Below are 111729 nucleotides of genomic sequence, written 5' to 3'. Positions count from 1 at the left end.
ACCCCGGAACACTGTCGCCGCTGGTGAAGCGAATTGAAGCTCTCGGCTATGTGCGGCGCAGCCGCAGTGCGGCCGATGAGCGGACCCTGGAGATAGTGCTGACCGAAAAAGGCAGGGACGCCCGGGAGCTTGCCCTGGAGGTGCCCACGGAGATGATGCGGCGACTGGATATGGACGGCGAAGAACTCATTGCCCTCCACGCGACCATGAAGAAGGTCATCGCGGCCGCCTCCAAGGCGCCCCACTAGGACCCTCCGCATTCACCGGAGGATGCCCCGGGGTAATTAGTTGGTGTACCAATCATTGGCTTACAATTGAACCGACGCAGCCCACCGGACGATCCGCCCGCAATCGGGTTGTTGTCCCACAGAAAGAGACTGGAAACCCATGAGTGACAAGAAATTGCCCATTGTCGAGGACACCACGGGATTGAGCCTCACCTACCGCGTTCTGTGGCGCCTGCAGTTCCTGGGGTTCACCGTCCTCGACCCCGCAGACCAATTGCCGCACCGCGATCCGCGCGAGCGCCTGAAGCGCGACCGTGCCCGCAAGGTGCTGCGCGCCCACGAAGCGGCCGGAACCCAAGCGCCCGATGAGGTCATTGCGGCAGCAAACCGTTGATCCAGTGCCGCCCGGCCCTTCCATCGTTGCGATAAGGCCATGTCTCCCCGGGGGGCATTGCCTTTTGGTGAAGAGATGGGATTTAGCCGCGGCAGGCGCGTGATGCATTGAGTGAAACCGCCGTGCGAACAAGCCAGGGAACGGCGTATCCCCTGGCTTGGCGCAAGGACTTGTGGCTGGCGTTGAGGAAACACGCCAACGATCAAGGTTCCCGCAAGAACGGCTAAATCAAGCCTTGAGATGATTGCGGAAAGCTTGGCGGAAGTTTGCCGAAAAGTTAATCTCCATCTTGTGGTTCGACCTGCACAGTAGATGTTGCACCGGTCGCTGGGTCCGGTGCAGGACTTGTGAAGGACCAACACGATGAACAAGATGACGAAGGGTGCTCTTGCGACCGGCCTCGACGTGGCACTGCTGCTGGGAGGCGGCGGAACGCTCGCAGTTTGGAACAAATCAGTGGCCGAGCCGGCAGGAACCATTACCTCGGGCGATCTTGAGCTGACCGCGGGCACCGGAACCTGAACCAATGACGCCGGCACCGCGATCCAACTGGGTTCATACAAGGCAGTCCCGGGCGACGCGCTGCACTTCTCGCAACCAGTCACCGTGGCGCTTGCCGGCAACCTGATGAGCGCGTCGCTCACGCTGACCAATAATCTTGCCTCTTCGGTCTCTTACCTCCAGGTCGGCAGTGCGACCCTGAAGGATGCAAGCGGAACCGTCGTCACCGGGCCCCTTGATCCCAGTTCGTCCGGTAAGTACACCGCCTCGGTCAGTGTGAAATTCCTGGAATCAACCACCGGGACCGAGGGCACCAAGGCCACCAACGACCTGGGAAACATCGGTTTCAAGCTGGAACAGATCGCGCCTGCCGGCACCACCGAGCCGTAACGCGACCGCCGGTAAAACCAGGAACCACGAGGAACACCGCATGGGCACGAAAACGACGCTGAGGATGGTTGCGATCTTGGGGGCCGCAACCATCCTGGCGCTGTTCACGGTGCAGGGAACCCTTGCCGCGTGGAACCAAACGGAAACATCGACACGCCAGATCGTGACCGGCGCCGACTTCTCGTTGGCCGTCAAGGCATCCGGGGCAACGACCCAACAGCTCTCGGTTGCGGGGCAAACCGTGACGATTCCCGGGGTCACCGGGCTACTGCCCGGAGCCACCCGCACCACCGCCGTCACACTCACCAATTCGAGCAACGCCGGCAGCGGGACGTTCCGCATCAGAGTGGATCCGGGACTGCCAAAGGCAACAGGTGCGCTCGCGCCCTATCTCACCACCGTCCTCTACATGGTCCAGGGCGCCGATTGCTCGGTGATCCGCGTGTCAACGGCAGTGGAGCTGGGACAGGGCCAAAGTGGCACGCTCTGCCTGACAGTCGCGCTGGCGGCCAATGCCCCGGCAACCCTTGGGGGAGCGGTTGCCGGCGTTGGCTTCAACCTCAACGCCACCCAACTCCAGTAAACCCACCTCCCAGAAAGGTATGGTCCCCCATGTCCCGGCATACGGCAGCACATTCATCCTTCGCCCGCCACGCACTGGGCCGGGCCGGGACCGCCGTCGGTTTCGTCGCCCTGGTTGCTGCCTCGTTGGCAGCATTGGTGCTCATCGTGGTCCCCGCACTCACGGGGTCGCAGGCCTATTCGGTGCTGACCAGCTCCATGCTGCCGAACTATGGACCGGGAACGCTGCTGGTCGTCAAGCCCGCCCCGTTTGAATCGTTGAACGTCGGCGACGTGGTGACCTACCAGCTTGAATCTGGCCGCCCGGAAGTCATCACCCACCGCATCGAATCACTCGCCGCGGACCAGTCGGGCATGCGCACGCTGGTCACCCGGGGAGACAACAACGATGTTGCCGATGAAACCCCTATCACCGAGGTGCAGATGCGCGGGAAGCTGTTCTACGCGGTGCCGTACGCAGGATTCGCGGCCAATTGGCTAGGCAACCACGACCGCGGACTGGTGGGCAACCTTGCTGCAGCCGGGCTGATTGGCTACGGTGCCATCACCATGATCCGCGGACTTCTCGCACGGCGGCGTGCCGCGGCGACCCCCGGCCAGGACGACGAGGCCTCCCGGCAGGTGTCGGCGGGAGCGCGCGCGGCACCCGCGAGCGGTCCGGTTCATGGCGCATCGCGGCGATTGTCTACGGCGTCATCGTGGTCCTTGGGCTCGGCGCCACCGGAGCACAGGCACTGTGGACGCTGAACGGGTCGGTGGCCTCCACCGTGGTTGCCGGCGCGTGGGCACCGCAGGGCGTGAACCCCGCAACCGTGACCTGTATCCGCAAGGACGGTCCGCTGTTGGGCGATACATACTCCGACCTGACCCTGAACTGGGGTCCGGTCGACGCGACGGCTTACACGGTAAGGGCCGTGCGGAACTCGGTCGCGACGACAATAACCACCTCGTCCGCAACGGCAACCTTGCGCCTGGACGGCGCGGCCCTGCTGGGCACGTACGTGTATGCCGTGACAATCACGCCCACGGCCTCGGGGCTTAGCGGCGCGCCGGCGCGCGTCACGGCGGAGCTGTCCAAGGTCCTGCTCGTGTCCAGCGTGAAGTGCACCCCTGCCTCGTAGCGGGCCGGGACGGCTACGCGCCGACGTAGGCGCCTAGGTGCTTGCCGGTCAGCGTGGATCCATCGGCCACCAGCTCCGCAGGGGTCCCCTCGAAAACGATGGTGCCCCCGTCGTGGCCGGCGCCCGGGCCGAGGTCGATGATCCAGTCGGCGTGGGCCATGACCGCCTGGTGGTGCTCGATCACGATGACCGACTTGCCCGACTCCACCAGCTTGTCCAGCAGGCCCAGCAGCTGCTGGACGTCGGCCAGGTGCAGGCCCGTGGTCGGCTCGTCCAGGATGAGGATGCCGCCGGATTCTCCCATGTGGGTGGCCAGCTTGAGGCGTTGGCGTTCGCCGCCCGAGAGTGTGGTCAGCGGCTGGCCGATGCCCAAGTAGCCCAGGCCCACGTCCGAGAGCCGGGAGAGGATCTTATGTGCTGCCGGCAGCTTCGCCTCGCCGGCGGCGAAGAATTCCTCGGCTTGCGCCACCGACATCGCCAGCACCTCGGAGATGTCCTTGCCGCCCAGGTGGTAGTCGAGCACCATCGCGTCGAAGCGCTTGCCCTCGCACTCCTCGCAGGTGCTGGAGACCCCGGCCATCATGCCCAGGTCGGTGTAGATGACCCCGGCGCCGTTGCAGGTGGGGCAGGCGCCCTCGGAGTTCGCGCTGAACAGCGCCGGCTTCACGCCGTTGGCCTTCGCGAAGGCCTTCCGAATGGGCTCCAGAAGCCCGGTGTACGTGGCCGGGTTGGAGCGCCGCGAGCCCTTGATGGAACCCTGGTCGATGCTGATGACGCCCTCGCGCCCGGCCACCGAACCGGTGACCAGCGAGCTTTTTCCGGACCCGGCGACGCCGGTGAGCACCGTGAGCACGCCGAGGGGGATGTCCACGTCGACGTTCTTCAGGTTGTTGGTGTTGGCGCCGCGCACCTGAAGCGCCGAGGTGGAAGTGCGCACGGTCTCCTTCAGCGTCGCCCGGTCATCCAGGTGGCGCCCGGTAATGGTGTCGCTGGAGCGCAGGCCCTGCACGCTGCCCTCGTACATGATCTGCCCGCCGGCGGTTCCTGCCTTCGGGCCTAGGTCAACGACATGGTCGGCGATGGCGATGGCCTCGGGCTTGTGCTCGACGACCAGCACGGTGTTTCCCTTGTCGCGCAGGGCAAGCAGCAGCTCGTTCATCTTGTCGATGTCGTGCGGGTGCAGCCCGATGGTCGGCTCGTCGAAGACGTAGGTGACGTCGGTGAGCGAGGAACCCAAGTGGCGGATCATCTTGGTGCGCTGCGCCTCGCCGCCCGAAAGCGTGCCCGAGGGGCGGTCAAGTGAGAGGTAGCCCAGCCCGATGTCGACGAAGGAATCCAGCGTGTCTCCCAGGGCGCCGAGCAGCGGGGCGACCGAGGGTTCGCGCAACGAGCGGACCCACGCTGCCAGGTCGCTGATCTGCATGGCGCAGGCGTCGGCGATCGACTTCCCGTCGATCTTCGAGTTTCTGGCGTGCTCGGCCAGGCGCGTACCGCCGCACTCGGGGCAGGCGGTGAACGTAATGGCGCGCTCCACGAAGGCGCGGATGTGCGGCTGCATGGCTTCGACGTCCTTGGCCAGGAAGGACTTCTGCATCTTGGGGATAATGCCTTCGTAGGTGAGGTTGATGCCCTCGACCTTGATCTTGGTGGGCTCCCGGTACAGCAGGTCATGCATTTCGGTCTTGGTGAATTTGGCCAGCTTCTTGTCCATGTCGAAGTAGCCGGATCCGGAGAAAATGCGCCCGTACCAGCCGTCCATGGAGTATCCGGGAACCGTCAGCGCCCCCTCGGAAAGTGACTTGGTCTCGTCGAACAGCGCGGTGAGGTCGAAGTCGTTGACCTTCCCGCGGCCCTCGCACTCCGGGCACATGCCGCCGGTGATGGAGAAGCTGCGCCGCTCCTTGATCTTCTTGCCGCCCTTTTCGAGGGTGACGGCGCCGGCGCCGGAGACCGAGGGGACGTTGAAGGAGTAGGCCTGCGGGGAGCCGATGTGCGGCTGCGCCAGTCGGGAGTAGACGATGCGCAGCATCGCGTTCGCGTCGGTGACGGTCCCGACGGTGGAGCGCGGGTTGGAGCCCAGGCGTTCCTGGTCCACCAGGATCGCGGTGGTTAGGCCCTCGAGCGTGTCGACCTCGGGGCGGGCCAGGGTGGGCATGAAGCCCTGTACGAACGCGGAGTAGGTCTCGTTGATCATGCGCTGGGACTCGGCGGCAATGGTGCCGAAGACCAGCGAGGACTTGCCGGAGCCGGAGACGCCGGTGAACACCGTGAGGCGGCGCTTGGGGATCTCGACGCTGATGTCCTTGAGGTTGTTCACCCGCGCGCCACGCACGCGGATCACCTCGTGGCTGTCCGCGGCGTGCACCGATGCGGGCCTGTTGGTGGTCATCTCGCTGGTCATCGCTTTTCCCCTTCGTGCCGTTTCCGCGTCGGCGGAACTCCCGTGCCTACACTATCGCCCCGGTGCCGGCGTAGGCTTCTTGGAAACTGCCAGGCTTTCTCGCGCGCCTGGAGCGCGGGGACAAAGTGCCCTTGTGGTCCGCCGCGCACGCGACTCGCTTCGGAACATGTCCGGTTCCGCAAATCACCGCGTGGCCATGCCCCAGCCCAGAAGGCGCAGCGGGAATATGCTGCTGCGCCTGCGGCTCGGGGCCACCGAGGAAGAGATCATTGACGCGGCCACCGCGACCTACGTGGGCAGGTTCGTCCGCTCGCTGCCCGAAGGTTATGACACGGTGCTCGCCGAAGAGGCCGAGAACGTCAGCGCGGGCGAGCGGCAGCTGATCACCATCGCCCGCGCGTTCCTGGCCAGACCCAGCGTGCTGATCCTGGACGAGGCCACCAGCTCGGTGGACACCCGCACCGAGGCGCTGGTGCAGGAGGCCGTGGCCGCGCTGCGCGGTGACCGCGCACCGGCTCTCCACGATCCGCGACGCCGACCTGATCCTGGTGATGGACGCCTGGCGGATCGTCGAACAGGGGAGCCATGGGGAATTGCTGTCTGCCGGCGGCGCCTACATCGAGCTGTACAACGTGCAGTTTGCGCTTCCGGTCGATAACGGGCTGCGGCCCCCGGTCCGGTGACAAATAACTTCCCGGGAAAGCCTATCCGTGAACTCTTTACCTGTATCGCCGTATTCAGTCATGACCAAAAACCGATTGGATCATGACACGAATCAGTTGCTTTCCGTGTGGCTAGGCGTGCGGGCGATCGCTACGGAACTCGCGTGGGAGAAACAGATCGAATACGTGGCGTACGCAGAAGAGGTCCGCTGACTGGTTTCCAAGAGGTCGCCCGCAAGTTCCCCGCCTCTCGGTCGCTAATCGAGCTGGAGCGGTTCTGCGGCACTCAGGATGATTTCAACCCAGAGCGGGACTGGAGGAGTGGGCTTGCCAATGGAGGGGTGGCTATCGGAACTTGGGACTCGAACATTAGCTGCGACACACTATTAGGGTCCGGCCGTGATGGCTTCCGAGATCCCGTAATTGTCCAGACGGTGTCTGGACAATTACGGGTATCGGCTTGGTGCCTCCAGCCCGGGACAAGCCGTGACCGGAAGTGAGTCCGTTCATCAGGTCGATCATTTCGAGGTGTTGGCGGCGGTGAAGGACCAGGTGCGTCCGGGGCCGAGCGAAATATGCACCAGGACGTGGCGTCGTTGCCCCGGGCGCGCCTTCCCGTTGGGTGCAAGGCGAGCACGAGCTGTCCGTTTCGCAAGGCGATCCGGAAACCGCCTCCTCAGCTATCCGCTCCGGCCACGCGGTGGACCTTGATGGAGTTGGTGGACCCGGGGATTCCCGGGGGTGAACCGCTGGTGATGACGACCAGGTCCCCGGGTGCGGCCAGGCCGTTGGCCCGCAGCTTCTCATCCACCTGCCCGATCATGGCGTCGGTGTGCTCCGCGGGTGGAACCCGGTGGGCGGTGACGCCCCAGGCCAGAACCATGGTGTTCAACACTGCAGTGGATGGCGTGAACGCGTGAACCGGCCGGGCCGGACGCAGTCGGGAGAGCCTTCGTGCCGAATCCCCGGTCTGCGTGAACGTGGCGATACAGGTGGCGCCGAGCTGGTTGGCGATCTCGACGGCGGCCCGGGTGACGGATCCACCCTGGGTCTTGGGCACGGTGCCCAGCGGGGGCACGCGCTCGAGCCCGTGGTCCTCGGTGGATTCAATGATCCTGGCCATGGTGCGGATCGTTTCGACCGGGTATTTGCCCACGCTGGTTTCCCCCGAAAGCATGACCGCATCGGCACCGTCCAGCACGGCGTTGGCGCAGTCCGAAGCCTCGGCCCGGGTGGGAGTTGGGGACTCGATCATGGACTCGAGCACCTGGGTGGCTACGATCACCGGCTTGGCCCGTCGGCGGGCCAGCTCGATGGCGCGTTTTTGCACCAGGGGAACCTCCTCCAGTGAAAGCTCCACGCCGAGGTCGCCGCGGGCCACCATGATGGCGTCGAAGGCGTCGACAATTTCCTCGAGCGCGTCAACGGCCTGGGGTTTTTCGATCTTGGCGATGACGGGGGTGCGTCGGCCTTCCTCGTCCATGATTTCGTGGACCCGTTGTATGTCGGCCGCATCCCGCACGAAGGACAACGCGACCATGTCGACTCCCGTGCGCAGCGCCCAACGGAGATCCAGCTCGTCCTTGGCGGTGAGCGCGGGGATGCTGACGGCCACGCCGGGAAGATTGATGCCCTTGTTGTTGGAGACCAGGCCGGCCACCACGACTTCGGTCACCACGTCGGTGTCGGTGACCGAGAGGGCGCGCAGGGCGACCTTTCCGTCATCGATCAGCAGGATGTCGCCGGGATTCACATCGCCGGGCAATCCCTTGAAGGTGGTGGAGCAGATCTCGGCGGTTCCCACGACGTCACGGATCGTGATCGTGAAACGTTCCCCGGCGGCCAATGCGTGGGGTCCCTCGGCGAAGCGGCCGAGGCGGATCTTCGGGCCTTGGAGGTCGGCAAAGATCCCCACTGGCCGGTTCGATTCCTGTGCGGCCTTGCGCACATTGAGGTATGTCTGCTCGTGCACGTCGTGCTCTCCGTGGCTCATGTTCAACCGGGCAATGTCGACACCCGCTTCCAGGACAGCGAGTGTGGCAGCGTAGCTGCCGATGGCGGGACCGAACGTGGCAACGATCTTGGCGCGTCTCATGAGTGAATGCTGTCCTTGCGCGGAGTAAGGGTGGCGGATATTTGTTTTCCGAGCTCCGTCAACAAAGCCGCCGAAAGCTCGGCGTCGCTGGAACTATCCAGGGCGGTCATCGAGCTCAGCGAGTGGATGGCGGAGATGCGGTTCTCGGGCAGCGAATCGACGCCCAGGGCGTTGTGGCCGACCACCGCAACGACCGGGACCGGCGCGGCGCGGCGGGCCACCACCACAGGCAGTTTTCCGGCCAGCGTCTGAGTGTCGAGCTTTCCTTCGCCCGTGATGACCAAGTCGCAGTCGGCCAGTGCCGTCTCGAAGCCAAGCAGGTCCAGGAAGAAGTCCGCACCGGACACCATGCGTGCGCCCAGCAGCATTGCGGCGAAGCCGATTCCGCCGGCGCTGCCCGCCCCGGGGGCCAAGGCGCAGGCGCTCCCCGGCAACCCAGCCTCGTCGAGTTTCCGGACCAAGTGGGCCAGTCCTGCCTCGAGCAACTGCACGTCCTGTGCGGTGGCGCCCTTTTGCGGCCCGTACACGGCCGCGGCCCCGTCTGGACCCAGCAGAGGATTCTGCACGTCGTTGGCGGCGACCAGGTCGATTCCTGCCAGGGGGAGCACGCCTGAGGCTTCGAGGTAGGCGATGTTCTTCAGGGTGCCGCCGGAAGGGACGAATGACCGCCCCGATTCGTCGAAAAAGCACATCCCCAGCGACGAGAGCATGCCCGCACCGCCGTCGGTCGTGGCGCTGCCGCCCAGGGCCAGAACCACCTGCTTAGGCCCGTGGCCCAGGGCTGTGGCGATCCCCTGTCCGAAGCCGTCGCTGCTGCTGGACAGCGGGGCCAGTGTCCCGGGGGCGAGCATCTGCAGGCCCGAGGTGGTGGCGACCTCAACGACGGCGGCGGATCCGTTGAAGGCCAGCGTGGTGATGGCCGGTGAACCGTCGGGCCCGCGCACGTGCGCCGGTAGGGGCCTGAAGCCTGCGGCCAGTGCAGCCTCGATGCTTCCGTCCCCGCCGTCGGCCAGCGGGAGGACGCGGCATTCGACGTGGCGTCCGACGGGGCCGGTTCCCAGTCCGGCCGCCAGGGCGTCGGCCGCCTCGGCGGCGCTGAGCGATCCCTTGAACTTGTCCAGGGCCAGCAAGATCTTCATCGTGCTGCCGCCCCCACCAGAGTCTCGCTCGTTGTTGCCGGTCCATTCACCGAGGGAGGTTCCGTGGCATCCGAGGCCTCCGGCCCGCCGGTGTCGGCGTCCCCGGATTCAAGCGGCGGGACGTCCTCGCCGTTGAAGACCCGGCGGACCCGATCGATGTCCAGTGACTTGTCCCACCAGGCGATGAAGAGGGTGGCCACCGCGTTGCCGCAGAAGTTGACCAGGGCGCGGCACTCGGACATGAACTTGTCGATGCCGAAGATCAGCATGATGCCCGCCGCGGGGATGGTGCCCAGGGTGCTCAGGGTTGCGGTCAGGGCGATGAACCCGCCGCCGGCAACGCCGGCCGCGCCCTTGGAGGTCAGCAGCATGACCGCGAGCATGCCCAACTGCTGCCCGACGGTCAGCTCGGTGTTGGTGGCCTGCGCGATGTAGACCGCGGCCAGCGAGAGGTAGATCGCCGCACCGTCGAGGTTGAAGCTGTAGCCGGTGGGAACCACCAGTCCGACGGTCTCCTTCTTGACGCCCGCGTGCTCCAGCTTCCGCATCAGCCCGGGCAGCGCCGGTTCGGCCGTCGAAGTGCCCAGGATCAGTAGGAGCTCCTCCTTGAAGTGCTTGAACATCTTGAAGATGTTCAACCCCAGGAAGGCCATGATCCCGCCGAGGAACACGATAACGAAGATGATTGAGGTGCCGTAGAAAAGCAGGATCAGCCACCCGAGGCTGGAGAGCGTCTCCACGCCGTACTTGCCCACCGCGAAGGCCATGGCGCCAAACGCGCCCAGCGGAGCGGCCTTCATGATGAAGTTCAGGACCTTGAAGACGATGGCGGTCAGCCGCTGGACCATGTCCAGGACCGGGGCGCCGATCTTGCCCACCGCATTGAGGGCGATGCCGAAGATGACGGCCATGAAGATGATCTGCAGGATGTCGCCCTCGACGAAGGGGGCGGCCATGGATCCGGGAATGATGTGGGTGAGGAATTCCCACCATTGCTGGTTCTCGCCCTTTTCGATCAATTCGGCGGCCTTGCCGGTGGTTTCGATCTGGCTTGCGTCGGCGTTCACGCCGTCTCCCAAACGGAAGATATTGATGGCGACCAAGCCCAACAGCATCGCGCAGATGGTGCCGATCTGGAAGTAGCCCAGCGCCTTCAGGCCGGTGGCCCCGACCTTTTTGAGGTCCGCGACGCTGGCGATGCCTCCGACGATTGTCAGGAAGACGATTGGGCCGATCAGCATCCGCATGGCCTCGACGAATGTCGTGCCGATCGGCTGCATGGCCTCGCCGGTGGATGGCGCAAGCCAACCGACGATGACGCCGGCGACGATTGCGATGAGGACCCAGAAGTACAACTGGCGGTACCAGCGCTTGCGCACAGGTCCGGTGGTCTCGCTATGCATGGTGGTGTCCATGATTCCTACCTCGTTGTTGGAACAAGTCGGGCTCCGGACTCTCACGCATGCTCGGAAGCGGGACTTGGAAAGATGGGTGGGCCGGAAACGGAAAGCGTTTCGCGGCGGGGGAGTTCCGGAGGCCGGGCGGCCGATGGCGCCCGGCCTCCGGGAAGGCTCGGGATATTAGACGGCTGCCAGGTTCCTGCTCAGCGCCGCAACGATGGCCTCGGTGACGGCCTCGGTGTCCGAGGAACCCCCGATATCACGGGTGAGGTGACCCGAGCCGGTCGCGGCCTCGATGGCGGCCTCGATGCGGCGGGCTTCCTCGGGCAGTCCGAAGTGGTCGAGCATCAACGCTGCGCTGGCAATGGCCCCGATGGGGTTGCAAATGCCCTGGTCGGCGATGTCCGGTGCGGTGCCGTGGACCGGTTCGAACATGGAGGGGAAGCGACGCTCCGGGTTCAGGTTGGCGCTGGCGGCGAGGCCGAGGCTGCCGGCCAGCGCCGAGCCGAGGTCTGAGAGGATGTCGGCGTTGAGGTTCGAGGCCACGACGACCGAGAGGTCTTCGGGGTTCAGGATGAACTTGGCGCTCATCGCGTCGACCAGCACGCTTTCGGTGCGCACGTCCGGGTAGTCCAGGGCCACGCGGTTGAAGACTTCGTCCCACAACACCATGCCGTACTGCTGGGCGTTGGACTTGGTGACCGAGGAAACCTTTTTCACGGTGCGGGTGCGGGCCAGGTCGAAGGCGAATCGGATGATGCGTTCGCAGCCCTTTTCGGTGAACAGGGCGGTCTGCAGGGCGACCTCGTTGCCCGGGCCGCGGCCGGAAAGGTTGCGCCCGCCCAGTCCGGCGTATTCCCCTTCGCTGTTTTCGCGCACGACGATCCAGTCGAGCTCGGTGTCATCGGCCTTGCGCAGTGGGGAGGTGACGCCGGGCAGGAACTTCACCGGGCGGATGTTGGCCCACTGGTCGAAGTTCTGCGTGATGTTCAGGCGCAGGCCCCAGAGGCTGATGTGGTCCGGAACGTTTTCCCAGCCCACGGCGCCGAAGTAGATCGAGTCAAAGCCCTTCAGGGTCTCCAGGCCGTTGGGGTCCATCATGACCCCGTGCTCTGCGTAGTATTCGCAACCCCACGGGAATTCGGTCCAGTCGAAGGAGAACTTGCCGCCTGATTGTTCGGCGACGGTGTCCAGCACGCGTCGGCCGGCTGCGACAACTTCCTTGCCGACTCCGTCGGCGGGAATTGAGGCAATCTTGAAAATCTGGGTCTGGCTCATAAAATAACTCCTAATTGAAAGTGCTCCGCATCACATGCGGCGTTGGGTTCAATTAGATCGGGTGTCATGAGATACGTCTAAGACTGAAATTGCATACGCCAAATAGGCGGAACCTATCCAATGTGATCGTCATGGGATGCCGCGTAGTCCCGGGCCACGTCAAGGAAGGCTTTGGCTGCGGGCGTCAGGTTGGACTGCCGGCTCAGGATGGCCACATGCAGTTCAGAGACCGGCTCGATGTGCAACACCCGCAGGCCGGATTGCCGTGCCAGAGGTGCCCAGGACAGCGGCATGACCGAATGGCCCACCCCGGCCAGCACCAGCGGCAGCACCGAGGTGCGGTGCGCGACTTCGACGGCGATCTCCACCTTGATTCCGCTGGCCAGGATGTTGTCGACCAATGAGCGCATGAGCGAACCGCGCTGGGAAACCACCATCCGGTGGCCGGCCAGGTCTTGCGGGGAAATCACGTCGCGGCCACCAAAGTCATCTTCCTGCGGGTTGACGATCAGTACCAACGGTTGACGCTCCAGTTCCAGGACATCGACATCCGGGACCCTAATCGGTCGGTCCGATCCCAGAATGCCGACCTCGCTGCTACCGTCGCGCACCGAGGAGACCACATCATCCACGGTGAAGGCCGCATCCGTGCTTACCGTGATCGATGGATGCAACCGGGTGTAGGTGGCGATCATCGTGGTCAGCGGTTCCACGCCCGGGGACGGCATGGCGACCAGCTCGAGCCGGCCACTACGCACGCCCTTTACGTCAGCCATGGCCGACTGTGCCGCCTCCAGATCCCTGACCACCAACCGCGCCGGCCCCACCAAGGCCTTGCCCGCTTCGCTGAGCACCGCCCGGCGGCCCACTCGGTGGAACAGTGGGACCCCCGCTTCCTGCTCCAAGGCCTTGATCGCTTGCGACAAGGATGGCTGGGCGATGAGAAGTTTTTCGGCGGCCCGGTTGAACCCCTGATGGTCGACAACCGCCAGGAAATACCGCAATTGCCTGACATCCATGAGTGCTCCCGCCCGACCAAGACCCGCACGTGGGTCCGGCGGGTCGATTCCAACCATTATGTTCGCTGCGCATGGTCACTCGCCTTTCATGACGCTGCCCAGGCCCAGCGGTACCACGGAAACCTGGTTTTCAGGCAGGCCGCATGGTGGATCCGACTAATCCGTTCCCGACATGACCCGTGGCAAAAGTTCGCCTTGGTAGGAATGCCCGGTGAAATCTCCGTTTCGCACAGCACCCCCGGGTTCCGTTGTGGTCATGATAGATCCCGGGGGTGCCTTTTGCTGTCCGGGGTCAGCCGAGTTCCGGCAACCTGGACAGCAATGCGCGGGCCGCCTCGGTCGGGTCGTCGGCATCGGTGATCGCGCGCACCACCACGATGCGCGAGGCGCCGGCGGCAACGACCCGATCCACGTTGGAGAGGTCAATCCCGCCGATGGCGAACCACGGCTTGGATGTTTGGAGGGTGGCGGCGTGTTCCACCATTTCCAGGCCGACGGCCGCGCGGCCGGGCTTGGTCGGGGTGGCCCACAGTGGGCCGACACAGAAGTAGTCGGTGTCCGGGTCTGCGGCCGCCGCGGTGATCTGTTCGGGATCGTGGCTGGACAGCCCCACGATGGCCGAGGGGCCGAGCAAGGACCGGACACCCGGAAGCGGCAGGTCCTTTTGGCCCACGTGGAACACCGGTGCGCCGGAAAGCATGGCAAGGTCGGCGCGGTCGTTCACCGACCACAGCTTGCCGAATTCGCCGGCCACTGCGCACAGCACATAGAGCAGCTCGAGCTCCTGACCGGCGTCCAGGTTCTTGTCGCGCAGCTGGATGATATCCACGCCGCCGGCATAGGCGGCACGCAGGAACTCGGCGAAATCCCCGCGGTCGGCCCGGGCATCGGTGCACAAGTACAGGCGCGCGGAGGCGAGGTCCTGGGCGCTTAAGACGGGGGCTGCTTCATCTTGGGTGGTGATCTGGCTCATGTCTCATAGACTAGTTCAGTACCGCGGGAGCCAGGAAAGCTGGCTGAGAGGGCGCCGATTGCGCCGACCGACAGACGCCATCCCCACACTGGGGCGGCGTGGAACCTGATCCGGCTCATACCGGCGTAGGGAAGGAGACCTCGATGTCGTGCACCGTGCCCGACCCCCTGTCCACCGGCATTGTCGTCATCGGCGGCGGAATCATCGGCCTGGGCATCGCCCTGGAAGCCCAGCGCGCCGGGCACCGGATCACGCTGATCGACCCGGACCCTGCCGCCGGTGCCACCTTCGCCGCCGCCGGCATGCTGGCCCCGGTCAGCGAGCTGCACTACCAGGAAGAGGACCTGCTTTCCCTTACCCTGGCTTCTTCCGCCCGCTGGCCCGGCTTTGCCCGGACCCTGGCCGCCGAGACCGGCCTGGACATCGGATACCGCACCACCCCCACGCTGGCCCTCGGTGCCGACGCCGCCGACCGTGCCGCGCTGGGCGACCTGCGCGAGGCGCAAACCCGGCAGGGACTTCAGGTGGACCGGGTGACCACCCGGGAAGCCAGGGTGCGCGAGCCGATGCTGTCGCCGAACATTTCCGCCGCCCACTTGATCACACAGGACCACCAGGTCGACCCGCGGGCCCTGGCCAAAGCCATCCTGACGCGCCTGGCCGCCGTGGGCCGCGAACGTGACGGGACCGAACCGTCCAAGACCCTCGTCCGCGTCCGGGCGACGGGCTTGCTGCACCAGGACCCCGCCGATTCCCGCTCCCCGGTCACCGGGGTGCTGCTTGCCGACGGCACCGAGATCCATGCCCGCGAGACGATCCTCGCCAACGGCCTGGGTGCCGCGGGCTTCGAAGGGTTGCCCGAATCCCTGGTGCTTCCGCTGCGCCCGGTGCACGGGGACATCCTTCGGCTGCGCGTGCCCGCACACCTGCGCCCGCTGACCACCGCCACGCTGCGCGGGATAGTGCGCGGGCTGCCGGTCTACGTGGTCCCGCGCGAGGATGACACCGTGGTCATCGGAGCGACCGCCCGCGAGGACGGCAACCCGGGGGTCAGCGCCGGGGGAGTGCACCAGCTGCTGCGCGACGCGCAGGTGCTGCTGCCCGCGGTCGCCGAACTCGAACTCATCGAAACCACCGCCCGCGCCCGCCCCGGCACACCCGACAACGCGCCGCTGCTCGGACGCGTGGCGGCCGGGGACGGTGCGGATGTGCCGGGTCTGCTGATCGCCACCGGATTCTTCCGCCACGGCGTGCTGCTCACGCCCGTCGCCGCCCACATCGTCCTCGAGCTGGTCGCCGGCCGCGGCGACCCCGCCTGGGACCGCTTCCGACCCGACCGGTTCTCACCGGCATTGAAACCCAAGGAGTATGCATGAGCACCATCCAACTCAACGGCGCCCCCCGGCCGCTGGCCGCAGGAACCACCCTGGCCGAACTGGTCACCGACGTCACCGGCCGCGAGCTGCTGCCCACCGGCAAGCCCGCCGACGGCGGACGCCTGGGCGTGGCCGTTGCCCGCAACTCCGGGATCGTGCCGCGCAGCCAGTGGTCGGTGACCGAACTTGAGCAGCACGACGACATCGAGATCGTCACCGCCGTCCAGGGCGGCTAAGCACCTCCCTGCACCTCCGCCCCGCGCCCCTCTTGGAAGAAAGCGAAGGACCATGACACAAACACTCACGCAGGCCGAACCGCTGGTCATCGACGGCATCGCCCTGGGCTCACGGCTCATCATGGGCACCGGCGGCGCCCCGAGCCTGGACGGGCTGGGTGCCGCGCTGGTGGCCTCGGGCACTGAGCTGACCACGGTGGCCATGCGCCGCTACAGCGCGCCTGGGCCGGGGTCCACCGGCGGCACCAACCTCTTTGACCTCCTGCTCGAGAACAACATCCGCGTCCTGCCCAACACCGCCGGCTGCTTCACCGCCCGCGAGGCGGTCATGACCGCCGAGCTCGGACGCGAGGCGCTGGAGACCGACTGGGTCAAGCTCGAGGTGATCGCCGACGAGCACACCCTGCTGCCCGACGCGCTCGAACTCGTCGAAGCCACCGAGGCCCTGGTGGAGCGCGGCTTCAAGGTCTTCGCCTACACCAACGACGATCCGGTGCTTGCCCTGCGCCTCGAACAGCTCGGGGCCGCGGCCGTCATGCCGCTGGGCGCCCCGATCGGGACCGGGCTGGGGATCCTGAACCCGCACAACATCGAATTGATCGTCTCCCGGGCCTCGATCCCCGTCATCCTCGATGCCGGAATCGGCACCGCCTCCGATGCCGCGCTGGCCATGGAGCTGGGCTGCGACGCGGTTCTGCTGGCCTCCGCGGTGACCCGGGCACAGGACCCGGTGGCCATGGCACGGGCCTTTAGACATGCCGTCATTGGTGGCAGACTGGCGGCACAAGCAGGGCGCATCCCCAGGCGCACGCACGCCCTGGCCTCCTCCGCCATGGAGGGACGCCCGGATCTCTAGAACCGGAACCCGAAGGAGAGAACCATGCCCGCAAAAGACGTTCTGACACTCGAACAAGTCCAGGCGAATCTGCTGCAACTGCCGCAGTGGCGCTACGGAATGGGTGCACTGCGCACAGCGTTGAAGTGCGAGTCCTCGGCCTCCGCCCTGGCGCTGTTCTCCACCATTGGCGCCCTGGCGCAGGAAGCCAACCACCACCCGGACGTTGATTGGCGTTACGACACGTTGTTCATCACCCTGACCTCGCACGATGCAGGAAGCAGGGTGAGTGCGCGCGATGCGGCGCTGGCCCGGTCGATCTCCGCCCAGGCGCAGAACTCCGGCGCCGTGGCCAAGCCTGAACTGCTGCGCGTGGTGGAGATCGCCATCGACACCGACGACGAGGACGCCATCTCGGAAACCTGGCGCACGGCGCTGGGCTACAAGCGGCAGAAGGACGGCAGCCTGGCCGACCCCTTCGGCCGGGGACCGGCCCTGTGGTTCCAAAAGACCGCCACGCCCAACGCCAACCGTTTCCACCTGGACATCACGGTGCCGCACAGTGAAAGTTCGCCCATCCTCAGCGAGTTGGAAGCCACCGGCGCTGCCCTGGACCCCGAGGCCGCCCCCAGGTTTGTGGTGGCCACCGATGCGCAGGGCAACAGGCTATGCCTGTGCACCGAGGAAGGCCGCGAAATCGACGGCTCTCCCGTGGATGGCCAGTAGCCCCACTCCTTAAGGGTCATCCCCCAAAAGCGTTTCGCGGGGATGACCAACATTGTTCTGGTTGCAAACGGCAGATCATTTTTTGTTGTCCCTTTTGTCCCCCTAAGGCAGGTTTCATTGAGTCAGACGCTCGTCGAAAACAACATGGCAATGTTGCCGCCCCTCGTGGAACCGGGGCCGCCCCTGATCGCCGAGGAACTCGAACGCTACTCCCGCCATGCCCTCATGCCGGAGATCGGGCTCGAGGGACAGCGCCGGCTGCGCAACGCCAAGGTGCTGGTCATCGGCGCCGGCGGCCTGGGCTCGCCCGCGCTGCTGTATCTGGCCGCCGCCGGGGTGGGAACGCTGGGGATCGTCGATGACGACACCGTTGAACTGAGCAACTTGCAGCGCCAGGTGATCCACGGGGTCCACGACATCGGCCGCACCAAGCTGGAGTCCGCCCGCGAATCGATTGCAGCCATCAACCCCGGGGTGGAGATCGTGCTGCATCCGGTGCGGCTGGATTCGACCAATGTGCTGGAGATCTTCGCCGGCTACGACGTCATCCTGGACGGCGCGGACAACTTTGCCACGCGCTATCTGGTCAACGACGCCGCGGCGCTGCTGGGCAAGCCCTACGTCTGGGGTTCGATCCTGCGCTTCGATGGACAGGTGAGCGTCTTCTGGGCGAAGCACGGCCCGAATTACCGCGATCTCTATCCGGAGCCTCCGGCGGCGGGCACTGTCCCCTCCTGCGCGGAGGGCGGTGTCTTCGGGATGCTGTGTGCCTCGATCGGGGCCATGATGGTGACGGAGGCCGTCAAGCTCATCACCGGCGTGGGCGAGACCCTGCTGGGCCGGCTGCTGGTCTTCGATGCGCTCGGCGCACGCTGGCGCGAACTGCGCATCGCCCGGGACCCGGAGGCCTCCCCGATCACCGAACTCATCGACTACGGGAGCTTCTGCGGCATCTCCGCGCCCGGGAACCGGGAAGAGGCGGACGAGGCCCTGATCGGGGTCGGGGAGCTGGCCGACCGGTTGGCCGCCAGGGATACGGGGGCAGCGGACTTCCTGCTGCTCGATGTGCGCGAGCCGGTGGAATTCGAAATCTCCCGCATCCCCGGGTCCGTGCTGGTGCCCCTCGCGGGAATCAAGGACGGATCCGCGCTGGACGGGATTCCCCGCGGCGTGCCGCTGATCCTGCACTGCAAGTCCGGGGTCCGCTCCGGACAGGCGCTCGATGCCCTGCGCTCCGCCGGCTACGGAGACGTGGTGCACCTCAGTGGCGGGATCGATGCGTGGGCAACCATGGCTTGACCACCGCGCTCACGGGGCCGTTCGCGGTCACACGGTCCGCATCCATTACCGGGAGAAAACCATGAAACATGTACGCGCGGCCTCGCTGTTCGCGGCCGGGCTGGGGATCGCCGTCCTGCTGGGGGCCTGCACCCCGGCGCCACCGACCGGCCCGGGCCCCTCCACGCCCCCGCCTTCTCCGTCCCTCTCCGCATCCGGGACGGCCACCTCGGCACCGCTCCGGGATCCGGCGCCGGCGGGCACCCCGCGGGCGGTGGCCACGGGCCTGCAGGCGCCTTGGTCGGTGGTGTTCCGCAACGGAACCCCGCTTCTCAGCGAACGCGACTCCGCCCGCATCCTTGAACTTGCCGAGGACGGCACGACGCGCGAGATCGGAACCGTCCCCGGCGTCCGGCACGGCGGGGAGGGCGGTTTGCTGGGCCTTGCCGTCGATTCGCGGGACCGCCTGTACGTGTATTCGACCGCGGCCGGGGGCAACCGGATCCAGCGCTTCGAGCTGACCGGTGCGCCCGGGTCGCTGGCCCTGGGCAGCCCCGAGACAATTCTGGAGGGAATCCCCGCGGCAGGCGTCCACAACGGCGGGCGCCTGGCCTTCGGCCCCGACGGGATGCTCTACGCCACGGCGGGCGATGCCTCAGAGGGCGGCAGCGCGCAGGATCTGGACTCCCTGGGCGGCAAGATCCTCAGGATGACCGCCGAGGGAGCGGTGCCACCGGACAATCCGTTCCCCGGCTCGCTGGTCTACAGCTACGGGCACCGCAACCCGCAGGGCCTGGCCTGGGCGAAGGACGGCACCATGTTCGCCGCCGAATTCGGGCAAAACACCTGGGACGAACTGAACATCATCACCCCGGGCGCCAACTACGGCTGGCCGCGGGTCGAGGGCATCGCCGACGAGGAGGGCTTCACCAACCCCGTGCAGCAGTGGGAACCCGGTGCCGCGAGCCCCAGCGGCATGGTGCACGTGGACGGGACGCTGTTCATCGCGAACCTGCGCGGTACGGTGCTGCGCCAGGTGCCCGTCGCCGACCCCTCCACTTCCACCGAACACTACAACGGCGAGTTCGGAAGGATCCGCGACGTGGCAGTGTCCCCGGACGGGGAACTCTGGATTCTCACCAACAACACCGACGGGCGGGGCAACCCCGGCCCCGACGACGACCGCATCCTGGGCGTTCGCCTGGACCGGGGGTAGGGATCCGCCCGCGTGCCGCCGCCGGGGGAGGCCGTGCGGAACCTAGGCCAGCGTTGCCGCGTCGATGACGAAGCGGTAGTGGACATCGGAGGCGAGCACGCGCTCGTAGGCCTTGTTGATGTCCTCGGCCGCGATGACCTCGACCTCGGCGGCGATCCGGTGCCCGGCGCAGAAGTCCAGCATTTCCTGGGTCTCGCGGATGCCGCCGATCATCGAACCGGCAAACGAGCGCCGGCCGGTAATCAGTGAAAACACGTTGACCGGCAGCGGTTCGGCCGGGGCGCCGACGTTGACCAGCGCGCCGTCAAGGGCCAGCAGCTGCAGGAAGGCGCTGATGTCGATACCGGCGCTGACGGTGTTGATGATCAGGTCGAAGGATCCGGCGAGCACCTCGAACGTCTCGGGGTTTTCCGTGGCGAAGTAGTTCTCGGCACCCAGCTTCAGGCCGTCTTCCTGCTTTTTGAGCGTCCGCGACAGCACGGTGACCTCCGCGCCCATGGCATGGGCAATCTTGACCGCCATGTGCCCGAGTCCGCCCAGACCAATCACCGCGACCTTCTTGCCCGGTCCGGCGCCCCAGTGGCGCAGTGGGGAGTAGGTGGTGATGCCGGCGCACAGCAGGGGAGCGGCGACGTCGAGTTCCAGGGCGGCGGGGATGTTCACCACGAAGTCCTCGTTCACCACCACGGCCGTGGCGTAGCCACCCTGGGTGATGGTTCCGTCGACATCCGTGGCGCCGTAGGTCCCGATGTTGCCCAACAGGCAGTACTGCTCCTCGCCGGCGCGGCAGTGGACGCATTCGCGGCAGGAGTTGACCATGCAGCCAACGCCCACGCGGTCGCCCACTGCATGCCGGGTCACCGAGGCTCCGACCTCGGTGACGATTCCGGTGATCTCGTGGCCCGGGACCAGCGGGTACTGCTGTTCGCCCCATTCCCCGCGGACGGTGTGAATGTCCGAGTGGCAGATCCCGGAGTACTTGATACTGATCAGCACATCGTGCGCCCCGACCTCGCGGCGGTCGATGAGGGTGGGAACGAGGTCTTTCGTGGCGGACGGTGCGGCGTAGGCGTTGACTTGAAGCATGGTTCTCCGTTTTGCGATAGGAACGTTTCACTGCGGGTCGGGTCCGAAGGGGCGCAAGACCGCCTGCCGCGAGACGACAGGATTGCGGTCCGCACCACGTGGTGCGTCGATCCGTCCCAGTCAATCAAATCATCATGGGCAATCGCTGAGGGAGGCCCTGCCGAGGCGTGTACTGGCAGGGTGTGCCCGGGTGCCGCCGCGACGGTCCGGTTCCGAGTCAGGCATCCGATGGTTAGCCACGAACGCGGTTCCCTGACTCCAAGTACGTCACAGACAACCGGAAGCCGGCGCGTCTACAATGTCTTAGGCGCCGGAACACTCACTGCACCAAGCCGGTGGCCCGGGGATGGCATCCAAGGATGAATGTCGCCCCCAGCACAACCCCCTTCCAGGAGATCCCCCCTATGCAGCGCACCATGTTCAAGTCCAAGATCCACCGCGCCACGGTCACGCACGCGGACCTGCACTACGTCGGATCCATCACCATCGACGCCGACCTTTTGGACGCGGCTGACATCCTTCCCGGGGAACTGGTCTCGATCGTGGACGTCACCAACGGCGCCCGGCTGGAGACCTACACGATTGCCGGGGAGCGCGGTTCGGGGGTCATCGGCATCAACGGCGCCGCCGCCCACCTGGTCAACGTGGGGGACCTGGTCATCATCATCACCTACGCCTCCATGACCAACGCCGAGGCCCGCGCCTTCAAGCCCTCCGTGGTGCACGTGGACGAACACAACGCCATCCGCGCGCTGGGCACCGACCCCGCCGAGGCGCTCGCCGACGGCCTGGAAACCCCGCCCTTCGCCATCTTCGCCGACGCCTGAGAATCCGCCAGGTCGTTCCCCTGCCGTGAGAAGCGGCATGATGGAACCATGGAGAACACCGCCGCGCACCCCTGGACCAAGAACTACCAGCCGGGCGTCCCGGCCGAGATCGAGCTGCCCACCGAATCCCTGAGCGCGATGTTCGAGCGTTCCGTCGCCGAGGCCGGGGACAGTCCCGCCACCGAGTTCTTCGGGAAGCGCACCAGCTACCGCGAGCTCGGCGAGCAGGTGGAACGCGCCGCCGAGGGCCTGCGCCGGCTCGGCGTTCGCGCCGGGGACCGGGTCGCGCTGATCCTGCCCAACTGCCCGCAACACGTTATTGCCTTCTATGCGGTGCTGCGGCTGGGCGCGGTGGTCGTTGAGCACAACCCGCTCTACACCTCGCGCGAACTGCGCCACCAATTTGAGGACCACCAGGCCCGCGTCGTCATCGCCTGGGACAAGGCGGCCGAATCGGTGCGTCAGTTCCCGAAGGACATGCGCATCGACACCGTGGTCTCGGTGAACCTGCTCGAAGCCTTCCCGGCCGTGAAGCGCATGGCGCTTAACCTGCCAGTGAAGAAGCTCCGCGCCTCCAAGGCCGCGCTGACCGCGCCCGCCCCCGGGACCATGGCCTTCAAGGACCTGCTCAAGGCCGAGCGGATCGATGCCGCCCATCCGCGCCCGGGCGTGGAGGACCTCGCGGTCATCCAATACACCTCCGGGACCACGGGAAGGCCCAAGGGTGCGATGCTCACCCACTTCAACCTGTACTCCAACGCCCTGCAGGGCGAGGCCTGGATGGCCGGGGCGCGGGAACGCCAGGAGATTCTCTACGCGATCCTGCCGATGTTCCACGCGTTCGGCATGACCCTGTACCTGACCTTCGGCGTGAAAAAGCAGGGCCTGCTGGTGCTCTTCCCCAAGTTCGACCCCGACCTGGTGCTTCAGGCCATGAAGAAGTCACCGGCCACCGTGTACTGCGCCGTCCCGCCGATCTACGAGCGCACGGCCATGGCTGCGAAGGCCAAGGGCGTGTCGCTGCGCTCGGCCAAGTACTGCATTTCCGGGGCCATGAACCTGCCCGATTCAGTCGTAGAGCTGTGGGAGTCGGTTTCGGGAGGTCTGTTGGTGGAGGGCTACGGGATGACCGAGTCCTCCCCGGTGGCCCTGGGCAACCCCTTCCACCCGACCCGGCGCACCGGGACCATCGGGGTGCCGTTCCCCTCGACGGGCATGAAGGTCGTGGACTTGGATGACCCGTCGATCGAGGTGGCCCAGGGCGAGCCCGGCGAGTTGCTGCTAAAAGGCCCACAGGTGTTCGCCGGTTATTGGAACAACCCGGAGGAGACTGCCAAGACGCTCACCGCCGACGGCTGGTTGCGCACCGGGGACGTGGTGACGGTTGATGCCGAGGGCTTCACCACGATCGTGGACCGGGCCAAGGAACTGATCATCACCGGCGGCTTCAACGTCTCACCCACCGAGGTCGAGTCCGTGCTGCGCGCCCACCCGGACGTGCGCGACGCAGCCGCGTTCGGCAAGGCGTTGGAACGCGGCAGGGAAATGGTGGTTGCCGCCGTGGAACTCGAGCCCGGGACAGAACTGGACGAGGAAGGCCTGCGCGAGCACTGCCGCGGACAGCTGGCGGGCTACAAGGTGCCCAAGCGGATCGTGGCCATCGAGGCGATGCCGCGCTCGATGCTCGGCAAGATCCTGCGCAAGCAGGTCCGTGAGCAGGTCGCACCCGGCCTGTAGGCGAGTAGATTCCGGGGTGGCTTGCTCTTCAGCCGGAAGGCAACCACGACGAAGCCCCGGCGCGAGTGGAGGTTGCCCTGGGGCTCTTTTGCGTTGTGGCTAGCGCTGGCGACGACGCTTCGCCAGAACACCGCTGCGGAGTGCTGGGCTAGAGCGCCTCGCGGCGCGCCGCGGCTGCTTCGACTTCTTCAACTTCCGCGGCTCTCGGGGCCTGCGGGCCCCGACCCATGCGCCCGACCCAAACTCGACCATGTCTTTGAGGAGCCCGAGCTCGCCCCACCACTCGTTGGCCGGGACGTAGAAATCTTCCCGAACAACATCGGCCACCTTCTCAGCACCCCGCCACGCCTCTCCGGCAAGCTCGACCGAAGCTACGGCAGCATCCGCGGCTCCCTTCGCAACGACCTGCGCCACGGGAGCCGCCTCTGCGGCAGCACGTTCGACTGCCGGAATGCCGACGACGTAGAGGGTCATGAGAGAGAGTGCGGTTACCAGGGTGCCGAGTCGCTCGACGGTCCAGCCTCGGGGTGCGTTGGATGTCGCGAAGCCCCGCCCGATCCAGAGCTCGGTCACGCGAGCTATGAAGTCGGCCTGCCAACCTCCCCCCACCCTGATCTGCTCCCCCAGGGAGTCCAGAGCTTCGAGATCAGACTCGGACTCCCAGGAGAAGTCCTTGATGCCGATGACCTCGCCAACACGCTTCTCATCTGCGGCCAGCTCCTCGGCCTCAACGAAGACGCCCTCATCAACCTCGGCCCCAGCCTCTCGCTCCGCCAGGCGCGTGGCGGTCTCGATCGCCAAAGCGAGGCCGCCTTGCTTCACGTACGCCGCGAGCACTCCGGTGACCAGGCGCTCGTACATTCGAGAGTTGTCCAAGAAGAGCGAGGACTTCACCAGTCGGCTGGAGTCGAGGTTCCCCTGTAGGCGTTCGAGTGCAGCCATAGAGGTTACCCTTGTGGCCCGCTCCAGCGCGGCCTCCATGTTAGCTATGGCTTTTGGGGTCAGGTTCGACTGATCGGCGACTCGCCGGAGAAGCCTGTCGGCGGTGGCCACTATGTCATTGGAGTTGACAGTGGTCATCGTTTCGACTCGTTGCAACAGGTCGCCCATTGCCTCGATGCTCGTCTTCGCCACGGCCTCACTGGCGAGGTTTCCGCTAGACAGTTTCAGTATGCGCTGCATGCGCTCTTCGTGGTCACGCATGGGGCCCCCGCTCGCCAGCCAGACAGCCCGCTCTATCGGCGTTCTCTTCCCTACCATTTCCCCCCCACATTCATTCTCCGCAAGGGACCCCATTGGGCCCCTTCGATCATCTCACTGAAACGACAGAAAGCCCCACGACGCCCTCTTCTCGCAATGCGGCCAGTGCCGGATCCCGCCGGGGCTCCCTTGCTTCGTCTGACTACTTCTTGGCGGTTCCGTCGGCGCCGACGGCGAATTCCACGACGTCGTCGTAGACGCGGCGTTCGGTCTTGACCAGGTTGTAGTCCTCGTCCAAGATCGGGAAGAGGTAGATGGGGCTGAGCTTGATCTTCGCCCCGTCGCCCTGCCGGGTGATGTCGATCTGCAGGTGGCCGTAGTGCAGGCCGCCGTCAAGAAGCTGCGGGGTTCCGTTCTCGTCGGTGGCCCAGGTCTCGGGCTGGTTGGCCGCGGCGGACCACTTCGAGTGGGTGTTGAAGCGCAGCGGCTCGTACTCGCCCTTCTCGTTTTTCACCTGCTGCTCGCCGCGCAGCCCGTCGGAGGCGACGCCCACGTCGTAGGAGTGGAAGCCCTGCCCGTCGCCGTCGCCGTCGACCCAGGAGCGCTCGAACATCTCGTCGTGGCCGGAGAGCACCGTGGCCACCCCGTACTTCTCAAAGAGCGGGGAGTAGGCGCGCATTGCGGTGCCGGACTGGTTGTCAGCGTGTTCGTGGTTCGGCGGCGTTCCGTGCACGCCCGAGGAGTAGGCGGCGTGGTGGAACTGGACGATCACGATCTGTCCCTGTTCGCGGGCCTCGGCCAGCTGCTTCTCGGCCCACTTCCACTGTTCGCCGCCGACCGACATGTTGGGCAGGTCGGAATCCTCCGCGGTGGTGCCAGCGAAGAGTTCGGTGTAGGCCTTGTCGTAGTCGGCGTCGGTGAACTCGCCCTGGGTGTCGGTGGAGAGGTTCTCCGCCGTGAGGTTGGAATCGTCCCCGGAGAAGGGTTCGCCGGAGAGGGTGCCGGTCTTGGTGTTCTCGTCCGGTTCGCCATTGGTCGAGTCCAGGGTCAGCACCGTCACCGGCCCGTGGTCGGTGCGGTAGTAGGAGCCCTTGGCCGCCGGGTTGGCGGCGTCCCCGTCGTTGTCGAAGTAGGAGAGGTACTTGTTCCGGGAAATGACCGCGGGCGACTGGTCGGCGGGCGAGCCGTAGCCGCCGTTGATCCCCGCATAGGTCTCCCAGTTGCCCAGCGCCGTCACCAGCGGGACGTTGGAGGCAAGGTCGCCGTGTTCGCCGGCGAAGTAGCCAAAGAATTCGTCCCAGGCAGGCTGGTAGCCCGCGCCCTGGACCAGGTCGCCTGCGATGAGCATCAAATCCGGGTCGGCCGCCTCGATCGCCGCCATGTTCTCGCGCATCGCGGTGTCCTGGCTGAGCGGGTAGCGAAGCGTGAAGTCGCCGTAGCGGGTGGTGGAGCCGAACTTCTGCGCCCAGACGGAATCGCTTCCGGGACGCTGTTCGGAGTCGGGCGTGTAGCCGTTGACCGGGTTCAGTTCCCACTCGCGGTGCTCGACGCGGCCCGTGGGTTCGGTCTCGGAGTCAGAGAACGCGATCAGCCGCAGGTCTTCCCAGGACTCGGCGTCGGGTGCGGTGGTGAAGGTGCCCTCATGGCGCTTGCCGCCCTGGTCCACCGTGTAGTCGTAGTCCTTGCCGGCCTTCAGTCCCTCGACGGTGAGCGTGTGCTTGTAGTTGGTGTTGGCCTTGAGCCAGGAACCCTTCACCAGGCCGCTGATGCTTTGGTCCAGTTCCTTCTGGGTGTATTCCATCAGCGGCATGTACTTCGGGGTCGAGGTGAGCACCCGTTGGTTGCCCGCGCCCTTGCCCTTGCCGTTGCCGATGCCCGGACCGGTGAAGCTCAGGGTTCCCGGGTCGGCGGTTTCGCTGATCCAGCTGATGGTCATGGCATCCGGCTTCGGGTTCTGCAGGTAGGGCAGAACTCGGAAGCCGGGCTGGGCGTCGCGGGTGCCGACGGTGCTGTTGGCCGATGCTGTGGTGGCGCCGGCCGGCGTGGCCAGCAGGGGCGTGGCCAGAACGGCAAGTGCCAGGGCAGCGGACAGGGACTTCTTCATGTTTTGCCTCACGGTGCGGTGTTGGATTGGCGCGGCCGGGGGAGCGGCGCGCGAACCCATCCTCCCCGACGCTCACCAACCGAAGATGGCGCGCCGGTAAACATGCGGTGACCGCGGGGAGCCCTGTTGAGGTGGGCGTTCCGGCTCGACGTCCGCCTTGCCTCGGGGCTGCGATGTGTGAAAATCTGGGAAGAAGCCTCATGACAGGGGTTCCGGACGATGGGTGCCGTACCCGGTGTGCGACAAGACGGCCCGCGAGGAGTCAGTCATGTCTTGGTTTATTCTCATTGTTTCCGGTGTTCTCGAAGCCGTTTGGGCCACCGCGTTGGGTAAATCCGAAGGGTTAAGCCGGTTGGTTCCTACCGTTGTATTCGCCGTGGGACTGGTGTTGAGCATGGCCGGCCTGGCCTATGCGATGAAGGAACTGCCACTCGGTACCGCCTATGCGGTATGGGTCGGAATCGGTGCGACGCTGACGGTCGTTTACGCGATGGCCACTGGCACCGAGACGATCTCGATCCTGAAAGTGCTCTTTCTGCTGATGATCATTGGCGGCGTTGTTGGCCTCAAGTCCCTTCACGCCTGAGCTCGGTTCATCGCAACCTCGATAGGCCGGAAAGGGTCCGGCGGTTCCCAGATGCTCGCCTGTTGTGCGATGTTTTCACGCATCCCTTGCCTGGTTCGCCAGGTGGAGCATAGGTTTGGGGGACTGTCGGGCGTTTCCTTGGGGGAGAAGCTATGGATCACTATGAATGCTTGGGGGTGGGACGTGCTGCATCGCCCCACCAAATCAATGTCGCTGCCAGGTTTGCCTTATGGCGCAATGGCACCAACGCTCTTGAATGTCGGCGGATCATGGCTGCATGGTTCGTCGTGGGGGACCCGAACCGACGGTTCGACTACGATTTCTGGCTAATGTGCAACCCTGGACCCAGGGACACCTTCGTGCCTGTGGAACGAAAGACCGCCACGGGACAGGTGCCATGAATAGAACAACCCCCAAGCAGTGCCAGGCGTGGTGATTGTTGGCCGAGGGGCAGACAGCGTCTTGGATCGCGGCTAGGCTGGGCCGCAAACACCGGCAACCCGACGCGCACGGCGCTGGGGGGAGCGAGAGGACCACTGACATGGGCTACACGCACAGCATCACCGTTTCGCTGGACTGGGAGGAAGCAGTGGCCCGCACCAAGGATGCACTGGGGCGCCAGGGCTTTGGGGTGCTGACCGAAATCGATGTGCGTGCCGTCCTGACGGCAAAGATCAGCGCCGAATCGGCCGACCGGATCGGCGACTACCTGATACTTGGGGCCTGCAATCCGCATCTGGCCAATCGGGGATTGCTCACCGAACCCGAACTTGGGGCCTTGTTGCCGTGCAACGTGGTGGTCCGCAGGGCACTGGACGCGACCGAAACCACGATAGAGACCATTGACGCGCAGGTCCTGTCCCGCATTAGTGGGAACCCTGCCATTCGCGAGGTAGCCGCCGATGCCGATACCCGCCTGAAGGCGGCGCTGGACCAGCTACGCGACACCTAGGCCATTCAACAGTCGGCGCCGACTCAGAGCTGCGGCACGCGGGCCGGTACCTGTTCCGTTCCTTGCTTGGCCCCTCCACTGTCGGGCCGCGCAGGTAGAGCCGCGCGAGAAGGGCGATGACCAGTCCGAGGTTCCATGTGCGGCGAACACGCCCGGAACTGCGCTCCCATCTTTTCTTGCGCGACATTTAACCCCCAAGGTTTCTGCCTGTGTGGGGCTCCCCAGCCCCCACACAATCCAGCACGGGCCGAAGACGCGACAGAGGGGGCGGGAAATTCTTCCCGCCCCCTCTGGCTTCCTTCCCGGCTACGCCGCGAGTGCAGCTTCCCGGCCTGCCGAAACCTGTAGGCCCGATTCGTCGGCTGTCACCGTCACGGTGCCTCCCGCGGCCAACTCGTCGGTAACCAACAGGTCCGCGACCTTGTCGTCGAGCTCGCGCTGGATGACCCGGCGCAGCGGGCGGGCGCCGAACTCCGGCTCGTGGCCTTCGGCGGCGATCCAGGCGACAGCCGCCTCGTCCACCTCGAGGCCGATGCCGTTGGCGGCAAGCCGGGCCTCGGTGCGGCGCAACTGCAGCCGCACGATCCCGCGCAGCTGCTCCGCCTCCAGCTTGCGGAAGAGCACCGTCTCGTCGATCCTGTTCAGGAACTCCGGACGCATGGTCTCACGCAGCCGGCCCATGACCTTTGCGCGCAGCTCGCGCTCGGAGCCGGTGCCGGAATCGCTACCGAAGCCCAGCGGGGCGCCTCGGCTCGCCAGGAACTCGGATCCCAGGTTGGAGGTCATGATGATGACGGTGTTGCGGAAGTCGACGGTGCGGCCCTGCCCGTCGGTGAGACGGCCGTCGTCGAGCACCTGCAGCAGCAGGTTGAACACGTCGGGGTGCGCCTTCTCCACCTCGTCCAGCAACACGACCGAGTAGGGGCGACGCCGGACGCGTTCGGTCAGTTGCCCCGCCTCGTCGTAGCCGACGTATCCCGGAGGGGCGCCGACCAGCCGCGAGACCGTGTGGCGCTCGCCGAACTCGCTCATGTCGAAGCGCACCATGGCGGACTCGTCGCCGAAGAGCGAGGCCGCCAGCGCCTTGGCCAGCTCCGTCTTGCCCACACCCGTGGGGCCCAGGAAGAGGAAGCTGCCGACCGGGCGGTTTTCGTCGCCCATCCCGGTGCGGGAGCGGCGAACCGCCTTGGCAACGGCAGCCACAGCATCGTCCTGCCCGACGACCCTGTCGTGGAGCTCGTCCTCCAGACGGGCCAGGCGTTCCTTGTCGTCCTCCGTCAGCCGCGCGGCGGGGATGCCGGTGGCGCGGGCGATGACCTCGGCGATCTGGGCTTCGTCGACCACCGTGTCGGCGGTGCCGGTGCCGGACTCCTCGGTCTCGGCCAGCCGGGCAGAGATTTCCTCGGCCTCGTCGCGCAAACGCGAAGCGTCCTCGTAGCGTTCCTCTGCCACCGCGCGGTCCTTGGCGGCTGCGAGCTCGGCTATCCGCGACTTCAGCGCCACGGTGTCGATGCCCGGTCCGCGCTTGAGGCCCAGCCGGGCACCCGCGGTATCGATCAGGTCGATGGCCTTGTCCGGCAGGAACCTGTCGGTCACGTAGCGGGCCGACATTTCCACCGCGGCGCGGATCGCCTCGTCGGTGTAGGTGACCCGGTGGTGCTGCGCGTACCTTTCCTTCAATCCGTGCAGGATCGTTACGGCGTCCTCAAGGGAGGGCTCGCCGATGGTCACAGGCTGGAAGCGGCGTTCCAAGGCGGGATCCTTCTCGACCTTGCGGTATTCGGCCAGCGTGGTGGCGCCGATGAGGTGAAGCTCGCCGCGGGCCAGCCGTGGCTTGAGGATGTTGCCGGCATCCATGGAGCCCTCGCCGCCTGAGCCGGCGCCGACCACGGTGTGCAGCTCGTCGATGAAGACGATCACCTCCCCGTCCTGCGCGGCGATCTCGTCCATGGTCTGGGTCAGGCGCTCCTCGAAGTCGCCGCGGTAGCGGGTGCCGGCGACCATGGCCGGCAAGTCGAGCGCGATGATGCGCTTGCCTGCCAGCTGATCCGGCACCTCGCCGGCGACGATGGCGCGGGCGAGGCCCTCGACAACGGCGGTTTTCCCGACGCCGGCCTCGCCGATCAGCACCGGGTTGTTCTTCGTGCGCCGGGCCAGGATCTCGATGGTCTGCTCGATCTCCTGCGTGCGGCCGATCACCGGGTCCAGCCCGTCCTCGGCGGCCCGGGCGGTCAGGTCCATGCCGAATTTCTCCAACAATGGCGTCTCACCCTTGGCGGGCTGGTTGGCCTCGGCGGATTTCCGCTGGGTCGGAGCGGAACCGGAGCGTTGTTGATCGGCACCCTCGGCGGCGGCCTGCAGGGTCTGTGGAGTGACTCCGGCGGCGCCGAGCACCTGCCCGGCCGGGGATTCGGTGTTGAGCACGAATGCCAGGAACAGGTGTTCGGGATCGATGTAGGTTGAGCCGAAGGCGCGGGCGACCTGGTAGGCGTCGAGCAGGGCGCGCTGGGCCGATGGGGTCAGCGCGGGAGCGGATTCGGAGTGTCGCGGCCCGGTTTCGGGCAAGCGCTGTTCGGCGTCGCGGGCAATCGCCCCGGCGTCGGCCCCGGAGCGGCGCAGGGCCTCGTCGACGGGCTCGATCTCGAGCATCACGCGCAGCAAGTGCAGCGCGTCGATGTCGGGGTGGCCGTGTTCAACGGCGAATTGCGCGGCACGGGTCAGTACCTCGTGCGTGTGGCGGCTGAGCAGTCGGGTGATGTCGACGGGGCGCCCGAAGCGGCTGGTGCGCTGGCCTTGCAGGTAGCGCGCCAGGAAATCCTCGAAAGAGCCGTTGCCGGCGCCGGATGGGCCAAAGAATGCTGGCATGTTTCCTCCTATTGGATACTTGAGTGCCCTTGGCTCAAGTTAACGCGGATGCCAACAGGATATTCCCGGGCGTGATTCCGGCGGGGCAATGTTCGCCGACGGCGAGATGCCGGGGGCGACGGCCTGGAGATGCTTTCAGCACGGCAGCACGGAATATGCCTGCTTCAGGGTGTCACCCGCCCGCTTGCCCTTCAGGCAAGCGGCTCGTGGGGGACGGTGGTCCTTCTTGCCCGAGGCGTGGAGGTGCCAGTGTTCCCTTTTCCGCACGCCGAGACGCAGGCAGGTGATAGTCCTGTCCATCAACAAGGACTTCGCAGCGGCCACAATGTTCCCGTTAAGGAAGAAGGTCCAACCCAGGATGGATTTGCGGGTCTTCACCTACTGAACCTGCCGCATTATCCGCAACTGGTTGAAGGCGTGGTGAGCCGCAATGGAGGGAATCAGCCCGACGACCGGCTTGGACTGCACCATCCGCACCGCCGCAGAGCCCGGGCCCACCGTCTACTTGATCACATTTAAGCTACCGTCCCGGGGGAGCTCCTGACTATTGCCATCCAGATGGAATCCGGGCTGCTGGCGCAGCCCTACTATGACGCCATCCGACCGGGCTCCTAGTCACCATGGAAAGTGCCGGAAGTCCGCACTTGTGCGGGTGTACGGGATCGAGGGAGCGAGAGCCATCGACCGGTGTCGGCGCCCACGTATTTGTCCGCCGCATGGATTGATAACGGAATTGTAACTTTTGTATTTACCCTCGTAGGGTTTTACATCGGGTCGCATCTAGGCAACCCAGTCCCGATCCGGTTCGCCCAACCCTACCGGCGGATCGCGGAGTAAAAATTCCCGGTAGGGGCGGAGGACCCAATCAACCGATCCTGGTCTTGCACCATGGATCTCGGGGTGAAGTTGAGTCCACCTTGGTGGGCTCGGCCGAGTTAATCTCATGACTCGAATCCGACAGCTAACTTCGCAGGCGATACATGAGAGGTAATCATTTGACCCAGCACCATAATTCCGCGCGCCGCCGCGCGTCCGGCCCCGTTGATGCCAAGCCCGCCAACGCTTCCATGGAGCAAATCGCGAGCGGCGAAAACACTTCCCGGCGGTCGGGCCGCCGCGCACTCGGCGCGGTCCCGGATTCCGCGCAATCCCCGAATGACACGGAGTATGCCGGCCGCCGATTCGTGGCAAGCCTCCGCTATGGAGCGGCCCCGGACGCTTCATCCATGGCCGCCGCCGAAGTCCCTTCCGCATCTGGTGCACAGTCGGTGCCCCTGCCGATGCCTGCGGAAGCCGGCAAACTGGACAGCGTTCGGAAGTTCGCCCCCCGGGACCGGCGCCCCCGCCTCGGGTTGGCGCACAAGCTCGCAGCAGTCGCCGCCGTGTCCGCCCTGGCATTCGCTGCCGCCCCCGCGCAGGAGGCCGAGGAGGTTGCCCCAGAGCCCCAGCGCGTCGCCCAGACCGCCGTCGCGGATGTCAAAGCCCCGGCCAGTGACAAGCTCACGGTCGATCGCGCCTCGGTGACCAGCAAGTTCATCAAGGTGGAAAAGAAGGAAAAGAAGCCGGCCCCTGTCACGACCGTTGCCGCCGCAAAGGTCGCCAAGGACGCCAAGCCGGCGCCCGCCGCCACCGCTGACACCGGAAAAGTCACCAAGCTCGCCCAGCCGGTGGACAGCATCCGGTTGACGTCGCGCTTTGGTTTCCGCAAGAACCCGACCGGTCCGGGGTACATGAACCACAACGGCCTGGACTACGCAGTTCCCATGGGTACACCGATCAAGGCAAGCGCCGCCGGCACCGTCGTGCAGGCCGAATGGGCCGGCCACTCCGGCAACCGCGTCAAAATCGACCACGGCAACGGGCTGGAAACCAGCTACAACCACAACTCGGCCCTCAAGGTGTCCGTGGGACAAAAGGTCGGGCGCGGCGAGGTCGTCGCCCTGGCTGGCAGCACGGGCAACTCAACAGGCCCCCACCTGCACCTCGAGGTCATCGTCAACGGCAAGTGGGTCAATCCCGAGGGCTGGCTGTAACGGCCAGGACTCGCCGATTTTTGGCGGACTTCATTTCGTATACCTCGAGAAGGCGTCCTGCAAAGCTGAATCGATGCAGATCACCACGGCAATGACCGCAAGAACGCCCACGATTCTCCCTACGCGGCCGCTTCCGAGCATCCGCCAATGTGTTGCTCGTCACGGCCGTGTGGGGAATCGAGATGCCCATTGCGTGGTTGGCATTGATTGACGCATCAAGCAGCACCCCCCGAAAAAACAGGAGACTTCCTCTTATGGCAACCACCGTCCTGACCCTCGTCGGTTCCCTCCGCAACGGTTCCACCAACCAGCAGCTGGCCGAGGCCACCGTCGCGAACGCCCCTGAGGGCGTTGAGGTAAACCTTTACGCCGGCATCGAGGACATTCCGTTCTACAACGAGGACATCGACGTCGAGGGACAGGTTCCGGCTGCTGCCGTCGCGCTGCGCGAAGCCGCCGGTGCGGCCGACGCCCTGCTGCTGGTTTCCCCCGAGTACAACGGCACCATGCCTGCAGTGCTGAAGAACGCCATCGACTGGCTTTCCCGCCCGATGGGCGCCGGCGCCGTCTTCGGCAAGCCCGCCGCCGTCATCGGCACCGCCTACGGCCAGTTCGGTGGCGTGTGGGCCCAGGACGAGGCCCGCAAGGCCGTCGGCATCGCCGGCGCCACCGTGCTGGAAGACGTCAAGCTCTCCATCCCGGGTTCGCTGGTCCGCTTCGCCGAGACCCACCCGAAGGACGACGCAGAGGTTGTTGGCCAGGTTTCGGCAGTGCTCGAGGGCATCCGCGCCGCCGCCGAAAGCAACTAGTCCAGAAATGGCATTGACCCTTCGGGGTCGATGAGTGCACCTGTGGCCGGTACCTGTTTCGGGTGCCGGCCACAAGCGTCTGTTGCGGCGGCACATGGCTAGTATTGGCACATGAACGACGTGATGACGCTGCGCTTCCTGGCCGCACCGACCGATGTTTCCGAAGACGGGCTCACGGTCCAGGCCGGGCGCGTGCTCGAGTGGATCGACAAGGCCGGCTACGCCTGCGCCGTCGGCTACTCCGGCGGCTACTGCGTCACCGCCTACGTCGGGAACGTCCACTTCACCCGGCCCATCGAAAACGGCGACCTGATCGAGGTCACCGCCCAGATCGTGCACACCGGGCGCAGCAGCATGCAGGTGGTGGTCACCGTCGACGCCGCCGACGTGCGCGAACGCGTCTTCAAGCCCGCCATGGACTGCATCCTGGTCTTCGTGGCAATGGACGAGCAACGCCGCGCCAAGGCGGTCCCGCCCTGGAAGCCGGCCGATGCCGCAGCGGCCCAACTGGCACATGGGGCGGCCGACCGCGTGGCCGCGCGCGCCGAGATCCGCCAGGCCATGCTGGCGCAGGAGTACACGGAGGCCGGCACCGCGCCTCGCGAGAAGTTCAGGTTCCTGGCCTCCCCAACGGACGTGAACTGGGGAGGGAACGCACACGGCGGGATCGTGATGCGATGGATCGACGAGGTCGCCCGGGCCTGCGCCATGGGGTGGTGCGGGGATGATGCGGTGGCCGTCTATTCCGGGGGCATCCACTTCACCAATCCCATCCACATCGGCGACGTCGTCGAGCTCGAGGCGCGGCTGATCCACACCGGACCGCATTCCATGCACATCGCCGTGCACGTGCGCGCCCGGGACCCCCGCGAAACTCAGTGGCGCGACACCACCCAGTGCATGACTATCTTCGTCGCCCGTGACGAGTCCGGCCGCGCTTCCGCGGTGCGGCAGCTGGTGCCCGTCAGCGAGGAGGACCGGCGGCTGGATGCGCACGCCGTGGACCTGGTCCGGCGGCGGGCGGAACTGAGCCCCCTGCGATTCGCCACGGAGCGGGTGTACTGAGCCGGCGGCAAATACCGTACGGGGCAGGTGCGGCCGGGCATCGGACGGTGCCCGCGGTTGCCGGCAGGGCGGTGCCCTGGAGATCCCCGCCCCGTTTACGATTCCGGCGAATGCGTGTGGTCCCCGCGCGCCCGAAGCGAGGCAACCTCCACGGTGTCCAACCTCGGATGCATATGGTCCCCATCCCGGACCACCCCGGTGACCCAGCTGATTTCCAGTCCGTCGCCGGTGGCCTCAATGATGGCCAGGCAATTGTCGAACCACGGCCCCTTGATGCCGCTCCAGGCAAACGGGGGGTTGGGCACGTGCGCCTGGCTCGCCATCCAGGCCCCGAAGGGGACCGCGGGACCCAGCGCCAAGGCTGCGGCAAAGTACCGCAGGAACCGGGGCAGCGGGTTGCGGATCGGGGAACACACGGCCTGCAGGATTCTGCTGCCGCCCTGTCGTTCGACTTCGGAAACGTAGGAAAAGTGCACATCCCCGGAGAGGAACGTGACTGTCTGCGGGACCGGTCCGCGCTTGCCGTCGGCGACCTCCGTGGCAAACCGGGCGACCTCCTGGAAGCTGCTTTGGAAGGCCGCCCAATGTTCAAGGTCGAAGGTCCTGCGCAACCGCTCACCTAGCCAGCCCCGGAGGCTTCTGCGGCTCCCGCTGGAGATGGCCTCATCCCAGGATTCCACGTGGTGCAGGCCCATGGGCAGCAGGAAGGGCAACGAGGTGCCGATCAGCAGGTGGCGGAAGCCGCCGCGCATCCGCCCATCAAGCCAAGCAAGTTCAGTCGGGTCGAGCAGGGCACGCCGCCCGGGGTCCAAGGTGCGTGCTGCCCGGGAGTCAACCACGATCAGGCGCACCGCATCCCAGTCCCGGCAGTAGCTCCAACTGTGGCTTTCGGGTTCCGCGTCGACGCGCTCGGCGAATTCGTCCAGCTCGGCGGTCAGGTCCAGCTCGCCGGTTCCCGTGTGGGCAGCGATGCGCCGCCACAGCGGATCGGCAGCCCGCTGATCGGGGGAGAGGTTTCCGAGGTGCTGATAGATCCAGTACGAACCGATCCCGGAAACCATGCGTTCGTGCCACCAGCCGGTCTTCTGCATCTCACGTTTCCACTCCAGGGATGAGTTCCAGTCGTCGCGGATATCGTGGTCGTCGAACATCATGGCGCTGGGCAGCGTGGAGAGAAGCCAGCGGTTGGCCGGGTCCGACCAGGCCAGGCTATAGAGGTGGGCGTATTCCTCATAGTCCTTCAGCTCTTCCCCGGGGGCTTCCTTGATGTTGCGGCGTCTGCGGATGAACTCCTGCATTTCCAGGCTCGTGGAGTCCGCGTAGACCTGGTCGCCAAGGAACAATGCCAGGTCGGGCCAGCGGCCGTGCTCGAGCCCGGCCATGGAGAGGGCGTAGGCGCGCATTGCGTCGACCCCGTGCGTACGATTGCCCGCTTCGTCATGCGGGACACTGGTGCGACAGGATCCAAAGGCCAGCCGGGGTTCCTTGGCCGGATCCAGGGTGGCGATCATGGAGTCGGGGAACCCGTCCTCGATGGGCCAGACACGTTTTCCGTTCAGGTGCACGGTGTAGGGACGGACGGTTCCCGCCTTTAGCCCGGATACCTCGACCAGCGCGTAGTGGTGGCCGTGGGCACCGAACGTCGCTGCCTGCCAGGAGTCCGCGCCGCAGCGGACCTCGACGGTGCAGGCCATGGCGGTTTCGACCCAGATGCTGGCGGAGGTGTTGTCCACGTGGCGGAGCATGGGGCCGAGCAAAAGGCCCTGGGCGGTCTCCGGGCCGAGGCCGGCCGGTGTGGTTCCAGTGCTCATCGGAATTCTCCCTGGTGGTGCCGGTCAACCCAGAATGGCACACCGGAAACCTCCGGCATAGACCGGAATTCCACCAAAACCCGGACCCCGCCCTCTCGTCCTGGCCCGATGTGCCGCTGCGCGGTGCGGGCAGTGCATAGGATGGGCTGATGAGTCACTCCCGCTACCTGCAGACCCGCCGGCGCTTCATCCCCGCTGCTGCACCGCACGAGGTCTTCGAGCTGCTCACGAATCCCGAAATGCACCCTGTCATCGACGGCTCCGGAACGGTGCGGGCCTCCAGCAGCCGGTCACAGCGACTGACCCTGGGCAGCGAATTCGGCATGCAGATGCGTCTGGGCGTTCCCTATCGCATCAGCAACACAGTGGTCGAATTCGAGCAGGACCGGACGATCGCGTGGAGGCATTTCAGCGGACACCGCTGGCGCTACGAACTCGAACCCCAAGGGTCCGGGACACTGGTCAGCGAAACCTGGGACGCCAGCCGGCTGCGGCACCAGTGGATGCTTCGGCTCCTGGGCTTCACCCGGAGAACCGGGCCGAACATGGAACGGACGCTCGAGCGGCTCGCCGCGCAATTCCCCGGCCGCGCCGAGTAGGGCACTCCGGAAGGGCAAAACACCGTGCGCCACCGCGCATCACGCACCTCCCGGCGCCGGGCACTAGGCTAAAAGCCATGAGCCAACCACCCGCCCCGGGCCCGACGAAGCCACGGCTCGCACCGATGCGCATCACCGTGCCGAGCCGCAGCGACGCCTTCCTGCGCAAGTTCACCGAGGTCATCGGCGGGCCATTGGGCAGGCACTCCAGCCCGGGGCGCATCGCCCCCGGGTTCTTCACCGTCGAACGCGTGCTGGTCATCCTCACGGTGATCGGTGCGTTGCTGGCGGTTCTGGCGAAGAATGCCTGCAGGCTCAATGGCTGGGGCGGCACCAACCCCTATGCGTGGGCCTGCTATTCGGACTGGACGGCACTCTTCCACGCCCGCGGCTTTGCCGAGAACGCGTTCGCCCCCTTCGCCGCCGGCGCCGAGTTCGAATATCCCGTGTTGATGTCAGTCATCGCCTCGCTCACCGCTGCCTTGGTGCCGGCCGGTGAATTCGACAGGTCGCTGGCCTTCTTCGACCTAAACCTCTTCCTGGTGGCGGGCCTGTGGCTCGTCGTCGTCGTGGCCACCGCACGGACCGCCGGGCGCCGCCCCTGGGACGCCGCCATGGTGGCACTGGCCCCGGGGATGATCCTTGCCGCTTCGATCAACTGGGACATGTGGGCCGTGGCGTGCCTGGCACTGGCGATGCTGGCCTTCTCGCGGCAAAACACTTTCCTGGCCGGGGTGCTCATCGGTGTGGGGACCGCGATCAAGGTCTTCCCGCTGCTCTTCTTCGGCGCCGTGATCGTGCTGGCCATCCGCACGGGCAGGTACAAGCCGCTCATCGTCTCGCTGGCCGGGGCGGCCCTGGCCTGGTTGGCGGTGAATCTGCCCATGGCCCTCGTGAACTTCGACGCGTGGAAGCACTTCTTCACCTTCACCGAGGACCGCGGGGCGGGGCTGTCCTCCTTCTGGCACATCTTCAACGTCACCGCCGGCGTCGTGCCGCAGATGGCGGAGCTGGATGCCGCCACCATCAATGCCCTGGCCCTGGGGCTCTTCGTGGCCAGCTGTGCCTTCATTGCCTATCTCGGCCTCAACGCCCCGGTGGCCCCGCGGCTGAGCCAGCTGGTGTTCCTCATCGTCGCCTCCTTCATCATGTTCAACAAGGTCTACTCGCCGCAATTCGTGGTGTGGCTGATCCCGCTGGCGGCACTGGCCTGGCCGAAGTGGAAGGACTTCCTCATCTGGCAACTCTTCGAGGTGCTGCACTTCTGGGCGATCTGGATGTACCTCTACGCCACCACCGCCGACATCCAGGCCTCCAACACGTTCCCCACCTCCTTCTACGTCTTTGCCGTGCTGGGGCACATGATCGCCACCGGGTACCTGATGTACCGGGTGGTCCAGTCGATGTACGACCCCGAGCTGGACCCGGTGCGCCGGGTGGGGCAGTCCGATCCGCAGGCAGGTGCCTTTGCCGGGGCGAAAGACCGGTTCGTTCTGGGAGCAAAGCATGGCGCATGACGTTGCGGTGATCGGGGCCGGGCCCAACGGGCTGGCCGCAGCCCTGACGATGGCCAGGGCGGGGCTTTCGGTGCGGCTCCTTGAGCGCAACGACACCGTGGGAGGTGCCGCGCGCACCAGGGGGCTGGGGTACCCCGGGGCAATCCACGACCTGGGCTCGGCGGTGCACCCGATGGCGCTGCTCTCCCCGTTCTTTGCGGAGATCGGCCTGCGGGACCGCGTCGACTTCGTGGTTCCGGAGATCTCCTTCGCCCACCCGTTTCCCGACGGCCGGACCGGAATTGCCTGGCGGGACCTGGAACGGACCGTTCAGGCGCTGGGCGCGGACGGCAACGGCTACCGCAGAATCCTTGGGCCCGTCGTTGAGCGCATGGCAACAACCTCCGACCTGTTGCTGCATCCGCTGCTGCGCCTCCCGCGGCAACTCGGTGCACTCACGGTCTTCGGGCTGCGCGCGGCCCAACTCATGGTCCCGGGCCTGGGCACCGGCGAACTCGCCGCTGCGATGATTGCCGGGTGCGCAGCCCACACCGCCGGCGGCGGCCGCGGGCCCGCCACCGCAGGTGCCGGTCTCTTCCTCGCTGCCGCTGCGCACTCCGGGGGGTGGCCGATCCCCATCGGTGGCTCGCAGGCGATCGCCGATGCGTTGGCCGGCATGTTCGTTGAGGCCGGGGGGAGCATCGAGCTGGACACCGAGGTCACCGACCTGGCCCAGATCCCCGAAAAGACAGTCCTCTTCGACACCTCCCCGGAGGCACTGGCCTCCATTGCCGGGCGGGTGCTGCCGCAGAAATATAAGAACATCCTCACCGGCACGCGCCGGGCTCCGGGGTCCTGCCTCATCCACTATGTCCTCAACGCACCCGTGCCGTGGCGCAACACCGAGCTTGCCAATGCCGGCACTATCCATCTGGGTGGCACCGCCGCGCAGATTGGGAGGGAGGAGCGCCGGGTGCGCACCGATGTTTCGAGCGCGCCCTACGCGATCGTTTCCCAGCCCAGCCGCTTCGATGCAAGCCGGGCGCCGGAGGGCAAGCACGTGCTCTGGGCCTATTGCCACGTGCCCAACGGAAACCCCGCGGACCTCACCGCCGTAATGGACCGCCAACTGGAGGCCGTGGCCCCGGGCTTCACCGACACCATCGAATACAGCCAGGCGGTTACCGCGCCGGGACTGGCGTCTCAGAACCCCAACCTGGTCGGCGGGGACCTCTCGGGCGGGGCGACCGACATGCGCGGCATGCTGGTCCGCCCCACGCTGTCCACCGATCCGTGGCGGACCCGGGCCAAGGGGATCTATCTGGCTTCCAGTTCAACCCCGCCGGGTCCGTCGGTGCACGGAATGAGCGGCCACCTTGCGGCGCTGAGCGCCCTTGACCACGAGTTCGGGATCCACAGGTAGGCAGCGGGAATCCGCGGGTAAAAAGAATAGGAAAAAACCTATACTCCCTTATACATCCTTGGACTTCACTAGATTCCGCCATGAACCGGGGGAGCTCGGGCCATTTCCCGAGCAAGACGAAGCGTGGGATCAACCATTTGGTGGAGCCGGTCCGTGAAGGTGCGCGGCTACGCTGGGTGTTGTGACAGATCCTGCCCCGCAACCCAGCCTCGGGGCCGAGCCGAGCCTCGCAGATGCCCCTACCGCCTCGGCCGGCGAGATGGTGCTGCGCGTTCTGCGCGTGGGGCTGCACGTCGGCTTCGCCGTGTTGCTGGGCGTCGGGCTGGTGCGCGCGCTGCTTTCCGAAACGACGATGCTCCGGCTGATCACGGCCATCGCCCTCACCGGTCTGTTGGCAGCGCTGTATCTGGCCGGAACCATCGCGGAAAAGCGCCATTCCGCCGGACGGGCGCCAAATACCGTGCGCTGGGCCAATTGGTGGCTTGCAGGGGTTGTGCTGTTGTGGCTCGTGCTGCTCTACCTGCACGCGGACTATTCCTGGCTGGCGTTCCCACTCTTCTTCCTGCACCTGCACATCCTGGGCCAACGCCATTCCCTGATCGCCGTGGCGCTGCTGACCGCCTCGGTCGTTGCGGCCGGATGGTTCCACTCCGGGTCCCTCGCCCTTCCCCAGATCCTGGGACCGATGGTCGGGGCGATCTTCGCGGTCATCATGGGCATGGCCTATCGGGCGTTGTACACCGAGGGCGTTAACCAGCGCCTTGCCCTGGACGAATTGCGGGCCACCCGGGCGGCGCTCGCCGAGGAACAGCACCGCGCGGGGACCTTGGGCGAACGCACCCGGTTGGCCCGCGAAATCCACGACACCCTGGCCCAGGGGCTCTCCAGCATCGTGCTGGTTTCCCGATCCGCCACGGCAGCCCTGGCGGCGGGGGACACCCGGGCTGCGGCCGAACGCCTCGAAACCATCGGCGCCACCGCCGCCGAAAACCTCGCCGAGGCCCGCGATTTCGTGGCCGACCTATCCACGGCCGGCGACGGAGCCCATTCCCTGGTCGGAAAGTTGCGCCGACTCTGTGTCGCCACCGAACGCACCGCGGCGGCAGCCGGCCGCGGTTTCGAGATCACCTTTCGGCAGGACGGCCCGGCCACCGCGCTTCCCGCCGAGGTTTCCGCGGCACTTATCCGCGCCGCCCAGTCCGGGCTGGCCAACGTCGCTGCCCACGCGCACGCCAAACGCGCTGTCCTCAGCCTGGGGTACCTGCCGGATGCCGTGACCCTTGATGTGTTTGACGACGGGGACGGCATGCACCTCGCACAACTTCCTCTTGAGCCGCGTGCCGACGGCACCGGCTATGGGCTGGCCGGGCTGCGCGAGCGCCTGGGACTACTGGGGGGTTCCCTGGAGATCGAATCAACCCCCGGGGAGGGAACGGTGCTGGGCGTTCGCATCCCCTTCACCACGGAAGGAAGCCAGGACGATGCCTAATCTGAAGATCATGCTGGTCGATGACCACCCGGTGGTGCGGGCGGGCCTTCGCGCGGTGCTCACCGAACAGGGCGGGCTCTCGGTGCTGGCAGAGGCCTCCGACGGGGCCGCGGCCCTGGCGCAGCTGGAGCGGTTGAAGACCTTGGGCCAGCGCGTGGATGTGGTGCTCATGGACCTGCAGATGGACGGCATGGACGGTGTCACCGCCACAAAGAAGATCCGTGCCGAGAACGGCCCGCCGGTGCTGATCCTGACCACCTACGACTCGGACGCCGACATCCGGGCGGCGCTGGATGCCGGGGCGGCAGGCTACCTGCTGAAGGACGCCCCGCTGCCCGAGGTGCTCGCGGCGGTCGAGGCCGCCGCAATGGGGGAGCAGGTGCTCTCGGCGGACCTTGCCGCCAGGGTGACCCCCGAGGCCCGTGCCAACTCCACCGACCTGAGTCCGCGCGAGCTCGAGTTGCTGCAGCTGCTGGCCCGCGGGCGGAGCAACAAGGAGATCGCCGCGGAACTGTTCATCTCCCAGTCCACGGTCAAGACGCACCTGATCCACATCTACGACAAGCTCGGGGTGGACAACCGCACCGCCGCCATCGACAGGGCCCGGGCGAACAGGGTCATTCGCTGAATCGTGGGCCGGCTACCGGGCCGCGACGTCGGGCTGCCCCTTGAGCGCCCCGAGAATGAGCGCCTCCATCTTTTCCCGCAGGTGGCGGTGCCCCTCCACCGAGGGATGCAGTCCGTCCGGGCCCACGAATCGCTCGGCATCAGCGACGACCCAGCCCCGTTCGATGGGATCGACGTACATTGCCCCGGCGGCTTGCGCCTCTTGTTTGACCGCGTCCCGCAGCGCCAGGAACCTTGCCTCCGGCCGGGTGCTGTACGCCGGTGGCCCAACCACCAGGAATGCGGAGCGCGGCGCCCTCTCCCTGGCCGCCGCGTACGTTCGGCCCACGGCAGCCGCCAGCTCCGTGGGGTCTTGGTGAAGATCGTTTATTGAGCCGAAGAACACCACCAGGTCGGCGTCCGGTGTCAGAGCCTGTTCCACCTGAAGGGCGAAGGTGGAGCCGGTGACGCCGACGTTGAGATAGCCGCTGCCGTTTTGCGCAGCGTTGAGCAGATTCAGCTGCATCGAGTCGTCCCCGGGCGCCATGGCGATGAGGTTCGGCCAGGCGTTCTCGGCGCTGGTGCCAAAACCGGTGCTCAGCGAATCGCCGATGATCACCACGCTGCGCACGGAGGTCGAGGCCGACACCGACGAGGAGTCCGGGGTGGAGGTCGTGGACCCGGTGCCTTGGCAGCCGGCAAGGACCAACGCCCCCGTCAGTGCCAGCAGCAGAGGAACGGGGGCTTGGCGCCATCGCCGCGGAGCATGCTCCATGTTTGGTCCCTTTCTGGCCGAACCAGGTACGCCGCCTTGGCGGCGCCCTCCTTCAAAACGACTGTCGCTCCCCAGCGTACGCGCAGCGTCTTGGCGTCGGCAGGGGCGTCGGCGCGCGGGCCTGGGATCAGCTTTCGGGGCAGTATTTATCCCGGGCCATGGGAATGGGGGAATCGACGATCTCGCCCTCGTTCTCCGAGCAATCGAAGACTCCCCGCTCCTTGTCTTTCCAGCTGTTGACCCTTCCCTGGTCGGAGAGGTTTCCGCACTCCAGGGTGATCGGCACGGAGACTTGTCTTACGGCCTGGTAGCCCAGTGTCTTGGTTGGTTCCTCGATGGACTCAAGCAACTCCACAACGCCGTCCAGCCCTTCAATGCCGCCCAGCGTGGGGTAGCCGATGGTGTCGCCGATATCCTCGGTGAACCTACCGGTGGAAGGGCCGGCCCCGTCCCAACTGATCGTCGCTTCATAGCTCTCGCTGAGGTATTGCGTGGTTTTCTTCCCACCCGAGGTCGTGTCCAGTTCCATGGCTCCGATGATTCTCCAGTCCTCCTCGCGAGGTGGACCCGAGGTAATGACCGGATACTCGCAGCTCGCCCAATTGTTCGGGTCGCCTCCGGCTCTCTTGGCCGGTGCCGAGGGCGATGCGGACGCCGAGGGGGTTGGCGCCGGTCCGTCCAACGGAACGCATCCGGCCAGCAGCAGCATCGTTGCTGCCAGCGGCAGGATCGCCATCGAGGTCCTGCGGGCGCTGCGGCCGGTTGCCTTCACGGTGAACCCTTTCAACGATGTTTGCCCAAACCTACACCGGGATGCGCCGCCGAACCCGGCAACCCGGCTCAGGGCTGGCGCGGTGCGTCCCCGGGCTGCACCCAATAACCCGGTGGGGCGATCGCCGGTGCCGCCGCGGGCGGGACGCTGAGCCGCTGGATCTTGCGCCTGTTCGCCAGCCAGACGATGACCAGGACGAAGACCGTCGTGGTGGCCATCGATGCGATGAGGCTGGGCAGGTTGCTTTCGGTGACGCTGACATCGACCAGGCCGATGGCGCCCAGGGAGAAGATGGCGGAGTTGTTGACCACGTGCAGGGCAATGGCCGCCTCCAGCCCGCCGGTGCGCCACGTGAGCCAACCTGCGGCCAGAGCGAAGAAACCCACATCCAGCTGACCGTAGATGTCGTAGGCATGTCCCATCATGAAGAGGGGAATGGGCAACAGGATTGCGAAGGCTGGATGGCGCAGCCAGCCGCCCACCAGCTGCATCAGGTACCCGCGGAACACATACTCCTCGGCGGTGGCCTGGAACGGCACGAGCAGGATGGTCAGCCCGAGCAAGAGCCACATGTCCGGGGCGTTGAAATCCGGGCTGAAGCCGAGCCCGGACAAGGCGTCCACGACGAAGGTGATGCCGAAGCTTAGCCCCAGCACGCCGAGGGCAACCAACGCGCACAGCCCCAGCCAGCCCCAGCGCATGCGTCCGGCCACCGAGGTCAGCGATCCGACCTTCTGGACATTCATCATCCGGGTTGCCAGCAGGATCACCGGCAGCATCAGGATCAGGGAGACCATGGAGATGACAAAAACGAACGGGTCGGACATGTCGATCGAATCGATGGAGATCATGACTTCGTCGGCGGCACTCTCCAGTTCCGGGTTTCCGATGGCGACGAAGACAAAGACGATCGCAGCCAGCAGCAGTAGGCCCAGGTACAGGCCCAGGGCAATGAGCCCCACTAGCGGCGTCTTCCACCAGCGGTAGGCGGAGTAGGTGCGGGCCAGCCGGTGGAATGGCAGCGGTTCGGCCGGGACCGGGGGCGCCGGGGGCACCGGAACCCATTGGGCTGGGTGCTGGCCGGGCTGCGGGTTCTGTGCCGGGGGCAGTTGCGGCGGCGGGATCGTGTTCATGTCACCATTCTGTATCACCAGGGGCCCGTGGCGCCTCGCCAATTGGGACGATCTTTCCGCGGCCAGGAAGACGGTCCCACGTGGTCCTTTCGGTCGATACCGGGCCACGGGCCCCGCCGGTAACGTTAAGCCCATGACCACGGAACTCGAACCGACCGCCCCGCGCACCCGACTGCGCCGGTTCCTGTCCCAGGCCTGGCGCGTGGGTCTGGGCCTCGTGCTCGGATTCGTCTTCTTTTCCTTTGTCTACGAATCGTATTCGCCGGACTCCGAGGCGGACATGGACGCGGTGGGCCTGCTGGTGGGCCTGGACATGCTGTGCGGGCTGGCCGCCCTGCTGCTCTATCCCTTCCGCCATCGCTACCCGGTGCCCATCTCGGCGGCCCTGGTGCTGCTGTCGATTCCGTCCTCCATCGGCGCAGGGTTCGCTGTGCTGGGCGTGATTTCCCTGGCCACCCGGAGGAGGCCCTGGGAGATCGCGGGCATTTCGGCGATGTTCCTGGCCGCCGTGCCGCTGGGGGAGTACCTGGTGGGTGCCGAGCTGGTGGCGGAAGACGACACGACCACTTGGTGGCAAGTGGGCATCGTGGCATTGGTCATGGTCGGGTTGATGGTGCTTTTGGGGATGTACGTCGGGGGTCGGCGGCAGCTCGCCGTTTCCCTGCGCCGGCAAGTGCACAGTGCCGAGCGCGAACGGGAGGCACAGCTCCACGCGGCCAAGGCCGACGAGCGCACCCGCATAGCGCGCGAAATGCACGACGTCCTGGCACACCGGCTCTCGTTGGTCGCCCTGCACTCCGGGGCGTTGGAATTCCGCAGCGACCTGACGCCGGAGCAAACGAGGCAGACGGCCGGCGTCATCCGCGAAAACTCCCACCTGGCCCTGGGCGAGCTGCGCGAGGTGCTGGGGATGCTGCGCGACCCCAACACGCTCTTTGACGGCGAATTGGCCAGGCCGCAGCCGAACCTCGGGCAGTTGCAGGAAATCCTGGATGCCAGCCGTGCGGTGGGCACCGAAGTCCAGTTGGTCCTGGAAGCGGAAACGCGAGAACGCCTGGACGTCCTGTCCGAGTCCACCGGGCGCCACCTGTACCGGATCGTCCAGGAGGCGCTGACCAATGCCCGCCGGCACGCGCCCGGGCAAGACGTCATGCTGGAGATCGGAGGCCACGCGGAGGACCGGCTGTCCCTGCGCGTCTCCAACCGACTGACCGAGGTTCCGTCCCTCGTCTCGGGTGCAGGGTCCCTGCCCAGCTCGGGTCTGGGGCTGACCGGCCTGGCCGAGAGGGTGCGGCTGGCCGGCGGGGAACTGCAGATCGATCCGGGGACCAAGGGAGAATTCGTGCTGAAGGTGTGGCTGCCGTGGGGACAGTAGGCGAGTCGATTCGCATCATGCTGGTCGACGACGAGAACCTGGTGCGGGCAGGACTGCGCATGATCCTCGAATCCGACCCGCGCATCGATGTGGTCGGCGAATGCGCCGACGGCCGCTCGGCGGTGTCGATGGTCGCGGAACTGTCACCGGACCTGGTGCTCATGGACATCCGGATGCCGGTCATGGACGGGCTGGCCGCAAGCGAGGCCATCCTGCGGGCCAGCCCGGAGCAAAAGATCCTCGTCCTGACCACGTTCAACACCGACGACATGGTGCTTTCGGCGCTCAGGATGGGAGCCAGCGGTTTCCTGCTCAAGGACACACCGCCGGCCGAGCTCATGGAGGCGATCAACCAGGTTGCCGCCGGGCGCACCATGCTCTCGGAGTCGGTGACCAGGCAGCTCATCGCCGTTGCCGGCTCGCGGCCGGAATCCACCCGGCGCAACGCAGCACTCGAAAGGCTAGCTGTGCTCACCGAGCGGGAACGCGAGATCGCCGCGGCGATGGCGCGCGGCAGCTCCAACCAGGAAATCGCCGAGGAGCTGTTCATCTCGCTGGCAACGGTGAAAACCCACATCGGGAGGGTGCTGGACAAGCTCGACGCAGACAACCGCGTCCAGGTCGCGCTCTGCGTCTTCGAATCCGAGGACCGCTAGCGTCCCGGACTACAACACGGGAAGGGCGTAGTGGTCGGCGATCAGCTCCACGGTCCGGGTCTGGGCCTGGCGCGAGTGGCCGCCGACCACGAGCATCACTTCGTCGACCCCCGTCTGGCGGTGGAGCAGCTCCAGGCCCTGGGCCGGGTCCGCGGCGGTGCCGTGGAGCGTGCGGTCGGTCCATTCCTCGAGGATCGCGCGTTCGTGGTCGTTGGCCGGGTAGGCCGCGACCTCGTCCGGGGGCAGCATGGCAAAGGGCTTGCGCTGGAACATGCGCATCATCGCCATCGCCGTGGACGTGGACTGGCGGCGCGCCTCGGCCGGGTCGTTGTCGGCGATCGCGCCCACGCTGACCAGGCTGTAGGGCTGGTCCAGCAACGCCGAGGGCCGGAAGTTCTCGCGGTACAGCCGCATGGCCGTGACGACGTCGGCGCTGCCGAACTGCCGGGCGAAGGCGTAAGGGCGGCCGAGCTGGCCCGCCAGCTGCGCCGAGTACGGGGAGGAGCCCAGGATCCAGACCTCGGGATTCGTCTCGGGCCGCGGCACCCGGTTCTGTTCCGCCAGCCAGGGACCCGGCACGGCGTGGACGTCCCGGTACGGGTGCCCCTGCGGGAAGTCGTCCTCGATGAAGCCGAGCAGTTCCAGCACCTGCTGGGGGAAGTCGTCGTTGGCGTTGTGGCGCCGCCGCAGTGCCGCCGCCGTCTGCCCGTCGGTTCCCGGCGCGCGGCCCAGGCCGAGGTCGATGCGCCCCGGGGCGAGCGACTCGAGCATGCCGAACTGCTCGGCGATCACCAAGGGTGAGTGGTTGGGCAGCATGACGCCACCGGCCCCGAGCCGGATACGCTGCGTCTCGCCGGTCAGGCGGGCCACCATCAGCTGGGGCGAGGAGGTCACGGCACCGGGCATGGCGTGGTGCTCGGACATCCAGAAGCGCTCGAGGCCGCGCTTCTCGGCCAACTGCGCCAGTGCGATGATCTCCTCGAAGGTCTCCTGCGCCGTCTGCCCGACACCGGTGATGGCATTGTCGAGCACCGAAAAGACGAAGGGCGCGTTGCCCAGGGGGCGTGACTGGTTCATGGGTTCTCTCTCAATTATCACGGAAGAAGTATCAGATAGGCGTGATAGTCAGCCTACCGGCTTATCACGGGAAAATACAGCTGGTAACATGAGATCTATGTCAAGGATCCCGCTTCCCCCCGCGCCCGGCGCCGACGACCACCCGAGCCTCGCCCTGGTCAATAGCGTCGTGAGCCTTCCCGGCGGACGCGTGGCGGACGACCTGGGGAGCCCGGCCGAAGCCACCGCGTGGCTCGTCGGACAGCGACTGGTTCCGGCCGAAACCGCCCTGCTGGCCTATTGCCAGGACCAGCTGACGAAGTTGCGCGGAAATTTGCGCACCCTCTTCACCGCCCAGGTGGCGGGCGGCGCTCCGGCGCCGGAGGCAGTGGAGAGCGTGAACCAGGCGTTGGTGAAGGTGCCCAGCGCACCGCTGCTGCAGTATGACACCGGCAGCGGACTGCGCAGGGTCCTGCGACATCCCGTGACCCAACTGGTCGAACACGCCATGGCCCAGATCGCGGAGGACGCGGCCGCCTTGCTGACCGGCGGCCAGGCCGAGCTGATCGCACAATGCGAGGCCAGCTCCTGCGACCGGTTCCTGCTGCGGACGCACGCCCGGCGCTGCTGGTGCTCCACCCGCTGCGGCGACCGCGTGCGCGCGGCCCGGGCATACGCCCGCAAGCTGGGGCGGGCCCAGGCCGGCTGATCCCAGGCCCTCGTCGGGCGGCACCAGCGCCTGGGCGCCGGTATCCCTCAGGGTAAACCCGTACGCCGAAAGAGTGACTGTCGATTCCGTGAAGATCATCCGCTTGGGCGGCGACCGCGGAGGCGATCCTCCGTAACGTTGAAGACATGATCACAGCAACGGCACTGACCAAGAACTATGGCACCAAGCGTGCGGTGGACGGGATCTCCTTTACCGTCCAGCCAGGCAAGGTCACTGGATTCCTCGGCCCGAACGGCGCGGGAAAATCCACCACCATGCGCATGATCGTCGGCCTCGACCGGCCGACCTTCGGCAGCGTGAGCGTGAACGGCCGCAGGTACGCCGAACACCATGCGCCGTTGCGCGAGGTCGGCGCCCTGCTCGAAGCCAAGTCCGTCCACCGGTCGCGCAGCGCGCGCACCCACCTGCGGGCCCTTGCCGCGACCCACTCGATCCCCAATACCCGCGTCGACGAGGTCATCGAGCTCACCGGACTCGGTTCCGTCGCGACCAAGAAGGTCGGCGGCTTTTCCCTGGGGATGGGCCAGCGCCTGGGCATCGCCGTGGCACTGCTGGGCGACCCGCAGACGCTGATCCTCGATGAACCGGTCAATGGCCTGGACCCGGAGGGCGTGCTGTGGGTCCGGAACCTCGCCCGCCACCAAGCGGCACAGGGCAAGACGGTGTTCATCTCCTCGCACCTGATGAGCGAGATGGCGTTGACCGCCGACCACCTCATCGTCATCGGCCGCGGCCGGATCCTCGCCGATGCCCCGATCGAGCAAATCATTGACGGGGCGAATGTGCCCACCTGCAAGGTCAAGACCGATTCGGCCGAGGACCTGATGAATGCGTTGGCCGCGCAGGACGTTCACCTGACCCGAGTCGATGCGCAAACCATCCAGGTCGTCGGACTCGATGGCCGGGCAATTGCAACCCGCGCGATGGAATTGCAGATCCTGCTCCACGAGCTGACGCCCATCCAGCAGTCCCTCGAAGCCGCCTACATGGCGCTGACGCAGGACGAGGTCGAGTACCACTCCCACCTTGGCAACGAGCTTGCCGCCGCGACCACCGGAAAGCAGGACCAGCCATGAGCACCACGACCATGAAACGACCACGTACCGCCGCACCCGGTGCCGCCGGTGGCGGAAAGCTCAGCTTCGCCGGCGTTTTGCGCAGCGAGTTCATCAAGTTCTTCTCGCTGCCCTCCACGCTGATCCTGGTCATGGCCACCTTCGTGGCCATGACGGGGATCGCCGCGCTCGGCACCTGGGGCGTCGGTGCATCCCTGGAGGCCATGGCGTCCGAACCGGAAATGGCGGCGCAGATGGGGGACATGAATGTCCTTGCCGCCTCATTGCCTGTCAGCGGGCTGATGGTTGCCCAGTTGATCATCGGCGCACTCGCCGTCATGGTGATGAGTTCCGAGTTCGCGACGGGCTCGGCCCGTTCCACCTTCGTGGCGACTCCCACGCGGCAGCCGGTGTTCTGGGCCAAGACCCTGATGGTCACCATCGTTTCGGCACTCGTCGCGCTGGCATCGATCCTGTCCGCTTTCCTGGTCACCAAGCCGATCGCCGACAACTACAACCTTCCGCTGGACTTCGCCTCCGAGGCCTTCGGACGCAACCTCTGGTTCGGGGTGCTCTACGTCGTGATGGTCTCGCTGATCGGCCTGGCCTTGGGTGCGATGCTGAGGAATTCCGCCGGCGGCATCGTGGTGCTTGCAGCCCTCTTCTTCGTGCTTCCCATCACCGTCGACGGGCTCTCAGGCATGGTGGAATGGCTGGCCGATGCCGCTCGATTCCTACCCGACCACGCCGGAACCGCGCTGATGCAGATCCCAGGCGCCGAAGGGGCCCTGGAGACCTGGGCCGCCGGCCTCGTGGTCGGTGCCTGGATCGCCATCCCGCTGGCCGCCGCCGCAATGTTGCTGCAGCGCCGCGATATCTAGAACCGGCCATTGGTCGATAGGCTCAGGGACATGAGTGAAAACACGGCGCCGCTCGACTCCGGGGACCCGGAGGCGAGCCTTGCCGAGATCTCGGCACAGCGCATCGGACCGCTGCGCGGATTCATGCGCCGCCGGCCGCTACTGGTCGACACCGCCGTGGTGCTGCTGTACCTGCTGCTGACCGGGCCGAGCCTGGCCGAGGCGGCGCTGGCGTCCCACTGGCCAACCCTCGGGTTGCTCGCGCTCACCGGCGCCTCGCTGTTCTTTCGCCGCAGCCGGCCCATGTTCGTGCTGATCGTGGTGGTGCTCTTCGAGACCGTCGCGACCCTGCTCGACTCCTCGTATTTCGGCGGCAGCGCCGGGCTGTGGATCGCACTGTATGCGGCATCCACCAAATATGCCGCCCGGCGCATGTTCGCGCTCACCGTACTGATCACCGCCCTGCAGGGGCTGGTTTTCGTCATGCTGGGGCTGCCGTCCATGTTCACCGATTCCCCGGAGGACCAGGCTGCCCTGGCCGAAATCGGCGGACGCACCCTGACGATCACGCTGTCCCTGGCGTTCCTGCTGGGCACCAATGCCGCGGCAGTGGCCATCGGTGCTGCGGTGCGCAACAACCGGCTGCACGAGGCCGAGCTGGACAACTGGGCCAAGCGGGTCCAGACCCTGGCCCAGGTGCGCGAACGCACCCGCATTGCCCGCGAGATGCACGACGTGGTCGCGCATTCGCTTTCGGTGATGATCGCCCTGTCCGACGGTGCAGCGGTGGTGCTCAAGCGCGACCCGGCGCGGGCCGGGGAGGTTCTGGGCGAGCTCTCCGGCACCGGGCGCCGCGCCCTGGCCGACATGCGGCGGGTCATCGGGGTGCTGCGCACCGGGGACGGGGTCTCGCTGGAACCGCAGCCCGCAGGCGGATCCCTCGAAGAGATGCTGGCAGGCTTCCAGGTGGCCGGCCTGCCGCTGCGCTACACCCAGTCCGGTCCCGCCCTGCCGGACGACGCGACCTTCCAGCTCACCGTCCACCGCATCATCCAGGAATCCCTGACCAATGTGCTGCGCTATGGGCGCAACGTGAGCGCGGTGGAGGTCACCGTGCACCGGCTGCGCGACGATGTCACGGTGCGGATCCACGACGACGGCACGCAGCAGGAAGCGCGTCGCGAGATGATCGGATCGGCCCAGGGCATCCGCGGCATGAAGGAGCGCGCGGCACTCTTCGATGGCACGCTGCACGCCGGGCCCGCATCCCGCGGCGGCTGGTCGGTCGTGGCCAGGCTCAAACTGCCGCACCAGACCCCATGTTCCGGGGACCCCGCGACGTCCCAGGCCAAGCGCCCGACCCCCAAGTCCCAACACCAAGGAACGTGAGAACAACACCCATGTCCGAAACCACTTCCACCTCCTCCGCCCGCATCGGGGTGCTGCTGGTCGATGACCAACCGCTGCTGCGCATGGGCTTCCGGCTCATCCTTGAGGGCGAGGACGACCTCGAGATCCTCGGGGAGGCCTCCGACGGGGCCGACGGCGTGCGGCAGGCCATCAAGCTAAAGCCCGACGTGGTGCTCATGGACGTGCGCATGCCCACCATGGACGGCATCGAGGCCACCGCCCGCATCGTGCGTGAACTGCCCGAGGCGAAGATCATCATCCTGACCACCTTCGACCTGGACGAATACGCCTTTTCCGGGCTGCAGGCCGGGGCCAGCGCCTTCCTGCTCAAGGACGTGGCACCCGAGGAACTGGTGAATGCGGTGCGCCTGGTGGCCTCCGGCGACGCGGTGGTGGCCCCCCGGGTCACCGCCCGGCTGCTGGAAACCTACGTGCGCGACGGTGCCCCGAACCGTTCCAGCGCCCCGGCACCGGAACGCGACCCGCTGCTGGGGGACCTGACCCCGCGCGAGCTGGAGGTGCTTGGGGCCATGGCCGAGGGGCTGTCCAACGCAGAGATCGCGCACCGCTTCTTCCTTTCCGAGGCCACGGTGAAGACCCACGTGCGCCGAATCCTGACCAAGCTGCACCTGCGCGACCGCGTGCAGGCAGTGGTCTACGCCTACGAGACCGGGCTGGTCATCCCCAGCCAGGGCCTGGACTACTAAGGACAAGCGACCATGAACTCGGAATTCCTGCGCAGCCCCTGGCTGCTGCTGGCCGTGGTGCTGGGGGTCCTCGGGGCCTTCCTGCTCACGCTCTTCGCCCTGCCCGTTCCCGGTTGGGCTAGCATCGTCCTTGGGGTCGGCGCCCTCGTGGTGGCACTGCTCCGCACCCGCACCTAGGGTGCCCCGGCCGCCCACCCCGGTCCGGCCCGCGCACCACACCCGCACGCCCACGAGTCCAAGGGAACCTTGAATGTCCAGCGCAGCCATCGAGCACATCAACGACCTGTCCGCCTTCGTCGCCGCCTCGCCGTCCTCCTTCCATGCCGCCGCCGAGGCGGCGCGCCGGCTGGCCGCGGCCGGCTTCACCGAGCTCTCGGAGTCCGAGGCCTGGGAGCCGGGCCCCGGCGGGCACTACGTGCTGCGCGACGGGGCGATCATCGCCTGGGTGCAGCCCGTCGACGCCACCGCAACCACCGGTTTCCACATCGTGGGCTCACACACCGATTCGCCCTCCTTCAAGCTCAAGCCCAAGCCCACCACCGGGGCCCACGGATGGCTGCAGGCGGGAGTGGAGGTCTACGGTGGCCCGCTGCTGAATTCCTGGCTGGACCGCGAGCTGCTGCTCGCCGGACGCCTGGTGCTGCTTGACGGAACGGAGGCGCTGGCGCGCACCGCTCCGATGCTGCGCTTCCCGCAGCTGGCCATCCACCTGGACCGGACCGTGAACGACGGTCTCACCCTGGATAAACAACAGCACATGAACCCGGTGTGGGGGATCGGGAACCCGGCAGAGGCCGACGTGCTGGCGGTGCTGGCCGAATCGGCCGGCGTGGATGCGGCGGAAATCGGCGGCTATGACGTGGTGGTCGCCGATGCGCAGCGCGGCGAGGTCTTCGGGGGCTCCAACGAGTTCTTCGCTTCCGGGCGCCTGGACAACCTCTCCTCCGTGCACGCCTCGCTCACCGCCCTGGTGCACCACGCGGCAGCGGGCACCGGCGAGCACATCGCCGTGCTCGCCGCCTTCGACCACGAGGAGATCGGCTCGGCCTCGCGCTCCGGTGCGTCCGGCCCGTTTCTGCAGGATGTCCTCGAACGCATCGGGCACGGACTGGGCGCCGACACCCAGGACCGCAACCGCGCCTACTCCGACTCGGTCTGCCTCTCGGCCGATGCCGGGCACTCGGTGCACCCGAACTACCCGGGACGCCACGATCCGGCCAACCGCCCGCTGCTGGGGGCCGGTCCGCTGCTGAAGATCAACGCCAACCAGCGCTACGCCACCGACGCGGTGGGAGCCGCGCTCTTCGCCAGGTTGTGCGCGCAGGCAGATGTCCCGTACCAGGAATTCGTGTCCAACAACCAGATGCCGTGCGGGTCGACCATCGGCCCGCTGACCGCCACCAGGCTGGGCATCCGCACGGTGGATGTGGGGATCCCGTTGCTGTCGATGCACTCGGCGCGCGAGATGTGCGGCGTGGCCGATCCGCTGCGCCTGGCGAAAATCTCCGAGGCGTTCTTCGCAGCCTGAGAGTTCGCCGGGAAGCGCGCGGTTAACACCGGGTGGTTACCCGCTGTTAACCGGTCCGTGCTTTGCTCGCGGACATGATTGCCGAGCCGAAGCCACCACGCCGTTTCCTGCCCGAGGTCCAGTCGCTGCGCGCCGTGGCCGTGCTGCTGGTCGTGGCCTACCACCTCGAACCACGCCTGGTCCCGGGCGGTTTCATCGGCGTCGACGTGTTTTTCGCGATCTCCGGTTTCCTGATCACCGGGCACCTGCTGCGCGAGGTCCGCAAGACCGGCCGCATTGACCTGCCGGGCTTCTGGGCGGCCCGGGTCCGGCGGATCCTGCCCGCCGCGTTCGCGGTGATCCTCGCGGTGCTGGCTGCCACCATGGCCTTCCTGCCGGCCACGCAGTGGAAGACCGTGGGCACCGCGGCCCTTGCCTCGGCATTCTCGGTGGAGAACTGGGTGCTGGCCGCCGACGCCGTGGACTACCTTGCCGCCGATGCAGAGCCCACCGCGCTGCAACATTTCTGGTCCCTGGGGGTGGAGGAGCAGTTCTACCTCGTCTGGCCGTTGCTGGTGCTGCTGGCCGTATGGGTGGCCCGGTCCCTGCGTGGCATCGGGGCCCGGGAACGCGTCGGCCGCCGGGAAACCAGCGGCGGCCTTCCCCGCACCGCTCTCCTGCTGGTCTTCGGCATCGTCATCATCGCCTCGCTGGCCTACTCGATGGGGCTGGTGGGTTCGGGAAATCCTGCGGCCTACTTCATCACCCCCGCCCGCGTCTGGGAAATGGCCGCCGGTGGCCTGTTGGCGCTGCTGCTCGCCCCGCCCGAACCCGGGCTGGCGGCACGCGGCGCTCGATGGCTCGATGTCCCCGGCGTGCGGACGACGCTGGCCTGGGGCGGCTTTGCAGCCATCGCGGCGGCAGCCTTCGGTTTCGATGCCGGCACACCCTTCCCTGGGCTGTCGGCAGCGCTGCCGGTCGCCGGAACCCTGGCGGTGATCCTGGCCGGCCAGACCAGTGGAGTCCTGGCCCCGCAAAAACTCCTGGAACTGCCCGCGGTGCAATGGGTGGGCAACGTGTCCTACTCGCTGTACCTCTGGCACTGGCCTGCGCTCACCTTCTTCCTGTTCTTCGCCGAGGACGAGCCGGGACCCGCCCAGAGCATCGGGTTGCTGGTCCTTTCGCTGCTGCTTGCAGGTGCCAGCCACCGCTGGATCGAAACCCCGGTGCGGACCCTGGCCCCGCTCGCCGCCTCGAACTGGCGTGCACTGGGTGCCGGTGCGGCCGCCCTGGTCCTGGTCGCGGCACTCGCGGTGGCCCCCGGGACGCTGGCCGAGCGCGAGATCGCAGCACAGGAACGCGCTGTCGCCACCCTGCTGGCCGCCCCTCCGGCAGGGTTTGGCGCGGCGTCGGTCCCGGCCGGTGCCCCCGCCTACCTGGAGGGCCAAAAACAGATCGTCCCGGTCCCCGCCGACGCAGAGCACGACCTGCCCGACCTGGGAGAGTGCGTGCAAAAACCGAAGTCACCTATCACCGTCGAATGCGCCAAGGGCGCCAAGGACGGATCCCTGACCGTGGCCCTGGTGGGCGACTCGCATGCCACGCATTGGTACCGGGCGATGGAAGAGACCGCCAAGGAGCAGGGCTGGACACTGCTGACCTACCTGAAGAACTCCTGCCCGTTCAACGCCACCAAGCGCACCGCCGAGGCCGACGGCAGCATTTCCTGCCACCAGGCAAACGAGGACACGCTGGAGCGCATCCTGGAACGCGGGGACGTGGACGCGGTGTTGACCAGCCACTGGGCCGGGGCCACCTTCGAAAAGGGGGCCGCAGAGGGTTTCGCCGAGTATTGGGGCAAGCTCGAGGACGCCGGCATCCGGGTCTACCCGATCATCGACACCCCGCGACCCGGAACGAAGTCCTATGCACGGGACTGCGTGGCGCAGAACCCGGACGAACTTGCCACCTGCGGCGCCCCGGTGTCCGAGGCCTTTGAGGCCAATGACTACACGCTGGCCGCGGCCGGGTTGGAGCCACGTGCGGGGGTGCTGGATTTCTCCGACCAGTTCTGCGCTGACGGATTCTGCCCCGCCGTCATCGGGAACGTGTTGGTATACCGGGACAAGCACCATGTCTCTGACACCTATGTACGGACGCTGGCCCCGGTCTTCGGCGAACGGCTTGAGGCGTTGCTTCGCGCCGACGGGCTTATCGACCCCGAGCGGTGAGCCCGGGTGATGCACCGCACCCGGCGTAGTCGGGCGCGGCAGTGATTTTCCGCTAGAATGGTTGAGGCTGTTTCTGCCGCGCCCGGCAATCGGGTTGTGGCGACAGCAAATGCAAAGAACCTCCTGTTGCGGAAATGCCGTGACCGTTTAGCCCAAAGGAGGTGGGTTCACATGCGTGCTTATGAATTGATGGTGCTGATCGACCCCGAGGTCGACGAGCGAACCGTTGAACCAACCCTCGGTAAGTTCCTCGATGTTGTCCGTAACGATGGTGGAACCATCGAGAACGTTGACATCTGGGGCCGTCGCCGCCTGGCCTACGACATTCAGAAGAAGAATGAGGCCATTTACGCGGTAGTTAACTTCACCGCCACCCCCGCTACTTCCGCAGAGCTTGATCGCCAGCTGGGCCTCAATGAGACCATCATGCGCACCAAGATCACCCGCCCGGAAGAGGCAAAGGTCGTTGCAGAGTAATTCTGCTCTTCGATCTTCGTAGAACAACACTTTAGGAGGCTCCAATGGCAGGCGAGACAGTCATTACGGTTATTGGTAATTTGACCGCTGACCCGGAACTGCGTTTCACCCCGTCAGGATCGGCAGTGGCGAACTTCACCATTGCTTCGACCCCGCGAACCTTCGACCGCCAGACCAATGAATGGAAGGACGGCGACACGCTGTTCCTCCGTGCGTCGGTGTGGCGTGAGGCTGCCGAAAACGTCGCCGAGACGTTGACCAAGGGCATGCGCGTCATCGCCCAGGGCCGCCTCAAGTCGCGTTCCTACGAAACAAAGGAAGGCGAAAAGCGTAACGTCACCGAGCTTGAGGTCGATGAAATCGGCCCGTCGCTGCGTTACGCTTCCGCAAAGGTCACCCGCACCCAGCGCTCCGGCGCCGGCGGTGGTGGTGGCTTTGGTGGCCAACAGAACGCAGGCGCAAATGCCGGCGGCTTCAGCGGTGGCAACCAAGGCGGCGGCGGTGGATTCGGTGGCGGCAACGCTGGCGGAAACTCCGGCGGCGGCTGGAATGCACCGGCGAACGATCCATGGGGTGCTCCTGCCGGAGGAAACAACGGCGGATGGGGCAACCCGGGTTCCGACGAACCACCCTTCTAAACAAAATTATTCACCATCCCGCAGAAAATTCTGCGGGCTCCACCTGATAAAGGAGCTCCACGATGGCTAAGGCTGAACTCCGTAAGCCCAAACCAAAGTCCAACCCCTTGAAGGCCGCTGACATCACTGTCATCGACTACAAGGACGTAGCATTGCTGCGCAAGTTCATTTCCGATCGCGGAAAGATCCGCGCCCGTCGCGTTACCGGTGTTTCCGTACAGGAACAGCGCAAGATCGCACAGGCCATCAAGAACGCGCGTGAAGTAGCCTTGCTGCCTTACTCCGGCGCTGGCCGCGGCTAAGGAAGGTATACCAACATGGCAAAGCTCATTCTGACCCACGAAGTTACCGGCCTCGGTGCCGCAGGCGACATCGTTGAGGTGAAGGACGGTTACGCACGTAACTACCTTCTCCCGCGCGCCTTTGGCATCACCTGGACCAAGGGCGGTGAGAAGCAGGTTGAGTCGATCAAGGCCGCCCGTGCTGCTCGCGCCGTTGCTTCCCTGGAAGACGCCAAGGCACTTGCCGCTTCGCTTTCCGCCAAGCCGGTCAAGCTGACCGTCAAGGCCGGCGCTACCGGTCGCCTCTTCGGCACCGTGAAGACCGACGACATCGCCAAGGCTGTTGCAGCCGCCGGCGTTGGCGCGATCGACAAGCGCAACATCGAGATCAACGACCACATCAAGTCGACGGGTAACTACACCGCGACCGTGCGTCTGCACACCGATGTCTCCGCAACCGTTTCACTGCAGGTTGTTGCCGCAAAGAAGTAATTCCTTGTGCACCCGCCGTCTTGTGTGACGGCAAACCACTGTGGACCCCGCCCTCGGCGGGGTCCATAGTGGTTTAAGGCCTCCTCTGGTGCATCGGGTCTGGCGCCGGGCGTTCCCGTCGAGTAGCTTGGCCAAATGGGGCAGTGCCCTCCTGGATGGACTGCCACGTCGAATCCCGGGAAAGGGCAGCCAAACAAGCGAGAAGGCGCGGTCATGAAGCTGGTATTAACGGAGTTTGTGAGTCTCGACGGGGTGTCGCAAGGCCCCGGGTCTCCCGAGGAAGACACCACCGACGGATTCACCCAGGGCGGATGGTTCGTCCCGCACATGGACGAGGCCTTCATCGAACAGGCCGCGCAATGGCTCGGCGAAGCGGACGGGCTGCTGCTTGGCCGCCGCACCTATGAGGCATTTGCCAGGGACTGGCCGCAAATCACCGACCCGGACGACCCCTTCACGGTGCTCATGAACTCCCTGCCCAAGTACGTGGCCTCGCAAACGCTTGGCGAGGGAACCTGGGATCCAACCACCATCCTCTCCGGTGACGTGGCGACCCGGGTTGCCGACCTCAAGGCGCGCCCCGGCAAGGAGCTGCAGATCCACGGGAGCGCCAGGCTTGCCGCTTCATTGCTCGCCGAGGGGCTGATTGACGAGCTGCGACTGGTGGTGGCGCCGGTGGTCCTTGGCCATGGAAGGCGACTCTTCCCGGAGGGAGGCGCACCCACAGGACTTCGGCTCTCCAGCACCACGAGCACCCCGGGCGGGCTTGCCATCCTGGTCTACGAGCGCATCGGCGATGCGTCCTATGCGACTTATACGGGAGTTTCGGACCTCTCGTAGGTGGAAGAGGTGCCGGCCACCGCGTTTGTGGCACGTATGCCAACCATAATTCCGGGCCATGTCATCGTCTTCTTCGGCCCCAGAGCTGTCGTCCACGCGTTCGGGAACGAATGCGGGCGTCTCGGGCAACTGTGGCACCATCGAGGCAAATGATCGCACAATCTTCGATTCTTACTCTTCGTGACTTCGTATGTCGAAACAAACTTTGACGAGACGTAATTATTTCTTCTAACGTTGGTGAAGAATCAAGAGTGTCAACGTAAGGCCCTGGCCCGTTGGCCGGCAACCCTCTCACGGTAGTGGGGTGCTCCAGGTGATGATTCGGCCTACCGGAACCCCGGAGGCAAGTACCGCACACCTCGTTGGTTGGCGCGTGTGTAGCACGCACCGCGATGGTGGGCCGAAGCCGAAGGATTGAGCACCATGACACTCACCTCTGACCTCACCCCCGACACCCTGCGCAACGTCTTTGCCCAGCATCCATCCGGCATTGCCGCACTCTGCGCCATCGTTGACGGGCAACCGCAGGGAATCATTGCCTCGTCCTTTACGGTTGGCGTCTCCATGGATCCGCCGCTGGTGATGTTTGCTGTCCAGAACACCTCGAAGACCTGGCCGTTGGTGCGCACCAACGGGCGGATCGGGGTTTCAGTGCTCAGCGAAAAGAACGAGGGCGTGTGCCGGCAGATCGCTTCAAAGTCGGGGGACAGGTTCGCCGGGCTTCGTCTTGATTCGACCGATGAGGGTGCGCTGTTCCTGCATGACGCCACCCTGTGGCTCGATTGCTCCGTCGAGCAAGAGGTTCCTGCAGGCGACCACCATGTGGTGCTGCTGCGCGTGCACGGCCACCAGACGCACGACAACGCCCACTCACCGCTGGTGTTCCACGGTTCGGCATTCCGTCGCCTGGATGCCGAACAGCTGGTCTCCTAGGGAACCTGAAATGCGAGGGCTCAGCCTCCGTGGTACCGAATCCATGATTCGATGCCACGGGGACTGAGCCCTTTGCCTTTGCCAACACGTTTTCCTAAGACGAGTGGTGCACCACGCCAGTCATGTACCGGTAGCCGTCACGGGCAAGCCGGGCGAGTACGTCCAGGTCGACGTCGGCAAGCTTGTTCACATAGAGGCACGATGCCCCGCGTTTGCACTTGCCCAATTTCTCCAATAGGGGGCCGGCGGTCGGTGCAATGGTCAGCCCGTAGAGGGCAAGGTTCGCCGCCCTCGGGGAGAAGCCGATGGCACTGGCATCCCCTTCGCGCCCCGATTCGTACTTGTAGTGGTAGCTGCCGAACCCAACGATTGTCGGGCCCCACATAACCGCGGGCTCTCCGCTGACCTCTTCCATCATCCGGAGCAAGACCTCGGCATCCGCGCGCCTAGTCGGGTGTGACACTGCCGATATGAATTGAGCCGGGTCAACGGCTGTCGGTGCGGTCTTGTTGGCGCTCATGCGGCCCAGTATGTCAGTCGTTGGTGATCTCCATCAATCCCCGATATCCCCAGATCCGCGGGAAGTTCCGGCGTGTCTGTGGATAGCTTGTGGGTAACTATGAAATGGTGGCCAATCCAAGCCCGGAATCCCGGGGTTTTTGTGTGTATAACCGACTTTTCCGCGTGTAGAGGATGTGGATAAATACTTTGTATCCACAGGGGTTGATCTACATAATGCCTAGTCAAAGTCTTATTGTGGAGAGGAAATTGGTGTAATCCACAATGTTCTCCCCAGACTGTGCACACAACACGCCGCAAGGTTCACAGGTTATCCACACGGCCTGTGGATAACCGTGTTGGGTTTGTGGGAAAACAGGTCTATGGTGACAGTGTTCCCCACCTATTTCCACAGGTTCGCGGTGCCCTACGGCACGTGTGAGTTTGAACCTAACGAATCGTCCGTGCTCCTTGAGACACTGAATAGGTAATGATGCGGAAAACTTGGGAACCCGCGCAGCTTGAAGGGAAAAACCCGTGTCGCTAGCCAGCACCGAAACCAGCTCCGATTCACATGGATCGGACTATGGACGCACCCCGCCGCAGGACCTCGTAGCCGAGCAAAGCGTACTGGGCGGCATGATGCTGTCCAAGGATGCCATCGCGGACTGCGTGGAGGTGCTGCGGGGACTGGACTTCTATCGCCCGGCGCACGAGGCCATCTACGAGGCCATCATCGACCTCTACGGCCGCGGTGAGCCGGCCGACGCCGTTACGGTCTCGGACCTTTTGACCAAGCGCGGCGAGATCACCCGGATTGGCGGTCCGGCCTACCTGCACACGCTCATCCAGTCCGTGCCCACCGCTGCCAACGCCGGCTTCTATGCCGAGATCGTTCGCGAACGTGCGGTCCTGCGCCGCTTGGTTGATGCCGGTACCAAGATCGTGCAGCTCGGATACTCGCAGGACGGCGAAGTCGACGCCATTGTGAACGAAGCCCAGGCCGAGGTCTACAAGGTCGCCGAACGCAGGACTGCCGAAGACTATGTCCCGCTGCGCGACATCATCGAGGGCACCGTCGATGAAATCGAATCCGCCGGCAGCCGCGGCGAGGGCGTGATCGGTGTTCCCACCGGAATCTTCGAACTCGACGAGTTGACCCAGGGGCTGCATGGCGGCCAGATGATCGTTATTGCTGCACGTCCCGCGGTGGGCAAGTCGACCTTCGCACTGGATTTTGCCAGGTCAGCGTCCATTAAGAACAACATGACCTCCGTTTTCTTCTCCCTGGAAATGGGACGCAACGAAATCGCCATGCGCCTGCTGTCGGCCGAGGCGAGCATCGCGCTGCAGAACCTGCGCAAGGGTACGATCCAGGACGAAGAATGGTCGAAGATCGCCACCACGATGGGCAGGCTCAACGACGCTCCGCTGTTCATCGACGATTCGCCGAACATGTCGCTGATGGAAATCCGCGCCAAATGCCGCCGGCTTAAGCAGAAGCACGACCTCAAGCTCGTGGTGCTGGACTACCTGCAGCTGATGAGCTCGGGCAAAAAGGTCGAGTCGCGACAGCAGGAAGTCTCCGAATTCTCGCGTGCGCTGAAGCTGTTGGCCAAGGAGCTCGACGTTCCGGTCATCGCGCTGTCGCAGCTGAACCGTGGTTCGGAGCAGCGTACCGACAAGAAGCCGATGATCTCCGACCTCCGCGAGTCCGGTTCCATCGAGCAGGATGCCGATATGGTCATCCTCTTGCACCGTGAGGACATTTACGACAAGGAGTCGGCGCGTGCCGGCGAGGCGGACGTGATCGTGGCCAAGCACCGTAACGGTCCGACCAAGACCATCGTTGTCGCGTTCCAAGGCCACTACTCGCGCTTCAACAACATGGCACAGGACGGAATGGGCTAATTCCCACCGCATGGCGCCCGGCGGGCGGTTGCCCTCCCCGTTTCGGGGCGGAGCAACCGCCCGCTTTCGTTTGGCGTTCCCGAAGCGATCCGCCGAGGCACGTGCGTGGGTCCAGCGCTTGTCCGTCGATCATGGGTTGCGCGAAATCACTGCATGAATAGTCGTTATGCGATAGCGTGGCGCCATGTTGATGTCCATGCAGGCGTTGATGTGGGGCACCGTCGCCGGGTCTGCGCTGCTGCTCGGTGCCGCCGCGGCCTGGTGGTTGGAGATTCCGCGGAAAATCGTCTCGAGCGTTATGGCGTTCGGCGCGGGAGTCCTGATTTCCGCCCTCGCCTTTGAACTTGTGGTCGAGGCCGAGGAAGTCGGCGGACTGGGGGCCACGGTGATGGGTTTCCTGGCCGGAGCCACCATCTATGTCGGCGTAAACTCCCTGCTGGTGCGGTTCGGAGCCGAACACCGACGCCGGGGCAAGGTCGCCACGAGGGCCGGAAGCCGCGATGGCGCAGCGCCGAACGGGGGAGCCGCGGTAGCCCTCGGAGCATTGCTGGACGGCATTCCCGAGTCCATCGTGCTGGGTGTGGGATTGCTTTCCGGCACCGCCGTCAACCCGACCATGCTGGCGGCCATCTTCATTTCCAACGTGCCCGAAGGGCTGGCGAGCACGGCCGACATGAAGCGTGCGGGCAAGGGGCCGAAAGAGATCTTTGCGATCTGGGGGAGTATTGCGCTGCTTTCAGGGCTGGCCGCCATGATCGGCTTCCTGGCTCTCGACAACGCCCCGGGCGAGGTCATCGCGGTGGTCACCGCGATCGCAGCGGGCGGCATTCTGGCGATGCTCGCCGACACCATGATCCCCGAGGCCTTTGAGGAACAGCACATGCTCACGGGATTCATTGCTGCGCTTGGTTTCCTCACGGCGCTGATCCTGCATTACGGCGCTTAGGCGCGGGCTTCGGCAAACTCCTTGAAGGCGGTCATCGTCTTCAGGTTTTGCTTCCTGAACATGGGGGCAAAGAGCAATGCCACGATTCGCATGAAACCGGTGAACTCAAAGACATTGTGGGCAACCCAGCGTGTGGCGGTTCCATCGAGATCATGGAATTCGTTCCGGCAGACATTGTGCACTCCCTTTGCGTCGTAGACGCCGTCGAATGCCTCTGGCAGGTCGCGCCGTGTCACGGTTTCGACCATCTCCATGGTGCCCCTGCCCTGCTTGTAGACCAGCCGGGACGTGGACCCGGGTTGGCCCGGCGTGCCGGTGAGGGCCTCAAAGGAAATAAGCCCCTCCTGCCAGACTTTGAGGTTCTCGAGGTCGTCAAAGAGCTCGATGAAACGTGGTCGGGGGACATTGACGGTGAGCTCCTGGGTGAATTCCATTCCTGAAGCATATCCACGCATATCAACTGTTTGACCGCCTGAGTGGGCCAGGTTCCGGGTTCCTGGCCTGTCCGCCAGTCCCGCGACCTGCGGGAGGGCATTGCTACGCTGGAGAGATGACCAGCCATCCCTTGCCCAGGATCTCCGCTCCCGCGGCCCGCGCCCTGGAAGGGGCGGGAATCACGACTCTCGAGCAGGCCGCTGCTTACGGCGCCGGTGCGCTCTTGGACCTGCACGGCTTCGGGCCCAAGGGCATCGTAATCCTGCGCGCTGCGCTCACCGAGCTTGGACTCGAACTGGAGGACTGATCCGCAGGCCGCGGCTCATGCCTTCGGCAGGATCGCCAGGTGCTCGGGTGTGGGCTTCACCAGTTCGGCGTCGAACTCGTGGTGCTTGGTCAGGTAGACCTTGATGTACGGGCAAACCGGGACGATCTTGTGGCCCTGTTCCACAGTGTCGGAAAGCGCGGCTGAAGCGAGCTTTCCGGCAAGTCCTTGTCCTGCGTAGGACTCGTCGACCACCGTGTGGAAGAAGACCCGCTCAACACCGCCGGCGGTTTCCAGCTCGCGGTAGTGTGCCGCCCCAATCGCCGTTTCCCCGTCCAGCAGGGCGTAGCGACTGCGTTCGGGCCTGTGCTCGACATGGATTTCGCTCATTCCTTGTTCCTGTCCCTTGGGTGTCATTGGTTTCCAAAAAGTCGGCCGAAGAAGCCCCTGGGCTCGCTGTCGGGGGCATCGATGAACATGGCGCCGAAACCGTCGTAGGTCCCTCCGTGCTTGCCGGTGATGGCGTGCACGTTGCGCAGGGCATGCTCAGCGCTTTCCACGTCGATGGCCTGGTCTCGGTAGACGCGCAGCAGGTATCGGGAATTGGCATCCTGGCCCTCGGTCCGATCGACTTGCCATCCGGCGCGTTCAAAGTGGGCGGCGGCCTCGTTCATCTCGCGCAACGCGCGGAAGGAAACGAAGTGCTCCAACTCGCGCTTGGCATCAAGCTGGTCGCCCAGCGCCGCGCGTTCGGCCAGGGCCCGGCGCAGCTTGGCCAGTTCCTCTTGCAATGACACGATGCCCACCGGCTCCTTCATCTTGTTGGCGTCTTGCTCAGTCGCGGGGCCGCAACCGCACCGATGGCAGCGCCGGTGCAGGCAGGGCGGCGGGCTCGCCGGCGGGGAAGTCCCCGAAGCGCTTGGTGGAAGCGTCGCCGGATTCTGCACCGATCTCCGCCTGCCACTGCCGGCGGTATTCGACCACTTCATCGTGGGTGCGGCCCACGAAGTTCCACCACATGAGGATCTGCTCGTTGAGCGGTTCCCCGCCGATGAGCAGCGCGCGCACCGGCTTCTCTCCCGCGGTGAGGGTGAGCTCTTGGCTCCCTGGCGGAAGGTAGGCCAAATGGTCCACTGGCAGCTCATCGGCCCCCACGGAAAGGGAACCCGAATCCAGCAGCACGCCATGCTCGTGGTGCGCCTTCACCGCCAGCCGGATGCTGGTGCCGGGTTCCAGGCGAATCTCTGCCCCCAGCAATTCGGTGTGGGTGGCGACGGGGGATTCGGAGTGTTGGTCGGCTCCGCCGTCGTTGGCCACGGACAGCTCGCCCAGGAAGACGCTGACATACCATCCGTCGCCGGCCAGCGGTTCGGGGCGGTAGTGGGCGAAGGTCGGCGGCATGTGCCGCGCGGAATCGGGCAATGCGACCCACAGCTGGGCACCGTGCAGCGTCGTGGTTTCGGGGGTGGAGAACTCGGAGTGACTGATCCCGCGGCCAGCGGTCATCAGGTTCACCTCGCCGGGGCGCACCATGGCATGGAAGCCCGCCGAATCGCGATGCTCGATTTCCCCGGTAAACAACCAGGAGACCGTCTGCAGCCCGGTGTGCGGGTGGCGCGGGACCTTCATCCCGCCGGATTCACCCACCGGATCCGGCCCGTAGTGGTCAAGGAAGCACCAGGCGCCGATGAGGCTGCGCTGCTTTTGCGGCAGCGTGCGACGCACATTCATGGCGCGCGGCCCGCCGAGCGGGACATTGCGCGGGAGAAGCAACTCGATTCCGGCGTGCGCCTCATCCGATCCGCAAACCAACTCGTCAGGGGCAGCCTCGAGGTTACTCATGTCTTCAGCGTAGTGCCGGGGGCGCTTTTCGGCACCCCCGCGACCCGCCCTGCCCCGGGTGCCGCGCCCTGCACCACGGCGCGGGACTCGCGGTGCTTGCCCCGTCGGGCCCGGGTGATCCTCCGCTAGCCGCCAGCCACCGATTGCATAATCAGCACGCTCTGCCCCTCCCGCACCGGCGAGCCCAGGCCCTCAAGGGTGCGGATATTGTCCGGCCCGACGAAGACGTTCACGAAGCGGCGCACCTCGCCGCGTTCGTCGCGCACCCGCCGTCCAAAGAGCGGGTATTTCTCGCCGAGCGCATCCAGGATCCCACCCACCGTGCCGTCCTCGGGCAGCGGGACCTGCAGGCTGCGTTGGCCCTCAAGCGTGGAAGCCAGCACCGAGGGCACTTCGACGGTAATGTCCGTCATTTCCCCGCACCGTTGACCTGGGCGGCCCGGACGCTGAGCACATCGGGCAGGCGTTGGGCCACCGTGACAAAGTGCGCGCCCTCGTCGTTGCTGGCGAAGACCTCTCCGCCGCGGGTGCCGAAGTAGACGCCCACGGTTTCGGGGTGATCGTCCACCGCCGCCGCGTCGCGCAGCACTGCGTTCCAGTCGGCATCGGGCAATCCGGCGTGTTGCTCGTTCCAGGTGTCCCCGGCGTCCGTGGAGTGGAAGACGGAGAGCCTTCCGCCCACCGGGTTGCGTTCCTCGGCGCCCTTGAGCGGAATGGTCCACACGCTGCCGCCGGTGCGCGGGTGGGACAGGAAGACAAAGCCGAATTCCGCCGGTAGGCCATCGGCGATGCTGTTCCATTCATCGCCGGAATCGTCACTCCGGTAAACACCGCCGTGGTTTTGGGCGTAGAGCCGGTTAGGGTTTTCGGCATCCGCGGTGATGTGGTGGACGCACTGGCCGAACTCGGGGAAGGGTTCCGGGAAGAAGTCCGCCTTGATGCCCTTGTTCCGGGGTTCCCAGGAGTCGCCGCCATCGGTGCTGCGATACACCCCGCCGGTGCTCATGGCCGCGTGGACGACGTTTTCGTCCACGACATTGGGCACGATGCTGTGCACCGCCGCCCCGCCGAAGCCGGCACCCCATTCGCTGCGGTGCGGGTGGTCCCACAGGCCGCGGTTCAGTTCAAAGTTTTCCCCGGAGTCCGTGGACTTGAAGACCGAGATCGGTTCGCACCCGGCCCACACGACACCGGGACGATCGGCGGTGTCGGGGCGCAGGTGCCAGATCCGCGCCAATGCGGTGTCGGTGTCCGCGGGAAACTTGATGGCACCTTGCTCGGGTTCGGACCAGGTTGCGCCGGCGTCGCCGCTGTAGACGACAGTGGGTCCCCAGTGCCAGTCGTTGACCCCGGCCAGGATACGGGTCTTGCCGTCCCGGGTGTCGATGGCCACGGAGGGAACCTCGAGGTTGGCGAAGTGGGGCCCCGTGAGATTCCAGTTTTCGCGGTCTGTGCTTTCGGCCAGCCAGAGGCCCTTCTTGGTCCCGATGGCAAGGATGGTGCGTGCGTCGTTGTCCATGACATTTAGTGCAACACCGCGGCGACCCGGATTCAAGGGTTGTGGTGACCCTTAAAAGACCTAGTTGTGGATCGATGTGTTGCCTCACAAGAAAACCTCTGTTTCCGGGGAGCATTTTCGTGTTTTCCTTGTCCGTTCCACGGTATCGGAGCCGTGCGGAAAAAGCTGACATGCCAATGTGGGAAGCTTGGGCAATGATCCCGCAGAGCCCGGACACTGCCCGACGGAGGTTTGCCGTCGCAGCCATGGTCGGCGTCGCCGTCTACGTCCTTGTCGACGTGGTGCTCCAGTTTCTGCCCCCGCACTACAGCGTGGTCAGTGACGCCGAAAGCAACCTGGCGGTTGGTCCGTTCGGGTGGATCATGAATCTGAATTTCCTCGGCCGGGCCGTCACCACCATGTGCGTCATTGCAGCCATAAACCGGGTCGGCCGGGTTTCGAGGCTTCGGCGCACAGGGACTCTGTTCTTGGGTATCGGGGACCTGTGTTCGGCGGTTTTGGCCTTTTTCCCGACCGATGTTGGCGTCGAGTCCGGCCTGAGTCCGGCGACGGTTGCCGGCACCGTTCATCTCTACGTTGCCGGCACGGGTTTCTTGGCGGCACTGGTAGGAATTTGGGTGCTGACGAAGTGGATGCGTTCGGGCCCTGGGTTTAGAAGTGCCTACCCGACCATCGTCTTTTTTGCGGCACTGGCTACGGCCGGATTCGCGTCACTGGGTTTGACGGCCGTCAGTGGGCAAAATCTGCTCGGGCTTGCCGAGCGGGTCTGCCTGGCCGGAGTCCTCGGATGGGTACTGGTGTGCAATGCCATCAGGCGCTTGTCCCGGCGGAGCGGGCCGATTCCTCCTGCCAGCACGGCGATTTCCGGGCAGGCTCCTCCGTCTGCGGGAACGACGGTCCAGGGTGGACAGCGGAATGTCGGTTCCTAGGGCGCGTCTCCTAATCGTGATTTTTTGATGGCGGTGCTCCAGATGAGCACGGCATGTAGCACGACCGCCGACCGGCACGTCAGCGAGAGCATGTCGTACCGGGTCGCCACGCCGCGCCATTGCTTCAGGGCATTGAAGCTGCGTTCGAGGACAGTCCATCTGCGGCAAAAGTTCCGAGAAACTGATGACCTGATTTGAGCCGGTGTTGCCCAGTCGAAGAATCGAATTCGTGAATTGTTCTGAGAACGTCAACATAGAATTTTTTGCGTTGGTTGTTGTGCCCAGTGAAGCCAGGTGGATAGGGATCAATTATCGAGAGCCTGGGATCGTGGGCACTGTTGATCCAACGTCTAATAGCAGCATTGATATGGTCGTCTCTCATTGAATAGCCCGCGTTTGAGCTGTATCGATTGTTTCCACAATCTTCTTCGTAAGATCGACGGAAGCAGGAATTCCAGCATTCACTGAAGCTCCCGCGCCAAGCAGGACGGTTATGCGCTCTTTGCTGGGATCGTTCATACGAAGGCCCTCTTTCAACGGGACGACTTTGTTCTTTTCCAGATAGCTCTTAGTAATTTGGGCTGGCGGGATAACTCTAGCTCTCGACGCGGAGGGAAAGGCGATCGCGGTTACATCGACCGCTGAACAATCCGGTAAACCGTGCTGCCGACGACCCCGAAGAGCTCGGCGATTTCCGCGCTGGTGTGCTTTCCACTGTGGTGGAGGGCGACGAGGTGTTTTTCCTGGGCGGGGGAGAGCTTGGGCTGCTTGCCGCGGAGCCTGCCCTTGGCCTTGGCCATCTGCATGCCTTCGCGAGTGCGGGCGCGGATGAGGTCGGACTCGAACTCGGCGACCATGGCCAGGACGTTGAACAGGAGCCGGCCGACGGGGTCGGTGGGGTCGTGGACGTTCCCACCCAGCCTCAGCTTGATGTGGCGCTTGGTGAGGTCCTCGACGATGTCGCTCGCGTCGGGCAGGGAGCGGGCGAGGCGGTCGAGCTTGGTGACCACCAGGGTGTCCCCGGCCCGGCAGGCGGCAAGGGCCTGCTGGAGGCCGGGGCGTTCGCGGTTGCGCCCGGTGAGCCCGTGGTCGACGTAGACCAGATCGTCGGGCACGCCGAGTGCCCTGAGCCCGGCTTGTTGGGCGGCGAGGTCTTGTTGGTTCGTGGAGACGCGGGCACACCCGACCAGATGCGATGGCAGGACTTGAGAGTAGCGTTTGCTCCACCTTCACCGGTTATGCATTATCTCGGGCGGGGCTCGTGGGAATCCTACATCCGTGGAATTTCAATGTTTTTTGATGCTGGATTTCTGTTGCTCGAGTGTCGCGCTGGGGGATCCATGGTCGCGGCACCCAATCCGGCTGAATCTGAAGGTGTGCAGGAGGTGCGTATCAGGATAGAGATGTGTATATGCTGTGAAAACGTGGGATATTTGGCGAATAAGGTCCGCTTCCTTCCGAAAGTGATCCTGGTCTGCTGGATAATCAGTCGAAGTATTTAGGCCGTAGGAAGATACTCCGGCCAGAAAGGAATGATGGACTCTCCAAGCGGCAGTCAATATCACAGTCCAAGCCCTCTGCTGGGCAAGCACGCCCCAGGGATGCATCACAGCAGGGGGTGCAAATAGATGGAGTGGATATCACTGCTTCTGGCCATCATCCTGATCTTCGGATGTGGCCTGTTCGTCGCCGCGGAATTTTCCCTGATCACGGTCAGCCGAAATGAAGTCAAGGCGGCCGCTGACGCCGGTGACAAGCGTGCAGTCGGTGTGCTCAGGGGGATGGGTACCCTCTCGACCCAGCTCTCCGGCGCCCAACTGGGCATCACCCTGACCAACCTGGGCATCGGCTTTCTTGCCGAGCCCGCCATCGCGGCGCTGGTCGTTGGACCACTGCAGTCCGCCGGGATGCCCGAAACGGCGGCTCGATCGATTTCCATCGCGCTGGCGTTGGTCATCGCCACCATCTTGACCATGGTCTTTGGTGAGTTGGTCCCCAAGAACCTCGCCATCGCCAAGCCCTTCGCCACGGCTAAGGCCGTGGTGGGTTTCCAGCGCGGGTTCAGCGTCGTGACCCGGCCCCTTCTGTATTTCTTCAACGGCAACGCCAACTGGATCGTGCGCCGTTTCGGCATCGAGCCAAAGGAAGAGCTGGCATCGGCACGGTCGGCCGAAGAACTGGTGGCATTGGTCGGCCACTCGGCGCGTGAAGGGGTGCTGCCGTCGGAAACGGCGGAAATGCTCCGGCGCACCGTGGCCTTTGGCAACCGCCGTGCACATGATGTCATGACTCCGCGAACCCGGATGGTTTCGGTCACCGCCGACCAATCCGTCGACAGCATCTTGGCCTTGGCCGCCGAATCCGGTCATTCCCGGTTCCCCCTGCTCGATGCCCAGGGTCATCGAGCAGACGGGCTCGTACATATCCGCACCCTCTTGGGGGTGCCCCACGCCCGGCGTTCCACCACCCCGGTGGGCGCATACGCTGAAACAGCTATCCTGGTTCCCGACACCATCGAATTGGATGAGCTGATGGATCAATTGCGCGGCGGCGGCATGCAAATGGCCGTGCTGATTGATGAAACCGGTGATATCGCCGGGCTTATCACCCTCGAGGATCTTGTCGAGGAAATTGTCGGCGAGGTTCGCGACGAGCATGACCCCGAGGAAAACACCGTTCAGATCCTCGCGGAGAACCACTGGCTCCTGGATGCCTCCCTGCGCCCGGATGAGGCCAACGATCTGATCGGCTGCGAGATTCCGGAGAATTCCGACTACGAAACCCTCGCCGGTCTGGTCACCTTGCATCTGGGCCGTTTAGCTTCCAGGGGGGACGCTGTCACGTTGGTCGTACCGGGATTGCCCGGCCAACTGCGGAAACAGTTGCTCTTCACTGTCAATGAGGTCCAAGGCGCGCGAATCGCCGCCTTGGACGTGGTGGCCACCGAACTCGATGACCTGGAGGAAACCCGATGAGCGATGTGGTTGGAATCGTTGTCACCCTCGTGCTGCTGGCCGCGAACTTCTACTTTGTGGGAGCAGAATTCGCGTTGATCTCCGCGCGCCGCAGTATCATCGAACCGCAGGCTGAACGCGGGAGCCGCAGCGCCAAGATGGCGTTATGGGCCATCGAAAACGTCTCCCTCGTCATGGCAGGCGCGCAGCTGGGCATCACCGTGTGTTCACTTGCTCTGGGATACGTCACCAAACCATTGGTGAAGTACGCGGTGGCCGGTCCCTTCGAGGCGATCGGCATCCCGGCCTCGTGGATCGACCCCCTGTCCTATGCGATCGCACTCGCCTTGGTGACCTACCTGCACGTCGTGTTCGCGGAAATGGTGCCCAAGAACATGGCCCTTGCCGGACCCGAACGGATGGCCCTGGTCTTGGGTCCAAGCATGGTGGTCCTGGTGAAGATCCTGCGCCCTGTCCTGTGGCTGATGAACAGCATGGGCAACTTGGTGCTGCGCGGTATGGGCGTTACCCCGAAGGATGAAGTCGCCAGTACCTTCACCCGGGACGAAGTGGCCAGCATGGTCGCCGAATCCCGCGAAGGCGGACTCCTTGACCACCACGATGAACGCCTGCTGATGGGGGCTTTGAGCTTCGATGCCCGCACCATCGGTTCGGTGGCCATCGACTTCGCCCGGGTCCAGACGCTGCCGCGGGATGTATGTGCGGCAGATGTCGAAGCAGCAGCCGCACATGGCTTCTCGCGCTTCCCGTTGACCGATCCCACCGGCGCCCCGGTGGGTTACGTTCACATCAAGGATGTGTTGGGACTGGACCCAGGGGCCCGCATCCTCCCCTTGGAAGACGATGTCGTGCGGGCCTTGCCCGAATTCATGGCCGACCAATCCGTGCGTCCGGCGTTGCAGGCCATGCAACGCAATGGTGCCCACCTCGCCCTGGTGCGAGACACGGCAACCGGAGCAATCACCGGAATGGTGACCCTGGAGGACATGCTGGAAGAACTAGTCGGGCAGATCCGCCACGACAGCAACACCGCACTCTAGTCACGGCAACGGAGGGGTGGCCATCATTTCGGTGGCCACCCCACTGCATGCTCCAGCGCCGTTCCCCACCCGCGTCCTGGTGGAATCCCGAATACCTGCCCAAAACCGGATCGTGGACTCCCAACTGGCCTGTCGTGAAGGCTCCACAGTCGCCAGGAATTCGCTGGGTAAATCCTGAATCTTGGACTCATGGCATCAACGACCGGTCGGCGATGTTGTAGTCTGATTTGTATCAAGGGGAGTACTCCCGTTCGCGATCGGTCCGTCAATACGTATGCATTGGTGCATCCCGGGCCATCGGTTCTGATCTGATCAGAGCGGAGGAGACCTTGGCGTCATGTCCACGCAATATCCCTTTGGAGTACCCTCATGCAGGTATCGCCCCTGATCTGGATCATCACCATTGCCGTGACGATCGTCTTCTTCGTTTACGAATTCTTCGTCCACGTGCGCAAGCCCCACGAGCCGTCCATCGGTGAATCCGCCCGATGGTCGGTGTTTTACATCAGCCTCGCACTGCTGTTCGGTGTCGGTATCGGCACGCTCTCGGGATGGACATACGGGGGCGAATATTTCGCCGGTTACCTTACCGAAAAGGCACTGTCGATTGACAACCTCTTTGTTTTCCTGCTGGTCATGGGTGCGTTCGCCGTACCGAAGATCTACCAGCAGAAGGTACTGATGGTAGGCATCATCATCGCGCTGGTACTGCGTGGCATCTTCATTGCCGTCGGCGCGGCGCTGATCGAGAACTTGTCCTGGATCTTCTACGTCTTCGGCGCCCTGTTGCTCTTGTTGGCCTACCGGCAGGCATTCTCAAACCACGAAAGCGATCCGGCCAACAACCGGTTCATGCGCTTCATACGCCGCCACTTGGCGGTGACCGATGAGTACCACGAAGACAAGCTCACCGTGAAGAAGGACGGCAAGCGGTTCGTTACCCCGATGCTGCTCACCATCATCGCCATCGGGTTCGTCGACTTGATCTTCGCTGTCGACTCGATCCCCGCCATCTACGGGCTCACCGACCAGGCCTACATCGTCTTCACGGCGAACGTCTTTGCCTTGATGGGGCTACGCCAGCTGTTCTTTCTCATCGGCGGCTTGCTGGAGCGACTGGTCTACCTCTCCCAAGGCCTTGCCGTCATCCTGGCGTTCATTGGCGTGAAGCTCGTCTTCCACGCACTGCACGTCAATGAGCTTGCCTTCATCAACGGCGGGCAGCCGCTCCTGTGGATCCCCGAAATCCCGATCTCCTTCTCCCTGCTCTTTATTGCCGCCACGATCACCGTGGCCACCGTCGCGAGCCTGTTCAAGACCCGCGGCAACCAAAAGCGTCCCGCTGCACCTGCACCGAGCGATCCCTCCACCACGAAGGATGACTCCAAATGAGCATGTTCTCCAAACTCACCGGCCTCGCCCTGAAAGCCCTGGACAAGTCCGGTACGACGAATCAGCCCAAAGCGCCGGCCAGAAAGACTGGCGTGCGATCGTGCGCACTGCAGCAGAAGCCGATACCCTGACCGGCGACGGACGCGCCACCGAGGGTTCTGCCGGCCGTCGGCCAGCTTCCCCCGATGCGTGCCGTGCACAGTCGCACCGCTCCGATTCGCGTGTTCCATCCGGAGAGATCAGCAACGCCGACCGGGCGGCCATCGCGCGCTACGATTACCTCCTGGAAACAGCCGATCCGCACCAAATAGAGCAGATGCACCGCGAAGCCTTCGAACGCCTGACCCCGGCCCAGCGGGATCAAATCCAGCAGCGGATACGCACGGAACTTCCCATCAAGGACCATCCCCGAACCTCCGGTGCCGATGACCTGGCCCGAACCGCCATAGCCCTGCCGGCAGCGGCTCTGCTGGGGACAGAATGAGGGCGTTCGCACGTTGGCATGCGAACGCCCTCATTTCATTTTTCCCTGGCCCTACTTCTGGTTAGTTCCCTGTCTGAGGTCTTAGGGCGGCCTTTGTAACCGCGCCTGATGCTACATCGGCAAGTGCTTCGTTCACGTTCTCCAAGTCGTATACGGAGAGTATGGAAGCCAGATCGTGATTCTTGACCAGCTGCGGTAGTGATTTCACGTACTTGACGTAGTGTGCCGGCGAGAAGCCCCAGGATCCGAACACCTTGAGCTGCTTCTTGGTGATCAGGTGGGGGTTGATCGGAGTGGGGCCGTGATCCGTGTATTGCCCGAGCACCAGTACCTGGGCGTTTGGCCGCGCCAGGTCTATGGATTCGGCCACCGCGGATGGTATACCGGCGCATTCGATTACGACGTCTGCTCCCTGGCCGGCAATCTCGTGGAAAGCTGCAAGACGTGCTTCGGCGGTCGGGTAGGTATCCATATCGATCGCGATATCCGCAGCTCCTATCTTCAAAGCGACCTCAATTGTATGGACGGAGCTTTCGGTAACGCCTGTGGAACGAACCGGTAGCACTGGTGCGAGGACCCGGTAGTGCCCGAACCCTCGCACCAGCACCCCACCGCTTTAGCTTGCAGGCTCAGCTCCTTGATCGGCGTGGGCGCGCCGGCGCATATTCGGCCCGTCAAGCTGGATCAGTTCACTGCTGGAAACAATGCGGTTAAGGATTGACTCGGCGATCACCGCATCGTGCAGCGACTTGTACCAGTCCTCGGGATCGAACTGCGACGTCACCACCGTGGCGCCCCGGTGTTCACGTCCTGCGAGGATATTGAGCAGTTCGCTCGCAGTCTCCGGGCTGATCGGCGTGGTCAGGAAATCATCCAGGACCAGGACATCGCAGTCGTGCAGGTCTCCGAGGAACTTCAGCCGTTCGGAGTCCGCCCGATGATAGACCGCGAGCTTATTGGCCAGGTCATCAAGCCGGAAGTAGCGTGCCGTGTGGTCGTGCCGGCAAGCCGCGTTGACCAAGGCCTGGGCCAAATACGATTTGCCGACACTTGATTTCCCGAGGATCACCAGATTCGTCGTCTGCTCAATCCACTGGCACGACGCGAGCCGTGCCACGACCTCCCGGTTCAGCGTCCTATCGGGCAGATAGTGGATCTCTTCAATGCAAGCGGCCGGGTTGGGCGTTTTCGACTCCTTGAGCAGTTTCACCACCCGACGCTGGGCCCGGGCCGTGGTCTCCTGGTCCAAGGCGTGACGGACCTTGCGGGAGAACGTCCATTCGTCATAGGCCGGATCGTTGGCCATGTCGATGACAGCCTGGCCGAACGCGGTCATCCGCAACCTGGTAAACAGCCCCATGTCATCTTCCGTCAGGTGGTGGTCAAGCACGGCCTTCCCCCGTCGTCGGCTCGGTCAGGCTTGCGTTGGTCAGCGCCTCGAGACTGAACTGCGAGATCCCGTCCAGGTGGGCACGGCTGGTATCCCGGACGCCCACCGTTCTCCCCGTCGCAGCGGACGGCCCCGGGCCAGGAGCGAGAGTTGCAGGACGCCCGGCATGGTCCGCACGCAGGACGGCGATGCGATGCTTGACCGCGGTATAGCTGATCGGGTTCCTCGCGTCGTGCACGCAGAGGTCGTGGCAGGCCTGTTCCAACAGGCTGCGGTTGTTGCCTTTCCCCAGCTCGAGGATGTTCAAGCACGACCGGTAGCCCTGGGCTTCGATCTTCTTCCGCTCCAGCAACCGGGTCAAAGCCTGGACCGTGTAGGGGCCGACCTTGGTCGCTTGCCGGATGAAATAGGCCCGGGTCCATAGCAGTGAGGTGTCCTCATACCCGTGCGGCGCATGGTCGGCGTCGGTGACGTAGGAATGACGCCGCGCCCCACGCTGGTGCGAAGCGATCACTGCCCCGCCGGCAAGGATCGTGACCTGCTCACCGACCACCCGCACGTCCAGGGTCTGCCCGGCGTGCTGGTGCGGAACCGAGTATTTGATCGTGTCGACCTGCACGTGCCAGTCCCGCGAGACCTTCGCCTTGCGCCACTGAACTTCCCGCCACGGCTCATCCGGGAGGCCGATCAACTCGGGGCGCTCGGCTTCCTCGAACCACTCACGCCGGGAGCGGGGCTCACCGCGGAAGGGCGTCCGTTCGTTGATCATGTCCATCTGTTCGGCCACGGCCTCATTGAGCTCATCCAGGGTCGTGAAGCGCCGGTCGGCAAGATAGTGGATGATCCAGTTCGTCACGATCTTCACCCCGGCCTCGACGTGGCCTTTCTCTTGCGGCTTGTAGGATCCGGTCGGGACTGCCGCGCTCTGGTAATACTCCAGGAAAGCCTCATAGGACTGGTTCACGTCCCGGGCCTTTTCATAGCGGCTGATCTGGTTCGAGGCGGTCGAGGCATTGTCGGGAATGACCAGTTGGGTCACGCCTTGAAAATATTCAAAGGCCCTGCGGTGCATCTGGCACCACGCTGGAAGCTTCTCGTCCAGGGACCCGTACGCGAAGATCATGCCCGAATACGGCAACGACGCCACGAAGACCGAGACCTTCGTGGTTTCCCGGGTGATGGGGTCGGTCAGCTGCATCTTGGTCCCGGCCCAGTCGACCTGCATCGTGCGTCCGGGTTCGTGCGTAAGCGGGCTGGTCAGGTCGTTGGCCTTCACGTGCTCGGCAACGATCTGGCAGAACCGTTCATACCCGTAAAACCGGGCGGAGCCCGTGTGCGGGGTGTCCAGGTAGCGGGCCCACATGACCTTTAACGGTGGCTTTTTCCGGCCGATCCGGGCCTTCACCACGGCATCGATGTTGACGGGAACGAACTCGCTGGACACGTTCTTGCGGCCATCGCTGAAAAGCCGGTCAAGGTCCTCATCGCTAAGCGCACCGACCTGATCAAGGGTGGTCAGTTTCTGGTCGTCAAGGACCTGGCGGGCCTTGGAGATCGTTCGATGCGAGCAACCGGCTCGCGCTTGGACCTGCCGATACGAATTGCCCTGCACCAGCAGGGCCATGATTTGTTTGTAATCAGCCACTACGGTCGGTTTCCTTTCACTGTCCACGACCTGTTGCCGTGGGTGAAAGCAATCCTGACTCTGAATCCCCCGAAGCGCTACCGGATACTTACATTTTTGCTACCGGTTCGTTCCACATGCGCTACCGAAAGCTCCGCCTAAACACCTCAATACGCGAGGTTGGGCCACCTAGGATGATGACCTGGGCGGCGCCCATGGCCTTGGCGTACATGGCCGAAGCCAGACCCACCGGCCCGGCTCCCTGGACCGCGACGATCGAACCGGGTTCGATCGTAAGGTTTTCAACGACACCATGGATGGCGGTTGGTCCCGCGCAGCCTAGTGTGATTACCTCCTCGAAGCTGACGGTGTCCGGCAGCTTGATGATGGTCGTACCTGCTTCTAGGGATATGGTTTCTGCCCAGCCACCTTGAAGGTGTGGTGCATCCGAAGCTTTGCGGTTGATGCCGTAGATCTTGCGGTTGAGGCAGAGCGTTGGTTCTTTCAGCACAAGGCATTCGTAGCAGCTGCCGCAGGGAATGTTGTTGGCCCATACAACGCGGTCGCCCACCGTCAGTGGTTGGCCCTCAACGTCGGTGGTTAGTCCCTCGCCAAGTGCCCGGATATGGCCGACTCCTTCGTGTCCCATGGCCAGTGGCAGTGGCACGGAAAGGTGCCCGGTGCGCAGGTGGACATCGGTGCCGCAGATTCCGCCGAGCGCAACATCCACCAGGGCGCCGCCGGGTGCTACGGAGGGCATTGGATACTCCTGCAACTCGACCGATTCATTGAATTCTTTCAACACAGCCACTTTGGGCATGGAACTACTCCATTCTTGGGGCCATTGACAGGTTTATTTTTTCCTGAAAGGCTCGCTGTCCATTAATTTGATTCTTGTAAGCGTATCGTCCGACGATTGCGCCTTCGCGACTGTTAGCCGGCCGAGACGGAAACGGCGTCGGCTTCCTGCGGGCTGCGGGGATCCTTGGCCCTGCGAGCCAGGGCAATGGCCACGAATCCAATGGCCGCGGCGACGGCAATGTACGTGGCTACGGCCGTGGAAGAGCCGGTATTTTGCATCAGGTACGCAGCGATGAACGGAGCAGGAGCCGAGGTGATGATTCCACCGAGTTGATAAGCCAGAGAGCTACCAGTAAAGCGAACCTCGGTCCGGAAAAGTTCAGGGATGAAGCTGGCTACAGCTGAATAGGCGGTTGCGTGCGCAATGGGCAGAGCCAGGATCATCGCAGCAAGAGCGCCCATCGGTTCCCCGGTGTTGACAAGCCAGAATACCGGGTAGATCAGAAGAGCGACTAGGGCGGCACCGGCCAGCATGACGGTTTTCTTGCCGATCCGATCGGCGAGCATTGCGACCAGCGGGATGGTGAAGACCTGGATGCTGGCCGCGATGATCAGGGCAATAAAGACGGATTCACGGTTGAGTCCAACGTGAGCGGGACCGTAGCTGAGCAGGTAAACGGAAGAGATGTAGAAGATGATGTTCGGTGATGCCAGCGTCAGGGTGCCGAGGATTAGTGGCCACCATGCGGTGCGCAGCAACTCGAAGAGTGGAACTCGAACTTCACGTTTTTCCGACTTCATCTTGAGGAATTCCGGCGACTCCGTGATCCGCAAGCGGATGAACAATCCAACGAGGATCAAGAGGGCCGAAATCCAGAAGGGTACCCGCCATCCCCACGCATGGAAGGAGGCTTCGTCCATCTGCTGCATCAGCAAGAAGATGGTGGAGGAAAGAACCAATGCAGCAGGAACGCCCGACTGGGTCCAAGATGCGTAGAAGGCCTTCTTGTTCTTCGGCGCATGCTCCAGAGCCATAAGGACCGCGCCTCCCCATTCACCACCGACGGCCAATCCTTGGAGGAAACGGAGCACGACCAGGAGGATCGGGGCCCAGATGCCAATGGCATCGTAGTTAGGCAAGAAGCCGACGAGGAAAGTGGAGACACCCATCAGTATCAGGGACCACACGAGAATGGTCTTGCGGCTAACCTTGTCGCCGAAGTGGCCAAAGAGGATGCCACCAAAAGGGCGGGCGATAAAGGCGACGGCAAAGGTGGCGAGCGCTGCCAGGGTCCCGGCTGCAGGGGACAACTGGGGGAAGAACTGGTCATTCAGAACGAGGACCGCGGCAGTGCCGAAAATATAGTAGTCATACCATTCGATGGTGGTACCGATCATCGAGGCGGCTGCTACGCGTCTCGCCGGATGGCGATGCGTCTGCGCAACGTTGGGCATCTATTACTCCGCTCAGGGGGCTTCACAAAATATGTACTTTATGTCACAGCCATACTTCCTTGCATGTAACATGTATGTCAAGAACGCTGCTGAATTCAGTGTGAAAAATGTGCAATCTAGTATAGAAGGAAGATGTCATATGACTGATGCTCCATGGAAAAAGATTACCGGGAAGCTTGGAGAGATCGAGGTTCCGCTGGGGCTGTACGTCGATGGTGAATGGCGGGCAGCGGAGGGGGAAAGGGTCTTTTCCGTGCAGAACCCGGCAGATGAGACCGAGATTGCGGCTGTTTCCGATGCCAGCACACACGATGCGCTCGATGCCCTGACCGCGGCGACCGGTGCCCAGGAGGCGTGGGGAAGCACCACGACGCGCCACCGTTCCAATATTCTTCGCAAGGTCTTCGAGCTGCTGGTCGAGCGCAAGGAGGAAATTGCTTGGGTGATGTCGGCTGAAATGGGCAAGCCGCTCACGGAGGCGCGTGGCGAAGTCCAGGTGTCGGCGGATTACTTCCAGTGGTTCTCGGAGCTGGTCACGCAACAGCAGGGCACCTACACAGAGTCGCCCACCGGCGGCTTCAAAATCATCACCACGCGCCAGCCGGTTGGCCCTTCCTACCTGGTAACCCCGTGGAACTTCCCGCTCTTCATGGGCGCGCGCAAGGCGGCTGCGGCCCTGGCCGCCGGGTGCACGATTATCATCAAGCCAGCTGCGCTGACACCGTTGGTGACCCACATGTTTGTGCAGGTCCTACACGAGGCCGGGCTTCCAAAGGGCGTGGTTAACCTTGTCACCACGAGTTCGTCGTCCAAGCAGTCGCAGGCCCTGATGTCGCGCACCGAACTGAAGAAGGTCAGCTTTACCGGCTCGACGGCAGTTGGCGTCACCCTGCTCAAGCAGGCGGCGGACAACGTGATGGCTACGTCGATGGAACTGGGCGGAAACGGCCCGTTTGTCGTTCTTTCCGATGCGGATGTGGAAGAGGCCGCCGCGGGTGCGGTGGTAGCGAAGTTCCGCAACGCCGGGCAGGTTTGCGTTGCCGCGAACCGCATCATCGTGGAGAAGTCCGTGGCTCCTGCCTTCCGGGAAAGCTTCTTGGCGAAAGTTGCCGAGCTCCGGGTCGGAGCAGGTACAGAAGACGGGGTCAATGTCGGACCTTTGGTCGATGAGAAGCAACGCAACAGCGTGCAGCGGCTCCTCAGCGACGCGGTGGCCGAAGGGGCGGAGATCATCTTCGGTGGCGACTCGACCGAGGGGCCAGGCTTCTTCATTAACCCCACGGTGGTCGCGAATGCTGGTCTGGACTCGACCATTGCCACGAGTGAGATTTTTGGTCCGGTTGCCTCCATCTACGAGGTCGAAGGCGACGACGCCGCGCTTGACTTGGCCAACCAAACGCCCTTCGGCCTGGTTTCCTATGTCTACACGCGGGACGTGAGCAAGGCGATCAAGGCCGCTGAGCGACTCGACAGCGGTATGGTCGGCGTCAACCGCGCAGTGGTGGCCGATCCGGCGGCACCGTTCGGTGGGATCAAGGCTTCTGGCTTTGGCAAGGAAGGTGGGCACGCGGGCATCGAAGAATACCAAATCGAAAAGTACATCGCGCTCAACATCTGACCTGCAAGGGGAGCCGGAGTCAGAGGACACCTCTGCTTGGCTCGGACAACCAGGCGAATGAATGTTCGATGTCCGCCATAGCGAATTCGGGACGATTCTGGGTTTCCTGGTGAATCAGAATCCGTGCGGTATTCGTGATGTGTCTGAACACCGCACGTTCAACCGCCTGAGCATTGCCTTCTCGATAGCCGCTGATGATGTCGGCATGGTCATCGAAGCATTCCCTGGCAGAACGGGAGGTGGGGACGGTCCCGACGCCGGTGCTGAGAACAAAATCACGTTGTTCTTGAAGCATGATCAACGCCTTTTCATTCCCTGAGCCGGCGAGCAAAGTTTGGTGAAAGTCTCTGTCCGCGCGCAGCACCGCGTCAGGATCACCTGACTCGGCAGCTGCCCGAAATTTTTCTACCGAGGATTCGAATTGAACAGAAGAGAAATGGTTCTTTCGCATGGTTGCCAGCCGAGACAATGGCACTTCAAGCATCACCCTGATCTGGAAAACCTGGATCAAGGTCTCCACTGACGTATTGAGGACACGAAATCCTTTCTTGTCTTCGATACGTACCATGCCACGACGCGCGAGTTCCATGAGTGCCTCGCGGACCGGGGTGCGGGAAACGCCCAACTTAAGGGCGACCTCTGATCCCGTGTACAGCTGGCCGGGAATGAGTGAACCCTGGACGATTTCCAATCGGATTGAATCGACAGCTTGCTCAGTCAGGGTTGCGTTGCGATTGACGGATTCCATTTACCTATTATCCCAATTTAAGTAAGAGCCAAGACACATTCATAAGGAGAGTCGTAGCAATGTCTACATATTCGTTCGGCGTCGTGGGTGCCGGAATAATCGGTGCGGCAGTGGCGAGAGAACTGACACTTCGCCATCCGGGCGCGCAGATCACCGTTATCGACAAGGCAAGCGAAGTCGCGTCCCACCAGACTGGCCATAATTCAGGGGTCGTCCACGCAGGGTTGTACTACCAGCCCGGAAGCCTCAAAGCCCGGCTGTGCAGGCGTGGCGTCGATCTACTGCGCGACTACGCAATTGCTAAGAACGTTCCCTACGAGGAATGCGGCAAACTCGTCGTAGCGCTCACCGCTGAGGAAGAGAGCAGGGTTCGAGACATCTACGCCAAGGCCACGGCCAACGGTGTACCTGATGTCGAGCTCATTGGACCGGATAGGATCCGGGAAATTGAACCCAACGCCGTCGGGCGCTTGGCACTGCATTCCCCGCACACCGCCATCATCGACTATGCGGCCGTTACGCGCGCACTGATGGACGACGTGACCAACGCGGGCGGGAAGCTCCTGCTGGACAGCGAAGTCACAGACATCTCCAATACCGGGGAAGAATGCACCGTAACCGTAGACCAAAGTGGGAAGGTATCGAGCCACCGGTTTGACTATCTCATTGTTTGCGCTGGCCTTCAGACCGACCGGGTCGCCCGTCTCGCCGGAGGGGCAACGTATCCCAAGATCGTTCCCTTCCTCGGCCAATACTCGATGCTGGCTTCGAAACACCGGAGCATCCTTAACGGGCTCGTATACCCGGTTCCTGACCCCGCATACCCGTTCCTCGGCGTACATCTCACCAAGCGAGTTGATGGCGAAATGCTAGTGGGCCCCAACGCGTTCCTTTCGTTTGGACGAGAGAACTACAAGGGCTGGGGCATCGGGATCAAGGACAGCCTCGACGTGGTGTTCAGCGTAGCCTTCTGGAGGTTTGCATCACGGAACATCAAGGCCGCCATCCATGAATTTGGCGCAGTGATTTCTCGCAAAAAGTTCCTTGCGGGCGCAGCCGCCTACGCCCCGAGCTTGGACGGAGCACAGTCCACCCCAATTACCCGCGGAATCCGCGCGCAGGCGATGGATAAAAACGGACAGTTGGTGGATGACTTCGTGATCGAGCAATTGGGTCGAGTCACCGCGCTGAGAAATGCTCCCTCTCCCGGTGCGACATCTGCGTTGGCCATTGCTGAGCATCTCGCCCAAAAAATCGACGAAACTTTGTCTAAAGTTACAGACGGCGTGCCGAAGAGCGACGCTCACTAACCAAGGGGTTTTACCGTGGTGCAGGAAACCGCTGATTTCCGTTTTTTGGGATTCAGCGGTTTCCTGATCTCTGGATCGTCGTTCACACCGTGGTCGCTGGTTTGAGTGCCGGGCTCCACACCTTTCGCTCGTTGTTCCCTTCTTGCGTCAGGCAGAAGGGCTGCCGATTCAAGCGGCAAGGGCGTCTGTGGCGCCATTGCCGCTTGAAGCATGTGAGGAGGAAGGCTATGCCCGGCGTTTCATTTTCGTTGCTAAAGACGCTAAATGACATCCCCCGCCATGAAAACGACAGCCTAAGAGAACAGACATCCCCTTCACCTTTCCCCGGAGCAGGCGATTGAACAACCTAGCCACATTCCCTATGAGATCCTGGCGGGATTGAACGCGCTTTTCCAGATAAATAGAGGAGCAAACGCATCGCAGCGGGGCTGCTCTCCCGGATGGGGGCAGGCTCCACGCTGTACGTGGCCTCGGCCATGCTGTCGGTGTCCCACAACAACGACGCCCCCAAGTAAGGAGCCCACTCGCATGCGCGCAGCCGATGGACGGTTCTGGTCCAAGGTCATCAAGGGACCGCGTCCTGAGGGCTGCTGGTTCTGGGTCGGAGCGATCAGTGACGACGGATACGGCAGGGTCACCGTGAACCGGGACGGACATACCAGGGCGGTGCGCCCGCACCGCTACGCCTACTGGCTGTTGACAGGTGTGTGGCTTGATGATACGCCCTCGTTGATGCATGACTGCGACGAACCACTGTGCATCCATGCCAGTGCGGATCCCGGTTCGCATCTGGTGCCGGGGAGCCACCGGGAGAACATGCTCGGCCGGATCAAGAAGAGGCGCCACAGCAATGGAACGGGCTTGCGCTATTGGGGCGTTGGCCGTGTCGCCCAATCAGACAGGTCACGGCGATTGCGTGACGAGTTGCTGGCCAACGGATGGAACCAGGAACGGATCGCGGCGATACGCTTCAACCACGACCCGGACACCCCCACCCTGTTCTAGGCTTCCCAAGGTTCGGAATCCGTCGCGGCGGAAGCAGGGGCCGGCTGGTACTTCTCGCTGAGCTCGATGACCGCCCTGGATAGTTCCCGCGACCCCGAGCTTTCGGCGGCGCTACTGACGGAGCTCGGAAAACAAATATCCGCCACCCTTACCCCGCACAAGGACAGCATCCATTCATGAGACGCGCCAAGAACGTTGCCACGTTCGGTCCCGCCATCGGCAGCTACGCTGCCACACTCGCCGACCTGGAAGCGGGTGTCGACATTGCCCGGTTGAACATGAGCCACGGTGAGCACGACGTGCACGAGCAGACATACCTCAATGTGCGCAAGGCCGCAGAAGAATTGAACCGGCCCGTCGGGATCTTCGCCGACCTCCAGGGACCGAACATCCGGCTCGGGCGGTTTGCCAAGGGACCACACCACCTCGCCGCGGGACAGCGGTTCACCATCACCATTGACGACATCGAAGGTACCGCCTAGATCTGTTCCACCACCTTCAAGGGATTGCCCGGCGATGTGAGTCCCGGCGACTTCCTGTTGGTTGACGACGGGAAGGTCGCGCTGCGCGCGACCTCGGTCACGGACACCGATGTGGTGACCGAGGTCGTGGTGGCGGGAGCCGTCTCCAAAAACAAGGGGATCAACCTTCCCGGCGTGGCCGTCAGCATCCCCGCCCTGGCCCCCAAGGACGAAGAGGATCTGCGTTGGGCGCTGCGCACCGGCGTCGACATTGTCACCCTGTCCTTCGTGCGGGATGCGGCCGACATCCGCCGGGTCCACGAAATCATGGATGAGGAAGGCAGACGCACCCCCGTCATAGCCAAGATCGAAAAGCCCCAGGCCGTGGCCGCTCTGGAGGAAATCATCGACGCCTTCGACGCCATCATGGTGGCCCGCGGCGACCTCGGGGTAAGCCACCGAAATTAAACGGCGGTCAGGGGTGGGTCGGTGGATCGAGGCCTAGTGGTGGTCCTAGAACTCATCTTGTGAGTTCGGTCGTACTCCTCGGCGAATTCTGTGGCGACAACTTGATTGCCGCGGCAGAACGTACACATGCTGTCCATGAGTCCGAATACACCGCGGCCGTTGCAGCGCGGGCATTCAACCTCATCTTGTGAGTTCGGGTCGTATCAAAATTTTCACCATGCCGCTATTGTGGGGCACGAGAGGCCCCTCTATTCGACAAGCTCCGGCCAGAGGATTGGGGCATCGATGCCAGCTGAAGCGCTGAGGAAACCCAGGCTGCTTCTGAGAGGGCACATCTTTAGAACACGAACTTTCCCACGACTGATCCGTGCCTCAAGAACAACGGGCATATGCAGCGCTGCTGTTAGAACATTGGCTATACCTGTAGAGGCGGACGTGTCCGCATGGACAGGGCCAATACCGACAGGGCGGTAGCTATCGGCTTGCGTATGACGTCCACGCTCGCCCTCTCATCGATCAATGACCCGGTGAAGGTTCCCGTGCGGACGCGACGCTCGGCTTCGATTGACGGACCCAAGAAAGCCACAGAAGCTGTCTGGTCTGCTCTCTATATGTTGCTGAAGTTCTAGCGTGGCCTCACGAGATCAAAACGGCCCTCGGCAAGGATCTCGAAGTAGGCACTTGGCCCACCTGCACGCAGGACAGGTTGGGCGAGAGCTGTCTGATAAATACCCTCGGGAATCATGGCTTCATCGATGTGCACCGCGATGACTTCCCCGATCGTGAGTACACCGGTGGAAGCGTGCCCGTCTGCACCGCGCAGCGGGATGATGTCACTGACCCGGCACTCGAAACTTACTGGTGAGGCGGCGACGCGCGGTGCACTGATATCAACGGAATCGGCGGCTTCCAAGCCGGATGCGACGAATTCATCGAGGTCGGCCGTCGTTGACGTTGCGTTCATTTGTTCTGCAAGGGGGCGCGTGACCAGGTTCCAGGTGAACTCACCGCTCAGCTCGGCGTTGAGCGCGGTGTGCTTGCGGGTCGTACTTGAGAAGCCAATGAGTGGTGGCTTGTAGGAGAAGGCATTGAAGAAGCTGTACGGGGCGAGATTGCGAACTCCAGCAGGGGAAAGTGTCCCAATCCAACCGATCGGACGCGGCCCGACAATTGCATTGAACGGATCGTGCGGAAGCCGGTGGCCCTCTGCTGGGCGGTAGAAGTGCGAAGTCATCTGTCCAGTCAATCATCAATCGACAGCCCCGATGTGTTTTTTCCGCACAGCCAGTATCCCAAGGTTCGCGGCCAATGCTATCGACCTGTGTTGACCGTCACTGTATTGTGGGCCAGACATCTATATATCTGGATTCGAGTATCCCAATGCGTTGCTAGCCTCAACCGCATAGCGGGCGATGATGGGGCCGAGTCGTTCAACGTCGTTGGGGCCGACCCGCTGCGTTGGGAACCCCAAACCTAGAACACCAGTGAGGGCCCCCATATGACCGAATACGGGGGCGCTGATAGAGCCAACATCTTCATGGCGTTCGCCAAAGGCAGCATAAAAGCCCTGTTCGCGAGCAGTTTCCACTTGCCGCTCAAGGATTTCTAGCTTGTCCGGGGTTGAGGGAGCAAACTTTGTCAATGGCAAGTCCCTCAGCGCATCCCAGGCTTCAGGATCGTATGCCAAAAAGATCTTCCCAGGTGCACCAGCATGAATTGGCATCACTTGCCCAACCATGAATGGGCGCATTACGACATGTCGTGTCTCAGCAACAGCCACAACCGTTCGAAAAGCTCCGTCTCTGGTGTAGAGACAGGCGCTCTCACCGGTCTCATCCCTCAGTCGCTGAAGGATCGGTTTGATGAGACGAACGACATCAAGCCCGACTGTGCCTGGAGTAGCCCAACGAACCAAACCGATTCCGATGCGGTAACGGTCGTCTTCCCTGTCTAGAAATCCTTCTCGGACCATGTTCTGAACCAGTCGTTGGCATGTACTGGACGGCAGTCGTGTTTTCTTGATCAGTTGCTGCAATGTCGGTTCAGGATCCTCCACAGTGAAACAGTCAAGAATCTGGACCACTTTCTGCAGTACGAGAATCGGCGCGGCTGCAGACGCTTTCTTTGCTTCCATAAGCCCTGACTTTACCTCGCTGTGCATCTGCGGTGTTGCTTATTCCAGATCACTCGTGTCCGTAGTGTGACGTAGTTGACACAATCGACAAATAACCCGCATACTGAGTTCACAACTTACAGAGTGGGATTCCCCACTTATGATTCTGCGCTTTCAATGGAGAACCCGTGAACATGTCAGCCGTTACTTGCGAAACTTTCCCTGAACAGAAGGATGCCAAAACGTCCAGAATCGGACTCATTGTCCCCAGCTCCAACACCACTATGGAAACGGAACTTCCGGAATTGTTCCGCCGCCAGTCAGAGGCCACGGGTCATCATTACACCTTCCACTCCGCGCGTGCTGCACTGAAGAACGTCAACCGCGAGGAACTGTTGGCCATGGTGGATAAAGCGGGGGAATGCGCTCGTGCGGTTTCTGACGCCGCCGTCGATGTCATTGCTTACGCCTGTCTCGTGGCGGTGATGGCGCAGGGCCCCAATTCCCATGAAAAATCAGAAAAGATCATTGCGTCCGCGGCTGAGGAGAACGGTCACCCTGCTGCGGTTTCAAGCAGTGCCGGCGCACTAGTGCGTACTCTGCAATCAATCGGGGCACGAAAGGTTTCGATGGTAGCGCCCTACATGCTGCCCCTTACCCAAATGGTGCGTGAGTACATCGAAGGTGCCGGCATAGAGGTAGTCGATGCGATCAGCTTAGAAGTTGATGACAATCTAGCCGTTGGTGCATTGGATCCACAGAAACTTCCGATGATTGCTCAAGGCCTCAATCGTGAGGGTATTGATGCCGTGATTCTTTCGGCATGTGTGCAGATGCCATCACTACCTGCGGTCCAGAAAGCAGAGGATCTGCTGGGAGTACCCGTCATTACGGCCGCAACGGCAACTGCGTACGAGATCCTGAAAGCGCTCGGGCATGAACCTTCAATTGCCGGAGCTGGGGGTCTGCTCTCCGGAGCCTACGCACCTGTTGCTTCTCGGCGTGCTTAGGGGAGAGTCACCATGTCTTTGTCTCTGATCGCATTCTTCGTTCTGATTGGGGCGTTTGCTCTCGGCTCATTTACGCGCGTCAACGCAGGCCTCGTTGCATTAGTAGCAGCATTCGTCGTCGGAGGTCTCGTTGTTGGGATGCCCATCAAAGACGTCATCGCACAATTCCCCAGCGGCCTGTTTTTCATCCTTCTTGGAGCTACGCTGCTGTTTGGAATCGTGCGCGTCACCGGCACGATCGATCTACTCGCGTACTGGGCCGAGCGACTCGCCGGAGACCGGCGCTTCCTAGTGCCGGTACTAATGTTTCTTCTGACCGCCGGCTTGGCTTCAGCAGGAGCATTCACGCCTGCGGCGATCGCTATTGTGGCACCTGTGGCGTTGGCATTGGGTTCTAGGTTCAGGATCAGTACGCTCGCAATGGGTTTAGTCATCGTCCAAGGAGCCAACGCTGGTGCTTTCTCTCCGGTCAACCCCTTTGGTGTTCTAGCCAATGTGATGCTCGATAACGCGGATGCCTCCGGAGATTCCCTGAAGCTCTTCCTCTACTGCTTCATATTCAACGCTATCCTCGCCTTCATCGCCTACGTCGCTATCCAGGCCATTATGAACAGGCGTGGCGGACGGCCTCTCCCCCGCTCAGAATCAACCAGCAGCGGGACTGCTCTTAGGACCACTCTGGCCGATGACTCCGTGGGTCATGACGCAGGTCAGTACCGAACGACAACCGGAACACAAACCGGAGTCGCTGTAGCCGACCCACGCACGCAACCCGATATCGAAGTTTCGCTCGGGGCACCGGTGAAAGTGGACGCGACTCCTATGAGGATCCTTACGCTTGCCGGGGTGGGAACCCTACTGATTCTAACCACGGTTTTCAGTTTGGATGTTGGCGTTGCGTCCCTGATCATCGCTATCGCACTGATCTGCATCAAGCCCGGAGTTCAAAAGCCTGCTATTGAGGGGCTGCCTTGGAACGCGATTATCCTCGTAACAGGCATCGTCACTTATGTCGGAATGCTCGAAGAGATGGGCGCGTTGAAAGAACTCGAGGCCGGTATCGCTAGCCTCGGTAACGGATCAATTGCAGCACTGATTACGAGCTATGTTGTCGCTATAGTCTCTGCTTTCGCCTCGACCACCGGAACACTTGGAGTAATCAGTCCCATTGTTACACCTATTTCCTTGGACCCGCTGCTCAGCCCAATCGGAGTTGTCACCGCCATTGCCATCAGTTCTTCGGTAGTGGATGTTAGTCCGATGTCCACCAGCGGCGCGCTCCTCATGGCTAGTGCCCCACCAAAGGACGAACGACTCTTCTTCCGCGCTCTCCTCCTCTGGGCCATCGCAATGATCGCAGTTGTCCCTATGCTCGTGTGGTTCATCTTCGTGCAGCTCGGCCTCGGATAGCCACGAAAGGACATACGAATAGATAAAGGCATCCTAGTGCGGTGCATGTTTAAAGAATCAGCGGGCTTATCCATATTGGTCTAGATTTTTTTGGCCCCAGTGTTCGGAACTTTTGTTGGGTTGTTGACCTCAGTATGGAATTGGTCCGTGTTTACGCCGAATGCCGGCAGGGGTTTCCACATAGCCATATTCGTTGGCTAGAGATGAAGAGGCAGTGACCGGTTATTTTTCTAAGCGGTCACTGCCTCTTCATCTCTACTGCTTGATCAGTTCGTGGATGCCACCGACGAGCCACTTCCCACCGAGTGCATTCTGATGCAGCTCCACATACCAAGTCCCGGCATCGGTCTTGAAATCAGCCGTTACAACCTGCTCATTATGCTCCGTACCGTCCATCACCGGACCGGAAAGGATCTTGTCGAACGGGATTCTTGCCGGGTCGATGTACTCGGCCTCGATGGCATATTCCTTCTCCAGATAGGGGCGTATCTCGGCGTGCCAGCGCTGCTCCGGTTCATCGGGCCGGGCAAACAGGCTCATGACCTTCACCGCGACCTCTTCCGGGCTCTCGATCACCGGGACCGAGGCCTCCACGGTCGGGGAAACCTGGGCGGTGCCCTCGGCGTTGCCGGGCAGCTGCGCGCAGCCGGCGATGGCCAGCACGGCCAGACCGGCACAGGAGAACGCAGCGACCCTGGACCACAGGCCGGCACCGCGCCCGGGGGGCGTGGAACCGGGTGCGTTGGAGTCGGGGGCATGGGGGATCCTGGAACGGGGCATTAGAGCACTCCCTTGGATTTGAGGATGGGCACGGGGTCAATCACGTATTTCAAGGTGGGGGTGCGCGCGACGACAGGCTGCTTCATGCTCGGACTCCTGGGGTGCCGGGGCTGGGCGGCAGGACGGCAAGGAGCCGGAGGGCTAGTGGGCTTCGGGTGCCGTGGTGGTGGCGGGGGATCCCAGGGACGTGCGTCGCAGCGGGCATGCGGGGATGGCAAACCAGCACAGCGCCGCCACCGCCCTGGGCCTGCGCGCCAACGCGACCCAGTTCGCCCTGCTCGTCGCGATCAACGCCCTGGTTGGGGGCATGGTCGGGCAGCAGCAAGCCGTCCTGCCGCTGCTGGCCCACGCCGAATTCGGCCTCAGCGGATACACGTTCCTCTTCACCTACGTGGCCGCCTTCGGGATCGCCAAGGCAACCTCCAACTGGTTCGCCGGAACCCTCTCGGACCGCTACGGACGCAAACCCGTGCTGCTGGCCGGCTGGCTCTTCGCCATCCCGGTGCCGCTGATGCTCATCCTTGCCCCGGACTGGAGCTGGGCCATCGCCGCGAACGTGCTGCTTGGCATCAACCAAGGCCTGACCTGGTCCACCACCGTCATCATGAAAATCGACCTGGTGGGTCCGGCCCAACGAGGCCTGGCCATGGGCCTGAACGAAGCCGCCGGCTACGGGGCCGTGGCCGCCACCTCCCTACTGGCCGGATACCACGCCGAACAATACGGGCTGCGACCCGCGCCCTTCCTCCTGGGGATCGCCTACACGGCCCTGGCACTGCTGCTGTCCGGGGTGTTCGTCAGGGAGACCCGCCCGCACGCCCTCCTGGATGCCGGAAACATTGCCTCCCGGGGCGCCTCCGCCCGGCATGGTCGGGATGCCAAACTATCCAACCGCCAAATCTTCTCCCTGACCAGCTTCCGCGAACCTGCCTTGTCCTCGGCGAGCCTGGCCGGCCTGGTGAACAACCTGAATTTCGGCCTCTCCTGGGGCCTGTTCCCGCTGCTGTTCGCCACTGCGGACCTCGGCACCAGCCAGATCGGCCTGCTTTTCGCCCTTTATCCCGGGGTGTGGGGCATTGGCCAGATGTTCACCGGGGCCCTCTCTGACCGGATCGGGCGCAAGCACCTCATCACCGCCGGCATGCTGGTCCAGGCCACAGCCCTGGCGATCATCGCGCTCGGAAGCGGCTTTGGAGGGTGGGCGGCCGGAACGGTGTTGCTCGGTGCGGGAACCGCGATGGTGTACCCCACTCTGCTGGCCGCAGTCGGCGACGTCGCCCATCCCTCATGGCGTGGACGAGCGGTGGGCATCTACCGGGTCTGGCGCGACCTCGGATACGCCGTTGGTGCCATCATCGGCGGGATCGTCGCCGACCTCGTGGGGCTCAACGCGGCACTGTGGATGGCCGCGGCACTCAGTGTGGCCGCAGCGATCGCCGTCGCGATCCGCATGTATGAAACGCACCCACCGCATCCCCGGCCAACCCCTGCCGGCGATGCCCCGGCAATGCTGCCGCGCGACCACACCAACCCGTAGCGTGGGCACGGAACCGAGGTCCCCTACCGTAGCGGAGCACGCAACTGCCCACGGCGCGCCTCCACACCACGACCCGAGGAGAACCACAGTGAACTACACCCACGCCATCACCGTGCCGCTGTCTTGGCAAGACGCCGTCGAACGGACACGCGGCGCCCTGGCGGAACAGGGAGTCGGTGTCCTGACGGTGATCAACGTGAAGGAGACCTTCACCCAAAAGCTGGGCCAGGAGGCCGGGAGGCCGTGGGGGACTACATCATCTACCCGCACCGTGATCAGTTGAACAGCAAATCCCAGGCGGTTGTGCATTCCCCGGCGGCGACCGACCACCAATAAGCCGGCATCGTCCAACCAACAGAAACGTTCCAGGTCCTCCGCTGGTACCTCGTCGGGGAATCCGCGAACCCTGCGACCTGCTCATCACTTAGAAAATCGACCGCCATGCCCCCCAATCAACAGGCCGCTGACTCCTTAGCGTGAATTTCCGGGCGATTCTTCCCCCGACCCCGAAAAGGACGGAACACTCCGCACTCTGGGCATACCGAGAAATCTTCCGTCTAATGCAGGAATAGTGCATTAGACGGAAGATTATTGTGGCTGATCGAGGAGTGCCGCCGGGTTCTGCCTCGCTGTCGCTTTTGCCGGGTGTCTCCTTCCTGAACGACGCAGAATCGGTTTTCACTGCCATGCTGGAGGGCTGGCAGATGCGCCAGCGTGGCGGACGGAACCTCAAGGAATCCTCCGTGCGAGGCACCGTGAGCCAGATTTCGCAGTTTCAGGCGTATATCAACGACTGGCCCTGGAACTGGAACTGGACCGCCGCCGATTTTGACGAAGTGGATGATGCATCTGGTGGCAGTCAAGCAACTGGCTCCCTCGACGATTCGCACCTACCAGTACGTGGTGAGGGAGTTTTGCAGCTACTTGTGTTCCGAGCACTATGGCTGGGTTGAAGAATGCTCCACCCGCTTCGGAAACCACCCGTCCCAGGTCTGCCACGAGTGGAACACACGTTCCACGGTTCTATTTTTGTAGCGGCAGTCTGGGTGCGGCGTGATGCCGATGTTGTGGAATCCATGGACTGCTCCTTTCCTTTCGGGTGGAGAAAGTTTCACAAACTTTTGCGCAAACGGTCGAACAAGATGGGCCCGTGGAATGCGGGGAACCTGCGTGAGTGTGTGAGAGCACATACACAAACGTTTGTGCATGTGTCAGAAAGGGACGATACACGGGAAAGGTGTTGCTTGTCACCCTTACGACCGAGGCATTACTGACTTTCAGCTTGCGGTCGAGGCGCGAACAATCAGTTCAGGAGCCAGTCGGACCGACTCGACGGGTTCGCCACGCAGCATCGCGAGCAGCAGGTTCAACCCGGCCCGTCCCATCTCATGCATCGGCGAATGGATCGTGGTCAGTGGGATGGAAAGCTCGGCCGCCAGTGGGGTGTCGTTGTAGCCGACGATGGCCACGTCGTCGGGCACCGTGATGCCGCGATCGCGCAAGACGCCCATGGCGCCAATGGCGGCGAAGTCGTTGGTGGCGAAGATGGCATCGGGGCAGCCACCCTGCACAAGCAGGCGTTCGGTTGCCTGCCGTCCGCCCGGGGCATCGAAGCCTCCGTGGACGATCCGCTCGGGACGGATCCTGATGCCTGCTTCCAAGCAGGCCTGGACCACCCCGGCCGTTCGGTCGTTGCCGGTGGAGGCGTAGTCGCGGCCCGACAGGATGCCTATGTCCCTGCGGCCGGTCGCCAGAAGGTGCTCGGCAACGAGCCTACCGCCCATGATGTCGTCGCACGTGGCGGAGATGTGGTCGCCCGACCGCCTGGAGACCAGGGTGAACTTGATGCCGCGCTTGGCGAGGGTGTCAAGAAACGGGTCCCCCGTATGGGCATCGCCGAAGATGAGCCCGTCAACGCGCCGCGAGAGCATGAGCTCGGTGCGGGAGGCCTGGTTTTCCGGCCGGTCGAGGGAGTTGGTGACAAAGGTGGAGATCCCCTGCTCCGTTGCGGCTTCTTCGATGCCTTCGTAGACGGTGGCCAGGACAAAGTCCTGAAGCCGGGGGACCAGTACGCCCACGAGCCCCGAGCGACGTGTGCGCAGGCTCGCTGCGTGGGGGTTTCGTTGGTAGCCCCGGGCGGCAACCACCGTTCGTATTCGGTCTATCATGTCGCTGGAGGCCCAGCGCCGGGCCTCCTTGTCGGAGGAGTTGATGACCCGCGAAACGGTGGAAACATTGACCCCGACCTCATCGGCAATCATGCGCAAGGTAACGGGTCCTGAACCTTTGTCCATGTCTCCTCCGAAGGTGCCGCGTGCCTCGGCTGCCTGCGCGACCGGTTGTGCACTCATCAATGACCCAGCATATTTCATAGCGGCGACGTGACATGACGCACTTGCGGCAAACGTTTGTGTGGGGCATGCTAGCGGTATTCGTTCCCGCGGCAGCAATTGAAGCGGGACTATCCATGCGACAGAAGGGTCCAGGTGAAGGTGCATAGCATGCCTCAGGTTTCGGTATTGGCAACGGGAGGGACCATTGCCTCGAGCGAAAACGATCGAGGAGCCTCGGTTGCAAGCCGCGGAGCGGGCGAACTGCTCGGCGGCATCGCCGCTGGAGGGCCCAACGTGTCCTCACGTGATGTCATGCGGCTCGGTTCCTACCTGTTAGGCCACCGCGAACTTCGCCTGATCTGCGAAGCTGTCGCCGCGGAACTGGCCGATGGCGGCGTGGATGGCGTCGTAGTCACGCACGGAACCGACACCATGGAAGAAACGGCATATCTCCTGGACCTGGTCCAGCACTCTTCCAAGCCCGCGGTGCTGACCGGCGCCCAACGCCCTGCCGACCACCCCTGCCCGGACGGCCCGGGAAACCTGCAGGAGGCCATCGGGGTCGCGGCAAGTCCTTCCGCCCGCGACAAGGGCACGATGATCAGTTTCGCCGGCAACATCTATGCAGCCAGGGGCACCCGCAAGGCCCACACCGTCGCGCCCTCCCCCTTCAAGACCATGGACGGCGGACCAATCGGCCAAATCGCAAACGGCCAACCCCATTTCATGTCGGCCCCCATCCGGCCCAGGGCTCTTGCCCTGCCCCCGCCCGCATTCGATAGCATCAGAGTCGACATCGTTACCGTCCACCCGGGTTCCGACGCCACCCTTGCCAGGGCCGCCGTTGAGGCGGGAGCCCGAGGCGTCATCATCGCCGGCAGCGGCGTGGGCAACGGCAATTCGTCGATCCTGGCCTGGGTCGAGGAAGCCGTGCAGGCTGGAATCACCGTAGGGTTGGGCACCCGGGTTCCAGAAGGCCCCGTGGTCCCGTTCTACGGCAACGGAGGCGGGGCCGACGTGGTCAGGGCGGGCGCGCTGCAGCTCGGCTCGCTGCCACTTTTCCAGGCCCGCCTGCTCTTGGCATTGATGCTCTCACACGGCCAAAAACCAAACCCTGAGCTGCTCGCAGCTCACATTTAAACCGATCCGAAACAAGATAAGGAATGAAGATGGCAAAAGAAATTTCCGTGGCGTTCGGCATCGACGTTGATGCCGTAGGTGGCTGGCTCGGATCCTACGGGGGAGAAGACTCCCCGGACGACATCTCACGCGGCATGTTTGCCGGCGAGGTCGGCGTCCCGCGACTGAACGCCTTGTTGAAGAAGTACGACCTGCCGGCAACCTGGTTCTGGCCGGGCCACTCGATCGAAACCTTCCCTGAGCAGTTCGACGAGGTTGTCGCGGCCGGCCATGAGATCGGTGTCCACGGCTACAGCCACGAGAATCCCCTCGCGATGACCCGCGAGCAGGAGACGGACATCCTGGATCACTGCATCAACCTGATCGAGCAGCGCACCGGGAAACGGCCGACCGGCTACGTGGCGCCGTGGTGGGAGTTCTCCAACGTCACCAATGAGCTCTTGCTTGAACGCGGCATCGCCTACGACCATTCGCTCATGCACCGCGACTTCGAGCCGTACTACGTGCGTGTCGGGGACAGCTGGACCAAGATCGATTACGACAAGCCCGCCAGCACCTGGATGAAGCCACTGGTCCGCGGCGTGGAAACCGACCTCGTGGAGATCCCGGCCAACTGGTACCTCGATGACCTGCCGCCGATGATGTTCATCAAGTCCAGCCCGAACAGCCACGGATTCGTGAACCCTCGCCACCTGGAAGAAATGTGGCGCGACCAGTTCGACTGGGTGTACCGCGAACACGACCATGCGGTCTTCACCATGACGATCCACCCCGACGTCTCCGGCCGGCCGCAGGTCCTGCTGATGCTTGAGCGGTTGATCGAGCACATCAACAGCCACGAGGGCGTGAAGTGGACCGACTTCAACTCCATCGCTGAAGAGTTCAAGGCGCGCAACCCGCGCCAGAAGTAACCGGAAGGAATTCGGCCCGCACATGTGTGGAGCCTGCGCACGCATCGCACCGGATTGGGCCGGACCCATGGTCTCCGGCCCAATCCGGCGTGCCTCGATTGGCCGTTTCCTCACTGGGGTGTGCCGTGGGATCAAGGTCGGCACGTTCCCCGGCGGGTGGACGGTTACCAGACAAACAGGTGCGGCTCGCACCACTTCGAACTTTGACGAACTGCTCGACCTGGTTGCACCGCACTGCGCCGTCCCCGGCTGGGAAGCCTTGGATGCGGCTCTTGTTGAATACCGGGGATCCGCAAGAGCCGAGGAATTCAGCGACTACCTGCCTCCGCCCGCGGATGTCAGGAGCGCATCTGCAGTCGTCCTTGTTCGATCCGGTGCTGCTCCAACGCATCTCCGCCTGGCAGCGTTTGGGCTCGGCGTCAGGGCATTGGAAGGACATAGCGCGGCGGTGGAATTCCCACACCGGCTCGCGCCGTTCACCATGGTTGCAGTGGACGGGACCATCCTGGGCTCTGTTCCGCTGCCGGCCCCGGCCCCGTGAAAACGACACTTCGCTGCTCGTTTCCAGGACGCCGGATGAAGCACTGTGGAGGCTGGCACGTCGCGTAGCCTCGGTGATTCAGGCGGGAGCTGCCGCACGTCAGGCAGTCCCGCCCTGGGGGCGCTTCGGGCTTCTGCGACCAACCGACGGAACTGCACCCCATCATTGCACTTCGGATGTGGCGACGGCTGTTTCACTTCGGGCGGCTTGAAGAACCGCCCGCAGCAATCCCGGAAACCGGACTTCAATGTCGGCTGCTCGTAGCGTGTTGAGGATCGTGGTGCCGCTGTAGCGCTGTTTAATCAGGCCAGCCTCACGCAGGACCCTGAAGTGATATGTGGAGGTGGACTTGCTGATTGGCAGTTGGAAGGCGCTGCAAGCCTGATCGATTGATGCGTTCGCGAGTTGGCCAACAATTTGTCGTCGCACTGGGTCGGACAACGCGGACAGCACGGTGTCCAGCTGCATCTCTGCTTGGGACGGGTGGGCGAGAGCGCGCACGTGTACTTGGCCTCCTCGATTGCTGAATTGACTGCGAATCTATTGTACGATAGTTCTAGTACTATGAAGAATGTCGTACTTTGAACGCGGGTAAGGCAGTGCGAGTTAGCACTAAAGTGCGCAAGCCGTTGAACTGCTTCTTCTGCCCTGCCGCTCTCGTGCGGATCCATGCCCCGCCTATGCATGGACCTGGTCATGCACGGTGCAGTTGGCGACAAAGCGGTCCCCGACAGACCAAACTAGAAATCCCGAAAATTCAACAAACCGAACGCTGGCCGTGTTTACGCACACAATCGTTTGGGTAACCAATATGCTCAAGCTTCCCAACGGAATAGCGCCAACCCTGAAGATCCAAGGAGATAAACATGACAAACCCCAGCCCGTTTTGGTCGCGTCTGAAGATCGGTTCCACGTTGTTGCCCAACCGTGTGGCGTTGGCCCCCATGACCCGCGTCAGTGCCACCGAGGACGGATTGGTCACGGACAAGATGGTCTCCTATTACGAGGCTTTCGCCCGGGGCGGCTTCGGACTGCTGATCACCGAGGGGATCTATCCCGACACTTCATACAGCCAGGGCTACTTGCATCAGCCTGGTCTGGCAACCGATGAACAGGCCCGGTCCTGGGCCAGGGTTGTAGACGCCGTCCACGCATCAGGGTCCGCAATATTCGCCCAGCTCATGCACGCTGGATCCCAAGCGCAGGGAAGCCGCTTTGCGGACGCCACGGTGGGTCCCTCCGAGGTCGCGCCCAAGGGGGAACAACTGGCCTTCTATCGCGGCGAGGGGCCCTACCGGGTGCCTGCTGAAATCACTCGGCATCAAATGCAGGACGTTCGACAAGGCTTTGTGGATGCCGCATTGCGCGCCAAGGCTGCCGGGTTCAATGGCGTGGAGATTCACGGCGCCAACGGCTACCTGCTGGACCAGTTCCTCACCGATTACCTCAACCTCCGCACTGACGAGTACGGAGGCTCCGCCCAGAACCGGGTGCGTTTCCCTGCGGAGATCGCCCGTGCCGTGCGTGAGGCCGTCGGACCAGAAATGACCGTGGGTATCCGGATCTCCCAGGCTAAGGTCAGTGACCACGACCACCGGTGGGCCGGTGGAATTGATGAGGCCAAGATCATTTTCTCCACTCTGGGTGACACAGGCGTCGACTTCATCCACACCACCGAGTACAAGGCCTATGCTCCGGCGTTCGGCGACGGGAGTCCCTCGCTGGCCGCCCTGGCCAAGCGGCACTCCGGGTTGCCGGTGATCGCCAACGGACACCTGGACGACCCCGAGACAGCTGAAGCGCTGCTGGCCGACGGCACAGCCGATGTCATTGCCTTGGGCAAGGCGGCTCTGGGCAACAGAGACTGGCCGGATCGGGTCCGCCACGGGCGGCCTCTCGACGAGCTGGACGCGAGCCTTTTTGCCCCGTTGGCCGACGTCAAGGACTGGGAGCTCGATTTACTCTCCTGAGCTTGACGTTGAACCTTCGGAGGGCCAACCACCAAGAAAGTGGTTGGCCCTCCGGCGTGTCGCATCGCTTGAGCCGCCCTCGTTTTTCGATGCTTCTGGTCCCAGATGAACGAAGTACCACCAAGAACCGAGGGCCGTGATCCGGCTGGCGCCTGTGCCGGAGAATCAACCAGAGGCCAAGAATGGTGCCGGCAGTGCCGAAGCCCCTGATGCGGTTGGACCGCCAATTCCCGGTGACGTGGTTGCTTGAAGGGTCAGGGGCGAAGACCGTACCGCTCGAAGGGGAGACGGGGCCTTTTCGCAGGGCGAGCAGGTCCATCACCGGGTTGATGCACCGGTCGTAGAACCGCGGGAAAACGCCGTGGACCGGGACGAAGGTGCGCTGGATCTGGCCGACTACGGTTACCGGCCGTGGCCGTTTCGCGTTCCCCATGATCGCCCGGGCCACACGATGCGGGGAAGCAACGGGGGGCAGCGGGTGCACGCGTTTGCCGGTGTAGTTCGCGGCGTGCTGGTAGATGGGGGTGTCGATTGTTGCGGGCAGGACCAGGCAGATGTGGATGTGCTTGGATTTTTGTAACTCTTGGCGCAGCACCTCCGTGAAGCCGAGCAGTCCGAATTTGCTGGTCACGTAGGGGGAGATATATGGCGAGGTGATTTTGGCATAGACCGATCCGATGAGAATCAGGGTTCCGTGGCCCTGGTTCCGGAAGTGCGGCAGCACGGCGCGGGCAGTGTGGACGGGACCGAAAAGGTTTGTTTCAACGATTCGGCGAAACACGTCAGGTGGGGTGGTTTCGAAGGTCCCGTAACTGTAGACGGAGGCACCGCCGATGCACACATCGATCCGCCCGAACGCTTCAACCGCTGAATGGATGAGGGCCTGGACCTGGGACTCGTCGCTGATGTCGGTGGGCACGGCGATCACCTGCGCTCCGTGCGTGGTGCATTCGGCGGCGACTTCTTGAAGGGTTTCCGCGCTGCGGGCCGCGAGGACGAGGCGGGCACCGGCTTTGGCGAAGGTGTGTGCGGTGGCCCGCCCGATACCGCTGGAAGCACCCGTGATCACGACCACCGCTCCAGGTGCCCCGCGGCCTTGGCCTCTCACCGTCCCCGCCGGCCCGGCGGGGCAGCCACTGCGGGGTAATGATCAGCGGGCACGGTCGGATTGACGCGGCAGGCTTTGTTGGCCATTCCGGGAACCATGTGCGCGTCCATGCCTCTTGCGTTCGCCCGCCAGGGGCTTTCCTTGGGTCCCGGGGACACACGCAGCGAAGGAGCAGTCGCCTCGTTGACCACAAACAAGCCGGAACCGTACAGCGCTCCACTGCCCACCCTCATGAGGGGCCCTGTTCCTGACAGAGCGACACGGCGCTCCACATGCTGGGCAGGAACAGAGCCGGCCGGGAAGGCCGAGGGCCGCGGAGGCCAAGGTCCCAAGGCCCTCGAGATGCTGTGCCGTCTGGTTTTTCACCTCTCGGGGGATGTGTCACAGGATTCCCTTCTCACCGGTTCAGTTGCAGTTCCGGGTAGATGAGGGGTCGGTCAGGGCTTGAGGACGACCTTGATGCAGTGGTCCTGCTTTTTTTGGAACACCTCATACGCCTCGGGGGCTTCATCGAGGGGGATTTGGTGGGTCATCAGGTCGGTGACGCCGAGCGGGTCCGCAGGGTCCTCTACCAGGGGCAGAAGATCATCGATCCACCGTTTGACGTTGCACTGGCCCATGCGCATCTGGATCTGCTTATCGAACAGGGTCAGCATCGGCATGGGATCCGCCATGCCGCCGTAAACGCCGCTGATGGAGATAGTGCCGCCGCGGCGAACAACGTCAATGCTCGCGTGCAGAACGCTCAGCCGGTCAACCCCGGCCTTTTCGATGGCTTTTTGTGCGAGCGGGTCCGGCAGCAGGCCGGCCGCATGCTGGGCGAAAGTACCGACCGGGGAGCCATGGGCTTCCATGCCCACGGCGTCCAGGACGGATTCCGGCCCCCGGCCTCCGGTCATTTCGCGCAGTTCATCGCCAATGTTCCCGTGAAAGTCCAGGGTTTCCACGCCGTGCCGTTCGGCCATGGCGCGCCGTTCGGGCACGGGCTCGATGCCGATCACCCGGTACCCCAGATGCACACCGGCGCGCGCGGCGAACTGCCCCACCGGTCCCAATCCGAAGACCGTCAGGGTGCCGCCGTCGGGCACGTTCGCGTACTGCACGGCCTGCCAGGCGGTGGGCACGATGTCGGAGAGGTAAAGATAACGGATATCGGGCAGGTCCTGGCCCACTTTGATGGGGCCATAATCGGCGAAGGGCACGCGCAGGTATTCGGCCTGGCCGCCCGGGACGGAACCATAAAGCTCGGAGTACCCGTAGATGGGAGCGCCGAGGCCTTTTTCGCGGACTTGGGTGGTTTCACACTGCGACTGCAGGTCCAGGCGGCACATCAGGCACGTGCCGCAGGCGATGTTGAAGGGAATGACCACCCGGTCACCGACCTTCAGGTTCCTGACGGCGCTGCCGACCTCCTGGACGATCCCCATGGGTTCGTGGCCGAGGATATCGCCCTTCTTCATGTAGGGGCCCAGTATCTCGTATAGATGGAGGTCGGAGCCGCAGATTGCGGTGGAGGTGACTTTGATGATGGCGTCGGAGGGTTCCTGGATGACCGGATCCGGCACCTCGTCCACGCTGATCGAACGCTTTCCCTGCCAGGTAACTGCCCTCATTGCATCAAGTCCCTCTTCGCCGGTATGGATGCTTATCAGTCCAGTATGTTCACACTTGTTGCCGGAAATGAAGAGCTCCGCCGCGGTGGATCCGCAGCTGAAACCGCCACCCCGGCCAAAGAGAAGCCGACCAGGGGAACGGCCACCACGCAGCCCGGGCAAGAATCGAGGTGGCAGAACAGCGCGCCGCAGGCATTGACAGGGTTTTGAACGCTGCCGCGAGGGCTGCAGTTGTCCGCGCCATCGACCAAGTCGGCTGATCCAAGGCTTAGAGGGAAAGAGGCAGGCTCTCAGCGCGTCCTTGAACCGGTGTTGGGCGAATTCGGTTCCGAGCGCCGCGTGGCCCTGGCATTGACCTCTCAACTGACTGTTCACCGAACCCTGGAACTGGCTTGGGAGATCGATTGCCCCATGGAGATGGCGCCCCCGATGGAATCATCGACGCCATGCTCGGTCCACGGGTCACCGTGGGTCAACCCCGCGAAGGGTCCTGCTGCGTCAAGGTCCTGCCAGGCGGCGTCCGGGACCAGAAGGTTCTGAAGCCCAACACTGGCCTCTGGCTTCTAAGGGAAATGGCGGATAGCCTCGCAACTGGATGCCATACATATCGGGCACCCCAACCATTCGTCAATGGAGGCGGAGATGGAGAGCAGGGCAAAAGCCGCAGGGCATGCTATTCACCAGCAATTGGTTGTCTTCCCGCTCGGGCTGCTTGCCACGGCGGTCGTGTTCGACGTGATCGGACTTTTGACCGACAACGGCCGGTTCACGACGGCTTCTTACCTGATGATCGCCGCCGGAGTACTGAGCGGGTTGCTTGCCGCAGTATTCGGGCTGATCGATTTCACCGGTATCCCAAAGGAAACACGCGCCAAGCGCATCGGGTTGCTGCATGGTGCCGGCAACACCGTCATGATCGTATTGTTCGCGATCAGCTGGTGGCTCCGCGGCAACGCCGAGGAAAACGTGCCTGGCACCATGGCCTTCGTGCTTGCGCTGCTGGCAGCCGTCATCGCCATGGGGACGGGGTGGTTGGGCGGCGAACTGGTGGGACGGCTGCGCGTAGGCATAGATGATGACGCAAACCTCGATGCCCCAGCCAAATTCACTACGCACATCTCCCTCAAGAAGCAGTAGCACCGAACCGGTTAGTCTGGCCCGAGCCCGAGCCCGAGCCCGAGCCCGAGCCCGAGCTGTCCGGTATTCCATGGCCTCTGCCGGGGTCTTGTGGACCCCGGCAGAGTCGCCGGTCGGGCTCGTAGCTACGAATGGTCGGTCGTCGGCGATGCGGATCCCACTCAGGTTTCGGGCGGTGATGGCATCGCGGACCAGGTGCAACGCCGGTACGGATGGGTACTCGTGCGCTTTCCGATGCCGCGGATTCCATCGTGTCAGCGGGGTCTATCATGTGTTGGCCGTGCCCGCGGTCCTGTTCTTGTCCCGGTGAGGAGCAGTGCGAGGGCGACCATGCCGAGGCCCAGGACCAGGTGCAGCCAGTTCTCTGCGTCGTTCATCGGCACGAAGTCGGCGTCGCTGTCGTGGTCGATGAGCAGCCCGTAGACCCACAAGACGAGATAGATGACTCCGCCCCAGAGCAGGTAGTGCTTGGCCGCGTCCCGGGTCCTGACCGTCGCAATGCCTGCTGCCCCGAAGAGCAGGTGCACGATGTTGTGCAGGATGGACACCTGGAACACGCGCATCAGCATCGCCTCCGAGTGGTGGCCAGCGAAGGAGAATTGGTCGTAGTTGGTGGTGAATCCGGGAACGCATCCCAAGATCCCGACAAGCAGCAAAACGGCGCCGACGGCCAGCGCCGGCTTCTGGACGTTGTTGCGCTCGGTGCCCGTGCGTGCGGTGTGGCTGGTCCTGGTGCGGCCCCTTCCGGAGATCGTGCCGCAGCTACTTGCTGCGTCCTCACATGCTGCATCACCGGGACCAAATCTGGAACCCCTGACCACGGGGTCCGGGGCCGAAAAATCGGGCCCTCGTCAGTGATGCCGATTGCGTGTGCCCGGTCGAATCGGATTGCCGTGAAGATATTGAGTACTCCGGTGTTGGTGGTTCGGCAGTTGGTTGCAAGAATGGGGCATGGCCGAGAATCGGGCGGACACCAGCATCCGTGAAGACGAAAAGGACCGATGCATGCCCTTGGAAGGTGGCCTGGCAGAGCTGATGGATGTGCTTGCCCGCCTGTTGCACAGCGAAATGGACGAAACGGCGGTACTTGATTGCCTGGCGTGCACAGCCGTTGGGCTCATCCCCGGGGCCCAGGAAGCATCCATCGGCCTGGTGGTGAATCGCCAGAAGATCGAGGCCAGGGCCTTCTCGGGGGACTTGGCCCAGAGAATGGATGCGCTGCAGGAGCAGGTCGGGCAAGGGCCGTGCCTCGACTCCGTCTACGAACGTAAAACAATCATGATTCCTGACATGGCCAGTGAGAGTCGTTGGCCCAGGTTTTCTCTGGAGGCCCGCGCTTTGGGTGCGTCAAGCATGCTCTGCTTCCAGCTATTCACCGATGGCAACAATGCGGGAACCTTCAATCTCTACAGCCGGCAGGTCAACGCCTTTGACGGGGAATCGGTGCGCGCGGGGATGCTAGTTGCGGCGCATGCGACCGTGGTTTTCATGGGCACACAAAAATTGGACAGATGCGTGAGGCGCTGGCCTCACGGGACGTCATCGGTCAGGCCAAAGGCATCCTCATGGAGCGTTACAAGCTCACGGCTGCAGAGGCCTTTACCCTTTTGGCACAAGCCAGTTCCCGTAGCAACATCAAACTCGTCAATGTTGCGGGACACCTAGCGAACACAGGAAATTTCCCTTCGCCAGAGCCGTCCTCGGCGAGCGTCTGAGTGAACTCCATTCGGTTCTCACCAGGGATGGTGGGGCACGGAAGCGCGGACCGCACGCTCTTCCCGTCCCTTCCTCCTGACCGTAGGTGGGCGAACCAGTCGTCGGCGTCGACCGGCAACCATTGCCAGGGGAACTTGCCCGAGAAGTCCGTGAAGTGCATGACGTTGCGGCGACCCACGGAGATGTGGTGCTCGCGCAGGCTGCGGGCGCGTTGGGCCTGTGCCTACCCGTCAAGAATCTCCTCAAGGAAGGCATCGGCATCTGGTTCGAGCTCGCGGTGCGGGAAGGACACCACATTGCCGTGCTCAGCGATGACAACGACCAGCGTTCATGCCTGCGATATTTGCATGATTCCTGCGTAAATTGCAATAGAAATCATGAAGTACTTGGTTAACCGCCCTTTGCTGGAAGCCGTGAAGTGCGTCCGCGACGGGTCGACCGTCCACGAATCATTGATGGTGAATCCTTGGTTGATCAGGGATGATGCTCCATCGAGGAAGATTCTCCATTTTTCAACAAAGTGCAGGAAATGCACTTTGTCTCTATTCTGGTTGACATAATATTTATTACCGGTTGTTATTTATCTGTGGGGAGTGGCCGTAGAGCGGAAGGGAGGCGACATCCCAATGCTGAAAAGTGCCAGCGGTGGCCGCAAGGCAGCCTTGGGCATGCGCCTGGCGGACCCGACTCTCGAGCTGCTGGAAGCGGCCACCAAGACCGGTGCGGCGGTCGACTTGATCGCTGGGCTGTATGAAAAGAACTAGGACCGGATCTACGAAGACCCGGCCACCGGGAACCCCACCCGGCCCCGGGGCACTTCAAATCGTGTTCTGCGACCTGGGCACCCCATCCCCGGACTGGAACGTGTTCGACCAGTTGAGGGAAGACCTGGCGGCCCGTGGTGTGCCGGGTGAGGAGGTGCGCTTCATGCACGAGGCGAGGAACGATGCCGAGAAGGGCCGGCTCGTGGGGTGCTCCCAGGAGATGGGAGTGGGACCAGCATCCGGGCTCGGGCAGTGCTCCTAGGCCCCGCGCGGGCCGTACATGATCAGCCCGACCCCGGCCAGGGCAACGATGGCACCGGCGATGTCCCAGCGGTCCGGACGAAACCCGTCAAGGAAGACCGCCCACAACAGCGAACCGGCAATGAAGACGCCGCCGTAGGCGGCCAGGATGCGGCCGAAGTTGGCGTCGGGTTGGAGCGTGGCCACGATGCCGTAGAGTCCCAGGGCCACGGCGCCGGCCCCGACCCATAGCCAGCCCCGGTGCTCGCGGATTCCCTGCCATACCAACCAGGCGCCCCCGATTTCGAGCAGGGTGGCCACGCCGAAGAGCAGGATTGATTTCATCACGGTCATGATCCCAATCCTTTCATCAACCGGTGGTGCGTGTTTGCCCCCACAGAAGCGGCGGATTATTCGGTCCATCGCTCGAACCGGGGTAATCTCGTGCGCATGGATATGGGCAAACTCGTCATTGATCGCGAATTTTCCGCACCCCGAGGCGCGGTGTGGGCAGCTTTTACAGAACCGGAAATCCTGGCCGAATGGTTCGGCCCGGAGGGCTGGGGCGTACATGTGGACACGGTGGACATTGAGCCCCGGGTCGGCGGCGTACAGAAGTTCGTGATGCACTTGCTTGAGGACCCCACCCAAACTTCGCCGGTGCATGCGACATTCACCGAGGTCAGGGACCATGAGCTGCTGGTCGGGGAAGATGGACCGCATGAAATGACCCTGAACCTGGTCATCGAATTGCGCGTGGAGTTTTCCGATTGCCCGGCGGGTACCGCGCTGAGGATCACCCAGGGTCCGCTGCCGTCCGAGGTCCTGGAGCCGGCGCGTGCCGGATGGGAGTCCTCGTTCATCAAGCTCGACCGTTTGTTTGCCGCGCACCTCTAGGGTGCCGCGGACTGGCCGGCCCTAGCCACGGCCGATGAACGGCATCCCGGCGGCGGTGATGGTGACGTGGTTGATCGACACCTCCGCCGGTGCGGCGGCAATGAACTCAATGGTTGCCGCGGCTTGGTCCATGTCGAAGGTGGGCTCGACCTTCCGGCTTCCGTCGGCCTGCAGCGCGCCCGAGGTCGCGCCGACATCCTTCATCATCTCGGAGGCGGCGTTGCCGATGTCGACCTGCGAGCACGCTATTCCGTAGGGGCGGCCGTCGAGCTCAATGGACTTGGTCAGGCCCGTGATCGCATGCTTGGTCACCGCGTAGGCAACGGAGGCGGGGCGCGGCACCTGCGCGCTGATCGAACCGTTGTTGATGATGCGACCGCCGCCGGACGCCTGCATGTGCCTGAACGCGGCACCCGCGCAATGGATGGCACCGCCGAGGTTGACTGCGCAGACATCCTGCCATTGCTGCGCCGTGAGCTCGCCGATGGTTGCGGAGGGGCCAAAAACCCCGGCGTTGTTGAAGAGCGCGTCGATCCTGCCGAAGCGATCGATCCCGGCGGCGAATAGCCGTTCCACGGCCGATGGGTCGGTGATGTCGGTGGGCACCACGAGCGCGTTGGGGTGTGTGCCTGCGCTCTGCTCCAGCTGCGCCGCGCGCCGCCCGGCAAGAACCACATTCCACCCGGCCTCGAGCATGCGTCGGGTGACTGCGCGTCCGATTCCGGAACCGGCCCCGGTGACCAGCATGGTTCGCCGCGCGGGTACGGTCTGATTGGGGACAGGGTTCAAGCGGAATCATCCTTTGAAGTGAGACTGGCATTGATCGGCTGTGCCTGCAGGCGAAGTGTTCGCGTTCAGGCATTCGACCCCAGCCTACTGAGGAGACCGCCGCAGCGGCGGGACACCCGTGCCGGGCCGGGGTTCCACCGCCGTGGTCGTTCTTTCGACGTGGTGTGCAATTCGTGGCAGTTGCTCCGGGGCCCTCGAGCCGGACTCCCGGGAGCTACCTGCGAGCGGCGCGCAACCACGACCAGAGTCCGATGCGTGGCCTGGGACTGCGCGGGACACGGCTCATGTCCGGGTCCAATCCGCCGATTGGGTGGAACATTCCGGTGCTGAGTGCCGTCGAGGTTTCCAGAAGTGCGCGCGCTTTTTTCTCGCTGGATGCTTCAGCGATGGGCTGGCTGGTGTTCATGCGGTCCTCCTCGAAACGACAAAGATTCCAAGATGCGAAATCTAAATATTGTTTGGTGAAATTAAGTATGTACGCGGAGCACGGGAAAGGCAAGGGCTCGCCGCAACTTGCTTCACGCCGGCCTCCGGGCAGGGGTGGGCGGGCAGCGGGAAAAGATTCGGCCAAACCCTTGACGGGAAGGGTGTGATCCGAGTTACATGGTGTGAAAGCAAAGTTCCACCATCCAGAAACATCGAGTCGAAGCCGGTGCCAAGCCGGTGGTAAGGGTGTTCAGCCCTGGATGGTGCAGGAAAACCTCGCAGGATTGAAAGAGCTGATCACCCCATGGACATTTCCCGTTTCAACGACCTCGACTCGGCTGACGCGGCCGCAGTGCTTCGGCCCTGTGCAGATATTGGCCGCTGGATTGAGACGATTCTCAGCGCCCGCCCCTTTGGTTCCATCGATGAACTCCTGGCCTGCGCGCAAAACGCCGCCGACCCGTTCACCGAAGCGGAGATCAACGTGGCGCTTGCCCACCATCCCCGGATCGGGGAACGCGCCGCCGGTTCATCCGCGGAAGCAACGCTCAGCCGCGGCGAACAATCCACGCTGAATCTCGACGGGCGAATTGCCGCCGAGCTTCTCTCCGGCAACCGTGCCTACGAGGAACGGTTCGAACGCGTCTTCCTGATACGCGCCGCCGGCCGAAGCAGCGAAGAAATTCTCGCTGAACTGCGCCGCCGACTGGACAACGACCCCGAGGCCGAACTGGCGGAAGTCGGAGAACAGCTGCGCGCCATCGCCCTCCTTCGCCTCGACGCGTGCTTCGGCCGCGTGCCCTCAAGCTAGATCACGTCCACCGGAATCTTAAGCTTTTTCCTTCCCCTCAACGAATCCAAAGGAGCCTTCGATGAGCGCCAACCAGGCTGCGAGAAGCCACATCACCACCCATGTACTCGACACCGGGACCGGGAGGCCTGCCTCCGGTGTCAAGGCCACGCTGGAAGCCAAGACGGCATCCGGCTGGCAAGAAATCGGATCAGGAGTCACCGATGCCGACGGACGCATCGAGTCACTCGGTCCGACAAAGGTTGAAGCAGGTCACCACCGAATCGCGTTCGGCACCGGTGACTACTTCGGAAAGACGGGTACGGAAACCTTCTTTCCCGCGGTGAGCATCGATTTCGTCGTTGGCGACACCGCCGCTCACTACCACGTACCTCTTCTTATCAGCCCGTTTGCATATTCCACGTACCGAGGGAGCTAGATATCATGAACACCTTTGCAGCCGAAAAGAAGACCGGCACCAAGATCGTTCTCGGCGCCAACCAATACGGCAAGGCCGAGGTCCGGCTGGTGAAGATCACCCGGGACACCGAGCGGCACGAGATCGAGGACTTGAACGTGACCTCGCAGCTTCACGGCGACTTCCTGGCCGCGCACATCGACGGCGACAACCGGCACGTTGTCCCAACCGATACACAGAAAAACACGGTCTACGGCTTTGCCCGGGATGGCGTTGGCTCGCCGGAGGCGTTCCTGTTGCGGCTCGGTGCGCACTTCACCACGGAATTCGACTGGGTCACGGGCGGGCGCTGGGCAGCCGAGCAATACTTCTGGGACCGGATCCAGGAGCACGATCACGCGTTCTCCCGGAACAAGTCCGAGGTGCGCACCGCGGTCCTGGAAATCAAGGACGGCGAGGCCTCGGTGCTCGCCGGGATCAAGGACCTCACGGTCCTCAAGTCCACCGCCAGCGAATTCCGCAACTTCCCCGTTGACCGCTACACCACCTTGCAGGAAACCGGCGACCGGATCCTGGCCACCGACGTCAGCAGCCGCTGGCGCTACAACTCCAACGCGGTTGCCGGAGGGGACGTGGACTTCAATGCCGTCTACGACTCGGTGCGGGAACTGCTGTTGGCTGGCTTCGCGGCCAAGCATTCCTTCGCCTTGCAACAGACAATGTTCGACATGGGCGAGGCGGTCCTGGAGGCGCATCCGGAGATCGAGGAAATCAGGTTCTCGCTGCCCAACAAGCACCACTTCCTCGTCGACCTGTCCCCGTTTGGACAGGACAACCCGAATGAGGTCTTCTTTGCCGCGGATCGCCCGTACGGCCTGATCGAGGCGGCCATCACCCGCGAGGGCGCCTCCGCAGCCCATCCGATCTGGGAAAACACGCCCGGATTCTGCTAGCCGATGAGGTCTCGGGGGTGCGCGCGGTGCAACGCGCGCACCCCCGATGCGTCGCAACCCGTCAAGGAGTCAGACATGAAGGCCGCGCAAGTCAAAAATACTACACACCGTCCCGAGGACGAACGGCTGCCCCTGGGCAAGACGATCGCCTACGGGCTCCAGCACGTATTGACCATGTATGGCGGCATCATCGCCCCGCCGCTGATCATTGGCGGTGCCGCCGGGCTCACCCCGGAACAAATCGGCGTGCTGGTCGCCAGTTGCCTCTTTGTCGGCGGTCTGGCCACGATCCTGCAAACCGTCGGCGTCCCCTTCTTCGGCGCCCAGCTTCCCCTGGTCCAGGGCACCTCCTTCGCCTCCGTTTCCACCATGGTGGCCATCGTCAACGGCGACGGCGGCATCCAGTCGGTTTTCGGCGCGGTCCTCGCGGCCTCCGCGATCGGCTTCCTGGTGGCCCCGTTCTTCGCGAAGATCGTGCGGTTCTTCCCGCCGGTGGTCACCGGCGTGGTCATCACGATGATCGGGCTCTCGCTCATCCCGGTAGCGGCCAACTGGGCCATGGGCGGAAACGCCAAGGCCGACGACTATGGTTCGCTGGCCAATATCGGCCTGGCCGGCATGACGATGGTCATCGTGCTGCTGCTCTCCAAGGTCGGCAAGGCAGCGATCTCACGCCTGTCGATCCTGCTGGCAATGGTCATCGGCACCGTCATTGCGGTGTTCCTCGGTGTGGCGGACTTCTCGGCCGTGGGTCGCGGCGCCATCTTCGCCTTCCCGCAGCCCTTCGCCTTCGGGTGGCCGGTGTTCGAGGTCGGTGCCATCGTCTCGATGACGATCGTCGTCATCGTGATCCTCACCGAAACCACCGCCGACATCCTCGCGGTGGGGGAGATCGCCAAGACCCGCGTCGATTCGCGGCGCATCGCCGACGGCCTGCGCGCCGACATGGCCTCCAGCATCCTGGCCCCGGTCTTCAACACCTTCACCCAGAGCGCGTTCGCGCAAAACGTCGGCCTGGTGGCCATCACCGGGGTGAAATCCCGCTTCGTGGTCACGGCCGGCGGAGGCATCCTGGTTGTCCTGGGCCTGCTTCCGGTGCTCGGCCGCGTGGTCGCCGCGATCCCCACCCCGGTCCTGGGCGGGGCAGGCATCGTGCTCTTCGGCACCGTTGCGGCCTCGGGGATCCGCACCCTGGCGAGCGTGAAATACGACAACAACCTGAACATGATCATCGTGGCCACCTCCATCGCCTTCGGTGCGCTGCCGATCGTCAAAACCGACTTCTACGATGCGTTCCCGACCTGGTTCGCCACCATCTTCCACTCCGGCATCAGCTCGGCCGCGGTCATGGCCGTGGCACTGAACCTGCTGTTCAATGAGCTGAAGATCGGCACCCCGAAGCGACACGGTTCGGCCTATGCCGCGGCCCCACCACGCATGCTCATTGCCGACCAGATCCCGCGCATCGTCAAGGCGGAGGAAGTCCGCGGGCTACTGGACGGGGACCGGTTCAAGTCCGGCAAGCTCATCGCCGCGGACGGCGAGGAGATCC

Annotated in this window: 112 protein-coding genes, 4 pseudogenes and 3 riboswitches (2 of these 119 cut by a window edge); of the genes and pseudogenes, 72 read left to right on the top strand and 44 right to left on the bottom strand. The window is 64.0% G+C overall.

Going from position 1 to position 111729, the window contains the following annotated elements; translation table 11 throughout:
* The 7 genes from ABD687_RS13830 to ABD687_RS13800 all read left to right on the top strand — a co-directional run.
* Positions 1 to 248: the 3' portion of a MarR family winged helix-turn-helix transcriptional regulator gene (locus ABD687_RS13830; protein ID WP_264271080.1), read on the top strand. 205 nt of this gene lie to the left of the window's left edge; 248 of the gene's 453 nt are visible here — the last part of the coding sequence; the start codon falls outside the window, past its left edge; it ends in the stop codon at positions 246 to 248.
* 139 nt (positions 249 to 387) lie between these two features.
* A complete protein-coding gene (locus ABD687_RS13825) occupies positions 388 to 621 on the top strand; it encodes a hypothetical protein (protein WP_310290267.1) in 234 nt (77 codons plus the stop codon).
* Positions 622 to 984: 363 nt separating this feature from the next.
* Positions 985 to 1143 (top strand): alternate-type signal peptide domain-containing protein, encoded by a 159-nt coding sequence (locus ABD687_RS13820; protein ID WP_264271082.1) that lies wholly within the window; start codon positions 985 to 987, stop codon positions 1141 to 1143.
* Between the two features lie 105 nt (positions 1144 to 1248).
* Positions 1249 to 1512: a hypothetical protein gene (locus ABD687_RS13815; protein WP_310290272.1), complete on the top strand. Its 264-nt coding sequence runs from the start codon at positions 1249 to 1251 to the stop codon at positions 1510 to 1512.
* Positions 1513 to 1552: 40 nt separating this feature from the next.
* Positions 1553 to 2095: a SipW-dependent-type signal peptide-containing protein gene (locus ABD687_RS13810; protein WP_310290277.1), complete on the top strand. Its 543-nt coding sequence runs from the start codon at positions 1553 to 1555 to the stop codon at positions 2093 to 2095.
* A gap of 29 nt (positions 2096 to 2124) precedes the next feature.
* Positions 2125 to 2841, top strand: coding sequence for a signal peptidase I (locus ABD687_RS13805; RefSeq protein WP_310290279.1), 717 nt, complete (start codon positions 2125 to 2127; stop codon positions 2839 to 2841).
* On the top strand, positions 2793 to 3215 hold the full coding sequence (locus ABD687_RS13800) for a hypothetical protein (RefSeq protein WP_310290282.1): 423 nt from the start codon (positions 2793 to 2795) through the stop codon (positions 3213 to 3215). Before ABD687_RS13805 ends, ABD687_RS13800 begins: the two co-directional genes overlap by 49 nt.
* Before the next feature lie 13 nt (positions 3216 to 3228).
* Here ABD687_RS13800 and ABD687_RS13795 read toward each other — a convergent pair whose 3' ends face one another.
* On the bottom strand, positions 3229 to 5616 hold the full coding sequence (locus ABD687_RS13795; protein ID WP_310290285.1) for an ATP-binding cassette domain-containing protein: 2388 nt from the start codon (positions 5614 to 5616) through the stop codon (positions 3229 to 3231).
* A 241-nt stretch (positions 5617 to 5857) separates the two neighbouring features.
* Here ABD687_RS13795 and ABD687_RS13790 point away from each other — a divergent pair.
* Positions 5858 to 6299 (top strand): annotated as a pseudogene (locus ABD687_RS13790) (ATP-binding cassette domain-containing protein); the annotation flags it as partial.
* A gap of 655 nt (positions 6300 to 6954) precedes the next feature.
* Here ABD687_RS13790 and pyk read toward each other — a convergent pair.
* The 6 genes from pyk to thiE form a co-directional block, all read right to left on the bottom strand.
* Positions 6955 to 8373: a pyruvate kinase gene (pyk, locus tag ABD687_RS13785; RefSeq protein WP_310290288.1), complete on the bottom strand. Its 1419-nt coding sequence runs from the start codon at positions 8371 to 8373 to the stop codon at positions 6955 to 6957.
* The gene (locus ABD687_RS13780) at positions 8370 to 9512 is read right to left on the bottom strand and encodes a glycerate kinase (protein ID WP_310290291.1); all 1143 of its coding nucleotides are present in this window, start codon (positions 9510 to 9512) and stop codon (positions 8370 to 8372) included. The genes pyk and ABD687_RS13780 overlap by 4 nt, the downstream gene beginning before the upstream one ends.
* Positions 9509 to 10927: a C4-dicarboxylate transporter DctA gene (gene dctA / locus ABD687_RS13775; protein WP_310290294.1), complete on the bottom strand. Its 1419-nt coding sequence runs from the start codon at positions 10925 to 10927 to the stop codon at positions 9509 to 9511. The genes ABD687_RS13780 and dctA overlap by 4 nt, the downstream gene beginning before the upstream one ends.
* A gap of 165 nt (positions 10928 to 11092) precedes the next feature.
* On the bottom strand, positions 11093 to 12190 hold the full coding sequence (locus ABD687_RS13770) for a tartrate dehydrogenase (protein ID WP_302263626.1): 1098 nt from the start codon (positions 12188 to 12190) through the stop codon (positions 11093 to 11095).
* 113 nt (positions 12191 to 12303) lie between these two features.
* Positions 12304 to 13209, bottom strand: a complete 906-nt coding sequence (locus tag ABD687_RS13765) for a LysR family transcriptional regulator (RefSeq protein ID WP_302263627.1) — start codon at positions 13207 to 13209, stop codon at positions 12304 to 12306.
* 292 nt (positions 13210 to 13501) lie between these two features.
* A complete protein-coding gene (gene thiE / locus ABD687_RS13760; RefSeq protein ID WP_310290298.1) occupies positions 13502 to 14182 on the bottom strand; it encodes a thiamine phosphate synthase in 681 nt (226 codons plus the stop codon).
* 143 nt (positions 14183 to 14325) lie between these two features.
* On the opposite strand from thiE, the gene thiO reads away from it, so the two are divergent.
* From thiO to ABD687_RS13730, 6 genes are all read left to right on the top strand, one after another.
* Positions 14326 to 15558 (top strand): glycine oxidase ThiO, encoded by a 1233-nt coding sequence (gene thiO / locus ABD687_RS13755; protein ID WP_310290301.1) that lies wholly within the window; start codon positions 14326 to 14328, stop codon positions 15556 to 15558.
* Positions 15555 to 15794 (top strand): sulfur carrier protein ThiS, encoded by a 240-nt coding sequence (gene thiS, locus ABD687_RS13750; RefSeq protein WP_302263630.1) that lies wholly within the window; start codon positions 15555 to 15557, stop codon positions 15792 to 15794. Before thiO ends, thiS begins: the two co-directional genes overlap by 4 nt.
* A 52-nt stretch (positions 15795 to 15846) precedes the next feature.
* Positions 15847 to 16650 (top strand): thiazole synthase, encoded by an 804-nt coding sequence (locus ABD687_RS13745; protein WP_310290304.1) that lies wholly within the window; start codon positions 15847 to 15849, stop codon positions 16648 to 16650.
* 24 nt (positions 16651 to 16674) lie between these two features.
* Positions 16675 to 17355 carry a 4a-hydroxytetrahydrobiopterin dehydratase gene (locus ABD687_RS13740; protein WP_310290306.1) on the top strand — a complete coding sequence of 227 codons (681 nt, stop codon included), beginning with the start codon at positions 16675 to 16677 and terminating at the stop codon, positions 17353 to 17355.
* 117 nt (positions 17356 to 17472) lie between these two features.
* Positions 17473 to 18654 (top strand): molybdopterin-synthase adenylyltransferase MoeB, encoded by a 1182-nt coding sequence (moeB, locus tag ABD687_RS13735; protein WP_425566749.1) that lies wholly within the window; start codon positions 17473 to 17475, stop codon positions 18652 to 18654.
* 61 nt (positions 18655 to 18715) lie between these two features.
* Positions 18716 to 19849, top strand: a complete 1134-nt coding sequence (locus ABD687_RS13730; protein WP_264271093.1) for a PQQ-dependent sugar dehydrogenase — start codon at positions 18716 to 18718, stop codon at positions 19847 to 19849.
* A 42-nt stretch (positions 19850 to 19891) separates the two neighbouring features.
* Here the strand turns inward: ABD687_RS13730 and ABD687_RS13725 are convergent, their stop codons facing one another.
* Positions 19892 to 20935, bottom strand: coding sequence for an NAD(P)-dependent alcohol dehydrogenase (locus ABD687_RS13725; protein WP_310290309.1), 1044 nt, complete (start codon positions 20933 to 20935; stop codon positions 19892 to 19894).
* Positions 20936 to 21339: 404 nt separating this feature from the next.
* Here ABD687_RS13725 and panD point away from each other — a divergent pair, with 404 nt between their 5' ends.
* Entirely contained in the window at positions 21340 to 21762 is a 423-nt protein-coding gene (panD, locus tag ABD687_RS13720) for an aspartate 1-decarboxylase (protein ID WP_264271095.1), read from the top strand.
* Between the two features lie 48 nt (positions 21763 to 21810).
* Positions 21811 to 23499, top strand: a complete 1689-nt coding sequence (locus ABD687_RS13715; protein WP_310290311.1) for a long-chain-fatty-acid--CoA ligase — start codon at positions 21811 to 21813, stop codon at positions 23497 to 23499.
* 99 nt (positions 23500 to 23598) lie between these two features.
* Here ABD687_RS13715 and ABD687_RS13710 read toward each other — a convergent pair whose 3' ends face one another.
* Together ABD687_RS13710 and ABD687_RS13705 are read right to left on the bottom strand one after the other, a co-directional pair.
* Entirely contained in the window at positions 23599 to 24681 is a 1083-nt protein-coding gene (locus ABD687_RS13710; RefSeq protein ID WP_310290313.1) for a hypothetical protein, read from the bottom strand.
* Positions 24682 to 24901: 220 nt separating this feature from the next.
* The gene (locus ABD687_RS13705) at positions 24902 to 26803 is read right to left on the bottom strand and encodes a metallophosphoesterase family protein (protein ID WP_310290316.1); all 1902 of its coding nucleotides are present in this window, start codon (positions 26801 to 26803) and stop codon (positions 24902 to 24904) included.
* 190 nt (positions 26804 to 26993) lie between these two features.
* A riboswitch (guanidine-III (ykkC-III) riboswitch) is annotated at positions 26994 to 27060 on the top strand.
* A gap of 11 nt (positions 27061 to 27071) precedes the next feature.
* Between ABD687_RS13705 and ABD687_RS13700 the strand changes: the two genes are divergently transcribed.
* The gene (locus ABD687_RS13700; protein ID WP_310290319.1) at positions 27072 to 27389 is read left to right on the top strand and encodes a DMT family transporter; all 318 of its coding nucleotides are present in this window, start codon (positions 27072 to 27074) and stop codon (positions 27387 to 27389) included.
* Between the two features lie 541 nt (positions 27390 to 27930).
* A complete protein-coding gene (locus ABD687_RS13695; RefSeq protein ID WP_302263638.1) occupies positions 27931 to 28341 on the top strand; it encodes a DUF302 domain-containing protein in 411 nt (136 codons plus the stop codon).
* A gap of 306 nt (positions 28342 to 28647) precedes the next feature.
* On the opposite strand, the gene ABD687_RS13690 is transcribed toward ABD687_RS13695, so the two are convergent.
* Together ABD687_RS13690 and ABD687_RS13685 are read right to left on the bottom strand one after the other, a co-directional pair.
* Positions 28648 to 31206 (bottom strand): ATP-dependent Clp protease ATP-binding subunit, encoded by a 2559-nt coding sequence (locus ABD687_RS13690; RefSeq protein WP_310290324.1) that lies wholly within the window; start codon positions 31204 to 31206, stop codon positions 28648 to 28650.
* Positions 31207 to 31341: 135 nt separating this feature from the next.
* Positions 31342 to 31584 carry a hypothetical protein gene (locus ABD687_RS13685; protein WP_344761002.1) on the bottom strand — a complete coding sequence of 81 codons (243 nt, stop codon included), beginning with the start codon at positions 31582 to 31584 and terminating at the stop codon, positions 31342 to 31344.
* 439 nt (positions 31585 to 32023) lie between these two features.
* A riboswitch (cyclic di-AMP (ydaO/yuaA leader) is annotated at positions 32024 to 32198 on the top strand.
* Positions 32199 to 32201: 3 nt separating this feature from the next.
* Between ABD687_RS13685 and ABD687_RS13680 the strand changes: the two genes are divergently transcribed.
* From ABD687_RS13680 to ABD687_RS13670, 3 genes are all read left to right on the top strand, one after another.
* Complete coding sequence (locus tag ABD687_RS13680) at positions 32202 to 33239, top strand: M23 family metallopeptidase (protein WP_310290327.1); 1038 nt, start codon at positions 32202 to 32204, stop codon at positions 33237 to 33239.
* 254 nt (positions 33240 to 33493) lie between these two features.
* Complete coding sequence (locus ABD687_RS13675; protein ID WP_302263641.1) at positions 33494 to 34048, top strand: NAD(P)H-dependent oxidoreductase; 555 nt, start codon at positions 33494 to 33496, stop codon at positions 34046 to 34048.
* 111 nt (positions 34049 to 34159) lie between these two features.
* Entirely contained in the window at positions 34160 to 35113 is a 954-nt protein-coding gene (locus ABD687_RS13670) for an acyl-CoA thioesterase (protein WP_310290330.1), read from the top strand.
* 95 nt (positions 35114 to 35208) lie between these two features.
* Here ABD687_RS13670 and ABD687_RS13665 read toward each other — a convergent pair whose 3' ends face one another.
* Positions 35209 to 36924 carry an alkaline phosphatase D family protein gene (locus ABD687_RS13665; protein WP_264271105.1) on the bottom strand — a complete coding sequence of 572 codons (1716 nt, stop codon included), beginning with the start codon at positions 36922 to 36924 and terminating at the stop codon, positions 35209 to 35211.
* A 149-nt stretch (positions 36925 to 37073) separates the two neighbouring features.
* On the opposite strand from ABD687_RS13665, the gene ABD687_RS13660 reads away from it, so the two are divergent.
* The 5 genes from ABD687_RS13660 to ABD687_RS13640 all read left to right on the top strand — a co-directional run bounded on the left by ABD687_RS13660 (position 37074) and on the right by ABD687_RS13640 (position 42559).
* Positions 37074 to 37523 (top strand): SRPBCC family protein, encoded by a 450-nt coding sequence (locus ABD687_RS13660; protein ID WP_310290334.1) that lies wholly within the window; start codon positions 37074 to 37076, stop codon positions 37521 to 37523.
* Between the two features lie 77 nt (positions 37524 to 37600).
* A complete protein-coding gene (locus tag ABD687_RS13655) occupies positions 37601 to 39040 on the top strand; it encodes a glycosyltransferase family 87 protein (protein WP_310290337.1) in 1440 nt (479 codons plus the stop codon).
* Positions 39030 to 40442: a phytoene desaturase family protein gene (locus ABD687_RS13650; RefSeq protein WP_302263645.1), complete on the top strand. Its 1413-nt coding sequence runs from the start codon at positions 39030 to 39032 to the stop codon at positions 40440 to 40442. Before ABD687_RS13655 ends, ABD687_RS13650 begins: the two co-directional genes overlap by 11 nt.
* Positions 40443 to 40701: 259 nt before the next feature.
* Positions 40702 to 41931 (top strand): sensor histidine kinase, encoded by a 1230-nt coding sequence (locus ABD687_RS13645; protein ID WP_302266384.1) that lies wholly within the window; start codon positions 40702 to 40704, stop codon positions 41929 to 41931.
* Entirely contained in the window at positions 41924 to 42559 is a 636-nt protein-coding gene (locus ABD687_RS13640; protein ID WP_302263646.1) for a response regulator transcription factor, read from the top strand. The genes ABD687_RS13645 and ABD687_RS13640 overlap by 8 nt, the downstream gene beginning before the upstream one ends.
* A 12-nt stretch (positions 42560 to 42571) precedes the next feature.
* Here the strand turns inward: ABD687_RS13640 and ABD687_RS13635 are convergent, their stop codons facing one another.
* The 3 genes from ABD687_RS13635 to ABD687_RS13625 all read right to left on the bottom strand — a co-directional run bounded on the left by ABD687_RS13635 (position 42572) and on the right by ABD687_RS13625 (position 45217).
* A complete protein-coding gene (locus ABD687_RS13635) occupies positions 42572 to 43312 on the bottom strand; it encodes an SGNH/GDSL hydrolase family protein (protein WP_302263647.1) in 741 nt (246 codons plus the stop codon).
* A 127-nt stretch (positions 43313 to 43439) separates the two neighbouring features.
* A complete protein-coding gene (locus ABD687_RS13630) occupies positions 43440 to 44084 on the bottom strand; it encodes a hypothetical protein (protein ID WP_310290343.1) in 645 nt (214 codons plus the stop codon).
* A 68-nt stretch (positions 44085 to 44152) separates the two neighbouring features.
* Positions 44153 to 45217: a CPBP family intramembrane glutamic endopeptidase gene (locus ABD687_RS13625; RefSeq protein ID WP_310290346.1), complete on the bottom strand. Its 1065-nt coding sequence runs from the start codon at positions 45215 to 45217 to the stop codon at positions 44153 to 44155.
* Positions 45218 to 45350: 133 nt separating this feature from the next.
* Between ABD687_RS13625 and ABD687_RS13620 the strand changes: the two genes are divergently transcribed.
* The gene (locus ABD687_RS13620; protein WP_310290349.1) at positions 45351 to 46592 is read left to right on the top strand and encodes a sensor histidine kinase; all 1242 of its coding nucleotides are present in this window, start codon (positions 45351 to 45353) and stop codon (positions 46590 to 46592) included.
* Positions 46580 to 47248 carry a response regulator gene (locus ABD687_RS13615; RefSeq protein ID WP_302263651.1) on the top strand — a complete coding sequence of 223 codons (669 nt, stop codon included), beginning with the start codon at positions 46580 to 46582 and terminating at the stop codon, positions 47246 to 47248. The genes ABD687_RS13620 and ABD687_RS13615 overlap by 13 nt, the downstream gene beginning before the upstream one ends.
* Positions 47249 to 47257: 9 nt before the next feature.
* Here the strand turns inward: ABD687_RS13615 and ABD687_RS13610 are convergent, their stop codons facing one another.
* Positions 47258 to 48325, bottom strand: coding sequence for an LLM class flavin-dependent oxidoreductase (locus ABD687_RS13610; RefSeq protein WP_310290352.1), 1068 nt, complete (start codon positions 48323 to 48325; stop codon positions 47258 to 47260).
* Positions 48326 to 48413: 88 nt separating this feature from the next.
* Here ABD687_RS13610 and ABD687_RS13605 point away from each other — a divergent pair, with 88 nt between their 5' ends.
* The 14 genes from ABD687_RS13605 to ABD687_RS13540 all read left to right on the top strand — a co-directional run bounded on the left by ABD687_RS13605 (position 48414) and on the right by ABD687_RS13540 (position 60465).
* Entirely contained in the window at positions 48414 to 49013 is a 600-nt protein-coding gene (locus tag ABD687_RS13605; RefSeq protein WP_310290356.1) for a CGNR zinc finger domain-containing protein, read from the top strand.
* A 146-nt stretch (positions 49014 to 49159) separates the two neighbouring features.
* The gene (locus ABD687_RS13600; RefSeq protein ID WP_302263654.1) at positions 49160 to 50110 is read left to right on the top strand and encodes an ATP-binding cassette domain-containing protein; all 951 of its coding nucleotides are present in this window, start codon (positions 49160 to 49162) and stop codon (positions 50108 to 50110) included.
* Positions 50107 to 50970 (top strand): ABC transporter permease, encoded by an 864-nt coding sequence (locus ABD687_RS13595; RefSeq protein WP_310290358.1) that lies wholly within the window; start codon positions 50107 to 50109, stop codon positions 50968 to 50970. The genes ABD687_RS13600 and ABD687_RS13595 overlap by 4 nt, the downstream gene beginning before the upstream one ends.
* Before the next feature lie 30 nt (positions 50971 to 51000).
* Positions 51001 to 52338, top strand: coding sequence for a sensor histidine kinase (locus tag ABD687_RS13590; RefSeq protein ID WP_310290361.1), 1338 nt, complete (start codon positions 51001 to 51003; stop codon positions 52336 to 52338).
* Between the two features lie 11 nt (positions 52339 to 52349).
* Complete coding sequence (locus ABD687_RS13585) at positions 52350 to 53066, top strand: response regulator (RefSeq protein ID WP_264271121.1); 717 nt, start codon at positions 52350 to 52352, stop codon at positions 53064 to 53066.
* Between the two features lie 12 nt (positions 53067 to 53078).
* Positions 53079 to 53243, top strand: coding sequence for a hypothetical protein (locus tag ABD687_RS13580; protein WP_264271122.1), 165 nt, complete (start codon positions 53079 to 53081; stop codon positions 53241 to 53243).
* A 73-nt stretch (positions 53244 to 53316) separates the two neighbouring features.
* Positions 53317 to 54594, top strand: a complete 1278-nt coding sequence (locus ABD687_RS13575; RefSeq protein WP_310290367.1) for a M18 family aminopeptidase — start codon at positions 53317 to 53319, stop codon at positions 54592 to 54594.
* A gap of 74 nt (positions 54595 to 54668) precedes the next feature.
* Positions 54669 to 56804, top strand: a complete 2136-nt coding sequence (locus ABD687_RS13570) for an acyltransferase family protein (RefSeq protein ID WP_310290370.1) — start codon at positions 54669 to 54671, stop codon at positions 56802 to 56804.
* 171 nt (positions 56805 to 56975) lie between these two features.
* Positions 56976 to 57281: a 30S ribosomal protein S6 gene (gene rpsF / locus ABD687_RS13565; protein ID WP_071213679.1), complete on the top strand. Its 306-nt coding sequence runs from the start codon at positions 56976 to 56978 to the stop codon at positions 57279 to 57281.
* 44 nt (positions 57282 to 57325) lie between these two features.
* Positions 57326 to 57919 carry a single-stranded DNA-binding protein gene (locus ABD687_RS13560; RefSeq protein ID WP_264271125.1) on the top strand — a complete coding sequence of 198 codons (594 nt, stop codon included), beginning with the start codon at positions 57326 to 57328 and terminating at the stop codon, positions 57917 to 57919.
* Between the two features lie 62 nt (positions 57920 to 57981).
* On the top strand, positions 57982 to 58221 hold the full coding sequence (gene rpsR / locus ABD687_RS13555) for a 30S ribosomal protein S18 (protein ID WP_007269381.1): 240 nt from the start codon (positions 57982 to 57984) through the stop codon (positions 58219 to 58221).
* Between the two features lie 15 nt (positions 58222 to 58236).
* Positions 58237 to 58692 (top strand): 50S ribosomal protein L9, encoded by a 456-nt coding sequence (gene rplI / locus ABD687_RS13550; protein WP_264271126.1) that lies wholly within the window; start codon positions 58237 to 58239, stop codon positions 58690 to 58692.
* Positions 58693 to 58905: 213 nt separating this feature from the next.
* Positions 58906 to 59532 (top strand): dihydrofolate reductase family protein, encoded by a 627-nt coding sequence (locus ABD687_RS13545; protein WP_302263659.1) that lies wholly within the window; start codon positions 58906 to 58908, stop codon positions 59530 to 59532.
* A gap of 243 nt (positions 59533 to 59775) precedes the next feature.
* Positions 59776 to 59888, top strand: a riboswitch (SAM riboswitch).
* Positions 59889 to 59955: 67 nt separating this feature from the next.
* Positions 59956 to 60465, top strand: coding sequence for a flavin reductase family protein (locus ABD687_RS13540; protein WP_264271128.1), 510 nt, complete (start codon positions 59956 to 59958; stop codon positions 60463 to 60465).
* A gap of 94 nt (positions 60466 to 60559) precedes the next feature.
* On the opposite strand, the gene ABD687_RS13535 is transcribed toward ABD687_RS13540, so the two are convergent.
* Positions 60560 to 60985, bottom strand: a complete 426-nt coding sequence (locus ABD687_RS13535; RefSeq protein WP_302263660.1) for a DUF1801 domain-containing protein — start codon at positions 60983 to 60985, stop codon at positions 60560 to 60562.
* Positions 60986 to 61500: 515 nt separating this feature from the next.
* Between ABD687_RS13535 and dnaB the strand changes: the two genes are divergently transcribed.
* Entirely contained in the window at positions 61501 to 62874 is a 1374-nt protein-coding gene (gene dnaB, locus ABD687_RS13530; protein WP_217390892.1) for a replicative DNA helicase, read from the top strand.
* 184 nt (positions 62875 to 63058) lie between these two features.
* Positions 63059 to 63820 carry a ZIP family metal transporter gene (locus tag ABD687_RS13525; RefSeq protein WP_302263661.1) on the top strand — a complete coding sequence of 254 codons (762 nt, stop codon included), beginning with the start codon at positions 63059 to 63061 and terminating at the stop codon, positions 63818 to 63820.
* Here the strand turns inward: ABD687_RS13525 and ABD687_RS13520 are convergent.
* Complete coding sequence (locus tag ABD687_RS13520; RefSeq protein ID WP_217390716.1) at positions 63817 to 64254, bottom strand: SRPBCC family protein; 438 nt, start codon at positions 64252 to 64254, stop codon at positions 63817 to 63819. The two genes, ABD687_RS13525 and ABD687_RS13520, sit on opposite strands and share 4 nt — an antisense overlap.
* Before the next feature lie 116 nt (positions 64255 to 64370).
* On the opposite strand from ABD687_RS13520, the gene ABD687_RS13515 reads away from it, so the two are divergent.
* On the top strand, positions 64371 to 64562 hold the full coding sequence (locus ABD687_RS13515) for a helix-hairpin-helix domain-containing protein (RefSeq protein ID WP_264271132.1): 192 nt from the start codon (positions 64371 to 64373) through the stop codon (positions 64560 to 64562).
* Positions 64563 to 64577: 15 nt separating this feature from the next.
* On the opposite strand, the gene ABD687_RS13510 is transcribed toward ABD687_RS13515, so the two are convergent.
* The 5 genes from ABD687_RS13510 to ABD687_RS13490 all read right to left on the bottom strand — a co-directional run bounded on the left by ABD687_RS13510 (position 64578) and on the right by ABD687_RS13490 (position 67881).
* Positions 64578 to 64910: a GNAT family N-acetyltransferase gene (locus ABD687_RS13510; RefSeq protein ID WP_302263663.1), complete on the bottom strand. Its 333-nt coding sequence runs from the start codon at positions 64908 to 64910 to the stop codon at positions 64578 to 64580.
* Positions 64911 to 64933: 23 nt separating this feature from the next.
* A complete protein-coding gene (locus tag ABD687_RS13505; protein WP_217390719.1) occupies positions 64934 to 65317 on the bottom strand; it encodes a ribonuclease E inhibitor RraB in 384 nt (127 codons plus the stop codon).
* A gap of 37 nt (positions 65318 to 65354) precedes the next feature.
* Positions 65355 to 66362: a pirin family protein gene (locus ABD687_RS13500; protein ID WP_310290400.1), complete on the bottom strand. Its 1008-nt coding sequence runs from the start codon at positions 66360 to 66362 to the stop codon at positions 65355 to 65357.
* Positions 66363 to 66487: 125 nt separating this feature from the next.
* Entirely contained in the window at positions 66488 to 66775 is a 288-nt protein-coding gene (locus tag ABD687_RS13495) for a MoaD/ThiS family protein (protein ID WP_264271135.1), read from the bottom strand.
* Positions 66772 to 67881 carry a WD40/YVTN/BNR-like repeat-containing protein gene (locus tag ABD687_RS13490; protein WP_302263665.1) on the bottom strand — a complete coding sequence of 370 codons (1110 nt, stop codon included), beginning with the start codon at positions 67879 to 67881 and terminating at the stop codon, positions 66772 to 66774. The genes ABD687_RS13495 and ABD687_RS13490 overlap by 4 nt, the downstream gene beginning before the upstream one ends.
* Positions 67882 to 68126: 245 nt before the next feature.
* Between ABD687_RS13490 and ABD687_RS13485 the strand changes: the two genes are divergently transcribed.
* On the top strand, positions 68127 to 68810 hold the full coding sequence (locus tag ABD687_RS13485) for a DUF998 domain-containing protein (RefSeq protein ID WP_310290405.1): 684 nt from the start codon (positions 68127 to 68129) through the stop codon (positions 68808 to 68810).
* Between the two features lie 378 nt (positions 68811 to 69188).
* On the opposite strand, the gene ABD687_RS13480 is transcribed toward ABD687_RS13485, so the two are convergent.
* Together ABD687_RS13480 and ABD687_RS13475 are read right to left on the bottom strand one after the other, a co-directional pair.
* On the bottom strand, positions 69189 to 69329 hold the full coding sequence (locus ABD687_RS13480) for a hypothetical protein (protein WP_302263667.1): 141 nt from the start codon (positions 69327 to 69329) through the stop codon (positions 69189 to 69191).
* A 110-nt stretch (positions 69330 to 69439) separates the two neighbouring features.
* Positions 69440 to 70012 (bottom strand): recombinase family protein, encoded by a 573-nt coding sequence (locus ABD687_RS13475; protein WP_264271142.1) that lies wholly within the window; start codon positions 70010 to 70012, stop codon positions 69440 to 69442.
* Between the two features lie 426 nt (positions 70013 to 70438).
* On the opposite strand from ABD687_RS13475, the gene ABD687_RS13470 reads away from it, so the two are divergent.
* The 4 genes from ABD687_RS13470 to ABD687_RS13455 all read left to right on the top strand — a co-directional run bounded on the left by ABD687_RS13470 (position 70439) and on the right by ABD687_RS13455 (position 74701).
* On the top strand, positions 70439 to 71785 hold the full coding sequence (locus ABD687_RS13470; protein ID WP_302263668.1) for a hemolysin family protein: 1347 nt from the start codon (positions 70439 to 70441) through the stop codon (positions 71783 to 71785).
* Positions 71782 to 72825, top strand: a complete 1044-nt coding sequence (locus ABD687_RS13465; protein ID WP_302263669.1) for a hemolysin family protein — start codon at positions 71782 to 71784, stop codon at positions 72823 to 72825. The genes ABD687_RS13470 and ABD687_RS13465 overlap by 4 nt, the downstream gene beginning before the upstream one ends.
* Positions 72826 to 73194: 369 nt before the next feature.
* Positions 73195 to 74217 carry a TerC family protein gene (locus ABD687_RS13460; protein ID WP_302263670.1) on the top strand — a complete coding sequence of 341 codons (1023 nt, stop codon included), beginning with the start codon at positions 73195 to 73197 and terminating at the stop codon, positions 74215 to 74217.
* Between the two features lie 100 nt (positions 74218 to 74317).
* A complete protein-coding gene (locus ABD687_RS13455; protein WP_310290409.1) occupies positions 74318 to 74701 on the top strand; it encodes a hypothetical protein in 384 nt (127 codons plus the stop codon).
* 61 nt (positions 74702 to 74762) lie between these two features.
* Here the strand turns inward: ABD687_RS13455 and ABD687_RS13450 are convergent, their stop codons facing one another.
* The 5 genes from ABD687_RS13450 to ABD687_RS13430 form a co-directional block, all read right to left on the bottom strand.
* The gene (locus ABD687_RS13450; protein ID WP_344761021.1) at positions 74763 to 75266 is read right to left on the bottom strand and encodes a zinc-binding dehydrogenase; all 504 of its coding nucleotides are present in this window, start codon (positions 75264 to 75266) and stop codon (positions 74763 to 74765) included.
* 51 nt (positions 75267 to 75317) lie between these two features.
* The gene (locus ABD687_RS13445) at positions 75318 to 76061 is read right to left on the bottom strand and encodes an ATP-binding protein (RefSeq protein ID WP_302262616.1); all 744 of its coding nucleotides are present in this window, start codon (positions 76059 to 76061) and stop codon (positions 75318 to 75320) included.
* A 22-nt stretch (positions 76062 to 76083) separates the two neighbouring features.
* Positions 76084 to 77736, bottom strand: coding sequence for an IS21 family transposase (istA, locus tag ABD687_RS13440; RefSeq protein WP_302262615.1), 1653 nt, complete (start codon positions 77734 to 77736; stop codon positions 76084 to 76086).
* A 121-nt stretch (positions 77737 to 77857) separates the two neighbouring features.
* Complete coding sequence (locus ABD687_RS13435; protein ID WP_310290415.1) at positions 77858 to 78475, bottom strand: alcohol dehydrogenase catalytic domain-containing protein; 618 nt, start codon at positions 78473 to 78475, stop codon at positions 77858 to 77860.
* Between the two features lie 173 nt (positions 78476 to 78648).
* Positions 78649 to 79971, bottom strand: a complete 1323-nt coding sequence (locus tag ABD687_RS13430) for an MFS transporter (protein ID WP_310290419.1) — start codon at positions 79969 to 79971, stop codon at positions 78649 to 78651.
* 139 nt (positions 79972 to 80110) lie between these two features.
* Here ABD687_RS13430 and ABD687_RS13425 point away from each other — a divergent pair, with 139 nt between their 5' ends.
* The gene (locus ABD687_RS13425) at positions 80111 to 81589 is read left to right on the top strand and encodes an NAD-dependent succinate-semialdehyde dehydrogenase (protein WP_310290421.1); all 1479 of its coding nucleotides are present in this window, start codon (positions 80111 to 80113) and stop codon (positions 81587 to 81589) included.
* Positions 81590 to 81608: 19 nt separating this feature from the next.
* Here ABD687_RS13425 and ABD687_RS13420 read toward each other — a convergent pair whose 3' ends face one another.
* Positions 81609 to 82337, bottom strand: coding sequence for a GntR family transcriptional regulator (locus ABD687_RS13420; protein ID WP_302263676.1), 729 nt, complete (start codon positions 82335 to 82337; stop codon positions 81609 to 81611).
* A 59-nt stretch (positions 82338 to 82396) separates the two neighbouring features.
* On the opposite strand from ABD687_RS13420, the gene lhgO reads away from it, so the two are divergent.
* The 3 genes and pseudogenes from lhgO to ABD687_RS13405 form a co-directional block, all read left to right on the top strand.
* Positions 82397 to 83647, top strand: a complete 1251-nt coding sequence (gene lhgO, locus ABD687_RS13415) for an L-2-hydroxyglutarate oxidase (RefSeq protein ID WP_310290424.1) — start codon at positions 82397 to 82399, stop codon at positions 83645 to 83647.
* A 528-nt stretch (positions 83648 to 84175) separates the two neighbouring features.
* Complete coding sequence (locus tag ABD687_RS13410; RefSeq protein ID WP_302263678.1) at positions 84176 to 84652, top strand: hypothetical protein; 477 nt, start codon at positions 84176 to 84178, stop codon at positions 84650 to 84652.
* 176 nt (positions 84653 to 84828) lie between these two features.
* Positions 84829 to 85566: pseudogene (locus ABD687_RS13405) on the top strand (pyruvate kinase); the annotation flags it as partial.
* Between the two features lie 640 nt (positions 85567 to 86206).
* Here the strand turns inward: ABD687_RS13405 and ABD687_RS13400 are convergent.
* Both ABD687_RS13400 and ABD687_RS13395 read right to left on the bottom strand, forming a co-directional pair.
* Positions 86207 to 86815, bottom strand: coding sequence for a flavin reductase family protein (locus tag ABD687_RS13400; protein ID WP_264271719.1), 609 nt, complete (start codon positions 86813 to 86815; stop codon positions 86207 to 86209).
* A 120-nt stretch (positions 86816 to 86935) separates the two neighbouring features.
* Positions 86936 to 87742 (bottom strand): IclR family transcriptional regulator, encoded by an 807-nt coding sequence (locus tag ABD687_RS13395; RefSeq protein WP_344761001.1) that lies wholly within the window; start codon positions 87740 to 87742, stop codon positions 86936 to 86938.
* A gap of 146 nt (positions 87743 to 87888) precedes the next feature.
* On the opposite strand from ABD687_RS13395, the gene ABD687_RS13390 reads away from it, so the two are divergent.
* Complete coding sequence (locus tag ABD687_RS13390) at positions 87889 to 88704, top strand: maleate cis-trans isomerase family protein (RefSeq protein ID WP_302263679.1); 816 nt, start codon at positions 87889 to 87891, stop codon at positions 88702 to 88704.
* Positions 88705 to 88716: 12 nt separating this feature from the next.
* Positions 88717 to 90114 carry an SLC13 family permease gene (locus ABD687_RS13385; RefSeq protein WP_302263680.1) on the top strand — a complete coding sequence of 466 codons (1398 nt, stop codon included), beginning with the start codon at positions 88717 to 88719 and terminating at the stop codon, positions 90112 to 90114.
* A 255-nt stretch (positions 90115 to 90369) separates the two neighbouring features.
* On the opposite strand, the gene ABD687_RS13380 is transcribed toward ABD687_RS13385, so the two are convergent.
* The gene (locus ABD687_RS13380) at positions 90370 to 90894 is read right to left on the bottom strand and encodes a hypothetical protein (RefSeq protein ID WP_302263681.1); all 525 of its coding nucleotides are present in this window, start codon (positions 90892 to 90894) and stop codon (positions 90370 to 90372) included.
* A 211-nt stretch (positions 90895 to 91105) separates the two neighbouring features.
* On the opposite strand from ABD687_RS13380, the gene ABD687_RS13375 reads away from it, so the two are divergent.
* Together ABD687_RS13375 and ABD687_RS13370 are read left to right on the top strand one after the other, a co-directional pair.
* A complete protein-coding gene (locus ABD687_RS13375) occupies positions 91106 to 92431 on the top strand; it encodes an MFS transporter (RefSeq protein WP_302263682.1) in 1326 nt (441 codons plus the stop codon).
* An 88-nt stretch (positions 92432 to 92519) separates the two neighbouring features.
* Entirely contained in the window at positions 92520 to 92714 is a 195-nt protein-coding gene (locus ABD687_RS13370; protein WP_310290431.1) for a DUF302 domain-containing protein, read from the top strand.
* Here ABD687_RS13370 and ABD687_RS20730 read toward each other — a convergent pair.
* Positions 92696 to 92874 (bottom strand): annotated as a pseudogene (locus ABD687_RS20730) (DUF4158 domain-containing protein); the annotation flags it as partial. The gene ABD687_RS13370 and the pseudogene ABD687_RS20730 overlap by 19 nt on opposite strands.
* A gap of 150 nt (positions 92875 to 93024) precedes the next feature.
* Between ABD687_RS20730 and ABD687_RS13365 the strand changes: the two are divergent.
* Positions 93025 to 93384, top strand: coding sequence for a hypothetical protein (locus ABD687_RS13365; protein WP_302263683.1), 360 nt, complete (start codon positions 93025 to 93027; stop codon positions 93382 to 93384).
* 324 nt (positions 93385 to 93708) lie between these two features.
* Here ABD687_RS13365 and ABD687_RS13360 read toward each other — a convergent pair whose 3' ends face one another.
* Positions 93709 to 94782 carry a LacI family DNA-binding transcriptional regulator gene (locus ABD687_RS13360; protein ID WP_302263684.1) on the bottom strand — a complete coding sequence of 358 codons (1074 nt, stop codon included), beginning with the start codon at positions 94780 to 94782 and terminating at the stop codon, positions 93709 to 93711.
* 150 nt (positions 94783 to 94932) lie between these two features.
* On the opposite strand from ABD687_RS13360, the gene ABD687_RS13355 reads away from it, so the two are divergent.
* Positions 94933 to 95904, top strand: a complete 972-nt coding sequence (locus tag ABD687_RS13355; protein ID WP_310290435.1) for an asparaginase — start codon at positions 94933 to 94935, stop codon at positions 95902 to 95904.
* 29 nt (positions 95905 to 95933) lie between these two features.
* A complete protein-coding gene (locus ABD687_RS13350; RefSeq protein ID WP_302263686.1) occupies positions 95934 to 96815 on the top strand; it encodes a polysaccharide deacetylase family protein in 882 nt (293 codons plus the stop codon).
* Between the two features lie 703 nt (positions 96816 to 97518).
* Here the strand turns inward: ABD687_RS13350 and ABD687_RS13345 are convergent.
* Positions 97519 to 97824, bottom strand: coding sequence for an ArsR/SmtB family transcription factor (locus ABD687_RS13345; protein ID WP_302263687.1), 306 nt, complete (start codon positions 97822 to 97824; stop codon positions 97519 to 97521).
* Positions 97825 to 98222: 398 nt separating this feature from the next.
* On the opposite strand from ABD687_RS13345, the gene ABD687_RS13340 reads away from it, so the two are divergent.
* Complete coding sequence (locus ABD687_RS13340; protein ID WP_302263688.1) at positions 98223 to 99326, top strand: NADH:flavin oxidoreductase; 1104 nt, start codon at positions 98223 to 98225, stop codon at positions 99324 to 99326.
* On the opposite strand, the gene ABD687_RS13335 is transcribed toward ABD687_RS13340, so the two are convergent.
* Together ABD687_RS13335 and ABD687_RS13330 are read right to left on the bottom strand one after the other, a co-directional pair.
* The gene (locus ABD687_RS13335; RefSeq protein ID WP_302263689.1) at positions 99295 to 100395 is read right to left on the bottom strand and encodes an SDR family NAD(P)-dependent oxidoreductase; all 1101 of its coding nucleotides are present in this window, start codon (positions 100393 to 100395) and stop codon (positions 99295 to 99297) included. The genes ABD687_RS13340 and ABD687_RS13335 overlap by 32 nt on opposite strands.
* A gap of 476 nt (positions 100396 to 100871) precedes the next feature.
* Positions 100872 to 102047, bottom strand: a complete 1176-nt coding sequence (locus tag ABD687_RS13330; protein WP_302266386.1) for a zinc-dependent alcohol dehydrogenase — start codon at positions 102045 to 102047, stop codon at positions 100872 to 100874.
* A gap of 642 nt (positions 102048 to 102689) precedes the next feature.
* On the opposite strand from ABD687_RS13330, the gene ABD687_RS13325 reads away from it, so the two are divergent.
* Positions 102690 to 103184 (top strand): DUF2231 domain-containing protein, encoded by a 495-nt coding sequence (locus tag ABD687_RS13325; protein ID WP_302263690.1) that lies wholly within the window; start codon positions 102690 to 102692, stop codon positions 103182 to 103184.
* Between the two features lie 254 nt (positions 103185 to 103438).
* On the opposite strand, the gene ABD687_RS13320 is transcribed toward ABD687_RS13325, so the two are convergent.
* Positions 103439 to 104005, bottom strand: a complete 567-nt coding sequence (locus ABD687_RS13320) for a DUF4383 domain-containing protein (RefSeq protein WP_425566747.1) — start codon at positions 104003 to 104005, stop codon at positions 103439 to 103441.
* 130 nt (positions 104006 to 104135) lie between these two features.
* Here ABD687_RS13320 and ABD687_RS13315 point away from each other — a divergent pair.
* The 4 genes and pseudogenes from ABD687_RS13315 to ABD687_RS13300 form a co-directional block, all read left to right on the top strand.
* A pseudogene (locus tag ABD687_RS13315) lies at positions 104136 to 104609 on the top strand (GAF domain-containing protein); the annotation flags it as partial.
* Positions 104610 to 104695: 86 nt separating this feature from the next.
* Complete coding sequence (locus tag ABD687_RS13310) at positions 104696 to 104899, top strand: ANTAR domain-containing protein (RefSeq protein ID WP_344761000.1); 204 nt, start codon at positions 104696 to 104698, stop codon at positions 104897 to 104899.
* Positions 104900 to 104985: 86 nt separating this feature from the next.
* Positions 104986 to 105294: a hypothetical protein gene (locus ABD687_RS13305; RefSeq protein ID WP_344760999.1), complete on the top strand. Its 309-nt coding sequence runs from the start codon at positions 104986 to 104988 to the stop codon at positions 105292 to 105294.
* A 232-nt stretch (positions 105295 to 105526) separates the two neighbouring features.
* Positions 105527 to 105664, top strand: coding sequence for a hypothetical protein (locus ABD687_RS13300; protein WP_264271567.1), 138 nt, complete (start codon positions 105527 to 105529; stop codon positions 105662 to 105664).
* A gap of 258 nt (positions 105665 to 105922) precedes the next feature.
* Here ABD687_RS13300 and ABD687_RS13295 read toward each other — a convergent pair whose 3' ends face one another.
* Positions 105923 to 106258, bottom strand: a complete 336-nt coding sequence (locus tag ABD687_RS13295) for a YnfA family protein (RefSeq protein ID WP_310290450.1) — start codon at positions 106256 to 106258, stop codon at positions 105923 to 105925.
* Positions 106259 to 106354: 96 nt separating this feature from the next.
* Here ABD687_RS13295 and ABD687_RS13290 point away from each other — a divergent pair, with 96 nt between their 5' ends.
* Entirely contained in the window at positions 106355 to 106801 is a 447-nt protein-coding gene (locus ABD687_RS13290; protein ID WP_264271569.1) for an SRPBCC family protein, read from the top strand.
* A 21-nt stretch (positions 106802 to 106822) separates the two neighbouring features.
* Here the strand turns inward: ABD687_RS13290 and ABD687_RS13285 are convergent, their stop codons facing one another.
* Together ABD687_RS13285 and ABD687_RS13280 are read right to left on the bottom strand one after the other, a co-directional pair.
* On the bottom strand, positions 106823 to 107548 hold the full coding sequence (locus tag ABD687_RS13285) for an SDR family oxidoreductase (RefSeq protein WP_264271615.1): 726 nt from the start codon (positions 107546 to 107548) through the stop codon (positions 106823 to 106825).
* A 256-nt stretch (positions 107549 to 107804) separates the two neighbouring features.
* Complete coding sequence (locus ABD687_RS13280) at positions 107805 to 107996, bottom strand: hypothetical protein (RefSeq protein WP_302263693.1); 192 nt, start codon at positions 107994 to 107996, stop codon at positions 107805 to 107807.
* 324 nt (positions 107997 to 108320) lie between these two features.
* On the opposite strand from ABD687_RS13280, the gene uraD reads away from it, so the two are divergent.
* The 4 genes from uraD to ABD687_RS13260 form a co-directional block, all read left to right on the top strand.
* Entirely contained in the window at positions 108321 to 108827 is a 507-nt protein-coding gene (gene uraD, locus ABD687_RS13275) for a 2-oxo-4-hydroxy-4-carboxy-5-ureidoimidazoline decarboxylase (RefSeq protein ID WP_310290453.1), read from the top strand.
* Positions 108828 to 108888: 61 nt separating this feature from the next.
* Positions 108889 to 109245 (top strand): hydroxyisourate hydrolase, encoded by a 357-nt coding sequence (gene uraH / locus ABD687_RS13270; protein ID WP_264271572.1) that lies wholly within the window; start codon positions 108889 to 108891, stop codon positions 109243 to 109245.
* A 5-nt stretch (positions 109246 to 109250) separates the two neighbouring features.
* Positions 109251 to 110177: a factor-independent urate hydroxylase gene (pucL, locus tag ABD687_RS13265; protein WP_302263695.1), complete on the top strand. Its 927-nt coding sequence runs from the start codon at positions 109251 to 109253 to the stop codon at positions 110175 to 110177.
* A gap of 75 nt (positions 110178 to 110252) precedes the next feature.
* Positions 110253 to 111729, top strand: the 5' portion of a protein-coding gene (locus tag ABD687_RS13260; protein WP_302263696.1) for a solute carrier family 23 protein. 128 nt of this gene lie beyond the right edge of the window; the window shows 1477 of its 1605 coding nt (coding positions 1-1477); the start codon lies at positions 110253 to 110255; its stop codon lies off the right edge, out of view.

It is taken from the genome of Paeniglutamicibacter sulfureus (assembly GCF_039535115.1).
Taxonomy (GTDB): Bacteria; Actinomycetota; Actinomycetes; order Actinomycetales; family Micrococcaceae; genus Paeniglutamicibacter; species Paeniglutamicibacter sulfureus.
This window is presented reverse-complemented; position numbering and strand designations above follow the sequence as displayed.

Excerpts from the sequence above, each read along its gene's own strand:
- ABD687_RS13825 (WP_310290267.1), top strand. The coding sequence starts at position 388 with ATGAGTGACAAGAAATTGCCCATTGTCGAGGACACCACGGGATTGAGC.
- ABD687_RS13820 (WP_264271082.1), top strand. The coding sequence starts at position 985 with ATGAACAAGATGACGAAGGGTGCTCTTGCGACCGGCCTCGACGTGGCA.
- ABD687_RS13815 (WP_310290272.1), top strand. The coding sequence starts at position 1,249 with ATGAGCGCGTCGCTCACGCTGACCAATAATCTTGCCTCTTCGGTCTCT.
- ABD687_RS13810 (WP_310290277.1), top strand. The coding sequence starts at position 1,553 with ATGGGCACGAAAACGACGCTGAGGATGGTTGCGATCTTGGGGGCCGCA.
- ABD687_RS13805 (WP_310290279.1), top strand. The coding sequence starts at position 2,125 with ATGTCCCGGCATACGGCAGCACATTCATCCTTCGCCCGCCACGCACTG.
- ABD687_RS13795 (WP_310290285.1), bottom strand. The coding sequence starts at position 5,616 with ATGACCAGCGAGATGACCACCAACAGGCCCGCATCGGTGCACGCCGCG.
- pyk (WP_310290288.1), bottom strand. The coding sequence starts at position 8,373 with ATGAGACGCGCCAAGATCGTTGCCACGTTCGGTCCCGCCATCGGCAGC.
- ABD687_RS13780 (WP_310290291.1), bottom strand. The coding sequence starts at position 9,512 with ATGAAGATCTTGCTGGCCCTGGACAAGTTCAAGGGATCGCTCAGCGCC.
- dctA (WP_310290294.1), bottom strand. The coding sequence starts at position 10,927 with ATGGACACCACCATGCATAGCGAGACCACCGGACCTGTGCGCAAGCGC.
- ABD687_RS13770 (WP_302263626.1), bottom strand. The coding sequence starts at position 12,190 with ATGAGCCAGACCCAGATTTTCAAGATTGCCTCAATTCCCGCCGACGGA.
- ABD687_RS13765 (WP_302263627.1), bottom strand. The coding sequence starts at position 13,209 with ATGGATGTCAGGCAATTGCGGTATTTCCTGGCGGTTGTCGACCATCAG.
- thiE (WP_310290298.1), bottom strand. The coding sequence starts at position 14,182 with ATGAGCCAGATCACCACCCAAGATGAAGCAGCCCCCGTCTTAAGCGCC.
- thiO (WP_310290301.1), top strand. The coding sequence starts at position 14,326 with ATGTCGTGCACCGTGCCCGACCCCCTGTCCACCGGCATTGTCGTCATC.
- thiS (WP_302263630.1), top strand. The coding sequence starts at position 15,555 with ATGAGCACCATCCAACTCAACGGCGCCCCCCGGCCGCTGGCCGCAGGA.
- ABD687_RS13745 (WP_310290304.1), top strand. The coding sequence starts at position 15,847 with ATGACACAAACACTCACGCAGGCCGAACCGCTGGTCATCGACGGCATC.
- ABD687_RS13740 (WP_310290306.1), top strand. The coding sequence starts at position 16,675 with ATGCCCGCAAAAGACGTTCTGACACTCGAACAAGTCCAGGCGAATCTG.
- ABD687_RS13730 (WP_264271093.1), top strand. The coding sequence starts at position 18,716 with ATGAAACATGTACGCGCGGCCTCGCTGTTCGCGGCCGGGCTGGGGATC.
- ABD687_RS13725 (WP_310290309.1), bottom strand. The coding sequence starts at position 20,935 with ATGCTTCAAGTCAACGCCTACGCCGCACCGTCCGCCACGAAAGACCTC.
- panD (WP_264271095.1), top strand. The coding sequence starts at position 21,340 with ATGCAGCGCACCATGTTCAAGTCCAAGATCCACCGCGCCACGGTCACG.
- ABD687_RS13715 (WP_310290311.1), top strand. The coding sequence starts at position 21,811 with ATGGAGAACACCGCCGCGCACCCCTGGACCAAGAACTACCAGCCGGGC.
- ABD687_RS13710 (WP_310290313.1), bottom strand. The coding sequence starts at position 24,681 with ATGCAGCGCATACTGAAACTGTCTAGCGGAAACCTCGCCAGTGAGGCC.
- ABD687_RS13705 (WP_310290316.1), bottom strand. The coding sequence starts at position 26,803 with ATGAAGAAGTCCCTGTCCGCTGCCCTGGCACTTGCCGTTCTGGCCACG.
- ABD687_RS13700 (WP_310290319.1), top strand. The coding sequence starts at position 27,072 with ATGTCTTGGTTTATTCTCATTGTTTCCGGTGTTCTCGAAGCCGTTTGG.
- ABD687_RS13695 (WP_302263638.1), top strand. The coding sequence starts at position 27,931 with ATGGGCTACACGCACAGCATCACCGTTTCGCTGGACTGGGAGGAAGCA.
- ABD687_RS13690 (WP_310290324.1), bottom strand. The coding sequence starts at position 31,206 with ATGCCAGCATTCTTTGGCCCATCCGGCGCCGGCAACGGCTCTTTCGAG.
- ABD687_RS13675 (WP_302263641.1), top strand. The coding sequence starts at position 33,494 with ATGGCAACCACCGTCCTGACCCTCGTCGGTTCCCTCCGCAACGGTTCC.
- ABD687_RS13670 (WP_310290330.1), top strand. The coding sequence starts at position 34,160 with ATGAACGACGTGATGACGCTGCGCTTCCTGGCCGCACCGACCGATGTT.
- ABD687_RS13665 (WP_264271105.1), bottom strand. The coding sequence starts at position 36,924 with ATGAGCACTGGAACCACACCGGCCGGCCTCGGCCCGGAGACCGCCCAG.
- ABD687_RS13660 (WP_310290334.1), top strand. The coding sequence starts at position 37,074 with ATGAGTCACTCCCGCTACCTGCAGACCCGCCGGCGCTTCATCCCCGCT.
- ABD687_RS13655 (WP_310290337.1), top strand. The coding sequence starts at position 37,601 with ATGAGCCAACCACCCGCCCCGGGCCCGACGAAGCCACGGCTCGCACCG.
- ABD687_RS13650 (WP_302263645.1), top strand. The coding sequence starts at position 39,030 with ATGGCGCATGACGTTGCGGTGATCGGGGCCGGGCCCAACGGGCTGGCC.
- ABD687_RS13645 (WP_302266384.1), top strand. The coding sequence starts at position 40,702 with ATGGTGCTGCGCGTTCTGCGCGTGGGGCTGCACGTCGGCTTCGCCGTG.
- ABD687_RS13640 (WP_302263646.1), top strand. The coding sequence starts at position 41,924 with ATGCCTAATCTGAAGATCATGCTGGTCGATGACCACCCGGTGGTGCGG.
- ABD687_RS13635 (WP_302263647.1), bottom strand. The coding sequence starts at position 43,312 with ATGGAGCATGCTCCGCGGCGATGGCGCCAAGCCCCCGTTCCTCTGCTG.
- ABD687_RS13625 (WP_310290346.1), bottom strand. The coding sequence starts at position 45,217 with ATGAACACGATCCCGCCGCCGCAACTGCCCCCGGCACAGAACCCGCAG.
- ABD687_RS13620 (WP_310290349.1), top strand. The coding sequence starts at position 45,351 with ATGACCACGGAACTCGAACCGACCGCCCCGCGCACCCGACTGCGCCGG.
- ABD687_RS13610 (WP_310290352.1), bottom strand. The coding sequence starts at position 48,325 with ATGAACCAGTCACGCCCCCTGGGCAACGCGCCCTTCGTCTTTTCGGTG.
- ABD687_RS13605 (WP_310290356.1), top strand. The coding sequence starts at position 48,414 with ATGAGATCTATGTCAAGGATCCCGCTTCCCCCCGCGCCCGGCGCCGAC.
- ABD687_RS13600 (WP_302263654.1), top strand. The coding sequence starts at position 49,160 with ATGATCACAGCAACGGCACTGACCAAGAACTATGGCACCAAGCGTGCG.
- ABD687_RS13595 (WP_310290358.1), top strand. The coding sequence starts at position 50,107 with ATGAGCACCACGACCATGAAACGACCACGTACCGCCGCACCCGGTGCC.
- ABD687_RS13590 (WP_310290361.1), top strand. The coding sequence starts at position 51,001 with ATGAGTGAAAACACGGCGCCGCTCGACTCCGGGGACCCGGAGGCGAGC.
- ABD687_RS13585 (WP_264271121.1), top strand. The coding sequence starts at position 52,350 with ATGTCCGAAACCACTTCCACCTCCTCCGCCCGCATCGGGGTGCTGCTG.
- ABD687_RS13580 (WP_264271122.1), top strand. The coding sequence starts at position 53,079 with ATGAACTCGGAATTCCTGCGCAGCCCCTGGCTGCTGCTGGCCGTGGTG.
- ABD687_RS13575 (WP_310290367.1), top strand. The coding sequence starts at position 53,317 with ATGTCCAGCGCAGCCATCGAGCACATCAACGACCTGTCCGCCTTCGTC.
- ABD687_RS13570 (WP_310290370.1), top strand. The coding sequence starts at position 54,669 with ATGATTGCCGAGCCGAAGCCACCACGCCGTTTCCTGCCCGAGGTCCAG.
- rpsF (WP_071213679.1), top strand. The coding sequence starts at position 56,976 with ATGCGTGCTTATGAATTGATGGTGCTGATCGACCCCGAGGTCGACGAG.
- ABD687_RS13560 (WP_264271125.1), top strand. The coding sequence starts at position 57,326 with ATGGCAGGCGAGACAGTCATTACGGTTATTGGTAATTTGACCGCTGAC.
- rpsR (WP_007269381.1), top strand. The coding sequence starts at position 57,982 with ATGGCTAAGGCTGAACTCCGTAAGCCCAAACCAAAGTCCAACCCCTTG.
- rplI (WP_264271126.1), top strand. The coding sequence starts at position 58,237 with ATGGCAAAGCTCATTCTGACCCACGAAGTTACCGGCCTCGGTGCCGCA.
- ABD687_RS13545 (WP_302263659.1), top strand. The coding sequence starts at position 58,906 with ATGAAGCTGGTATTAACGGAGTTTGTGAGTCTCGACGGGGTGTCGCAA.
- ABD687_RS13540 (WP_264271128.1), top strand. The coding sequence starts at position 59,956 with ATGACACTCACCTCTGACCTCACCCCCGACACCCTGCGCAACGTCTTT.
- ABD687_RS13535 (WP_302263660.1), bottom strand. The coding sequence starts at position 60,985 with ATGAGCGCCAACAAGACCGCACCGACAGCCGTTGACCCGGCTCAATTC.
- ABD687_RS13525 (WP_302263661.1), top strand. The coding sequence starts at position 63,059 with ATGTTGATGTCCATGCAGGCGTTGATGTGGGGCACCGTCGCCGGGTCT.
- ABD687_RS13520 (WP_217390716.1), bottom strand. The coding sequence starts at position 64,254 with ATGGAATTCACCCAGGAGCTCACCGTCAATGTCCCCCGACCACGTTTC.
- ABD687_RS13515 (WP_264271132.1), top strand. The coding sequence starts at position 64,371 with ATGACCAGCCATCCCTTGCCCAGGATCTCCGCTCCCGCGGCCCGCGCC.
- ABD687_RS13510 (WP_302263663.1), bottom strand. The coding sequence starts at position 64,910 with ATGAGCGAAATCCATGTCGAGCACAGGCCCGAACGCAGTCGCTACGCC.
- ABD687_RS13500 (WP_310290400.1), bottom strand. The coding sequence starts at position 66,362 with ATGAGTAACCTCGAGGCTGCCCCTGACGAGTTGGTTTGCGGATCGGAT.
- ABD687_RS13495 (WP_264271135.1), bottom strand. The coding sequence starts at position 66,775 with ATGACGGACATTACCGTCGAAGTGCCCTCGGTGCTGGCTTCCACGCTT.
- ABD687_RS13490 (WP_302263665.1), bottom strand. The coding sequence starts at position 67,881 with ATGGACAACGACGCACGCACCATCCTTGCCATCGGGACCAAGAAGGGC.
- ABD687_RS13485 (WP_310290405.1), top strand. The coding sequence starts at position 68,127 with ATGGTCGGCGTCGCCGTCTACGTCCTTGTCGACGTGGTGCTCCAGTTT.
- ABD687_RS13480 (WP_302263667.1), bottom strand. The coding sequence starts at position 69,329 with ATGAACGATCCCAGCAAAGAGCGCATAACCGTCCTGCTTGGCGCGGGA.
- ABD687_RS13470 (WP_302263668.1), top strand. The coding sequence starts at position 70,439 with ATGGAGTGGATATCACTGCTTCTGGCCATCATCCTGATCTTCGGATGT.
- ABD687_RS13465 (WP_302263669.1), top strand. The coding sequence starts at position 71,782 with ATGAGCGATGTGGTTGGAATCGTTGTCACCCTCGTGCTGCTGGCCGCG.
- ABD687_RS13460 (WP_302263670.1), top strand. The coding sequence starts at position 73,195 with ATGCAGGTATCGCCCCTGATCTGGATCATCACCATTGCCGTGACGATC.
- ABD687_RS13445 (WP_302262616.1), bottom strand. The coding sequence starts at position 76,061 with ATGGGGCTGTTTACCAGGTTGCGGATGACCGCGTTCGGCCAGGCTGTC.
- ABD687_RS13435 (WP_310290415.1), bottom strand. The coding sequence starts at position 78,475 with ATGCCCTCCGTAGCACCCGGCGGCGCCCTGGTGGATGTTGCGCTCGGC.
- ABD687_RS13430 (WP_310290419.1), bottom strand. The coding sequence starts at position 79,971 with ATGCCCAACGTTGCGCAGACGCATCGCCATCCGGCGAGACGCGTAGCA.
- ABD687_RS13425 (WP_310290421.1), top strand. The coding sequence starts at position 80,111 with ATGACTGATGCTCCATGGAAAAAGATTACCGGGAAGCTTGGAGAGATC.
- ABD687_RS13420 (WP_302263676.1), bottom strand. The coding sequence starts at position 82,337 with ATGGAATCCGTCAATCGCAACGCAACCCTGACTGAGCAAGCTGTCGAT.
- lhgO (WP_310290424.1), top strand. The coding sequence starts at position 82,397 with ATGTCTACATATTCGTTCGGCGTCGTGGGTGCCGGAATAATCGGTGCG.
- ABD687_RS13410 (WP_302263678.1), top strand. The coding sequence starts at position 84,176 with ATGCGCGCAGCCGATGGACGGTTCTGGTCCAAGGTCATCAAGGGACCG.
- ABD687_RS13400 (WP_264271719.1), bottom strand. The coding sequence starts at position 86,815 with ATGACTTCGCACTTCTACCGCCCAGCAGAGGGCCACCGGCTTCCGCAC.
- ABD687_RS13395 (WP_344761001.1), bottom strand. The coding sequence starts at position 87,742 with ATGCACAGCGAGGTAAAGTCAGGGCTTATGGAAGCAAAGAAAGCGTCT.
- ABD687_RS13390 (WP_302263679.1), top strand. The coding sequence starts at position 87,889 with ATGTCAGCCGTTACTTGCGAAACTTTCCCTGAACAGAAGGATGCCAAA.
- ABD687_RS13385 (WP_302263680.1), top strand. The coding sequence starts at position 88,717 with ATGTCTTTGTCTCTGATCGCATTCTTCGTTCTGATTGGGGCGTTTGCT.
- ABD687_RS13380 (WP_302263681.1), bottom strand. The coding sequence starts at position 90,894 with ATGCCCCGTTCCAGGATCCCCCATGCCCCCGACTCCAACGCACCCGGT.
- ABD687_RS13375 (WP_302263682.1), top strand. The coding sequence starts at position 91,106 with ATGGCAAACCAGCACAGCGCCGCCACCGCCCTGGGCCTGCGCGCCAAC.
- ABD687_RS13360 (WP_302263684.1), bottom strand. The coding sequence starts at position 94,782 with ATGAGTGCACAACCGGTCGCGCAGGCAGCCGAGGCACGCGGCACCTTC.
- ABD687_RS13355 (WP_310290435.1), top strand. The coding sequence starts at position 94,933 with ATGCCTCAGGTTTCGGTATTGGCAACGGGAGGGACCATTGCCTCGAGC.
- ABD687_RS13350 (WP_302263686.1), top strand. The coding sequence starts at position 95,934 with ATGGCAAAAGAAATTTCCGTGGCGTTCGGCATCGACGTTGATGCCGTA.
- ABD687_RS13345 (WP_302263687.1), bottom strand. The coding sequence starts at position 97,824 with ATGCAGCTGGACACCGTGCTGTCCGCGTTGTCCGACCCAGTGCGACGA.
- ABD687_RS13340 (WP_302263688.1), top strand. The coding sequence starts at position 98,223 with ATGACAAACCCCAGCCCGTTTTGGTCGCGTCTGAAGATCGGTTCCACG.
- ABD687_RS13330 (WP_302266386.1), bottom strand. The coding sequence starts at position 102,047 with ATGAGGGCAGTTACCTGGCAGGGAAAGCGTTCGATCAGCGTGGACGAG.
- ABD687_RS13325 (WP_302263690.1), top strand. The coding sequence starts at position 102,690 with ATGGAGAGCAGGGCAAAAGCCGCAGGGCATGCTATTCACCAGCAATTG.
- ABD687_RS13310 (WP_344761000.1), top strand. The coding sequence starts at position 104,696 with ATGCGTGAGGCGCTGGCCTCACGGGACGTCATCGGTCAGGCCAAAGGC.
- ABD687_RS13300 (WP_264271567.1), top strand. The coding sequence starts at position 105,527 with ATGCTGAAAAGTGCCAGCGGTGGCCGCAAGGCAGCCTTGGGCATGCGC.
- ABD687_RS13295 (WP_310290450.1), bottom strand. The coding sequence starts at position 106,258 with ATGACCGTGATGAAATCAATCCTGCTCTTCGGCGTGGCCACCCTGCTC.
- ABD687_RS13290 (WP_264271569.1), top strand. The coding sequence starts at position 106,355 with ATGGATATGGGCAAACTCGTCATTGATCGCGAATTTTCCGCACCCCGA.
- ABD687_RS13285 (WP_264271615.1), bottom strand. The coding sequence starts at position 107,548 with ATGCTGGTCACCGGGGCCGGTTCCGGAATCGGACGCGCAGTCACCCGA.
- ABD687_RS13280 (WP_302263693.1), bottom strand. The coding sequence starts at position 107,996 with ATGAACACCAGCCAGCCCATCGCTGAAGCATCCAGCGAGAAAAAAGCG.
- uraD (WP_310290453.1), top strand. The coding sequence starts at position 108,321 with ATGGACATTTCCCGTTTCAACGACCTCGACTCGGCTGACGCGGCCGCA.
- uraH (WP_264271572.1), top strand. The coding sequence starts at position 108,889 with ATGAGCGCCAACCAGGCTGCGAGAAGCCACATCACCACCCATGTACTC.
- pucL (WP_302263695.1), top strand. The coding sequence starts at position 109,251 with ATGAACACCTTTGCAGCCGAAAAGAAGACCGGCACCAAGATCGTTCTC.